Origin of the sequence: Mesotoga prima MesG1.Ag.4.2 (assembly GCF_000147715.2) — a bacterium.
Lineage (GTDB): Bacteria > Thermotogota > Thermotogae > Petrotogales > Kosmotogaceae > Mesotoga > Mesotoga prima.
The window spans coordinates 115,344-230,686 of record NC_017934.1 but is presented as its reverse complement, the minus strand read 5'-3'; the positions used below and the strand labels follow the sequence as shown (position 1 = coordinate 230,686).

Annotated in this window: 88 protein-coding genes, 5 tRNA genes, 3 rRNA genes and 3 pseudogenes (2 of these 99 cut by a window edge); 60 read left to right on the top strand and 39 right to left on the bottom strand. The window is 46.8% G+C overall.

The features are described from left to right. The 18 genes from ftsY to THEBA_RS01075 all read left to right on the top strand — a co-directional run. On the top strand, window positions 1-742 hold the 3' portion of the coding sequence (gene ftsY, locus THEBA_RS01160) for a signal recognition particle-docking protein FtsY (protein WP_014730106.1). The gene continues 170 nt to the left of window position 1, outside the view; only the last 742 of its 912 coding nucleotides appear in the window; its start codon lies beyond the left edge, outside the window; it ends in the stop codon at window positions 740-742. A gap of 2 nt (window positions 743-744) precedes the next feature. Continuing rightward, a complete protein-coding gene (locus THEBA_RS01155; protein ID WP_014730105.1) occupies window positions 745-1,209 on the top strand; it encodes an RrF2 family transcriptional regulator in 465 nt (154 codons plus the stop codon). A 59-nt stretch (window positions 1,210-1,268) separates the two neighbouring features. Beyond that, on the top strand, window positions 1,269-1,745 hold the full coding sequence (gene coaD / locus THEBA_RS01150; protein WP_014730104.1) for a pantetheine-phosphate adenylyltransferase: 477 nt from the start codon (window positions 1,269-1,271) through the stop codon (window positions 1,743-1,745). Between the two features lie 78 nt (window positions 1,746-1,823). Continuing rightward, window positions 1,824-2,429, top strand: a complete 606-nt coding sequence (gene tsf / locus THEBA_RS01145; RefSeq protein WP_014730103.1) for a translation elongation factor Ts — start codon at window positions 1,824-1,826, stop codon at window positions 2,427-2,429. A gap of 45 nt (window positions 2,430-2,474) precedes the next feature. Continuing rightward, window positions 2,475-3,176: a uridine monophosphate kinase gene (locus THEBA_RS01140; RefSeq protein ID WP_014730102.1), complete on the top strand. Its 702-nt coding sequence runs from the start codon at window positions 2,475-2,477 to the stop codon at window positions 3,174-3,176. A 14-nt stretch (window positions 3,177-3,190) separates the two neighbouring features. Further along, a complete protein-coding gene (gene eno / locus THEBA_RS01135; RefSeq protein WP_014730101.1) occupies window positions 3,191-4,474 on the top strand; it encodes a phosphopyruvate hydratase in 1,284 nt (427 codons plus the stop codon). 59 nt (window positions 4,475-4,533) lie between these two features. After that, window positions 4,534-5,202, top strand: coding sequence for an L-serine ammonia-lyase, iron-sulfur-dependent subunit beta (sdaAB, locus tag THEBA_RS01130; RefSeq protein WP_014730100.1), 669 nt, complete (start codon window positions 4,534-4,536; stop codon window positions 5,200-5,202). Continuing rightward, window positions 5,199-6,080, top strand: coding sequence for an L-serine ammonia-lyase, iron-sulfur-dependent, subunit beta (locus THEBA_RS01125; RefSeq protein WP_014730099.1), 882 nt, complete (start codon window positions 5,199-5,201; stop codon window positions 6,078-6,080). The genes sdaAB and THEBA_RS01125 overlap by 4 nt, the downstream gene beginning before the upstream one ends. Window positions 6,081-6,162: 82 nt before the next feature. Next, complete coding sequence (rpsO, locus tag THEBA_RS01120) at window positions 6,163-6,423, top strand: 30S ribosomal protein S15 (protein WP_006491437.1); 261 nt, start codon at window positions 6,163-6,165, stop codon at window positions 6,421-6,423. 84 nt (window positions 6,424-6,507) lie between these two features. Then, window positions 6,508-8,721, top strand: a complete 2,214-nt coding sequence (locus THEBA_RS01115) for a polyribonucleotide nucleotidyltransferase (protein ID WP_407656320.1) — start codon at window positions 6,508-6,510, stop codon at window positions 8,719-8,721. Further along, entirely contained in the window at window positions 8,624-10,000 is a 1,377-nt protein-coding gene (locus THEBA_RS01110) for a M16 family metallopeptidase (protein WP_236609183.1), read from the top strand. The genes THEBA_RS01115 and THEBA_RS01110 overlap by 98 nt, the downstream gene beginning before the upstream one ends. Window positions 10,001-10,186: 186 nt before the next feature. After that, window positions 10,187-11,715 (top strand): 16S ribosomal RNA (locus THEBA_RS01105). 49 nt (window positions 11,716-11,764) lie between these two features. Further along, window positions 11,765-11,841: transfer RNA gene (locus tag THEBA_RS01100), tRNA-Ile, on the top strand. A 4-nt stretch (window positions 11,842-11,845) separates the two neighbouring features. Then, window positions 11,846-11,921: transfer RNA gene (locus tag THEBA_RS01095), tRNA-Ala, on the top strand. A gap of 75 nt (window positions 11,922-11,996) precedes the next feature. After that, window positions 11,997-14,925: ribosomal RNA gene (locus tag THEBA_RS01090) — 23S ribosomal RNA — on the top strand. Between the two features lie 33 nt (window positions 14,926-14,958). Next, window positions 14,959-15,075: ribosomal RNA gene (gene rrf, locus THEBA_RS01085) — 5S ribosomal RNA — on the top strand. The 16S, 23S and 5S rRNA genes sit together here with 2 tRNA genes alongside, the layout of an rRNA operon. 355 nt (window positions 15,076-15,430) lie before the next feature. Beyond that, window positions 15,431-15,838: a HEPN domain-containing protein gene (locus THEBA_RS01080; protein ID WP_014730096.1), complete on the top strand. Its 408-nt coding sequence runs from the start codon at window positions 15,431-15,433 to the stop codon at window positions 15,836-15,838. Then, window positions 15,777-16,154 carry a nucleotidyltransferase domain-containing protein gene (locus tag THEBA_RS01075; protein WP_014730095.1) on the top strand — a complete coding sequence of 126 codons (378 nt, stop codon included), beginning with the start codon at window positions 15,777-15,779 and terminating at the stop codon, window positions 16,152-16,154. The genes THEBA_RS01080 and THEBA_RS01075 overlap by 62 nt, the downstream gene beginning before the upstream one ends. Window positions 16,155-17,251: 1,097 nt before the next feature. On the opposite strand, the gene THEBA_RS01065 is transcribed toward THEBA_RS01075, so the two are convergent. From THEBA_RS01065 to THEBA_RS01055, 3 genes are all read right to left on the bottom strand, one after another. Beyond that, window positions 17,252-18,256 (bottom strand): linear amide C-N hydrolase, encoded by a 1,005-nt coding sequence (locus THEBA_RS01065; RefSeq protein ID WP_158309294.1) that lies wholly within the window; start codon window positions 18,254-18,256, stop codon window positions 17,252-17,254. A 12-nt stretch (window positions 18,257-18,268) separates the two neighbouring features. After that, complete coding sequence (locus THEBA_RS01060) at window positions 18,269-19,840, bottom strand: IS1634 family transposase (protein WP_014730093.1); 1,572 nt, start codon at window positions 19,838-19,840, stop codon at window positions 18,269-18,271. Between the two features lie 157 nt (window positions 19,841-19,997). Beyond that, window positions 19,998-20,225 (bottom strand): hypothetical protein, encoded by a 228-nt coding sequence (locus tag THEBA_RS01055; RefSeq protein ID WP_041928051.1) that lies wholly within the window; start codon window positions 20,223-20,225, stop codon window positions 19,998-20,000. A gap of 82 nt (window positions 20,226-20,307) precedes the next feature. Here THEBA_RS01055 and THEBA_RS01050 point away from each other — a divergent pair, with 82 nt between their 5' ends. The 15 genes from THEBA_RS01050 (at window position 20,308) to THEBA_RS13700 (ending at window position 43,838) form a co-directional block, all read left to right on the top strand. Further along, complete coding sequence (locus THEBA_RS01050; protein WP_014730092.1) at window positions 20,308-21,162, top strand: ABC transporter ATP-binding protein; 855 nt, start codon at window positions 20,308-20,310, stop codon at window positions 21,160-21,162. Next, window positions 21,152-21,922 (top strand): ABC transporter permease subunit, encoded by a 771-nt coding sequence (locus tag THEBA_RS01045; RefSeq protein ID WP_014730091.1) that lies wholly within the window; start codon window positions 21,152-21,154, stop codon window positions 21,920-21,922. The genes THEBA_RS01050 and THEBA_RS01045 overlap by 11 nt, the downstream gene beginning before the upstream one ends. Window positions 21,923-22,772: 850 nt before the next feature. Next, on the top strand, window positions 22,773-24,386 hold the full coding sequence (locus THEBA_RS01040) for a DUF3887 domain-containing protein (RefSeq protein ID WP_014730090.1): 1,614 nt from the start codon (window positions 22,773-22,775) through the stop codon (window positions 24,384-24,386). Between the two features lie 134 nt (window positions 24,387-24,520). Continuing rightward, window positions 24,521-24,895: a GntR family transcriptional regulator gene (locus THEBA_RS01035; protein ID WP_014730089.1), complete on the top strand. Its 375-nt coding sequence runs from the start codon at window positions 24,521-24,523 to the stop codon at window positions 24,893-24,895. Beyond that, window positions 24,877-25,749 (top strand): ABC transporter ATP-binding protein, encoded by an 873-nt coding sequence (locus THEBA_RS01030; RefSeq protein WP_014730088.1) that lies wholly within the window; start codon window positions 24,877-24,879, stop codon window positions 25,747-25,749. Before THEBA_RS01035 ends, THEBA_RS01030 begins: the two co-directional genes overlap by 19 nt. Window positions 25,750-25,767: 18 nt before the next feature. After that, entirely contained in the window at window positions 25,768-26,526 is a 759-nt protein-coding gene (locus tag THEBA_RS01025) for an ABC transporter ATP-binding protein (RefSeq protein ID WP_014730087.1), read from the top strand. Then, entirely contained in the window at window positions 26,483-28,153 is a 1,671-nt protein-coding gene (locus tag THEBA_RS01020) for a putative ABC transporter permease subunit (protein WP_014730086.1), read from the top strand. The genes THEBA_RS01025 and THEBA_RS01020 overlap by 44 nt, the downstream gene beginning before the upstream one ends. Window positions 28,154-29,204: 1,051 nt before the next feature. Continuing rightward, complete coding sequence (locus THEBA_RS01015) at window positions 29,205-31,925, top strand: cation-translocating P-type ATPase (RefSeq protein ID WP_014730085.1); 2,721 nt, start codon at window positions 29,205-29,207, stop codon at window positions 31,923-31,925. A 668-nt stretch (window positions 31,926-32,593) separates the two neighbouring features. Next, entirely contained in the window at window positions 32,594-33,820 is a 1,227-nt protein-coding gene (locus THEBA_RS01010) for a transposase (protein WP_014730084.1), read from the top strand. 785 nt (window positions 33,821-34,605) lie between these two features. Then, a complete protein-coding gene (locus tag THEBA_RS01000) occupies window positions 34,606-34,857 on the top strand; it encodes a hypothetical protein (RefSeq protein WP_014730083.1) in 252 nt (83 codons plus the stop codon). Further along, a complete protein-coding gene (locus tag THEBA_RS00995) occupies window positions 34,850-35,200 on the top strand; it encodes a type II toxin-antitoxin system PemK/MazF family toxin (RefSeq protein WP_014730082.1) in 351 nt (116 codons plus the stop codon). Before THEBA_RS01000 ends, THEBA_RS00995 begins: the two co-directional genes overlap by 8 nt. 1,720 nt (window positions 35,201-36,920) lie before the next feature. Next, window positions 36,921-38,117, top strand: a complete 1,197-nt coding sequence (locus tag THEBA_RS00985) for an MFS transporter (RefSeq protein ID WP_014730080.1) — start codon at window positions 36,921-36,923, stop codon at window positions 38,115-38,117. Between the two features lie 909 nt (window positions 38,118-39,026). Then, window positions 39,027-40,223 (top strand): MFS transporter, encoded by a 1,197-nt coding sequence (locus tag THEBA_RS00980; protein ID WP_014730079.1) that lies wholly within the window; start codon window positions 39,027-39,029, stop codon window positions 40,221-40,223. Between the two features lie 1,525 nt (window positions 40,224-41,748). Then, window positions 41,749-42,216 carry a type II secretion system protein gene (locus THEBA_RS00975; RefSeq protein ID WP_014730078.1) on the top strand — a complete coding sequence of 156 codons (468 nt, stop codon included), beginning with the start codon at window positions 41,749-41,751 and terminating at the stop codon, window positions 42,214-42,216. 314 nt (window positions 42,217-42,530) lie between these two features. After that, window positions 42,531-43,838, top strand: a complete 1,308-nt coding sequence (locus tag THEBA_RS13700) for an HD domain-containing phosphohydrolase (protein WP_014730077.1) — start codon at window positions 42,531-42,533, stop codon at window positions 43,836-43,838. 181 nt (window positions 43,839-44,019) lie between these two features. Here THEBA_RS13700 and THEBA_RS00965 read toward each other — a convergent pair whose 3' ends face one another. The 3 genes from THEBA_RS00965 to THEBA_RS00955 all read right to left on the bottom strand — a co-directional run bounded on the left by THEBA_RS00965 (window position 44,020) and on the right by THEBA_RS00955 (window position 47,728). Continuing rightward, window positions 44,020-44,610 (bottom strand): transposase, encoded by a 591-nt coding sequence (locus THEBA_RS00965; RefSeq protein WP_014730076.1) that lies wholly within the window; start codon window positions 44,608-44,610, stop codon window positions 44,020-44,022. A gap of 438 nt (window positions 44,611-45,048) precedes the next feature. Further along, the gene (locus THEBA_RS00960; RefSeq protein ID WP_014730075.1) at window positions 45,049-46,647 is read right to left on the bottom strand and encodes a methionine synthase; all 1,599 of its coding nucleotides are present in this window, start codon (window positions 46,645-46,647) and stop codon (window positions 45,049-45,051) included. 1 nt (window position 46,648) lies between these two features. Further along, on the bottom strand, window positions 46,649-47,728 hold the full coding sequence (locus tag THEBA_RS00955) for an NAD/NADP-dependent octopine/nopaline dehydrogenase family protein (RefSeq protein WP_014730074.1): 1,080 nt from the start codon (window positions 47,726-47,728) through the stop codon (window positions 46,649-46,651). 284 nt (window positions 47,729-48,012) lie between these two features. Here THEBA_RS00955 and THEBA_RS00950 point away from each other — a divergent pair, with 284 nt between their 5' ends. Beyond that, entirely contained in the window at window positions 48,013-49,440 is a 1,428-nt protein-coding gene (locus THEBA_RS00950; RefSeq protein WP_014730073.1) for an asparagine synthase-related protein, read from the top strand. A gap of 24 nt (window positions 49,441-49,464) precedes the next feature. Here the strand turns inward: THEBA_RS00950 and THEBA_RS00945 are convergent, their stop codons facing one another. The 6 genes and pseudogenes from THEBA_RS00945 to THEBA_RS00915 all read right to left on the bottom strand — a co-directional run bounded on the left by THEBA_RS00945 (window position 49,465) and on the right by THEBA_RS00915 (window position 57,792). Next, window positions 49,465-50,313: a homoserine kinase gene (locus THEBA_RS00945; RefSeq protein WP_014730072.1), complete on the bottom strand. Its 849-nt coding sequence runs from the start codon at window positions 50,311-50,313 to the stop codon at window positions 49,465-49,467. Then, window positions 50,310-51,356 carry a threonine synthase gene (gene thrC / locus THEBA_RS00940; protein ID WP_014730071.1) on the bottom strand — a complete coding sequence of 349 codons (1,047 nt, stop codon included), beginning with the start codon at window positions 51,354-51,356 and terminating at the stop codon, window positions 50,310-50,312. Before thrC (THEBA_RS00940) ends, THEBA_RS00945 begins: the two co-directional genes overlap by 4 nt. Then, window positions 51,353-53,509, bottom strand: a complete 2,157-nt coding sequence (locus THEBA_RS00935; RefSeq protein WP_014730070.1) for an aspartate kinase — start codon at window positions 53,507-53,509, stop codon at window positions 51,353-51,355. Before THEBA_RS00935 ends, thrC (THEBA_RS00940) begins: the two co-directional genes overlap by 4 nt. Window positions 53,510-54,170: 661 nt before the next feature. Beyond that, window positions 54,171-54,332, bottom strand: a pseudogene (locus THEBA_RS00930) (transposase); the annotation flags it as partial. Between the two features lie 759 nt (window positions 54,333-55,091). Continuing rightward, the gene (locus tag THEBA_RS00920) at window positions 55,092-56,711 is read right to left on the bottom strand and encodes a cobalamin-dependent protein (RefSeq protein ID WP_014730069.1); all 1,620 of its coding nucleotides are present in this window, start codon (window positions 56,709-56,711) and stop codon (window positions 55,092-55,094) included. Window position 56,712: 1 nt separating this feature from the next. Further along, entirely contained in the window at window positions 56,713-57,792 is a 1,080-nt protein-coding gene (locus THEBA_RS00915) for an NAD/NADP-dependent octopine/nopaline dehydrogenase family protein (RefSeq protein WP_014730068.1), read from the bottom strand. Between the two features lie 282 nt (window positions 57,793-58,074). Here THEBA_RS00915 and THEBA_RS00910 point away from each other — a divergent pair, with 282 nt between their 5' ends. Then, the gene (locus THEBA_RS00910) at window positions 58,075-59,499 is read left to right on the top strand and encodes an asparagine synthase-related protein (RefSeq protein ID WP_014730067.1); all 1,425 of its coding nucleotides are present in this window, start codon (window positions 58,075-58,077) and stop codon (window positions 59,497-59,499) included. Between the two features lie 23 nt (window positions 59,500-59,522). On the opposite strand, the gene THEBA_RS00905 is transcribed toward THEBA_RS00910, so the two are convergent. The 5 genes from THEBA_RS00905 to THEBA_RS00880 form a co-directional block, all read right to left on the bottom strand. Continuing rightward, window positions 59,523-60,371, bottom strand: a complete 849-nt coding sequence (locus THEBA_RS00905; RefSeq protein WP_006490371.1) for a homoserine kinase — start codon at window positions 60,369-60,371, stop codon at window positions 59,523-59,525. Further along, window positions 60,368-61,414, bottom strand: coding sequence for a threonine synthase (gene thrC / locus THEBA_RS00900; protein ID WP_014730066.1), 1,047 nt, complete (start codon window positions 61,412-61,414; stop codon window positions 60,368-60,370). The genes THEBA_RS00905 and thrC (THEBA_RS00900) overlap by 4 nt, the downstream gene beginning before the upstream one ends. After that, window positions 61,411-63,567 (bottom strand): aspartate kinase, encoded by a 2,157-nt coding sequence (locus THEBA_RS00895; RefSeq protein WP_014730065.1) that lies wholly within the window; start codon window positions 63,565-63,567, stop codon window positions 61,411-61,413. Before THEBA_RS00895 ends, thrC (THEBA_RS00900) begins: the two co-directional genes overlap by 4 nt. A gap of 1,318 nt (window positions 63,568-64,885) precedes the next feature. After that, entirely contained in the window at window positions 64,886-65,092 is a 207-nt protein-coding gene (locus tag THEBA_RS00885) for a hypothetical protein (protein WP_049794028.1), read from the bottom strand. 821 nt (window positions 65,093-65,913) lie between these two features. Then, window positions 65,914-66,225, bottom strand: a complete 312-nt coding sequence (locus THEBA_RS00880) for a thioredoxin family protein (protein WP_014730064.1) — start codon at window positions 66,223-66,225, stop codon at window positions 65,914-65,916. A gap of 89 nt (window positions 66,226-66,314) precedes the next feature. Here THEBA_RS00880 and THEBA_RS00875 point away from each other — a divergent pair, with 89 nt between their 5' ends. Together THEBA_RS00875 and THEBA_RS00870 are read left to right on the top strand one after the other, a co-directional pair. Continuing rightward, a complete protein-coding gene (locus THEBA_RS00875; protein WP_259459820.1) occupies window positions 66,315-66,845 on the top strand; it encodes an NUDIX hydrolase in 531 nt (176 codons plus the stop codon). 4 nt (window positions 66,846-66,849) lie between these two features. Continuing rightward, the gene (locus THEBA_RS00870) at window positions 66,850-68,013 is read left to right on the top strand and encodes an iron-containing alcohol dehydrogenase (RefSeq protein WP_014730062.1); all 1,164 of its coding nucleotides are present in this window, start codon (window positions 66,850-66,852) and stop codon (window positions 68,011-68,013) included. 1,926 nt (window positions 68,014-69,939) lie between these two features. Here the strand turns inward: THEBA_RS00870 and THEBA_RS00860 are convergent. From THEBA_RS00860 to THEBA_RS00825, 8 genes are all read right to left on the bottom strand, one after another. Then, on the bottom strand, window positions 69,940-70,785 hold the full coding sequence (locus THEBA_RS00860) for a class II fructose-bisphosphate aldolase (RefSeq protein WP_014730061.1): 846 nt from the start codon (window positions 70,783-70,785) through the stop codon (window positions 69,940-69,942). 1 nt (window position 70,786) lies between these two features. After that, on the bottom strand, window positions 70,787-72,244 hold the full coding sequence (locus THEBA_RS00855; protein ID WP_014730060.1) for an FGGY-family carbohydrate kinase: 1,458 nt from the start codon (window positions 72,242-72,244) through the stop codon (window positions 70,787-70,789). Then, window positions 72,241-73,197 carry a 1-phosphofructokinase family hexose kinase gene (locus THEBA_RS00850; RefSeq protein ID WP_014730059.1) on the bottom strand — a complete coding sequence of 319 codons (957 nt, stop codon included), beginning with the start codon at window positions 73,195-73,197 and terminating at the stop codon, window positions 72,241-72,243. Before THEBA_RS00850 ends, THEBA_RS00855 begins: the two co-directional genes overlap by 4 nt. Beyond that, window positions 73,181-74,149 (bottom strand): sugar-binding transcriptional regulator, encoded by a 969-nt coding sequence (locus THEBA_RS00845; RefSeq protein WP_014730058.1) that lies wholly within the window; start codon window positions 74,147-74,149, stop codon window positions 73,181-73,183. Before THEBA_RS00845 ends, THEBA_RS00850 begins: the two co-directional genes overlap by 17 nt. 3 nt (window positions 74,150-74,152) lie before the next feature. Beyond that, window positions 74,153-74,989: a carbohydrate ABC transporter permease gene (locus tag THEBA_RS00840; protein ID WP_014730057.1), complete on the bottom strand. Its 837-nt coding sequence runs from the start codon at window positions 74,987-74,989 to the stop codon at window positions 74,153-74,155. Continuing rightward, window positions 74,986-75,852 carry a carbohydrate ABC transporter permease gene (locus THEBA_RS00835; protein WP_014730056.1) on the bottom strand — a complete coding sequence of 289 codons (867 nt, stop codon included), beginning with the start codon at window positions 75,850-75,852 and terminating at the stop codon, window positions 74,986-74,988. Before THEBA_RS00835 ends, THEBA_RS00840 begins: the two co-directional genes overlap by 4 nt. 67 nt (window positions 75,853-75,919) lie before the next feature. Continuing rightward, a complete protein-coding gene (locus tag THEBA_RS00830; protein ID WP_014730055.1) occupies window positions 75,920-77,161 on the bottom strand; it encodes an ABC transporter substrate-binding protein in 1,242 nt (413 codons plus the stop codon). A gap of 1,332 nt (window positions 77,162-78,493) precedes the next feature. Then, complete coding sequence (locus THEBA_RS00825; RefSeq protein ID WP_014730054.1) at window positions 78,494-79,864, bottom strand: sodium/glutamate symporter family protein; 1,371 nt, start codon at window positions 79,862-79,864, stop codon at window positions 78,494-78,496. Between the two features lie 97 nt (window positions 79,865-79,961). Here THEBA_RS00825 and THEBA_RS00820 point away from each other — a divergent pair, with 97 nt between their 5' ends. The 6 genes and pseudogenes from THEBA_RS00820 (at window position 79,962) to THEBA_RS13695 (ending at window position 83,251) form a co-directional block, all read left to right on the top strand. Next, window positions 79,962-81,293 carry an MBL fold metallo-hydrolase gene (locus THEBA_RS00820; protein ID WP_014730053.1) on the top strand — a complete coding sequence of 444 codons (1,332 nt, stop codon included), beginning with the start codon at window positions 79,962-79,964 and terminating at the stop codon, window positions 81,291-81,293. Between the two features lie 46 nt (window positions 81,294-81,339). Further along, window positions 81,340-81,428: transfer RNA gene (locus tag THEBA_RS00815), tRNA-Leu, on the top strand. Between the two features lie 59 nt (window positions 81,429-81,487). Continuing rightward, window positions 81,488-81,564 (top strand) — tRNA-Met (locus tag THEBA_RS00810). A 6-nt stretch (window positions 81,565-81,570) separates the two neighbouring features. Further along, window positions 81,571-81,647: transfer RNA gene (locus THEBA_RS00805), tRNA-Met, on the top strand. A gap of 294 nt (window positions 81,648-81,941) precedes the next feature. Further along, window positions 81,942-82,091 (top strand): annotated as a pseudogene (locus tag THEBA_RS14935) (LexA family protein); the annotation flags it as partial. 410 nt (window positions 82,092-82,501) lie between these two features. Next, a complete protein-coding gene (locus tag THEBA_RS13695) occupies window positions 82,502-83,251 on the top strand; it encodes a hypothetical protein (RefSeq protein WP_014730052.1) in 750 nt (249 codons plus the stop codon). Here the strand turns inward: THEBA_RS13695 and THEBA_RS00795 are convergent. The 3 genes from THEBA_RS00795 to THEBA_RS00785 all read right to left on the bottom strand — a co-directional run bounded on the left by THEBA_RS00795 (window position 83,248) and on the right by THEBA_RS00785 (window position 88,153). Then, on the bottom strand, window positions 83,248-83,736 hold the full coding sequence (locus THEBA_RS00795) for a DUF4411 family protein (RefSeq protein ID WP_014730051.1): 489 nt from the start codon (window positions 83,734-83,736) through the stop codon (window positions 83,248-83,250). The genes THEBA_RS13695 and THEBA_RS00795 overlap by 4 nt on opposite strands. Next, window positions 83,729-84,850 carry a helix-turn-helix domain-containing protein gene (locus THEBA_RS00790; RefSeq protein ID WP_014730050.1) on the bottom strand — a complete coding sequence of 374 codons (1,122 nt, stop codon included), beginning with the start codon at window positions 84,848-84,850 and terminating at the stop codon, window positions 83,729-83,731. Before THEBA_RS00790 ends, THEBA_RS00795 begins: the two co-directional genes overlap by 8 nt. Before the next feature lie 216 nt (window positions 84,851-85,066). Beyond that, on the bottom strand, window positions 85,067-88,153 hold the full coding sequence (locus tag THEBA_RS00785) for a type ISP restriction/modification enzyme (RefSeq protein WP_014730049.1): 3,087 nt from the start codon (window positions 88,151-88,153) through the stop codon (window positions 85,067-85,069). A 252-nt stretch (window positions 88,154-88,405) separates the two neighbouring features. On the opposite strand from THEBA_RS00785, the gene THEBA_RS00780 reads away from it, so the two are divergent. After that, entirely contained in the window at window positions 88,406-88,666 is a 261-nt protein-coding gene (locus tag THEBA_RS00780) for a hypothetical protein (protein ID WP_014730048.1), read from the top strand. A gap of 686 nt (window positions 88,667-89,352) precedes the next feature. Here THEBA_RS00780 and THEBA_RS14765 read toward each other — a convergent pair. The 3 genes from THEBA_RS14765 to THEBA_RS00770 all read right to left on the bottom strand — a co-directional run bounded on the left by THEBA_RS14765 (window position 89,353) and on the right by THEBA_RS00770 (window position 91,412). Further along, window positions 89,353-89,478, bottom strand: coding sequence for a hypothetical protein (locus THEBA_RS14765; RefSeq protein ID WP_014730046.1), 126 nt, complete (start codon window positions 89,476-89,478; stop codon window positions 89,353-89,355). 27 nt (window positions 89,479-89,505) lie between these two features. Next, window positions 89,506-90,024: a hypothetical protein gene (locus THEBA_RS00775; RefSeq protein WP_014730045.1), complete on the bottom strand. Its 519-nt coding sequence runs from the start codon at window positions 90,022-90,024 to the stop codon at window positions 89,506-89,508. Between the two features lie 149 nt (window positions 90,025-90,173). After that, on the bottom strand, window positions 90,174-91,412 hold the full coding sequence (locus THEBA_RS00770; protein WP_014730044.1) for an HD-GYP domain-containing protein: 1,239 nt from the start codon (window positions 91,410-91,412) through the stop codon (window positions 90,174-90,176). A gap of 192 nt (window positions 91,413-91,604) precedes the next feature. Here THEBA_RS00770 and THEBA_RS00765 point away from each other — a divergent pair, with 192 nt between their 5' ends. From THEBA_RS00765 to THEBA_RS00750, 5 genes and pseudogenes are all read left to right on the top strand, one after another. Beyond that, entirely contained in the window at window positions 91,605-91,874 is a 270-nt protein-coding gene (locus THEBA_RS00765) for a hypothetical protein (protein WP_014730043.1), read from the top strand. A gap of 47 nt (window positions 91,875-91,921) precedes the next feature. Beyond that, window positions 91,922-92,059: a hypothetical protein gene (locus THEBA_RS14370; RefSeq protein ID WP_158309292.1), complete on the top strand. Its 138-nt coding sequence runs from the start codon at window positions 91,922-91,924 to the stop codon at window positions 92,057-92,059. A 280-nt stretch (window positions 92,060-92,339) separates the two neighbouring features. Next, window positions 92,340-92,627, top strand: a complete 288-nt coding sequence (locus tag THEBA_RS00760; protein WP_014730042.1) for a DUF1905 domain-containing protein — start codon at window positions 92,340-92,342, stop codon at window positions 92,625-92,627. A gap of 9 nt (window positions 92,628-92,636) precedes the next feature. Next, window positions 92,637-93,046 (top strand): annotated as a pseudogene (locus THEBA_RS14930) (iron chaperone). Between the two features lie 12 nt (window positions 93,047-93,058). After that, window positions 93,059-93,586, top strand: coding sequence for a putative immunity protein (locus THEBA_RS00750; protein ID WP_014730041.1), 528 nt, complete (start codon window positions 93,059-93,061; stop codon window positions 93,584-93,586). A 314-nt stretch (window positions 93,587-93,900) separates the two neighbouring features. Here THEBA_RS00750 and THEBA_RS00745 read toward each other — a convergent pair whose 3' ends face one another. Further along, on the bottom strand, window positions 93,901-94,416 hold the full coding sequence (locus THEBA_RS00745) for a metallophosphoesterase family protein (protein ID WP_014730040.1): 516 nt from the start codon (window positions 94,414-94,416) through the stop codon (window positions 93,901-93,903). A gap of 333 nt (window positions 94,417-94,749) precedes the next feature. Then, window positions 94,750-95,454 (bottom strand): formylglycine-generating enzyme family protein, encoded by a 705-nt coding sequence (locus tag THEBA_RS00740; RefSeq protein WP_014730039.1) that lies wholly within the window; start codon window positions 95,452-95,454, stop codon window positions 94,750-94,752. Window positions 95,455-97,380: 1,926 nt separating this feature from the next. On the opposite strand from THEBA_RS00740, the gene THEBA_RS00735 reads away from it, so the two are divergent. Then, window positions 97,381-98,865: a hypothetical protein gene (locus tag THEBA_RS00735; RefSeq protein WP_014730037.1), complete on the top strand. Its 1,485-nt coding sequence runs from the start codon at window positions 97,381-97,383 to the stop codon at window positions 98,863-98,865. Window positions 98,866-99,046: 181 nt separating this feature from the next. Here the strand turns inward: THEBA_RS00735 and THEBA_RS00730 are convergent, their stop codons facing one another. Beyond that, window positions 99,047-99,277 carry a DUF6577 family protein gene (locus THEBA_RS00730; protein ID WP_148269965.1) on the bottom strand — a complete coding sequence of 77 codons (231 nt, stop codon included), beginning with the start codon at window positions 99,275-99,277 and terminating at the stop codon, window positions 99,047-99,049. A 401-nt stretch (window positions 99,278-99,678) separates the two neighbouring features. Here THEBA_RS00730 and THEBA_RS00725 point away from each other — a divergent pair, with 401 nt between their 5' ends. Further along, window positions 99,679-101,025: an ATP-binding protein gene (locus THEBA_RS00725; RefSeq protein WP_014730036.1), complete on the top strand. Its 1,347-nt coding sequence runs from the start codon at window positions 99,679-99,681 to the stop codon at window positions 101,023-101,025. 188 nt (window positions 101,026-101,213) lie between these two features. On the opposite strand, the gene THEBA_RS00720 is transcribed toward THEBA_RS00725, so the two are convergent. Further along, a complete protein-coding gene (locus tag THEBA_RS00720; RefSeq protein WP_014730035.1) occupies window positions 101,214-101,411 on the bottom strand; it encodes a hypothetical protein in 198 nt (65 codons plus the stop codon). A gap of 888 nt (window positions 101,412-102,299) precedes the next feature. Between THEBA_RS00720 and THEBA_RS00715 the strand changes: the two genes are divergently transcribed. From THEBA_RS00715 to THEBA_RS00705, 3 genes are all read left to right on the top strand, one after another. Continuing rightward, a complete protein-coding gene (locus tag THEBA_RS00715) occupies window positions 102,300-102,773 on the top strand; it encodes a hypothetical protein (protein ID WP_014730033.1) in 474 nt (157 codons plus the stop codon). 109 nt (window positions 102,774-102,882) lie between these two features. Further along, window positions 102,883-103,266, top strand: coding sequence for a hypothetical protein (locus THEBA_RS00710; RefSeq protein WP_014730032.1), 384 nt, complete (start codon window positions 102,883-102,885; stop codon window positions 103,264-103,266). A 786-nt stretch (window positions 103,267-104,052) separates the two neighbouring features. Continuing rightward, complete coding sequence (locus tag THEBA_RS00705) at window positions 104,053-105,213, top strand: IS110 family RNA-guided transposase (RefSeq protein WP_014729972.1); 1,161 nt, start codon at window positions 104,053-104,055, stop codon at window positions 105,211-105,213. Between the two features lie 490 nt (window positions 105,214-105,703). Here THEBA_RS00705 and THEBA_RS00700 read toward each other — a convergent pair whose 3' ends face one another. Further along, complete coding sequence (locus THEBA_RS00700) at window positions 105,704-105,916, bottom strand: hypothetical protein (protein ID WP_014730031.1); 213 nt, start codon at window positions 105,914-105,916, stop codon at window positions 105,704-105,706. A 298-nt stretch (window positions 105,917-106,214) separates the two neighbouring features. Further along, entirely contained in the window at window positions 106,215-106,541 is a 327-nt protein-coding gene (locus THEBA_RS00695) for a hypothetical protein (protein WP_014730030.1), read from the bottom strand. Window positions 106,542-106,700: 159 nt separating this feature from the next. Between THEBA_RS00695 and THEBA_RS00690 the strand changes: the two genes are divergently transcribed. The 3 genes from THEBA_RS00690 (at window position 106,701) to THEBA_RS00675 (ending at window position 110,311) form a co-directional block, all read left to right on the top strand. After that, a complete protein-coding gene (locus tag THEBA_RS00690; protein ID WP_014730029.1) occupies window positions 106,701-106,898 on the top strand; it encodes a DUF6485 family protein in 198 nt (65 codons plus the stop codon). Window positions 106,899-107,034: 136 nt separating this feature from the next. Further along, window positions 107,035-107,649 (top strand): carboxymuconolactone decarboxylase family protein, encoded by a 615-nt coding sequence (locus THEBA_RS00685; protein ID WP_014730028.1) that lies wholly within the window; start codon window positions 107,035-107,037, stop codon window positions 107,647-107,649. A gap of 1,156 nt (window positions 107,650-108,805) precedes the next feature. Continuing rightward, window positions 108,806-110,311 carry a bifunctional metallophosphatase/5'-nucleotidase gene (locus tag THEBA_RS00675; protein WP_014730027.1) on the top strand — a complete coding sequence of 502 codons (1,506 nt, stop codon included), beginning with the start codon at window positions 108,806-108,808 and terminating at the stop codon, window positions 110,309-110,311. 89 nt (window positions 110,312-110,400) lie between these two features. On the opposite strand, the gene THEBA_RS00670 is transcribed toward THEBA_RS00675, so the two are convergent. Then, window positions 110,401-111,618, bottom strand: a complete 1,218-nt coding sequence (locus THEBA_RS00670) for an MFS transporter (RefSeq protein ID WP_014730026.1) — start codon at window positions 111,616-111,618, stop codon at window positions 110,401-110,403. Between the two features lie 64 nt (window positions 111,619-111,682). Continuing rightward, on the bottom strand, window positions 111,683-112,279 hold the full coding sequence (locus THEBA_RS00665; protein WP_014730025.1) for a GGDEF domain-containing protein: 597 nt from the start codon (window positions 112,277-112,279) through the stop codon (window positions 111,683-111,685). A 1,272-nt stretch (window positions 112,280-113,551) separates the two neighbouring features. Between THEBA_RS00665 and THEBA_RS00655 the strand changes: the two genes are divergently transcribed. The 3 genes in view from THEBA_RS00655 to THEBA_RS00645 are tightly spaced (at most 24 nt apart) and all read left to right on the top strand, a layout consistent with a single transcriptional unit that may run on beyond the window. Beyond that, complete coding sequence (locus tag THEBA_RS00655) at window positions 113,552-114,262, top strand: glycerophosphodiester phosphodiesterase family protein (RefSeq protein WP_014730022.1); 711 nt, start codon at window positions 113,552-113,554, stop codon at window positions 114,260-114,262. Further along, complete coding sequence (locus THEBA_RS00650; RefSeq protein ID WP_006490187.1) at window positions 114,259-114,783, top strand: hypothetical protein; 525 nt, start codon at window positions 114,259-114,261, stop codon at window positions 114,781-114,783. The genes THEBA_RS00655 and THEBA_RS00650 overlap by 4 nt, the downstream gene beginning before the upstream one ends. Window positions 114,784-114,807: 24 nt before the next feature. Then, window positions 114,808-115,343: the 5' portion of a lipid-binding SYLF domain-containing protein gene (locus THEBA_RS00645; RefSeq protein ID WP_014730021.1), read on the top strand. The gene runs 133 nt beyond the window's last position; 536 of the gene's 669 nt are visible here — the first part of the coding sequence; its start codon is at window positions 114,808-114,810; its stop codon lies beyond the right edge, outside the window.

Sequence of the window (115,343 nt, the reverse complement as noted above, 5' to 3'; positions counted from 1 at the left end):
CGAAGCTTTGAAAGATAGAAAAGATAAAGGGAAGGAACCCATTGAGGTACTGAAAGAAGTCCTTGTCGAGATACTTGACATACCCTTTGAGGTGCCACAAGCGAGACCTTACGTAGTTTCGGTGGTCGGCGTTAACGGCACCGGAAAGACAACCACAATAGGCAAGCTTTCCAAACTCTACTCGAGCAATGGAAACAAAGTGGTTCTCGCTGCCTGTGACACTTTTAGGGCAGCCGCAGTAGAACAACTAAGAATATGGAGTGAAAGAGCGAACGTTGACTTCATAAGCCAGGGTCAGGGCGCCGATTCCGCAGCAGTGGCCTTTGACGCTGTAAGGCACGCAGTAAGTAAGGGAAAGGATGTAGTGATTGTCGACACGGCAGGCAGATTGCACACCCGAAGCAACCTGATGGAAGAACTGAAGAAAGTACATAGAGTAATCGGCAAAGCATCGCCCGGAGCTCCTAATGAAGTATTGCTTGTAATTGATGCAACTACGGGACAGAATGGCCTGGTACAGGCCAAAAAATTCAAAGAAGCTGTCGATGTCACCGGGATCGTACTGACGAAGCTTGATGGTACCGCTAAAGGTGGTATTATTTTCGCTATTGTAAAGGAACTTGGGATACCGGTGAGATATATAGGCGTAGGAGAAAAGGAAGATGATTTGAAACCCTTTGACAGCAGGGAATTCGTGAACGCTCTTTTGTCTACCGGGGAAGAGGGTTCAGAGGAGGCTTAGAAATGGGTTTTACGCTTAAAAGCAGTTACGCTTTGAGAGCACTTTATAAGATGGCAAAGTCGACCCGCGAAGGAAAGGATAAGCTCTCGCTCGTCGAGATCGTCCAGGGAAATGAGATTCCGAGAGATTTTCTGGAGAAGATCTTCGGTGAACTGAGACAGGCGGGGATAATAAAAGCCGTAAGAGGCAGGTATGGTGGATACTGTCTCGCGAGACCTGCAAACGAGATACTACTGAGAGACGTTATACTGAAGCTCGATAAACCTATGAATTCATATCCGTGTCTTCAGCAGAACGGAAAGTGTCTTGAAGACCCGAATTGTACTGTTAAGTATGTATGGTTCAAACTATACAACGCAATGATGAGAGAACTCGGTTCTATGACTCTCGAGAATCTGCTTGAATACGGCGATAAAATTGCTCAGAACCCCTTGGAATCAAATGAGATGAAGGAGAATCTAAAGTAGAAGACTTTGAAAGGAGGGGCGCCTGACCGACATGCAAAGAGTCGTTGGCGTCAAATAAAATGAAAGCCGTTTATCCAGGTTCCTTTGATCCGATAACATACGGTCACATAGATTTGGTCGAAAGATGCAGCAAAATCTTTGACGAGGTTCTGGTGCTCGTCATGGAAAACGTAAACAAGAAACATTTTTTTAGTCATGAAGAGAGAATTGAAATGGTAAGGTGTGGCGTGTCTCATCTGGAGAACGTTACTATCATAACTTACAGCGGGCTTCTAGTTGATTTCGCCAAAGCCAATGATGTTAAGATCATAATTCGTGGTCTCAGAGCCGTATCAGACTTTGAGCTCGAGCTTCAAATGGCTCACGCCAATAAGGCTATGCTTCAAGAGCTGGAAACGCTTTTTCTAATGACAGACACTTCCAACTCTTTCATTTCTTCTTCTATGGTCCGTGAAATAGCGGCATTTGGGGGAGACATTTCCAAATGGGTTCCGCCTTGCGTACAGGAAGAATTCAGAAGAAAGCTCGGGAAATGACTTAACATCACGGAAAATATTAACTGTACAACTGGGTTATAATTTTTCTTGGAATTTTAATGGAGGAGGACATGAAAAATGGCAAATATCACCAGCGACATGGTAAAGAAACTCCGTGATGCCACTCAAGCGGGCATGATGGATTGTAAAAAGGCGTTGGTCGAAACCGATGGAGATTTCGATCAGGCAAAGGACTATCTCAGGAAGAAGGGGATACTGAAGGCAGACAAGGTTTCGGGAAGAGAGACGGCCGAAGGACTTGTTTATTCTTATATTCATCACAACGACAAACTCGGGGTACTTCTCGAGCTCAACTGTGTCACCGACTTTGTGGCGAGAATGGAAGAATTCAAAGAGCTTGCTCACAAGATCGCTCTGCAGCTGGCTGCTATGGGAGCTAGATTTATCTCCCGCGAACACGTGCCTCAGGAGATCATAGATAAAGAGAAGGAAATATACACTGAACAGATGAAAGATAGTGGAAAGCCAGCAAACATAATAGAGAGAATCGTTGAAAGCAAGCTCGAGAGTTTCTACAAGGACAACTGCCTTATCGAGCAGGAATACGTTTTTGAAAGCGGCAAGACGATAAACGATCTCCTTGTCGAACTGATTGCGAAGACCGGCGAGAACATTAAAATCAGCAGATTCGTCCGCTGGCAAGTTGGAGAGTCTGAGAACTGAGTCTGAAAGGTGAGCCTGGTGCTCACCTTTTTTTCGGAGGTGCTTATGTATAAGAGAGTGCTCTTGAAACTCAGCGGTGAGGTTTTGAGCGGAGAAGGCGCGAGAGGATTTGATTCAGAGAGAACTTCCTTTCTCATCGAAGAACTCCGCCCGGTTATTGAAAAGGAAATTCAACTTGCAATAGTGATCGGTGCGGGAAATCTTATAAGGGGTCGTGAACTGTCGAATATGAGAGGATCAAGAGCCGATGAGCTTGGGATACTTGGCACCATTATGAACGCCCTTTATTTGAAGGAAGCACTCTGCGTGAACGGTTTCGAGACGATAGCAGTCTCCTCGATTGCCGGTATTTCTTCTCTAGTTGAGCACAGATACGATACCATTGAAGATGCTCTAAATGAGGGAAAGATAGTCGTTTTTGGCGGCGGGACATATCTGCCTTTTTTTACGACGGACACAGCTGCCGCAGTGAGGGCAGTCGAAATCGGCGCAGATGTTTTGATAAAGGGCACGAAGGTTGATGGAGTATATGACAAAGATCCTAAGACGAATGAAGATGCCACCAAGATTGACAGAACAACCTTCTCTGAGGCTATCGAGAAGGGATTAGGCATCATGGATATAGAAGCCTTCTCGATTTGTCAGAGGTATGGATTATCCGTTAGAGTTATAGACTTCTTCAACAAGGGTAACCTGTTCGATGCTATAATAGGCGGGAAAACAGGCACGGTAGTTTTACCTGATTAATTGGAGGTGGAGAAATGTACGCTCAAATCGTTGATTTAGTAGCCAGGGAGGTACTTGATTCAAGGGGGACCCCAACAGTTGAGGCCGAGGTATGGCTTGACGACGGTGGTCATGGTAGAGCAATAGTCCCTTCAGGAGCTTCAACCGGGAAGTTCGAGGCTCTTGAACTAAGAGATGGAGATAAGAAGAGATTTCTCGGAAAGGGCACGCTAAAGGCGGTTGAAAATATAAACGAAGTGATCGCTCCTGAGATCATAGGCATGAATGCCTTTGACCAGATAACTCTTGATGCGGCCCTTCTTGAGCTTGATGGAACTGAAAACAAGGACAAGCTTGGTGCCAATGCAATTCTTGCCGTCTCAATGGCAGTTGCACGTGCCGCGGCCGATAGTATCGATACACCGCTGTACAAATATCTAGGCGGAGTCAACGCAAAGGCTCTTCCTGTACCGTTTATGAACATCGTAAATGGTGGAAAACACGCAGACAACAACCTGGATATCCAGGAGTTCATGATAGTGCCCGCCGGCTTCAAGCATTTTAGGGACGCCCTTAGAGCTGGAGTAGAAGTCTTCCATAATCTGAAGAAGCTCTTGAAGGATAGCGGTCACGTCACTGCAGTAGGTGACGAAGGCGGATTTGCTCCGAGTTTTGAAAACAACGAGGCCTCGCTGAAATACATCATAAACGCTATAGACGCGGCCGGTTACAAGGCAGGAGAAGAGATCATGATTGCCCTTGATTGTGCAGCGAACGAATTCTACAACGAAGACAAGGGCCTCTATAACATCGACGGGAATGAGCTCACTCCAGATCAGCTGATCGAATACTACTCGAATCTCACGAAGAGATACCCAATAATCTCAATTGAAGACCCATTTGCCGAAGAGGACTGGGAAAGCTTTGCAAAGTTCACGAGAGAGATTGGAGACACTATTCAGATTGTTGGAGACGATCTTTTCGTTACCAATATAAAGAGACTCAAAAAAGGCATCGAGAAGAAATCGGCCAATTCCATTCTAATCAAGCTCAACCAGATCGGTTCTGTCACTGAGACTCTCAACACGATCGAGTATGCGCAAAAGCACGGAATGACCTGTGTAATCTCACACAGATCTGGAGAGACTGAAGATACTTTTATTTCTCACCTTGCCGTAGCCGCTAACACAGGCATGATAAAGACAGGTTCTGCATCAAGGACAGACAGAATCGCGAAGTATAACGAGCTTCTGAGAATCGAAGAAGAACTCGGAGAACAGGCAGAGTTCAGAGGAAGGGAATCCTTCTATAATCTCTAATTGATACTCATTGTAGCGCGGGGCCTGTAAGGTTCCGCGTTTTCATTGGAGGAAGAAAGATGCTGCTAGATATTATTGGTCCGGCAATTGTGGGGCCGTCGAGCTCCCATACCGCCGGCATGGCAAGGTTAGGCAGGGCCTTTCGGTCACTCTTTGCCAAAACGCCTAACGAAGTGCGATTTGTGCTCAACTCACCGCTCTTCGCAACTTTCAGGGGCCACGGTTCAGATAGAGCTCTCGTCGGCGGAATAATGGGGATCAAGGAATCAGATCCCATGCTGAGAGACTCCTTCCAAATAGCAAAAGGCAAGGGCATCTATTTCACTTTCGAAGAAGAAGACATGGGTGACTTTCATCCAAACACAGTTAAGATCAACGGGAGCTCCGGTGAGTCCTTCTTGACAGTGACAGGAGCATCGGTTGGTGGCGGTTCGGTAAGGATTACTGCGATAGATGATTTCGAAACCGACGTTACTGGAAAGTATCCCTCGCTAGTGATACTGAACGCAGATATTCCCGGGGCTCTTTCAAAGATTGTAGGGGCGATTTCTTCGAGCGATATGAACATCAGCAATCTCTTTCTTTCAAGAGTAGACCCGTTCAGGCACGAGGCTCTATGCGTAGTCGAACTGGATAATGAACCGGACGAGCATCTGCTTAGTGCAATAAAAAGGCTTGAAGTCGTGAAGAAAGTATCCTATCTCGAAAGGCTGGATTCACTGGTATGATAATGAAGTTTGAAGACCTTGTGAAAGCCGCAAGGGACTCGAAGACTCCGCTTCATAAAGTCGTGTCTGACTGGTACATGATGAGTACTGGAAATGATCCGAAAGTTGCCGAAGATACCGCAAAGGAACTGATCGGAGAGATGATGAGTTCTTACCACAGCAGGCTCGAAAAACCCGAGAAATCTCTTACTGGCTGGGTCGGAGATAACGATGAAAAGGCGAGAAATCACGCTCCTGAGTTCCTCAGTCCGCTGGTCTATTCAGGAGTTGGAGTTGCCCTCTCGATGTCTGAGCACAACGCAAGCATGGGGAAAATAGTTGCGTGTCCCACTGCGGGTGCATGTGGTGTCGTTCCGGGAGCCCTCCTTTCTCTTCACTTCAATAGAAATATTGACCTTGAAACCCTTGGAAACGCATTGTTGGTTTCTGGAGCTGTGGGCGAGAGGATCAGGAAAAGGGCGTCGATTTCCGGTGCCGTGTCAGGCTGCCAGGCAGAGATAGGTACCGCTACGGCGATGGCTTCAGTTGCCATAGTCTACGCTACGCATCCCGAAGAATACAGTGCGCTTGAGAATGCCCCGGCGCTCGCGTTGAAGTCCCTAATGGGACTTGTGTGTGACCCCGTTGGAGGTTTCGTTGAAATCCCCTGCGTCAAAAGAAATGCGTTTGGTGTATCCATTGCATTCACAGCGGCAGAACTTGCGCTTGCCGGAATTAAGTCGGCCATCCCCTTTGAAGAAGTTGCCGACTCTCTCGGAAGAGTTGGGAGAAGATTACCCGAAGAACTCAAGGAAACGGCAAGAGGAGGGATCGCGATCACTCCGACTGCAAAGAAGATGGTGGCAGACTTCCTGAGTGGAGTTGACAGGAAGGTCTGATCGGTTTAAAATTGCCTTGCCCTATTCTCGGTTTGAGGCATAGCCCATTCTTGGATAGAGGATTATATTGGGAGGCAGATACATGGAAGTTAACAAGCAAGAATTAGTAAAGGAATATCAGATTCACGACAACGATTCGGGTTCGACCGAAGTTCAGATCGCAATTCTCACCGCGAGAATCAGGCATCTCACTGAGCATCTCAAGAAACACCCCAAGGATTTCCATACTAGAAGGGGTCTTCTAAAGTTGGTCGGAAGAAGAAGAAAGATGTTGAGATACATCAAGACCAAGAAGCCTGAAGTCTACCTCGAACTGATAAACAAACTCGGGCTGAGAGGTTGATAGAAGTAGAAATCGTCTGGAGCGGTTTACCGCTCCTTTTTTGCGTGGGTTTTACTCAGCTGATATAATTGATTATTTGATGAAATGAGAAAAAGAGGTGTTATTGTGAGTTATAGGAGATGGGAAAGGGAATTCTTTGGCCAGAAGCTCGTCATAGAAAACGGGAAGATGGCAAAACAGGCTGATGGAGCCGTTGTACTCAGGTATGCCGATTCAGTCCTGCTAACTACAGTGAATGGAAATGAACAGGCAGTGCCGGGAACTGATTTTCTTCCTCTTACCGTTGAGTATCAGGAAAAGTTCTATGCGGCGGGAAAGATACCGGGTGGTTTTCTTAAGAGAGAAAGCAGACCGAGCGATAATGCCGTTCTCTCTGCAAGAATAATAGATAGACCTATCAGGCCTCTCTTCCCAGACGGGATGAGAAATGAGATTCAGGTTATCGTGACTGTCCTGTCTGCCGATCCAGACAATCCGCCCGACATCTGGGGGATAATGGCATCGTCACTTGTATTAAATATTTCTCCGATTCCCTTCGAAGGGATCGTCGCCGGCGTGCAGGTAGGATATGTCGATGGAAAATACGTCGTGTTTCCCTCTGCCGACGAACTCGAAAGATCTGAACTCGATATAGTTGTTGCAGGGACGGAAGACGCAGTTGCAATGGTAGAAGGGGAGGCAAAAGAAGTCTCTGAAGAAGTCATGGTCGGAGCGCTTGAAGCGGCCCACGAAGCTATTAAATCACTCGTAGCCTTCCAGAAGGAGATAATCAGTGAGTTCCAGACTGAAAAGTGGGAGCTCGAAATACCGGCTGCACCAGAAGGATTTCTCGAATCATTCGACACACTGGTTGACAGAAATAAGCTCGCCGAGATAATGCTCACTCCTGGTAAGAAGAACAAGGACAAAGCCTTGAAAACATACAGGGACGAGCTAATCGAGCAGTTTATAGGAAAAGCAAAAGAAACATGGTCCGAAGAGGAAATCGAAGACAACATTGGTTTCGTGAAGGACTTCTATCACGACATAGAGAAGAAAGTAATGAGAAGGAGAGTAATAGAAGAAGATGTAAGGATGGACGGGCGTAAGCACAACGAGATCCGTCCGATCAACATTGAACTCGATCTCCTGCCAAGAGCGCACGGTTCGGCTCTTTTCACCAGGGGCGAGACCCAGAGTCTGGGAATTGTCACTCTCGGGGCAACGATGGACGAACAGATAGTCGATACGATGTTTGAAGAAGGTTCGAAGTCGTTTATGCTTCACTACAACTTCCCGCCTTTCAGCACCGGGGAAGTGAAGAGGCTTAGGGGGCCAGGCAGAAGAGAAATTGGACACGGTCATCTTGCCGAGCGATCTCTGAAGAACATTGTGCCTAACGGCGAATCTTTCCCATATACAATAAGAGTCGTATCTGAAGTTCTTGAATCCAACGGCTCCTCTTCGATGGCAACCGTATGCTCCGGATCGCTCTCATTAATGGCGGCTGGAGTTCCGATGGAGAAGCACGTGGCGGGTGTTGCCATGGGCATGATTCAAGAACCGGAAAAGACCGTCGTTCTCACAGATATTCTGGGAAACGAAGATCACATGGGCGACATGGATTTCAAGGTTACAGGAACTCGTGACGGTATAACCGCTTTTCAGATGGATGTGAAGGTTTCCGGCGTATCAAGCGAGATAATGACAAAAGCGCTTGAGCAAGCGAGACTGGCAAGACTCAAGATACTTGATCTTATGTACGAAGCCATTCCCGAACCGAGAAAGTTTGTCTCCGACTATGCACCTATTATAAGGACGATCAATCTCCCTTACGAGAAGATTGGAGAGATTATCGGACCCGGCGGAAAGGTCATAAAGAAACTTTCAAGCGAGTATGATTCAACGATCTTCATAGATGACGAGAGATCTCAGGCTAAGATTGTTGGAAGCAATCGAGAAAAACTCGATCAGTTGGAAAAAGTAATAGATGCGATAATCTCTGAAGTGAAACCCGGACAGCTTTTCGAAGGAAAGATCTCGAGAGCGGAGGCCTATGGATTCTTCGTAGAGATTGCGCCAGGAAAGACCGGACTCCTGCATATCTCGAAGATGGGCGCCAGCGGCAAGGATTTCCTTAGAGAGCACAAGGTCGGAGACACGATTGCCGTCGAGGTGGCAGGAACTGATCAGATGGGAAAGATAAGTCTGAAGCTAGAAGGTGTCGAGGTTAAAGAGGACAGTAAGCGAGACAATAAAAGGCCATACCATAGGAACGACAGAAACGACAGAAACCGAGGAGACAGAAACAGAAAGTAGGGAATTGATGAATAATCATTATATTGAGCTGCCGAACGGCGCAGTTATTATAGGTGAGCGAAAAGAAGAGACGAGAACGGTCTCGATGGCTTTCGCGATGAAGGTGGGTTCCGCTGATGAGGAAGATTCCATCAGCGGCGTTTCTCATTTTATTGAACACGCTCTTTTCAAAGGAACTCTTAGAAGAAATGCTTTCGAAATAAAGGAACCGATCGAGAGAATAGGCGGTAGTCTTAACGCCTATACGGGAAGAGTCTCAACTGTTTACTATGCAAAGGTTCCCGACACTTATGCCTCTGAGGCTCTGGAGATCCTATTCGATTTGATAACCTCCCCGCGTTTTGACGAAACCTCTCTGGAACTCGAAAGAGGGGTCATTATGGAGGAGATCGCCGCGGCTGAAGACGACCCCTACGACAGAATATACGACATGACCATTGAGAAGGTTTGGGACAGAGATTTTGGCAGGCCGATTCTCGGCTACCAGGATACAGTCGGAAATTTGAAGAAGGAAAAGCTCACCAACTTCTACGATCACAAATATGTCGCAAACAACGTTATTTTTGCCGTTTCGGGAAACTATAACGAGGATCTCTTGAAAAATACCGAGAAAAAGCTTCTTTCTATGCGGGTCAACGGTTCGAAACCCGTTGCCAAATCTCCCGTGATTTCAAAAAAACCGCTGTGGATTGTTGAAAGAAGAAAGGACCTTCAGCAGGTTCATCTTCTATTGACTAGAGACGCCCCGGGCAGAAGGAACAAAGATGATTTCGATGCCTTCAAGATATTCAACACTCTCTTTGGAAGCGGAATGAGCTCCATTCTGTTCCATAATATTCGAGAACAACTTGGAATGGTATACAACATCAGTTCTGAATTCGTCTCTTATGCAGATTCCGGCGCATTCATGATAAATGCAACCACCGGCCCGAAGAACCTTGACAATCTGGTGGCTTCGCTGAAAAAGGAAATAGGGAACCTCATAAGCCGGGGCGTAACCGAAGCTCAGTTCAATTATGGAAAGGAAAGGGCAAAAGGAAAACTATTGATGTCTACCGAAGGAACACTGCAGACGCTGAGCAGATTCCTGGACGATGTAGTTATTTGTGGAAAACCGGACTCTCTGGAGGACTTGATCGCAAGAATAGAGGCCCTTACCATTGATGATATAAACGACTCCATCAAGAGACATATCGCTGGCCCCTGGAATGTATCGCTACTTCTCCCTGAACAAATGCAGAACTCCACATTCTTGAAAGAAGAACACTTCGAAATTTGAGTTAATCCGCATGGATTCGCTCGAAGAAGGGACCAGAGGAAACGAACCTGTAACTTGACAATAGGAAGTGGTACTGGTAGTATAGGAATTGCTGACGCGAAGTTAGCGTTAGCGGGGAAGGCGAGCGAGGAGAAAGGGTCATTGAAAAATGGATAGCAATCCAGCGAGTTTCAAAAGAATGAGTCATGGATGGAGGGTTTGATCCTGGCTCAGGGTGAACGCTGGCGGCGTGCTTGACACATGCAAGTCGAACGGTATGTGGCAACACATAGAGTGGCGAACGGGTGAGTAACACGTGGGAACGTACCCTACGCAGGGGGATAACTGACCGAAAGGACAGCTAATACCGCATAAGACCGAAAGGTGAAAGGTGCAAATGCATCGGCGAAGGAGCGGCCCGCGGACCATCAGCTAGTTGGTGGGGTAAGAGCCTACCAAGGCGACGACGGTTAGCCGGCGTGAGAGCGTGGCCGGCCACAAGGACACTGAGATACGGGTCCTACTCCTACGGGAGGCAGCAGTGCGGAATTTTAGATAATGGAGGCAACTCTGATCTAGCGACGCCGCGTGCAGGAAGAAGGTCTTCGGATTGTAAACTGCTGTGGTAAGGGAAAAATGTCATGTAGAGTGGAAAGCTACATGGAGGGATGGTACTTTACTAGAAAGCCCCGGCTAACTACGTGCCAGCAGCCGCGGTAATACGTAGGGGGCGAGCGTTACCCGGAATCACTGGGCGTAAAGGGAGCGTAGGTGGCCTGACATGTCAACTGTGAAAACCCGGAGCTCAACTCCGGACTTGCAGTTGAAACTGCCAGGCTTGAGGACGGTAGAGGAAGACGGAACTGCCAGTGTAGGGGTAAAATCCTTAGATATTGGCAGGAACGCCGGTGACGAAGGTGGTTTTCTGGGCCGGTTCTGACACTGATGCTCGAAAGCCAGGGGAGCGAACGGGATTAGATACCCCGGTAGTCCTGGCCCTAAACGATGTTCACTAGGTGTGGGGAGCGGAAAGCTTTCCGTGCTAAAGCTAACGCGATAAGTGAACCGCCTGGGGAGTACGCCCGCAAGGGTGAAACTCAAAGGAATTGACGGGGGCCCGCACAAGCGGTGGAGCGTGTGGTTTAATTCGATGCTAAGCGAAGGACCTTACCAAGGTTTGACATGCTGATAGTAGTGAATTGAAAGAGGAACGACCACACTTTGTGTGGAGTCAGCACAGGTGGTGCACGGCCGTCGTCAGCTCGTGCCGTGAGGTGTTGGGTTAAGTCCCGCAACGAGCGCAACCCCTGCTCTTAGTTGCCAGCGGTAAGGCCGGGCACTCTAAGAGGACCGCCGCCGACGAGGCGGAGGAAGGGGGGGATGACGTCAGGTATCGTGCCCCTTATATCTTGGGCGACACACGCGCTACAATGGGTTGGACAGAAGGGACCGAGACAGCGATGTGGAGGAAATCCTCAAACCAACCCCCAGTTCAGATTGCAGGCTGCAACCCGCCTGCATGAAGCCGGAATCGCTAGTAATCGCAGATCAGCCAAGCTGCGGTGAATACGTTCCCGGGCCTTGTACACACCGCCCGTCAAGCCACCCGAGTTGGTAACACCTGAAGATGAGTATCCTAACCGAAAGGAGGGAGCTTGTTTAGGGTGGGATTGGCAAGGGGGGCTAAGTCGTAACAAGGTAGCCCTACCGGAAGGTGGGGCTGGATCACCTCCTTTCTAAGGAGTTTAACAGGATTGCTATCCATCTTTGAGTGAATCCTGAGCTGGGCTCGTAGCTCAGTAGGTGAGAGCGCGCGCCTGATAAGCGCGAGGTCAGTGGTTCGACTCCACTCGAGCCCACCAGTGAGGGGACATAGCTCAGCTGGGAGAGCGTCTGCTTTGCAAGCAGAAGGCCAGGGGTTCGAATCCCCTTGTCTCCACCAGGGGAATAAAAGTTATCTGGTCATTGAAAAGTACATAGGGAGTAAGAAGTAGAAGCGAGTCAAAGGAAGAAGGAAGGTAAAGGTATAAAGGGCTCACGGAGGATGCCTAGGTAGCGGGAGGCGAAGAAGGGCGTGGCCAGCTGCGAAAAGCCGCGTGTAGGTGCAAGCGACCATAGAAGCGCGGATGCCCGAATGGGGAAACCCACCAGGTAGAGATACTTGGTATCCTGAAAAGGAAGCGAACCTTGCGAACTGAAACATCTTAGTAGCGAGAGGAAAAGAAATCGAAGAGATTCCCTGAGTAGCGGCGAGCGAAACGGGAAGAGCCTAAACCTATATAGTGTAAGCGTACGGGCGTTGCTATATAGGGGTAGAGGGATATATACGGGTCTGACCGTACAGGGCCGGGAGAAGCCAAAGGCTAGTCGAACTATCTGGGAAGATAGACCGGAGAAGGTGAAAGTCCTGTAGGCGAAAGTTAGAGGCTATCCTTGTATATATCCCGAGTAGCGCGGGGCACGAGGAATCCCGCGTGAATCTAGGGGAGACCACTCTCTAAGGCTAAATACTACCTGCTGACCGATAGCGAAGAAGTACCGTGAGGGAAAGGTGAAAAGCACCCCGGGAGGGGAGTGAAAGAGTACCTGAAACCGTGAGTCTACGATAAGTGGGAGCACGAAAGTGCGACCGCGTGCCTTTTGATTAATGAGCCTGCGAGTTACCGTAACTGGCGAGGTTAATCCGAGATAGGAGAAGCCGAAGGGAAACCGAGTCTTAACAGGGCGGAAGTCAGTTGCGATAGACCCGAAACCGGGTGAGCTATCCATGGGCAGGTTGAAGGTGGGGTAACACCCACTGGAGGACCGAACCAGTTAGCAGTAAAAAGCTATTGGATGACCTGTGGATAGGAGTGAAAAGCTAACCGAACTCGGTGATATCTGGTACTCCTCGAAACGTGTTTAAGCACGGCCTTGCATGGTTAGTGGAGGGGGTAGAGCACTGATTGGGCTAGGGGGGCGACCTCCAACCCCAGTCAAACTCCGAATACCTCTACTCAAAGTGCAGGAGACAGACTGCGAGCGATAAGGTCCGTAGTCGAGAGGGAAACAGCCCAGACCACCAGCTAAGGGCCCAGAGAGATAGCTAAGTGTTAAAGGAAGTGGAGAGTCAAAGACAGCTAGGATGTTGGCTTAGAAGCAGCCATCATTAAAAGAGTGCGTAACAGCTCACTAGTCGAGACTCACCGCGCCGAAGATGTAAGGGGGCTAAAGCTATCCTCCGAAGCTGTGGAACAGGAAACTGTTGGTAGAGGAGCATTGTGTTGTAGGGAGAAGGCAGACCCGTGAGGGCTGTTGGACGAGACACAAGAGAGAATGCAGGCATGAGTAAACGAAAGGAGAGTGAGAATCTCTCCCCCCGAAAGCCTAAGGGTACCTGGGGAAGGTTCGTCCGCCCAGGGTTAGTCGAGACCCTAAGGGGAACCCGAAAGGGGTAACCGATGGGAAACCGGTTAATATTCCGGTACTGGCGTAGCATGAGTTTTGGGGTGTGACACAGGAGGATAGGCGTTGCGTACTAGTTGCATAGTGCGTCCAAGTTTCGAGTCCGGAGATCGCGGCAGGGAAATCCACCGCGGGAGGGTGAGGGACGAATGGGAGTTCCTTCGGGAGCAACAACGTTGAGTTCACACTGTCTAGAAAAGCATCGCAAAGCGTTTGAGTGCTAAGCCAATCGTTCTGAAAACCGACACAGGTAGGCAAGCTGAGAAGGCTAAGGGGAGCGGGATAACTCCTGTTAAGGAACTAGGCAAATTAGCCCCGTAACTTAGGGAGAAGGGGTACTCTGGTTGGTTAAGAGCTGACTGGAGTCGCAGTGACAAGGCAGCGGCGACTGTTTACCAAAAACACAGGGCTCTGCGAATTCGAGAAGAAGACGTATAGGGTCTGACGCCTGCCCAGTGCTGGAAGGTTAAGGGGAAAGGTTAGCGTAAGCGAAGCTTTGAACCGAAGCCCCAGTAAACGGCGGCCGTAACTATAACGGTCCTAAGGTAGCGAAATTCCTTGTCGGGTAAGTTCCGACCTGCACGAATGGCGTAACGATCGCTGCACTGTCTCAACAGGAGACCCGGTGAAATTTCAGTCTGGGTGAAGATGCCCAGGACTCGCAACTAGACGGAAAGACCCCATGGAGCTTTACTGTAGCTTGGTATTGTGCTTTGTTGTATGGTGTACAGGATAGGTAGGAGGCGTAGAACCCGGTTCGCCAGGATCGGGGGAGCCAACGGTGGGATACTACCCTCTATACAACGGAGTACTAACTTGAGAGTGTGGAGAGCACAACAAGGACATTGCTAAGTGGGCAGTTTGACTGGGGCGGTCGCCTCCAAAAGAGTAACGGAGGCGCGCTAAGGTTGGCTCAGGTTGGTTGGAAATCAACCATAGAGTGTAAGGGCAAAAGCCAGCTTGACTGTGAGACTGACAGGTCGAACAGGAGGGAAACCTGGCCCTAGTGACCCTGCGGCCCTGAGTGGAAAGGCCGTTGATCAACGGATAAAAGCTACCCTGGGGATAACAGGCTTATACTGCCCGAGAGTTCATATCGACGGCAGTGTTTGGCACCTCGATGTCGGCTCATCGCATCCTGGGGCTGGAGCAGGTCCCAAGGGTTAGGCTGTTCGCCTATTAAAGCGGTACGTGAGCTGGGTTCAGAACGTCGTGAGACAGTTCGGTCCCTATCTGTTGCGAGCGTAGGAGACTTGAGAAGGGTAGCCCCTAGTACGAGAGGACCGGGGTTAGTGAACCTCTAGTGAATCAGTTGTCGTGCAAGCGGCAGTAGCTGAGTAGCTACGTTCATGAGTGATAACCGCTGACAGCATCTAAGCGGGAAGCACGCTTCAAGACTAGGTCTCTCAGGATCGTTCGAGAAGAGGACGTAGATAGGCTGGAGATGTAAGCACTGTGAAGTGTTCAGTCGACCAGTACTAATAATCCGATTCCTTTACCTTAATTCCCTATGTACTCTTGAGTGAGCAGATATTCTGGGTGAAGATACCGGGGCGGGAAACACCCGGCTCCATACCGAACCCGGCAGTTAAGCCGTCTCGGGCCGATGGTAGTATGTGGGCAACTGCATGCGAGAGTAGGTATCGCCCAGATGTTATACAAGAGGAGAGTCTTTTTGACTCTCCTTTTTGTTTTGGTACAGAACCGTGGTCGGTGGTAGCAGGTCGGGGGTTCGCAAGAGCAAGAGAAACTGGTCCACCGTTGACGGTCCGCCGTCCTCGGAGAAGAGAGCAAGAACAGAAGTGATGCGGCGAAAAGCATCGCCGGAAGTGAGGCTCGCATGCGCGAGGCAGTGATGCCCGAAGAAACGTCCGGGGAAGTGATGCTGCTTCGCAGGAGGGAAAAAGATCCAGTCTGCTGTCGCAGGCCGCATGCAGTGTAACTGCCCACCGAAGGTTACTAGCCTCTCTCTAATAAGTGCTATAATCACGATTGGGAGGGATACGCATGCCTGATAGATCCCAGGATTGGTTACGTCAAGCAAAAAGAGATCTTGAACACGCTCGAGAGTCTGCTGTTAATGGCAAACACGAATGGGCATGCTTTGCGGCACAGCAGGCTGCTGAAAAAGCCGTAAAGGCTCTCCATCTTTCTTTGGGACAGGAAGCGTGGGGACACATGGTTAGCAAACTGATTCAAGAACTCCCTGAGGGAACTGACTTGCCCGCTGAGTTATTGGATAAGGCAAGAATTCTTGACAATTCATACATTCCTGCGAGATATCCAAATGGTCATCCCGAAGGCTCTCCTTTTGAGTATTTCGGAAGCAAGCAAAGTAAGGAGGCTATTGCATATGCCGGTGAGATCGTTGAATTCGTCAATAATGAAATGGCCAAGCAAAAAGGCTGTAATTGATTCACTTGATAAGTGGTCAGAAACCTTGAAGCGAGATTCCAACATTCTCCGCATCGGTTACTTCGGTTCCTACGCTCGGGGCGACAATGGAGTGGGAAGCGACCTTGATTTGATTGTCATAGTCAAAGACTCCAAAGCTCCTTTTGGGAAGCGAGGAACAGAATGGGATTTAGCAATGTTACCGGTTCCGGTCGATCTTCTGATCTACACTCTGGACGAGTGGAATGAACTAAACAAAGAACTGTCTTACTTCATTAAAAGATTGAGAGAAGAAGTCAAATGGATCTTCATGAAAGATGATTCATTGAACCTGTAGAAAGGATCTTTGCTTCGATCAATCTCACCGATGTTATCGGTAGAAGTTAGAAATCCCTGTTTGTCGACAAATGCGTCTTCGGAGAACCCGCCGGGATGCTGAAACAAGTTCATGACGGATTTAGACGCTTTCGGAATGAGCATTCGTTGTCATTCCACGGAGCCTGCCCTGAAATGCCTCTGTTCAGGGTCATCCCGGACTTGATCCGGGATCTGGTCCCGAAGAACCAAGAACCTGGACGCGTAGCGTCGGAACGAAGAACAGGTCTTCTCGAAGAACGGGTTCATGCTGTTCTTGAGGGACGGGTTTTCTAAGAATGGTGGTGTGTGGCGTTCTCGTAATCACCTAACACTGTCATCCTGGACTTGATCCGGGATCTGGGCTTACGAGAAACCGTGGTCGGGGATAGCGGGTAGGGGGTTCGTAAGAGCAAGAGAAACTGGTTAGCCGTTGAGTGGTTCCCCGTTCGCCGAGAAGAGCCGCTTCCCGCTTGCTAAGACACGCTGAACGCTGAAAAGAGCATCGTGATTCTGAATCAAGTTCAGAATGACGCAATTTGACGTTTTCGGAAAGCTCGCCGGAATGCTGAAACATGTTCAGACACGATGTGACATATTCGTAATCACCTAACACTGTCATCCCGAACTTGTTTCGGGATCTGCTCTCCGATCCAATCGAAGGACGGGTCCACGATCTTGAAGGACGAGGGACGGTTCTTTACGGCGACCAGCGTGTTTTTGTTCTTAAGCGCACAGCGGCTCTTTCGAAGGACGGGTCCATGCTCTTGGACGATGGACCAAGGACGGGTTTTCTAAGAATGACGGTGTGTGGCGTTCTCGTAATCACCTAACACTGTCATCCCGGGCTTGACCCGGGATCTCGTTTTTGACCTTATCGAAGGATGATGTCTTTCGCGGGAGACGGAAGATCGTCGACAGAAACGTTGTCTTCAACAGCATACAGCGTTTTCTGGTCGAACGGACTCTTTCCCACGTATTTGTTCTCACATAACCTTGGAGCCCTTCGACATCTTCACGACTGCTTTTTCACTTGATTGCGTCAGTCACATCTATGTAATTCTGTTCGTGGCTCATATTCTAAAATTTTTTGTTCCCGCTTGAGAAATCAATTCTATCAAGCTCTACTTTTCTTATGTTCAAGTCCTCGTAAGTTCTGTAATAGTAGACTCTGTTGGTCAAATCCGTTACTGCCGACCAGTAAGCTATGTCTCTTGAAATTACTATTCCGAGCTCTTCATTGACTACGAGGCCTTCAGGAATATCCTGAGCGTTGAGGATATGCCATGCTAGTGTGACGGCCGATTCAGCATTAGCCGGTTTCACTTCTCCGTGAGAATAGAAGGCGGCCCTCACAAATCGGCTTGGAGATGTGTTGTCCCCAGGAAGCCCAAGCAATCCAGTTCCATTTCCCGTTGCCCTAATTTCAAAATCACCTAACTTTGAACTCTTGATGTTTGCGGGAGTCAGGTTTACGTAGTTTGAGAGATTCTGAAGATGCCAGTCGAATGTGGGATTGTTTGTAATTACTCCAAGCGGATTTTCATGAATGTTCAGCTCACCATCAACGTATTCTATTACAATGCATCCGCCATGCGCATCATAGACAATATAGTGAAGGGGCATCATAGTAGACTCCGTTATCATAATGGTAAGCCCGTACACCCGGATATCATCTAGCGCCGATTTTACTTCTTCCACCGTTGCGAAGTTTTCAAGGATCCAGCCTATCACATCATAATGAGATATGGTTGACTTGTAGAGGTCTTTTTCGAGCGGCTGATGCCCGGCACAGCCCGTAAAGTAGAATCCTCCGCACGCGAGACCGACTTGGTTTATTCCATCTGCAACCAGATCCATACCAAGGGAGTTGGCCCCAACGTAACCGTACTTCACGTTCCAGCTCAGGCCCTCCCAACCCGTCGTAAGTGCAGTCATAAAAGTGTCTCTGGGTGCAACGACAATCTTGCTTCCAAGATCGAATTCGAACTCGAGAGTCCTTGCAGCAACAATCTCAACTTTGACAGCAAGAAATCTGAAAACAGCTAAACAAGGGAAAAATGAAAAGAAAAACAGACGTACCACCACAGTGGTCTATTATGCAATCTCTTTGAGTAGATCCGGCGGTCTTATTTTGAGTGCTTTGAAAGCGTCGTAAGCATTGCCCATAGTTTCAGTCCTTGCAAGAAAGTGTTTGTTTTCTACCGTTATCTCAACTGCTCTTATCTCTGTCAAGTCTTCGAGTATTTCTGCGTAAGAGAAAGTACTTCCAATCTCTTTCAGCTTTCTGCATAAGGCAGTCTCCATTACAAGTGCAAGGAAACAGATCATTATGTGTCCCTTCACCCTCGTGTCTGTGTAATGGTATATGGGGCGAAGATCGAGTCCGCTCTTCAGTTCCCTGAAGGCCCTCTCTACTTTCCACAGTAACTTGTATGATTGAGCAACCTCTCTATTGGTTAGTTTTGCGTTCGTTCTTAGAACGTATTTGCCATCGTATTTGATTTCCGAGGCCATCTTTTCCTGGTCTATCTTCACATCTGTTTTCTGCATACTCAGATATCTTCTGTATCCTCTGTTTCCTACAAGACTCTTTGGCCCCTGTTTAAGTTTCTTCGTAAGGTTCTTCACTATCTCTTCTCTCTTTATTCTGTCTCTTTCTGCTTGAAATGGATTGAAACAGATTACGTATCTCTCCCCCTCATGCAGAACTTCCTTTACCTTCAGATTCTCTTCCACTTCTTCGTAATCACCGGGCTGATTCAATACCGCTTCAACTCTCTTGCTTCTTCTCATCTTCACTCCGAATATGTATGAAAGCCCGGCCTTATCTATCTCCTCAATGAGTCCATTGCTTATCATTCCTCTATCGGCTACCACTATAACCCTGTCTATGTTGAATCTTCTTCGTATATCCTCAAGAGCTATCTTGAAGGTATCTATGTCAGCTGTGTTTCCGGGGAAGACTTGGTGAGCAACGGGGAAACCATCCTTCGTCATTAGTACACCTATCATCACTTGCTTGCAATCAGACCTGTGATCCTTGGAACGACCATACATTGAAAGTTCAGGTCCTTCTCCCTGGAAGTACGTGCTCGTTGTATCCCAGAAGACTAGATCGAGATTCAAGTTGAAGAGAGTCTTCACATTACTGAATAGCTCTTCCTCCACCTCTTCCTTGAACTTCTCGAGATAATCCAGTCCACGGTAGTAATGCTGAAGACTCAGCTGCTCGAACTCAGGTCTGTAAACCTTGGCTACCCACTTGTCTACTCCTCTCTTCGATCTCGGTTCGACAAGTCTGTTAAGTACCATAGCGAATATAGCCTCAACGTAATCGCTAACGGCATCCGTATCTCCCAGCAGTCTCCTCAATACTCTTTCAATACCAAGTTCCTTCCATAACTGCTCGAAGATAACAACAGGTCCCCACAGATAGGTTTGATTCACATTAAGGGCTTCTTTCCTAATCCACTCTTTCGTCGAGAAGTTCCTCAGACTTTCAATAAGCCTATCTATCTGGCCGCTGTTCTGAAGATCATCTACCCTCCCCAGATTAACCAGAACTTTCTGTCTAGTCTTATTCCCCACTCGTATATTCTCTACGAGCTGCAGGTAACTCCTGGTGGAACCGTCCTTGTTTTTGAAGTGCTTCAGTCTAAGAAACATGGCACCTATATTATATCACTAAAACTAACGACAAGTCAAGTAATAACAAAGTGACAAGCAAACCCACATGGCACCGCATTTCAAAAACGATTCAAATATCTACCACGAACTTATGCACCTTTCAGAACTTATTCCCACCATTTATTCTCTTTTGCTGTCAAAGTTGAGCAATAGCACCATCTTTCGAAATCACTCTGAACCCGGTGCACCCGATCGAAGCGACAGTCAGCAAGACGAAGAAAAGAGCGCACATTGGAAGTCTCTTCGTTGCAAACATTCCCTTTCTGTGTTTTGATGGCCTTATCTCTCGCTTCTCTAAAGACAGCAATATGTACATTAGGGGCACTTTCTGACTTCTATATTGAAGAATGATTGGAAAAAACAAAAAAATTCAGCGCACCCCCATTGACAACCAACTGTGCTAGTTGATATAGTACAGTTAAGATAGTCAGTGAGGAGTGAATTCTATGTTAGACGAAGCGATCAAAGTTAAGAACCTCAGAAAGACCTACGGAAATTTCGAGGCTGTAAAAGGGATAAATCTCTCCCTTGTACCCGGAAAAGTCAACGCTCTCTTGGGACCTAACGGTGCCGGAAAGACCACAACTCTAAAATCAATTCTTGGCCTTGTTCATTATTCAGGAGAGATAACGATCCTTGGAGAGAAAATCGATGTCGCCCGGGAGAGAATATCATTCGTCCCAGAAGACAAAAGCTTCTATGACAGCCTGACTCCGGAAAAGGCAATTAAGATGTGTTCAATGCTCATGGGCAATTTCTCCGCAGAAAAGGCCGCTAAACAGATGAAGGACTTTGATCTACCGATCAATAAGAAGATATCTGCTTTCTCTCACGGCATGAAGACATCTACTTATCTGGCAATCGCAATGGCTCAGGATGCCGATATCTTCATCTTCGACGAACCAACCTGGGGCCTCGATCCTTTGAGGAGAGACGAAGTGCTGGAGATGATAAGCGCGTTATCAGAAAGGGGGAAGACAGTTCTCTACACCTCACACATTATTCCGGAGGTGGAGAAGATAGCCGATGTCTTTTCGATCATGTACAAAGGCGTAATTCTCTACACAGGAGAAATGAAGGGATTGGACGGAAGGTTTGCTCTTTACTCTCTTCCTTTGAGAACGGCAATCGATAAGAATGACTTCACTGCCGTTGTTAAGGAGGCAAATGTATTGAAAGTTCTCACCGATAACCCTAAAGAGATTGCGAGACTGAAGGAGATAGAGGGATCAAAAAGAGAAGAGGTTAATCTTGAATCCTTCTTCGGGACTATAGTAAGGGGGAATAAGCATGTTCTATAAAGAAATTCATGAAATGAAATTGAGAGTAATAATCATGTTCATCGTTTTGCTGGTCTCATTGGTAATAACTGTTGCTCTAAGACCTTATGCAGCACAGATGATGGAAGAAATGACCGCTCAACTCGAAGAGATGCCTGATTTTCTTAAGAGCCTTATGGGTGACGTTTCCGGTCTCACGAGACTTAATGACGACAACTACTATCTGTTGAGTCAGTGGCACGGAAAGAACTACGGGCAGTTCCTTCCCTTCGTCGTTCTGCTAATCGCCTTCCCCATATTTGCTAAGGAATTCGACAAGAAGACGATCTACTTCCTGCTTTCTAGAAAGAATAGGAACGAAGTTTTCAGGACGAAGTATCTGGCGGGGCTCGGAGCCTTACTGATAATAACCACTGTCCTGTCCTTGCTCGGTCCAATAGCGATGAATCTCGCCGGTTACAGCACGGCGTTTGGCGATACACTGAAGGTGCTGCTCCAGCAGCTGGTGGGAGCCTCATTCTTCTACTCATTATTTACGATGATTTCTATAATGAGTAGAGATCAGGTTAAACCAGTTGTCGCCGGAATATTGATAGTCCTAGGATTGCCAATACTCGGCATGATTGACGCACTCTCCTGGCTGAATCCCTATCCTTTTATACTGGGATCGAGTGTGGCTCAGAAGGGAACTATCGACTGGATCTATCTAGTCTCATTGCTGGCAGCGACAGTACTGCTAACCGTAATTGATTACAAGGTCTTTGAAAAGAAAGAAGTATGAGAAACATACCGTTCCTGGCAGAATGAAGAACGGAGAATAGCAAACCAGCTACACAAACACAGGAGATGAACTCTTCGCGAGTGAAACTAACTATTGCTGTTTGCCAGGCGCTGTGAAGTCACGGAGTTGAAGGTCAATGATCCGTAGTTCTCTAAAGCCAAGATCTGAGAAAGAGGAAGCTCAAGATTCTGAAACAAGTTCAGAATGACGCGATGTGACATATTCACAATCACCTAACACTGTCATCCCGGACTTGATCCGGGATCTCGATGAGGAAGCTCAAGATGCTGAAACAAGTTCAGCATGACGCGATATGACGTTTTTGCGAAAGGCGTTTAGAAGTTGAAACAAGTTCAGATGACAGCGGGTATTGGGTCTAGGGTCTAGGGTTTGGCGAACAAAAGCAGCCTGAACCGCTCAGAATTATCAGCGCTAGTGAGGACGTCATCCCGAACTTGTTTCGGGATCTGCTCTCCGATCCAATCGAAGGACGGGTCCATGATCTCGAAGGGAGGTTTCTTTAAAGCGGTCAGCGGGTTTTTGCTCTTAAGCGCACAGCGGCTCTTTCGAAGGACGGGTCCATGCTTTTGGACTAAGGACGGTTTTTTTTGCTTGACGGGATATGACGATATCGTAATTACCTAACACTGTCATCCCGAACTTGATCCGGGATCTGGTTTTCGATCTAGTCCAAGGGCGTGTACATGATCAACGAAGGACGGCTCTTTAAAGCATCTATCTGCTCTTCTTTGTCTGTGAAGGGAGCCGGTCAACACCGAACTGGCGGTAAACATCGATCTTGACCATTAAAAGAGAACGTACTGTAGCTAATTGTTAAGGAGGAAGAAAAATGTTTAGAAGGATTCTAGTTAGTACGGTTTTAATTGCATCGGTTCTATCTTTCGCTTCGATTGATGTAGCGGAACAGTACTTCAACAGTTTCTTCAACGGGAAATATCCCGAAGCTTATGAGTTGCAGAATGCCGAGATGAAGAAGGCGCAACCGCTTTCCGCCATGAGAAATCTCAGAGGGCAATTGCGGATGCAGGTTGGTGACTTCCTCCGGGTCCTAGACATAAACGAAGTACCTCAAGGCGATCTTGTGTCATACTTATTTGCCTGCGAATTCAAGGCGGGAATATTCGATGTGATAATTACTCTGGACGCCGAAGAAAAGGTGGCAGGATTCTTCATTAGGCCATCTTCTTACGTGGAGCCCGAAACGGAGACAGTAATGATTGAAACCGGAAATGAAGTAGTCGACACCTATATAAATGGATTCTTCTCTGGAAAATTCGAAGAGATCTTCGAGCTTCAGACCGAGCAGGTTAAGGCAAGTCTAAGCCCTGAGGCTTTAAAAGGGGCATATGCGAATATTGTCAGCATGGCCGGTGAGTTCGAAGAAGTCCTGAATCTGGAATCATCAAAGAGTGACGGAATGATCTCCTTTGTTCTGGCATGCAGGTTTGCAAATGGAATCTTTGACATTACAGTCACTCTCGATAAGGACGAAAAGGTGGCGGGGTTCTATTTCCGTCAATCAGCATATTCTGAAAGGGAGTTACCCGATTATGCCGACCCTTCAGCCTACACGGAACAAGATATCACCGTAGGCAAGGAACCATACTATCTTCCTGCAAAACTTATGGTCCCTAATGGTCTGGAATCATACCCGTTGGTGATCATATTGCAGGGATCGGGAACACTCGACATCGATGGAACTTTGGGCCCGAACAAGCCTTACAGAGACATCGCAGTGGGACTTGCATCGAAGGGAATTGCGACGCTTAGATATCCGAAGAAGTACCTGGTCTACCCGGATAAAATGGATGAAATCGGAACCACTGCCGAAGCGGAATACGTGGACGACGCTCTGGTCGTCATCGAACAGATGAAGTCAATTCCCCAGTTCAGCGGGATTTACCTCGTCGGACATTCTATGGGTGGAATGGTCGCTCCATGGATTGCTGAAGAGGCTGGAGTCGATGGTGTCGTAGTTCTTGCCGGTTCTCCAGTCAAACTCGCTCAAATAAGTTTGGATCAGAATCTCGATCTAGCCGGCGATCAAATGACGGAAGAACAGAAAGCTCAGACAATCGAGTTCTTCACTCAGTTACTGAATGGAGAAATCCCTGAAGAAACGGAGCTATCCCCAGGGCTTACAGCAGCATACTACTACAGCCTCGACAGATATTTCTGTATGCCTGTACTGGAGAAAACTGAGCTACCTGTATTGATTGCAAATGCCGAACTGGATTTTCAGAGCCCCAAACACTACTTCGACATCTTTGTCGAGGAACTTGGAGACAGGCCCAATGTCACACTCGAATTGCTTGAAGGCTTGAATCATCTCTTCATGGAAACAAACGGAAAGATAAAGAGCGTTGAAGAATATAACAGGCCAGGTTATGTCTCCGCTGAATTGATTGACCTGATTGTCGAATGGATTAAGGAGTTGGAGTGACTTTTCAGAAAACGTGGTCGGTAACAGCAGGTAGGGGGTTCGTAAGAGCAAGAGAAAGAGGTTTGCCGTTGAAAGGTTCTCCGTTCACCGAGAAGCGTCACTAACATGGCTGAGGCAATACAGAAGGTGATAATGTGTGGTTTGACATCGACATAAGGTCCCCGTTACCAATATATGATCAAATCAAGAGGGGGGTGAGGGAAGAGATCCTTAAGGAGAGACTTAAGGAAGGGGATACTCTTCCCTCAATCCGTGAAATGGCCTCCCAAATAAGGGTGAATCCCAACACTGTCGCCAGGGCCTACAGGGAACTAGAAATGGAAGGCATAATCATGGCGAGACAGGGATTGGGGTATATAGTAGTCAGTAACAGAGATCAGGTCAGAGACTCTGTCTTTGAAAATCTCTCTGCTGAACTAAGGGAGCCCCTACTACGCATGAAGAAATCGGGAATCTCTCTGGAGAGGCTCCTGGAGGTGATTGAGAAGATATGGAAAGAGATCAATTGACTCTAAGAATCAGAAATCTCCAAAAAACTTACAGTGGAAATGTGAAGGCTGTCCGCGGAATAGATGTAGATGTTGAAAACCAGCGAATATATGCCCTGCTAGGTCCAAACGGAGCGGGAAAGACCACCGTTTTGAAATCTATACTCGGCCTGGTAAAGTATTCCGGCTCAGTTGAGGTTTTTGGCAGACCAATAGAGGAAGTCAGAGAGCGAATCTCGTTCGTTCCGGAGGAGAAGAATCTTTACGAGAACCTCGATATAGAATCAACACTTAGACTGAGCAGCAGAATCTCTCCGAGATTCAACGAAAAACAGGCTCGAGAACTGATTGAGAACTACAAGCTGCCCTACAGGAAGAAGATCAGAACGTTTTCAAATGGTATGAGGACGGCTCTTTATCTCGCTGTTGCTCTATCGACAGATGCGGATCTATACATCCTCGACGAGCCGACATGGGGCCTCGATCCAATAATGAGAGACGATACGCTTGAACTGATAAGGGAGAAAGTGATCCTCGGAAAGACAGTTATCTACACATCCCATGTCATTCCAGAGGTCGAAAAGATAGCCGATGAGTTCTCGATCATGGTTAGTGGAAAGATAAAGTACACTGGTAATCTTGATGGGATCAAAGAGAAGTACAGAATAATTAAAATGCCGCTGAAGGACAAAACAAAACCGAGTTCCGAAAGATGTCTCGCTGTGGCAAAAGAGATAAACAGGCTATCTATGATAGTTGAATACTCGGAAGCAACCGAAGAATACTACAAGAACGATGAAGCTGCCATTTCAATCCCTGATCTGGAAGAGTTTTTTCAGATCCTCGTAAGGAGCGAAAATGGCAATGCCCTGTGAGGACAGGAGGTTTGGAAAGTGATTGAGATAAGAGATTTGACAAAGATTTACAGCGGAAGCGTCAAGGCTGTTGACAGCATTTCATTGACGGTTAACAAAGGGGAGATTTTTGGCTTCCTGGGGCCCAACGGCGCCGGAAAGACTACGACAATCAAGATGATCGTCGGGTTGTTGCAGCCAACATCAGGAAGTATTTCAGTAGACGATATAGATGTGGTCGCTCACCCTGTTGAAGCAAAATCCAAGATAGGCTATGTTGCAGATGAACCACTTGTAATGGACAAGATTACGGGTGTTCAGTATCTGAACCTTATCTCAGATGTGTTTCAAGTCCCACCAAAGACCCGTGCCGAGAGGGCGTCTAAGCTTCTGCAGAATTTCAAGCTCTCAGATGCAATCAAAGATCCAGTATCCACCTACTCCCATGGGATGAAACAGAAACTTTCGCTAATTGCCGCATTGATCCATAATCCCGATCTCTGGATACTGGACGAACCGATAGTCGGCCTCGATCCGGAATCGGCATTCATTCTAAAACAAATGATGAGAAACCACGTGAAGGCAGGAAATACGGTATTCTTCTCCACTCATGTCATGGAAGTGGCAGAAAGAATTTGCGACAGGATAGGGATAATAAACAAAGGAAAGCTTGAGTTTGTAGGCACCGTTGAAGAGCTTAGGAAGCTCCGAGGCCAGGGGAGCCTTGAAGAACTCTTCCTGGAGGTGACGGGTAGTGAGACCGAAAATGGTGATTTCGCTTACCTCGACGCTGATTAACGCTCACTACAACATACCCAGATCTCTCTATCATTTCAAGAAAAGAGAAAGACTCTGGGAACCGGCATTAATAATAGGCGTGGTACTCTTGATGGTCTTTTCTCTTGGGCCTCTTTACATGAGTCTGCTGAACACTATGTACGATCAGTATGAAGCTGCTGGAATGAGGCAGCTCTTTCTGGCAGGACCGTTTCTCATAGCGAATCTATTCGGGCTGATCATGGGAGTCTTCCTTATGATAAGCACTTTTTTCTTCGGGGATGACATGAGCGTCCTGATACCCCTGCCCTTAAAGTCAACCGAGGTACTGATGTCGAAGTTCCTGGTTGTGCTTGTGGATCTCATGGTAATTTCGATCGCGGTCATTCTTCCTGCCTACATTCTCTACGGGATCAGATCTGGAGCCGGTATTTCATACTGGATATTCATGGCGATAATCTTTCTACTCAGTCAGGTATTGCCCATAATGCTCTCGGCGATAATCGTTCTGCCGCTTTCGAGACTCTTCCGCTTCAAGAGATACAGAGACAGCATCGTCTATCTGATAAGCGCGCTCGTAGTTTTAGGCTTCCTTGTTTTCGTTTCCCTTACCAGCAGGGTTGACCCGAACATGAGCGCAGAGGAGTTCGCGAGAATATTCTCGAGCGAAGATGCAATACTAAACAAGACGGCCGGGGCATATCCGCCGACTATACTCGTTACGAAGGCCCTGAGCAAACCCTTCTTAGAGGGTTTACTGTGGTTGCTTGCCTTCATTGGCCTGCACGCTGCCGCTCTCGGAATCTTTCTCTTCTTTGGTCACAAATTTTACTACTCGGTCTATTCGAGCCTCCAAGAGAATTTTGCCAAACGGTCGAAACTTGAAGAAGGGGAGATAGCCTGGCTGATGGGCTTACAACAGACAAAGTTCTCTGCTCTCTATAAAAGAGAATGGTGGTACTTCCTGAAGGTCCCAGCATTCGCCTTCAACGGATTCGGAAATGTACTGGTCTTCCCAATCCTGCTGGTCATAGCGGCCGTTGCCGGACAAACCGATCAGTTAGGTCAGATGCTGGACCAGTTTCAGCAGTACAAGCCAGTCTTTGTCCCAGTCGGCGCACTGGTCGCAGCCGTTGCGGGAGGAATAAACGGCCTTGCCTCCTCTATGTTTAGCAGAGAAGGAGATTTGATCAGGGAGCTGAAGGTTCTTCCCGTTGACGTAAATGAAATCGTGAAAGTCAAATTCCTTCATATCGAGACGCTTAGTTTGATAGGCCCGGCATTCGGCGCAGTCGCTCTTAGTCTGATCCTTGGTCTGTCTTTCATAGAGGCGTTAGTTGTATTTGTTGTCGGAGGATTGACTCTCACATTCTTGAACATTCTGCAAATGATAATCGACTCGATAAAGCCGATCCTTGAATGGGAGAACCCTCAGAGAGCCATGAAGCAAAACGTCAACGTCGCGCTTTCGATTCCGGTCGTCTTTGGTTATGTGGGCGGTCTTGGATATCTCGCATTCTTACTGAAGGACAACATATCCGGGACAATTATGACTATCATATTGACCGCAATCGCTTTAGTTGGTATTGTAGTCACGTGGCCTATACTTATCAAGAGAGCGAACAGGCTCTTTGCTAGAGATTTGTGAAAAAAACCGTGGTCGGTGGTAGCAGGTAGCGGGTTCGTAAGGGCAGGAGAAACGGCTGACCGTTGAATGGTTGTCCGTTCTCAGAAAATAACAGTTACAAGTTCCAAGTTGCACGGAGTTGCATGTGCGAATAAATTCGATCCAAACGGATGTAGGGGCGTGCGGCGGCACGCCCGCTATTGAGGATCAGTCTTCCCAAGGATAGAGATCGTCCTCCTCAATAGTTGAACGAACCTATTCTGTCTGAAAAGCTCCTGTTCAGGATCTGGGCTTATAAGAAACCGTAGTCGGTGGTAGCAGGTGGCGGGTTTGGAAGAGCAGGAGAAACAGGTTTACCGTTGGAAAGTTGTCCGTTCTCCGCGGGAAAGCATGCGGGTGACTGGAAAGAAACGTCGAGATTCTGAAACAAGTTCAGAATGACTGTATTTGACGTATTCGGAAAGCCCGCCGTCATGCTGAAACAATTTCAGCATGACGTGATGTGACGTTTTCGCAAAAGGCGCCTAAATGTTGAAACAATCTCAGAGTAACGTGATGCTGAAAAAGAACTAAGAACCTGGACGCGTAGCGTCGGAACGAAGAACCGTTTTTCTCAAAGGACAGGCACATGAACTCGAAAAGTGTACCAGGAATGTTTCTTGAGTTTCTCGCAGCGGCCAGCGGGTTCTTGTTCTTAAGCGTGCAGCGGCTCTTTCGAAGGACGGGTTCATGATCTTGGACGAAGGACGAGGGACGGTTCTTTTCTTAAGGGCTTGCAACTTGGAACAGACAACTCCTAACTGCCCTTCAAAGGACGGGTCCACGATCTTGAGGGACGGTTCTTTACAGCGGCCAGCGGGTTTTTGTTCTTAAGCGCACAGCGGTTCTTTCGAAGGACGGGTCCATGATCTTGGACGAAGGACCAAGGACGGCTTCTTTTAGCATGATTGTAAGTGCCGTTTTCGCAATTACCTAACACTGTCATCCCGAACTTGTCTCGGGATCTAGACTTAAATACTCGAACTTAAATTAGACGAACTGTGCAACTGTTCTATTAAACGGAGGTTGAAGCATGGCAAAACACCATCAGGAAACAATAGAAGAGGTCATAAAAGAACTCGGATCAAGCTCAAACGAGGGGCTCTCCGGGGCAAAGGCAAAGGAGAGAATAGAACAGTATGGCTTGAACGAGCTTACAGAGAAGAACAGGCGCAGCGCATGGAAGATTCTTCTTTCACAACTGAAGTCTGTGATGGTAATAATCCTGATTGTTGCTTCGGTGATTACGGCCTTCGTCGGTGAATTAAGGGATACGATAGTAATTCTTGCGATTGTAGCCCTGAACACCATCCTGGGGTTCACTCAAGAATACAGAGCCGAAAAGGCAATGGCTGCATTGAAGAAGATGTCCGTGCCCAGAGTGAAGGTCAGGCGGGACGGAAAGATCGTGGAGATAAACTCAACAGAGATTGTTCCCGGAGATATTGTGATTCTAGAGGCCGGAAATATCGTGCCGGCAGATATGCGGCTTATCGAGGCAACCAATCTGAAGATTCAGGAGTCAGCTCTTACTGGCGAATCGGAGGCGGTGGAGAAGACTACTAAACCTATCGAAGAAGAGAACCCCTCTCTCGGTGACCGCAAAAACATGGCGTATTCCGGGACGGTTGTCACTTACGGCCGCGGAGTCGGAATAGTGACGGCAACGGGAATGGAAACCGAACTCGGGAAGATTGCAGCAATGCTTCAAGATACTGCCGAGACCCAGACCCCGCTGCAGAAGAATATCGACCAGCTCGGTAAGATTCTTGCCTTGATCGCGCTAGGAATAGTGGGTGTGATCTTCGTAATGGGCTTGCTGAGGGGCGAAGATCTAGAGCTGATGTTCATGACTGCAGTCTCTTTCGCAGTGGCCGCGGTTCCAGAAGGACTTCCGACAGTTGTTACTATTGCACTGGCTCTTGGGGCTCAGCGAATGTTGAAGAAGAACGCTCTCGTTCGGAAACTGATGGCCGTCGAGACGCTTGGTTCAGTTACCGTAATCTGTTCCGACAAGACGGGAACGATTACCGAAAACAGAATGAAAGTGACAGTCGTAGAGATGGCCGGACGGACACTGGACTTTGGAAAAGAAAATGAACCCGATCCCGAGGCCCTCCCCGAAGACGACAATAAATCCTTTGAAATAATGCTCACAGCGGCCGCGCTATGCAACGATGCCGAGATCAAACCTCCCGTCCACAAAAAGCAGCAGGCAGATGTGATCGGAGATCCGACGGAGGGCGCGCTAGTATATGCGGCTTACAGAGTCGGCATCGAGAAAAGTGACCTCGAACAGGCAATGCCCAGGATCCTGGAGATCCCCTTCGATTCGGAGCGAAAGAGGATGACAACTATCCACGAGATCAAGTCGAATCCAAAGGGTAAGATTCCTGCAGACGTTCCGGAACACCTTCGAGAAAATGCTGTCGATCAATATGTTGCATTTACTAAGGGAGCCGTCGATTCTCTCGTTGAAGTGTGTGACAGAGTACTGGAAGGTGACGAGATACATGAGTTAGATGATGACTGGAAGAGAAGAATCATAGAGACAAACAACAACCTCGCGGCAAATGGAATGAGGGTTCTTGGAGTAGCCTTCAGGCCAGTAAACTCCGCGGAAGTCGAAGACAAAAAGGTCGAAGAAAAAAATCTCATCTTCACCGGTATATTTGGAATGATGGATCCCGCAAGAGAAGGCGTCAAAGAATCGATAATGACCGCCCGTGAAGCAGGTATAAGGCCGATTATGATTACGGGTGACCATCCCCTGACAGCCGGTTATATAGCAGAGAGCCTCACCATAGTTGACGACAAGTCAAACGTCAAGATGGGTCGAGAAATCGAAAACCTTACGGAGGAGGAGCTCGACAGAGTGACCGCAGAAACCTCGGTATATGCCCGAGTCGCACCGGAACACAAGCTGAAGATCGTCGACTCTCTTCAGAGACAGGGAAATGTCGTCGCCATGACGGGTGATGGCGTTAATGACGCCCCCGCTCTCAAACAGGCCGACATAGGGATCGCTATGGGCATAACGGGGACTGACGTAACAAAGGAAGTCGCCGATATGGTTCTCATCGACGATAACTTCACCACGATCGTCTCGGCCATTCGTGAAGGAAGGACAATCTTCGACAACATACACAAGTTCATAAGGTACATCCTGGCGTCGAACTTCGGAGAGATATGGATAATGCTTCTAGGACCATTCTTTGGTATCTCGCTCCCCCTGGCGCCCCTTCAGATACTCTGGCTCAACCTGGTCACGGACGGAGTCCCCGCATTGGCGCTCGCAGTTGAACCACCGGAAAAGGATATAATGAAGCGTCCACCCAACCCGACGAAGGAACACGTCCTGGCAAATGGAAGATGGAATGTAATCCTTATCGGGCTACTGCTCTCCGCCTTTTCTCTTGGCGTTGGGTTGGTTTACTGGATGAACGATATCAACGGGCCGTGGAGAACGATGTTGTTTTCAACCCTTGTCTTCTCTCAGCTCTTCTTTGCATTGTCTGTGAGATCAAGAACGAAATCGATCTTCAACGCACCGTTCAAAGAGAATCCTTATCTAATGTATGCAGTACTGGCGAGCTTCGGGCTTCAGCTAGCAGTTATATATGTACCCTTTATGCAGGGGCTCTTCACCACACAGGCTCTGGGTGTATGGGATCTTCTCCTGTCGTTAGCCCTAGGTAGCGCGATCCTTTGGATATACGAAATCAAGAAGCTGGTTACAAGAAAAAGGCAGTAGACAATGGTTGTCCGTAGAAGGTTCGCCGTTATCTGAAATAGATCAATTGCAAGTTCCAAGATGCAAGTTGTGAGTTGCATGTGCAAATAAATTCGATCCAAACGGATGTAGGGGCGTGCGGCGGCACGCCCGCTATCAATAATGATCAGTCTTCCCAAGGATAGAGATCGTCCTCTTCAATAGTTGAACGAACCGAATTCTGGCCAGAAGCGTGCCAGAATGATGCAAAGGACTGTAATCCCTAACTCGTTTCGGGATCTGCACTTCTGAAGAAGTGGTCGGGGATAGCGCTAGGGGGTCGGAAAGAACGGAATAAGACGCAAGGCTGGGCAAGAACAGCCCAGGTCGCAATGCTGCCTTCGGCAGGAGGCGATTTTGAAGCCAGTTCCGCTTCGCGGGAGAAGAGCCGCTGCAAGCTTAAAAGCGGAGAACCCGATGACCGCTACAAAGAGCCGTCCTTGGTTGTTTGTTAGAATAAGAGAGGCAGGGGATGCAAGATAAGTCCAGTCCTTGGTTATAGCCTGCGAGGCCCAGTTGGGCAAGAACATCTTGCATCCAGGAGTGTTCAGGAACGATAGTAGAATATCCGGAGCAGGAATGCTTCAGGACCAAAACAGCGGTAAACGAAACACTCAACAAACTGCCAAACAAGCAACGGAGGTGCAGTTATGGAGATAGTTGGAATTGATTGGGGAAGAAAGAAGCATTACTGTTATCTTTTGCACCAGGGTAAGAAGTTAGTTTTAAAGAACAAGGAAGAAGATTTTGCGAAGCTTCTGAAGATAAAGGAGGCGGTCTATGTTATTGAGGATGGCAATAACAGGATCGTCGATTATCTTCTAAGGAACAACAGGCAGGTGTACATACTTCCAAGCAGGAGATCGAGCGAAGCCAGGTCATTCTTCGTGATAGAAGGCAAGAGCGATTTCATTGATTCGAAGGTAATAGCGATGACCTATGAGCATAACCCCGAATGGTGTTTGCAAGTGAAGAGGGAAGGGATAGCTTTTGAGCTGGATGTACTGGTTGAAGAGAACGCTGTGATAAATGTATCTATGATGCAGGATATAGGAAGGCTGGATGCATACCTTGAAAGGTACTGGCCGGAGGTGAAAGAAGTTTTCAGTGGCACTTCCGCCAGAAAACTGGCGTTTATATCCATCTGTCCTACTGCAAAAGACTTTCTCACAATGTCTGATAAAGAGATACTCCAGAAGCTTAAAGAGATGGGTTTCCTGATAAATAGCAATCTCAAAAGCAAGCTGAAGGAGCTCAGAAAAATCGCGCTTGAAAGATATGTGCCAGCTTCCATAAGGACATTGATAGTCGCTTTCTCAAGGTACGCTATGGAGAAAAAAGTGATGAAGGAAGAGATAGGCAAGCAGATGAAAGAAATCATTGAGGAAAGCGAATTCAGTGTGCTTCTCACCTTACCTGGAGTGGGAGCAATAATCGCCAGCCAGCTCATAGTTGCCTACCTAACACACAAGTTCAGTTCCTACAGAGACCTTCAAAGGTACGCGGGAACTACTCCGACTTACTATGGAAGCGGTAACAAGAATACCACCAAGATGAGAAGTAACTGCAATCACTATCTCAGAGGGACTCTTCATATAGCCAGTCTTGCTGCAACAAATAGCTCTAAATGGATGAAAAGATTCTACGACAACAAAAAGAGCGAGGGCAAGAGCTCTGCTCATGCCCTCCGTGCATTGGCGAACACCATCCTCAAAATCGCCTTCGCCATGCTTAGGGATTTGACTCCCTACTCAGAAGAGAAATTCTTCAAGAGGAATCCTCTTTCTGATTATACTCCTTCTAAAAAGGAGGGAGAACAGAAGCCTGAATACTCGCTGAAAGTATCTTCAGTAGCTACCTGCCGGTCTACTGCTTGATCCTTTCAGTCTGCCTTTTTTATAACTGTTGACATAGTAGAAGCCCTTCGTCCAAAACCATGAACCCGTCCTTCGAAGAGCAGTTAGGTGTTGACTGTTCCAAGTTGCAAGCCAAGAAAAAAACTTCTGATGCCGTTATGCTGAAACTAGAGTCGCCCTTTGAGAAAAACGGTTCTTCGTTCCGACGCTACGCGTCCAAGTTCTTGGTTATTCGTCCGAGATTTCGTCATGCTGAACTTGTTTCAGCATCCCAGAGGGTTCTCCGAATACGTCACATACAGTCATTCTGAACTTGTTTCAGAATCTCGATCCTTTCTTTTAGTCACCTTCAGCTTTTCCCCGGATAACGGAAAACCGATCAACGCCCAACCAGTTTCTCTTGCTCTTACGAACCCGCCACCTGCTACCACCGATCACGTTTCTCACAAGCCCAGATCCCGGATCAAGTCCGGGATGACGGTCCTTCCCGTCATTCTGGCATAATTCTGGCCAGAATCTCGATTCATAGCGAAAAACGAGGACTTTGCAAGAAGAAGAGAAACAATGAGAAGAACGAGAAAAATGGGATCCTGTGGAGCTCATCAAAGCATTATCCATGGAATGACTGCAGAGAAGATCGTTTCTTTCACTACACCCTAGACCCTAACTCAAGACCCGCTATCAATTCCGTCATGAACTCGTTTCCGCATCTATTCCCTTCGATGGGATCAACCGAAAAGGTGTTTTCTGTCACAAATCGTGTTATGTTATAGTATACGAATCAATTTACTAGGTGGTGATTAATCTTGAAAACACAAATAGTCAGAGTCCCTTTCGAAACTCATTCGAGGCTTAAGGCAATGGCCTCCGCCAGTGGTGAAACAATCGGAGAAATACTTGCTAAAGCAGTGGAATCATATAGACGTGAGTTGCTCCTGGAAGATACAAATGAAGCCTTCTCAAAACTAAAAGAGCAAGCCGATCTTTGGAAAGGCGAGTTAGACGAGAGGGAAGAATGGGAAGGCTCACTATTAGACGGGCAAAGTGATCATGAATAGAGAGCTGCCTTTAAGAGGAGAAATCTGGTTGGCAAACCTCAGTCCAACTAGAGGAAGAGAGCAATCTGGATTTAGACCATGTTTGGTCATTTCGGTCGACCAGTTCAATCATGGACCTGCTGAGCTCGTGATTGTTGTTCCCTTAACGTCAAAGAACAAATCTATCCCGCTGCATGTTGAGATCTCCGGAGAGCAAACAGGGCTCGATGTAACAAGCTACATTAAGACCGAGGACTTAAGGTCAATCTCGAGAAATAGATTGGAGAAGAAGATCGGTCAGGTCTCAGAAGAAGTAATCCTCGACGTTCTGGATCGGATAAAGATTCTCCTAGATATCACATGAAACGATTGAGGGAGAATACCTGCTGCAACAAGAGCTCGTATCTTAGTCTATAAAAGATTTTCTAGTGGCCAGGTTGATTTCTCGTAGGCATTCATGTGATAGATTCTGGTGAATCTGGGCAAAGTTTTCCCCTAAGAGAATCCCTATATGAACTGCCATCTCAAAGTGCCGCTGAACGCTGGAAGAACAGTTCCAAGTGCCATGTTGCAAGGCTGTGAGTAGCCGAGAAAGAGCATATTAGAGAGTTCGCGGCGCTCAAGAGAAGGCGAGGGCGAAAATGTGGACTGACCAGTTCCTAAGGTCCTTTTTTTCGCGGTAAAGGCAGAGATTCCAACCAGGACCTTTTTCGGGCGAACAGCCGTTCGCCCCTACAAAAGAATTGCATAATCGTCTGGAATTGTCATCCCGTAGCATTTCGAATAGGGTACTGACGGGCTTCTGACGTCTGTCACCGTCCGTTACGCCTTCGGCAGGAGACATTTGCAGGTTCACCGTAAACGATTTTCCGAACTCCGAGCGAGAGGAGCAAAAGATATGCTGCACAGGAAGAACGTGAAGAGCCGGTAGACGATCCTCTTGATCAATGATCCGATTCAGAATCATGCACTTGTTATTGTTTTTCTGAGCGATTAGCCTACAGCGTTTCAAACAAGCGGTTCCTCCAGCGATAAGGGTCTTCATCTTGATCGTGCAGCAGTATTATAGGACAGTGTGTCGATTTCTTTCTGTAGGGGCGAACGGCTGTTCGCCCACGAGAGCTGATAAGGAAACAAGAGCAGCGGTTTCACAGATAGAAGATCCAGATCCTGTGCGGAAGCGCTCACAGGATGACGGCCATTCTATTTTCACGTCACTCTAATTCTTATTGTTTTTCTGAGCGATTAGCCTACAGCGTTTCAAACAAGCGGTTCCTCCAGCGATAAGGGTCTTCATCTTGATCGTGCAGCAGTGTTATAGGACAGTGTGTCGATTTCTTTCTGTAGGGGCGAACGGCTGTTCGCCCACGAGAGCTGATAAGGAAACAAGAGCAGCGGTTTCACAGATAGAAGATCCAGATCCTGTGCAGAAGCGCTCACAGGATGACGGCCATTCTATTTTCACGTCACTCAACTTCTTGTTGTTTTTCTGAGTGATTAGCCTACAGCGTTTCAAACAAGCGGTTCCTCCAGCGATAAGGGTCTTCATCTTGATCGTGCAGCAGTATTATAGAATAGTGTGTCGATTTCTTTCTGTAGGGGCGAACGGCTGTTCGCCCAAAAGAGTACTGATAAGGGAACCGAATAGGGGACTGACGGGCTCCTGACGTCTGTCCCCGTCTATTCGTAAGTCCCTCACTGCGTCTTCCCGAAACAAATGTGCCTTTGCGCAAATCAATCCTATTTGGTTTTCATAACCCAGTTTTGATAACCCGTTCTAGTTAACCCACATATTATAACCCGCTCTTTCCGTTCTTTTCTCATTGGACCGTTGACGGCTAATGATTATAAACTCTCTTCTTCTCACGAGCGAAGCGAGCGTCTCGACATTAGATTTTCTCGATTAATCTTATCCAAGGATGGCTCTTCACAGCGATCAGCGTCTTCTAGCCAGCGTTCAGCGGATCTTGTGGCCAGCGAAGCGGAACTGGCCTGCGTCAGCAGCTGCCGAACTTAATCATCCCACAGAATCCTTCCAAAATGGTAATATATAGTAAGCAAATCTAACAAAGAAGGTCTTCCGGTTGAGAAAGAGAATCGTATTACTGCTGACTTATACATTCATTACTACAATAACCATCTCCATGTACCGCGTTGTCTATAACTTATATCTGAGGGAAATCGGTTTCTCAAACCACCTCATAGGCAACGTCACTTCTGCTCAGTTGTGGGGCTCGGCGATCATTGGACTGCTCACAGCTGTTCTCGCGGATACTATTGGAAAGAAGAAGATTCTCTTTCTCTCTGCGATTGTAGTTCCCGTTTCTGGAATAGCACTTGCATTCGTTGTCGATCCGACGTTAATTATCGTTTTGTCATTCATCAAAGGCGGTTTCACAGTAACTGCCTTTACAGTGGTCATGGCGACAATGACAAGCATAACAAAGACGGGAAACAGGGCAAAGGTCTTCGGTTTGAATTTCGGGATCAACATGGCAAGCGGAGTCATCGGCAATTTTATCGGCGGGGCCTTTGGAGATCTCTTCGGTCTTCAGACAACTCTAATAATCTCTATGGTTGCACATCTACCGGCAATCATACCGGTAATCAGACTCGAGATGACTGAATCGCGATCCAAGTTGAAGGAACTCTTCAACTTTTCGGGGCTCCAGCAAGACCAGCGAAAGGTGCTTACCTACTACTTCATTTCCACGGCAACCGTGGGTTTTGGAGCCGGGCTTTTCATTCACTTTGGAAATCTAATATTCAAGGACTTATTCAACATGTCGGCAACAGGTATCGGAATTGCCTTGTCAATTGCACAGCTTGGAACGGCAGCCGGTTCAACACTCTCGCACAAGCTGGGTAAACGCTTTGGGGCACTGAAGTTCAACCTGACAATGCAGTTGCTTGTTATCCCCTTGATGCTCTCTCTAGTGATTGTGAGAGAGCCGATTCTTTTCACGATACTCTATGCCTTCAGATTCGTCTTCATGAACATAACTAACCCGATCATGACCTCAATAATATTTTCGTATGTTCCAGATTCGAAGCTATCAACAGTATCGGGAATAAACGGATTTCTCAACAACACAGTCAGGGCAGTCGCTGCAATGATCTTCGGGTTCATAGTCGGCACTTCTATCAGCGGTTATACAGAGTTGTTCTTATTGAGCACTGCGTTTTATGCTGCAAATGCTTTCATCATCTTCCTGTTTTATCGGGATTTCAAGAATGAGCCTAGAGTCCTGGAACTGTATGATTCAAAGAGAACTGGGTGAAGTGCCGTTGTGGGTTGTTGTTGTGGGTTGTAGGTTAAAACTAGAGCCAGTCAGGAGAGTTATTCGAAGATCTGTTACCATCTACATCTCCTCATTCTTATAGATCCTCCCTTGAGGGAGGAGGGCCACGTAGTGGCGGAGGGTGTGCACTATAATGGTCTGCACAGTTTTGTGCGCCGAGATTCTGAGCAGGATCATCTCAGAATGACTTGACCGAGGGGAATAGCGACTACCCGAGTTACTCAAATCAACTTCTTACTCAATCATCCTGTAAAGCCTGCCCTGAAATGCTCTTGTTCAGGGCTCCTGTTTGGGGTCTCCTGTTCAGGGTTTCTGCGCAAGTCCTAAGTCTATGGTCTATCAGACCGACACTTTTGCTCCGCTATCATTACTCTTTCGGGCGAACGGCCGTTCGCCCCTACAAAAGAACTGCTAAATTGTCTGGAATTGTCATCTGGTAGCATTTCGAATAGGGGACTGACGGGCTACTGACGTCTGTCCCCGTCTATTCGTAAGTCCCTCACTGCGTCTTCCCGAAACAAATGTGCCTTTGCGCAAATCAATCCTATTTGGTTTTCATAACCCAGTTTTGATAACCCGTTCTAGTTAACCCACATATTATAACCCGCTCTTTCCGTTCTTTTCTCATTGGACCGTTGACGGCTAATGATTATAAACTCTCTTCTTCTCACGAGCGAAGCGAGCGTCTCGACATTAGATTTTCTCGATTAATCTTATCCAAGGATGGCTCTTCACAGCGATCAGCGTCTTCTAGCCAGCGTTCAGCGGATCTTGTGGCCAGCGAAGCGGAACTGGCCTGCGTCAGCAGCTGCCGAACTTAATCATCCCACAGAATCCTTCCAAAATGGTAATATATAGTAAGCAAATCTAACAAAGAAGGTCTTCCGGTTGAGAAAGAGAATCGTATTACTGCTGACTTATACATTCATTACTACAATAACCATCTCCATGTACCGCGTTGTCTATAACTTATATCTGAGGGAAATCGGTTTCTCAAACCACCTCATAGGCAACGTCACTTCTGCTCAGTTGTGGGGCTCGGCGATCATTGGACTGCTCACAGCTGTTCTCGCGGATACTATTGGAAAGAAGAAGATTCTCTTTCTCTCTGCGATTGTAGTTCCCGTTTCTGGAATAGCACTTGCATTCGTTGTCGATCCGACGTTAATTATCGTTTTGTCATTCATCAAAGGCGGTTTCACAGTAACTGCCTTTACAGTGGTCATGGCGACAATGACAAGCATAACAAAGACGGGAAACAGGGCAAAGGTCTTCGGTTTGAATTTCGGGATCAACATGGCAAGCGGAGTCATCGGCAATTTTATCGGCGGGGCCTTTGGAGATCTCTTCGGTCTTCAGACAACTCTAATAATCTCTATGGTTGCACATCTACCGGCAATCATACCGGTAATCAGACTCGAGATGACTGAATCGCGATCCAAGTTGAAGGAACTCTTCAACTTTTCGGGGCTTCAGCAAGACCAGAGGAAGGTGCTTACCTACTACTTCATTTCCACGGCAACGGTGGGTTTTGGAGCCGGGCTCTTCATTCACTTTGGAAATCTCATATTCAAGGACTTATTCAACATGTCGGCAACTGCTATCGGAATTGCCTTGTCCATTGCTCAGCTTGGAACGGCAGCCGGTTCAACACTCTCGCACAAGCTGGGTAAACGCTTTGGGGCACTGAAGTTCAACCTGACAATGCAGTTGCTTGTTATCCCCTTGATGCTCTCTCTAGTGATTGTGAGAGAGCCGATTCTTTTCACGATACTCTATGCCTTCAGATTCGTCTTCATGAACATAACTAACCCGATCATGACCTCAATAATCTTCTCATATGTTCCAGATTCGAAGCTATCAACAGTATCGGGAATAAACGGATTTCTCAACAACACAGTCAGGGCAGTCGCTGCAATGATCTTCGGGTTCATAGTCGGCACTTCTATCAGCGGTTATACAGAGTTGTTCTTATTGAGCACTGCGTTTTATGCTGCAAATGCTTTCATCATCTTCCTGTTTTATCGGGATTTCAAGAATGAGCCTAGAGTCCTGGAACTGTATGATTCAAAGAGAACTGGGTGAAGTGCCGTTGTGGGTTGTTGTTGTGGGTTGTAGGTGAAAACCAAGACAATTAAGAAGAATTGACTAAAGATCTGTTATTCTCTATTTCTCTTGGTTCTCGTTATCTGTCCAGAGGAGCTCGTCATTACCCAAGTCAAAGAGCTATTGAGAAATAATGCGATGTCCTTCTCTCTCAACAATATACGCCGTATTTGGCTCCTGATATTTCTCATCCAAAATCTTCCCTTGATGGAGCTTATCATTACCCATAAGTCAGGGAGTTCAAGACCATAAATGTGCTGGTTCTTGCGTGAATGCTGTGGTTGGCCCCTAATGATCCTGATCTTAAATCCTCCCTCGAGGGAGGAGGGCCACGTAGTGGCGGAGGGTGTGCACTATAATGGTCTGCACAGTTTTGTGCGCCGAGATTCTGAGCAGGATCATCTCAGAATGACTTGACCGAGGGGAATAGCGACTACCCGAGTTACTCAAATCAACTTCTTACTCAATCATCCTGTAGAGCCTGCTCCAATGAGCCTGCCCTGAAATGCTCTTGTTCAGGGCTCCTGTTTGGGGTTTCCTGTTCAGGATCTCTGCGCAGGATCTGGGTCTATGATCTATAAGACCGACACTTTTGCTCCGCTATCATAACTCTTTCGGGCGAACAGCCGTTCGCCCCTACAAAAGAATTGCATAATCGTCTGGAATTGTCATCTGGTAGCATTTCGAATAGGGGACTGACGGGCTACTGACGTCTGTCCCCGTCTATTCCGAGAACTGATAACCCCAGACCCGGTTCCCCGTATGTGAGGTCCCTCTTTTCGCACGATTCTCTTTCGGGCGAACGGCCGTTCGCCCCTACAAAAGAATTGCATAATCGTCTGGGACTTTCATCTGGTAACAGTTTATCGTAAGTCCCTCATTGCGTCTTCCCGATGCTGACGGTTGACAGTAAGTGATTATAAACTCTCGTCTTCTCGCGAGCGGAGCGAGCGTCTCGACATGCTCTTTCTCGATTCATTGGCTTTCTGACGGCAAAGCGTGCCTCACTTCCACTGATGCTATTAACCGAATGTGAGTCCCACTTTTGCTCATTCAATGAATCTCGTGTCGTTTAGTTTCTAATCTGCTCTTTCTAGTCTCTTATCTTCTTATGGAAATAACAGGCAGGGATAGCGGAAACTAGTTTCACGCTTTTTCCTTCAATAGTGAAACTCACTTCAATGATTTTCGCCTAACAGCAAAGGCAGCACGTGCTCAAGATATCCAAGGCTCTTGAGATCCTATAACCATCAATCGGGAAGGTCTTCTCTTTCCCCTTGCTAGTAAGATTCACGTAGATTGATTGTACTGCTCTTTAGATTGTGAGTTATCAACTCATCAAATGAGGCAACGAAGGATTTTTGTCACACAGCTCTCGAAAGGCAAGTCGATAGATGGTTATAGAACCTGATGGCACTAGACAAGAGCAAATCCTGCTTGATTTTGGCACAAACTTGCTTTAGAATATCTGTTACTGAAACCACCAATTATTAGGAGGGGTATAATGAAAAACAGAAAAAGAGGATTTTCTCTGGTTGAACTACTTATCGTTCTCGCAGTTATCGCTGCGTTAATCGCTACAATCACACCAGTTGCGCTGAATGCTATCAGAAAGTCACAGGCCACGAAGGTTGCTCAGAATATTAAAACGCTTGCTAGTTCATTCGAGAACTTGTTATATGTTGAGGGAAAATCAGGAATTCCGAGCGATATTTCAGGCTTGGGAAGAGACATTGACGAAACTAAGTACAATATCGCATATAGTACAACAGATAACGGAGGATACGAAGTGTACGTCTGGACTAGTGAAGAGGCACATGAAGATACTCTAGTAAATGTTCTTCCAAGTGCTAAGAAAGCACCTGTTGGAGGTATTGCTAGCCTTGTCACCGGGTTCGAAAAGCCTAATCTCGGTGGAACCAATGCTGCAAGTGCAACGTATTACTATTCATATACGTTTATAGTTTATTGATTAGAAGTATTACCTTGTAAAACCAAGTTGCCCTCTTCGGAGGGCTTTTATTTTTTTCAAGTGATATCTAAGGGAGATTCAGATTGACTGATTTGTACTCCCGAGACGAATATTCAGTATATAGCACTTCTGTTCTATTTAAAGCCATTTCCACATAATCTGTGTTTTTCAGCAAATTACTCTAAGATAGCTCGCATCAGTAGCAAACGAATGATATACTTCTTGAAAGGACTTGTCGAGATGTTTAATGAAGGAGCTATGCAAACGTGAGTTTTTTCTGAATCCGATTGGCATAGTGTTAGTCCGCCGGGGGAATGAGCAGATCATCTGGTTTTGAAGAGGTAAGTGAGAGAACTCAGTCAACGCGCATGAAAAGGAGCGGAGGCTCTACAGTAGATCTGGTCTGCAAGATATCAAGTATTGTGAACAACTGCAGCGGCCGAAATGAGCTTTCTGAAAGAATACAAGATAGTCTCCTGGAAACACTCAGTTATCACGATGCGAAGATCTTCTTTAGCGATGAGATCATTTATTATGTGGATTCTAGCAGTCAGATAGTTAATCATTCATACGATTATTCTCCGACCGAACATTTACCTGCTTGCGCCCGCGATTTTCTGAAGAGCGACAAACTACTCTCAATCGATTCTGCCTGTAAAGAACACGACTGCCCACTTAAGTCATCGAAATTGGAGAACGAGCATAGGTTCTCATTCAAACTGGAAACAGAAGAGAAGACCTATGGGGTCCTCTGCGTTAATACTTTGGAGCATTTGGCAATGGACAGTGAAGAGTTTCAGCTTCTGAAATGGATTTCAAGCGAAATCGCATATGCTCTAAAGAGAATCGAAAGAGAGGATTATCTAAAGACTGCGAAGGGAGAGCTTCAGAAAAGCAAGAAGAGTCTGAGAAATCTGTTCAACGAGAATTTAGCTGTTATGATCGTTCTCGATCCAGAAACTCGAAGATTCGTGAATGCTAACGATGCAGCTCTGAATTTCTACGGCTGGGATAAGGAGACTCTTCTATCGAAACGCATTGAAGATGTGAATACTCTTCCTGCGGAAACACTTGCCGAAGAAATGAAGAAGGCTTTCAATAGGGAAAAGATAAAGTTCGATTTCAAACATAGACTTGCAGACGTTTCTGTGAGAGACGTAGAGGCATTCAGCAAGAGAGTGGAAATAGACGGACATGATCGAATACTTTCGATTATCCACGACGTGACGGATCGAAAGGTTGCCGAGAGGAAGCTTCAAAGAACCGTGGGAGAACTGAAAAAGATTACTCTTACCGTCATTAACGCGCTTGAAGTGACTATGAATCTGCGGGATCCTTACACCGCGGGTCACCAGGCAAGGGTAACCGCACTGGCAATGGCGATAGCCGAGAGACTGTCTCTCGATGAAGAGAGACTGGATGCGCTTCGTTTCGCTTCGATCATCCACGACGTCGGAAAGATAAAGGTTCCGTCGGAGATTCTGAATAAGCCGGGAAAACTTAACAGGCTTGAGTTCGCAATGATCAAGGAACATCCTCTGGTTGGCAGAAATCTCTTCACGGAAGTTGATTTCAAAGTTCCCATATCGGAAATCATCTACCAGCATCATGAACGTTTTTGAGAAACCGTGGTCGGTGGTAGCAGGTAGCGGGTTCGTAAGAGCAAGAGAAACACCAGACCGTTGAAAGGTTCTCCGTTCTCAGAAAAGAACGGTTGCAAGTTCCAAGTTGTGAGTTGTATGTGCGAATAAATCCGACCCAAACGGATGTAGGGGCGTGCGGCGGCACGCCCGCTATTAAGGATCAGTCTTCCCAAGGATAGAGATCGTCCTCTTCAATAGTTGAAAGAACCTGACTTGTCTTTCTGTAGGGATTCTCTCTGTCTATCTGCCATCTCAAGGGGTTATTCTCAATGTACTCACGAATTCGATTCAGTTCTTTCTCATTGCGGATGACATGTTCATAGTAGTTTCGTTGCCAAATAGATTTCCCGGGTGTGCCGCGCAGTTCGTTCACTCGAACCGTTGCAGCTGCTTTGAAGCCTGAGACGAAAGAACCAATCGTCTTTGGTTTTATAGTTCTTCTTTCTGCTTCCAAACAGTTGCTGACAATTTCCCTTTCGCCTCCATGTATCGCTACAATCCCATGCAGGTGATTTGGCATTATCACAAACGCATCTAGTTCGATTTCCTTTCTGACTTCTGCAGATCTTAGCCACTCTTCAACAACGATTTTGCCAATGCTACTCAAGATTACTCTGCTATCAACCATGGATCCCAACAAACATTGCCTACGATGCGTACATATTGTCAAGAAGTATGCTCCGGTTCGAGAATAATCATACTCCTTCAGTCTAATTGACCGCCTTTTGACAAGACTTTCATTGTGTTCCAAAACGCAACCCTCCGAGATCTTTTTGCTCTTACGGGCGAACGGCCGTTCGCCCCTACAAAAGATTCGCATAATCGTCTGACATTGTTATCTCGTAGCATTTCGAATAGTGGACTGACGAGTTCCCAACCGTATGTCACCGTCTATTCCGCTAGAACCGACAACCCCAGACCCGGTTCTCCGTATGTGAGGTCCCTCCTTTTGCACGGTTCTCTTTCGGGCGAACAGCCGTTCGCCCCTACAAAAGTACTGCACAATCGTCTAGGACTTTCATCTGGTAGCGGTTTATCGTAAGTCCCTCACTGCATCTTCCCGATGCTGACGGTTGACAGTCAGTGATTATAACTCTCGTCTTCTCGCGAGCGTCTCGACATGCTCTTTCTCGATTCACCCTCTTTTCTGCCCGAAGTAGTCGGAACTGGCCCACGTTAGCAGACTGGCTTACAGTGAGAGTCTTTCCTTCTCATCTATCCGTTTCCCTTCCTCGTCGACTGCGCAGGACTGCCCATCGATAATGGCCGTTCGAACTGCGCCTTTGGCGACTGACATCTTGCTCAAACCCGGAGCATCGAGGATGCCCAGTTTGATAGCCGCGTAAATAGTCTCGGACGATGTAAGTTCACCTGTTTTGATCTTCTCCATTGCCTCTATTATCGTAGCAGATTCACTCTTTAGGTATTCCTTGTGATCTTGAATCACTTTATCCTGCTTGAAGTCGGGAAGTCCTTTGATTGCCTCGTTTATTGCCTGTTTAGCCATCTTGACGCTTTCTATTATTTCCATATCGGAGGCTCTTCTTGTCGCCTCGCAGTATGCAACGACATGAACGATCTCCGGGTCAATTTTCATGGCAGTGTACACAGATGAAACGAGCTGGCCCCTAGCCATATCCGGGTCGGCTGGAAGAGACATCAATCCTGGCCTTACCATCGTAACCGGTGTGAAGTTCTCATCCTTTAAGGATTCGATCAACTCTTTTTTTGCAAGCGCCTTTGCCAGATCCATTCTTGGAGAGATTCCCGGCGGCGTGTTAAACATGTATTGTGCAACGTACACTTTTACGCCGAGCCGTTTGGCGGAGAGGGCTGCTAGATACGCTGTAGTCACTTCTATCGAAGCATGGCAGTATCTTAACGCCCACTGATGAGCCTCGTTTATCTCTACCGGGATTCCACTTCCTCCGTTCCACGCGATCGCTCCCTGATTGTCTCTTATCGCTTCGAGCAATTCACGATCCGACCTGCCGTCAAGCTGCGAGTACCAGGTCAGAGGAACGGCAGCCCAAGCGTTGTTTATTGTTTCTCTGAAAAGAAGCGAGAATTTGAGAAGATCTCTCGTTCCTGAGTAACAGCGCATCAAGGGATAGTTACCTATCCGGCTAGCCTTATACATTCTTTCAAAATCCTCTCTTGTTCTGAAGGGGGCACCACCGGCACCGTCTTCAGAAGAGATCATGTTCTCCTGCTGGAAGAACCATTGCTGGCAGTTCTGATCCGGCGCTAACGAGATAATGTCTAGTAAGCCGGATTCAGCGAGATTCCTTACTGCCCCTTCCGTTGCTTCAACGGTCTCCAAGCCTATATGATGCCTTATCAACGGATAGGGCTTCTTAGCAGTTATCCTTTCGAGAAGTGTCTGAGGGTAATCAACCTCTCCTTTTGCATCGGTCCTGCCCCTGAGGAACATAACGACTTCTTCCGGCATTTCGCTACCATCGAAGACCTTCTCGAAAAGGCCGCTCCTCTCTGCTATTTCCGCGGTCTCAACCGTTCCGCCGAAAATCAATCTTTTCTCAATACCCCTGTTCTCCAGCGACATCTTAAGCTCCCTGAGAAGACCTTCGCAAGACTCTTTTCCCAGCCTGTAGCTCACCGCAACGATGTCCGGAGAAGCCTCTTCTATGCTATCCAACAGTTTGTCTATACCTATCACGCTTCCAATGTAAATAGTCTCGTAGCCTTCTTTACCGGCGAGATTAAGGAAATTGAGAATGCCTGCTGTATGTATGTCGCTTCCGATGGCTCCCGCTAAGATCTTCATCTTAGCTCCCTTCCTCGACGTACTTGAGTAGATCTTCTACAGATAGTCTGTCTATACCGAGGTTCTCCAGTGTTCGACCTTCTTTCCAGAAGTCCCTTCCAATTACTGCTCCGGCTATGTTTATTACCGAATCGATTATTCTTGTCTCCACTCCAAGTTTCCTTCCAAAGCAGCTCATAGGAACCAGGCTCATAGGAACATCTTCCATTATGTATCTGTTCTCTATGCTTATCGGGGCCATGATCCCTCGGTAGCCCTCATTGCTGTGAATGGCCGTATAGAGATCGTCACCTTTGACGTCATACGCGTAATCAAGCCACTCTCTGGCACCCATTGCGACGACGCCCAGTTTGCTCGTGACTTCGCAACGTTCTTTGTCGAGCTCCTCCAAAACTCTTGCAACAGAGGGGCTTATACCTTCGAGGTAGAACTGGAAATCTCCGTGCTTCGTCTCTATCCAACCCGCGTTCATCAATATTGCGCCGGGATGAAAGACGGCACCAATATTGTTGAAGCTAGTGTACAGCACGTTCTTTGCAAGTGTGAACTCTGGCATTATCTCGTTGATTATCGGTAGAATTGCCTCGTTGTCCTTTGAAGGAAGCACGGAAACAGGAACTGCATTCTTGATTCTGAATATTCTTACCATCCCTGGGCCGGAAATACGTGAAGCGAAGACGAAGGTTTGGGCCTCGGCAATTACCACTTTCTCTCTAGCTCCCTTCTCCCTGAATATCTTGTCAAACTCCAGCGCCCCTCCTGTGCGGCCCGGATTAAGAACTATGATTTGCCCTTCCGTGACGCAATCGGCCAGTTCGGCGGCAATCTGAGCATGAGCAAAGGCAGGCACAACCACCATGATTGCCTCCACACCATCTACTGCCTTCTTCATATCCGTTCCTACGTATCTCAATTTAGCTTTGCCGCTCGACTCGCCTTCAACCCTGATCTTGCGGTCAGTCATTATAGGTGAGATCCTCTTCTGGCTCCTGTTATAAAGCGAGACATCGTGCCCTCTCATCGCAAGAACTGCCGAAAGAGCCTGCCCACCATTGCCTGCACCGACTACTGCTATCTTCATAGAACCACCTCCTCAATCCCCTGTCTAGAAAAGAAAAAAATAACACGGAAGAAACTAGTTTTAAAGCTGAAACTTCAGTTCGTATTCCGATTATACAAGAATCTTCTTTGTGAACTAAGTGAAGGCGATGTCTCGCGCGATATGCAACGAATGCACAAAATTGGCTGCAGAAGTTAAGTTTGGAGATTTGGCACCATGTTATAATAGTTTAATGAGGAATCTGAGGATTTAATCAAATTGGTTCAAATCCGACTTCACGATGAAAAAGGATGGAGGTATTCAGAATGAGCGGAATTGCTGTCTTCTATGGAGGCACAAGAGAAATGGCAAAGTCCTCACTGTCTCTCCTTGGACATAGAGGGAGCAGAACAACAGTTCTGGAAACAGGACAGAAGATAGGCATGGGCGCAGTTGTCAGCCGGGCCTTCGACAGCAAAATGAGCATTTTCGAAGGAGATGGCGAGTACGTTGTCTTCGACGGTTTTCTCAGGAATCATCCGGACACAGCTTGGCCAGAGAAGATAATGAAATTGTATAAGGAAAGTGGCAGGGGGTTTCTGAAGGAGCTGGACGGTTCATTCGCCTTTGCAATTTATACAGACAAAGAGACTCTTATCGCGCGTGACCCTCTGGGTCTAAAGCCTTTGTACTACGGCTATATCAATGGATACATAGTATGCACATCAGAAATGAAGGCTCTGGCGCCCTTCTGCAACGAAGTAAAAATCTTCCCGCCGGGTCATTATTATTCCTCTCTCGTGGGCTTTGAGAGATATTCTTCTCTTGAAGACCTGCTTACGGAGGAACCCGTCATGAGAAATGAGTATGAAGCAACGGAGCTGCTTCGAACATCTCTTGGAGAGGCCATCGAGAATAGAATCTCTTCGATCAACTCAGACCCTATCGTATTTCTTAGCGGTGGGCTCGATAGCAGCTGTATAGCGGCTGTGGCGAGTTCTCTTAATGGATCGCTTAGAACATTCACCGTTGGAAGCGGGGATGGAAAAGACCCAAAATTCGCCAGGGAAGTCTCCGAGTATCTCGGGACAGACCACAGTGAATATACTTATGATTTCAAAGAGATGCTTAGGACTCTACCGGAAGTCATCTACCACCTTGAGTCGTTCGATCCTCCCTTAGTAAGGAGTGCAATTCCAAACTACATTGTGGCGAAAATGGCTGCAGAAGAAGGTAGTTCCTTCGTCTTCATGGGAGAAGGCGCAGACGAACTCTTTGCCGGTTACGAGTATATGAAAGAACTACCATCTTCAGAATCTATAGATGAAGAATCTTTGCGGATAACGAGAAACGGTTATCGTTCGGGCTTTCAGCGCAATGACAGGATGTCCCTAGCATTTGGGATCGAGTTCGACGTTCCGTTCATGGACCCTTCAGTTGTGAATCTCGCATTCTCAATTCCCGTCGATTGGAAAATCCACGGGCCTGAGAAGACCGAGAAGTGGATTCTCAGGAAGGCATTCGAGAGCGAACTTCCCAAAAGTGTCGTATGGCGAAAAAAGAGTAAGTTCAGCGTCGGCTCAGGCTCATCGCACCTAATGAAGGAATATGCTGAAGAGAAAATAAGCGATTCCGAATTCGAGACTGAAAGGCGAGAGAAAGGAATTAGGTCGAAGGAAGAACTTCTTTATTACCGAATCTTCGACGACTTGTTCCCTTCCGGATGCGCCGCGAAAACAGTTTACAGAAGCTGATTATTGCAGTTGTTTTTGGAAAGCTCATAATTCGATAATGAATGGCTCGTTCGCGGGAGACGTTCTTATTACGGCTTCCAGGTAAGGAAGCCCTGCGACATCTTCGAGATCGCAGCAGACCGACGAGCCAGAACCGCTCACAAACCAGTAATTCGTGTTCCTTCCTTCAATGCAGCTAATCAGCTCTTTCATTCTGGGGTCGCTGTTTATTCTGTAGATCTGGTGGATACTGTCGTGAGTATATCTGAAGGCTTCGATCAGATTGCCTTTGGCGATTTTCGAAATGAACTGAGAAACATTCTTCAGGTTGCTTATCGCGTCCCTGAAGGGAACCGATTCAGGAAGCGCCTTTCTCATCTCACCGGTGGAAAGCTTGAATTCGGGCACAAGAAATGTCAGCCTTTGATCAGTCATTTCGAATTTCTCATAATCAAGTTTTTCGCCGTCATAGTAGGAAACCACAAGCCCTCCAAGCATACAGGGAACGATGTTGTCGGGATGACCTTCAATCTCCGTTCCAATCTGGAGAAGTGTCTTCATGGGAATACTCCCGCCGGTCACGATGTTTGCAATAAACAGAGCTGAGGCTATCGCTGCGGCACTTGAACCCAGGCCGCGTGCCGGTGGAATATTGCACTCCTGGATTATCTGAACGCCAGGAACGGCTTTGCCAGTAACTTTCTCGAATCCCTTTATCGCCTTTTCGAATAGTCCTTCGGAGTTCTCGATCTCCTGACCATATCTTCCTATGCACAAGACTTTCAACCTATCTGCCTTCTCAAATTGCACGACATTATGGAGCTTCAAAGCCATACCGACAACATCGAATCCGCTTCCCATATTTGCCGTTGTGGCCGGTGCCCTCAGCCTCATTTCAGGCCCGCCTCTTTCAGGACAGCATCCAGACTGTTCTCTACTACGATGGGCTTATCTACGGACTTGAGAACGGCGTCGGGATCTTTAAGTCCATTACCTGTCAGGGTACAGACAACGAGATCACTTGAACAGAACAGACCCTCTTCGGCTTTTCTCAGAAACCCGCCGAAAGAAGCTGCAGAAGCCGGCTCACAGAAGACACCTTCAGAAGCCGCAAGAAGTCTCTGCGCCTCGAGGATTTCTTCGTCGGTCAAAGCCTCGATCACTCCTTCCGATTCGTCTCTTGCAGCAACTGCTTTCTTCCAACTCGCAGGGTTACCAATTCTTATCGCGGTAGCTATCGTCTCGGGGTTATCGAAGACTCTGTCATATACTATCGGTGCTGCCCCTTCGGCCTGGAAGCCCATCATCTTGGGCAGGCCGTCTGAAAGACCACTTTCGTGATACTCTCGATACCCCATCCAGTAGGCAGTAATATTACCGGCATTTCCTACCGGTATGAAGTGATAATCGGGAGCCCTTCCCAGAACGTCTACTATTTCGAAGGCAGCCGTTTTCTGCCCCTCAAGCCTGTAAGGGTTGAGACTGTTAACGAGAGTAACGGGGTAATTCTCCGATATACTCTTCGCTAGTTCAAGGCACTCATCGAAATTCCCATCTATCTGAATTACCTTTGCGCCATAGATCATCGCCTGAGCAAGCTTGCCTAGAGCGATCTTTCCCTCCGGAATCAAGATTATCGACTTCAAACCGGTCCTTGCAGAGTAAGCGGCTGCAGAGGCCGAAGTGTTTCCAGTGGAGGCACAAATAACAGCCTTTGAGCCCTCTTCTATCGCTTTGGCTATCGCGAGGACCATTCCCCTGTCTTTGAATGATCCAGTAGGATTAGCTCCTTCGTACTTAGCATAAACATTTAAACCGAACTTCTTGCTCGCCTTTTCCAGATGTATTAGAGGAGTATCACCTTCAAGGAGTGAGACTCTCGGGGTCTTCTGCGTTACAGGCAGGTACTTCTCATAGGTCTCTATTACACCTCTCATACAATCTCCTCCAAGCTGAAAGCACTGTGGATAGCGTTTACCGCCAGATGAACCATATTGCTGTCGATAACAACCGATATTCTGCTGTTGCTGGCGCTGATCATATCGATATTGATTCCTTCATTGGCAAGAGTCTCAAAGAGAGTCGCAGCGATTGCCGGAGTAGCAGTCAAGTTGACTCCGACAATAGAAAGCTTTGCGATTGAACTTTCCACAGTTATTTCTTTGGCCTCGCTTCTTGTCTTAAGGATATCCTGTTTCAGCTTTGAGAGATCGCTCCCGTGTATAGTGAAGGCCATTGTGTTAAACTCCCCGCTCCTCATGCTCTGTATTATCATGTCAATATTCACGTTCTGCTCTGCAAGAGTTTTCAGAACTCTCGCAGCTATTCCCGGTCTATCAGGAACTTCTTGCAGAACTACTTTCACAATCTCGTCATCAGAAGTTACTGCTCTAACAATAGGCTGTTCCACTTTCGATCCCCTCCATATTAGCGTGCCTCTAGCATTTGAGTGTGCGTTTTTCACAAGCACTTTAATATCGTACTTTCTGGCAAATTCAGATGCTCTGCTTTGAAGCACCTGAGCACCCTGCTTTGAAAGCTCTATCATCTCTTCCCATGAAATCTCTTTGATCGGTCTGGCCTTCTGAACTATCCTAGGATCGGCCGAATAGACACCGTCTACATCCTTGTAAATCTCGCAGAGTTGTGATCCCAGCGCTTTGGCCAACACAACGGCCGTAAGATCCGAGCCTCCTCTGCCAAGAGTCGTAATCTCGCCGGTGTAGGTGGATCCCTGGAAGCCGGCCACAACTGGAACGTACCCGTTTGATAGGTATCTGTTTATAAGATCGGCGTCTATTCCGACGATTCTTGCATTCGAAAAATTCGAATCGGTCTGAATTCTCGCCTGATTGCCCGAAAGTGAAATCGATTTCATCCCGAGCACCTGAATCGCCATTGCAACAAGGGCAATAGACTTCTGCTCTCCTGTTGCCAGAAGCATGTCCATCTCTCTACCGTTCGGTTTGCTGGATATCTCTTTCGCGAGTTCATGAAGTTTGTCTGTCTCAACACCCATAGCCGACACAACTATCACAGGCTTGACACCACTAAGGACCTTTTTCTGTACCCTCTCCGCAACATCCTTTATTTTCTCTGCCGAGTCGACTGAGGTTCCACCAAATTTCATTATCACAACTGAGTTACTCTGCTTCTCTGCGTATCTCGATGCCCTGAGAATGTCTGAAATGATCGCCGTTGCAGTTGGTTGAGCTCCCGCCCCCTCTCCCCTGAGAATAAATCTTCCCGAGAGATCCGTCTCGACCTCTATGGCGTTTTCAACCCCATCTACGCTCCAAAGAGGATCATTCCTTTCAATCTCCTGCGGCTGAACTGAAGCTACCTCTCTTTCGAAATCAATTGTCCCGATCAATTTGAGCTTTTTCCCTGCGGTTGCTGCTCTCTCAAGATCGCTTTTATCTATTCCTTCGATGCCCTTTGTTTCAATCGTGGAAATACCGGGGAAGACGCCCGTTTTGACGCCGGTGAGCACCGACAGCTTATAAGCGGCATCGTAGCCCTTCACATCGCTCGTTGGATCGGCTTCCGCATAACCCTTTTCCTGAGCAATCTTCAGAGCCGAAGCGTAGTCCATTCCCTTCTGCATCTCGGAAAGTATGAAATTCGTTGTGCCATTCAGAATACCCCGAATACGTTTGATCCCATGAAAGATGAGATAGTCCTCGAGAAGAGAGATGATAGGAATACCCCCGCCGACGGCCGCTTCGAAGAATAGGCTCTTTATCGGAGAGCTGTTTGTGAATTCGTTACCGAATTCCGAAATCAGCATTTTGTTGGCCGTCACGACCGTTCTATTCAGCTCGAGAGACTGCTTTACAAGCTTTCTTGCGGCTTCGCTCCCGCCAATCGTTTCTACAACTATATCGCTGTTGATAATAAGATCCTCGAAATCCTCCGCGACTAGATCGGATGGAATTCCCAGCTTGTCGTACTTGCTGTGAGTTCTCGTAATTACCTTGGAGACGATACACTTTCTCCCAGATCTCTTCTCGATCTCATCTCCCTTGTCTTTAAGAATTGCATAGACACAGGACCCGACAGTGCCAAGTCCGGCAATCCCGATTCTCATATTGTTGCACCCCCTCCTGAAGCAATGAAGCCACTAACAATCAAAAGTATACACCGTAAAGACGTTGTCGGGGGTAGCGGTTAGTGGTTCGTAAGAACAAGAAAAACTGGTTGACAGTTGAAAGGTTCTCCGTTCTCAGAAAATAACGGTTGCAAGTTCCAGTTGTGAGTTGCATGTGCGAATGAATTCGATCCAAACGGATGTAGGGGCGTGCGGCTGCACGCCCGCTATTAAGGATCAGTCTTCCCAAGGAACCAACTCATCAAGTCATCCTGAAGTGCTCCTCTTCAGGATCTGGGCTTCGAGAAACCGGGGTTGGGGGTAGCGGGTTGGTGGTTGGAAAAAGCAAAAAATTAGTTCCAAGTTGCAGTTGTCAGTTGTAAAAAGAAGAAACGCAGAAGAAGGCAAATTGAAGCAATCTGATCAGAACCAACTCATCAAGTCATCCTGAAGTGCTCCTGTTCAGGATTTGGGCTTATGAAAAACCGTGGCCGGTGGTAGCGGGTAGCGGTTCGTAAGAACAAGAGAAACTGGTTGACCGTTGAAAGGTTCTCCGTTCTCAGAAAATAACGGTTGCAAGTTCCAAGTTGTGAGTTGCATTGCAAATAATTTCGATCCAAACGGATGTAGGGGCGTGCGGCGGCACGCCCGCTATTAAGGATCAATCTTCCCAAGGATAGAGATCGTCCTCTTCAATTGTTGAAAGAACCTGACTTGTCTTTCTGTCGGGATTCTCTCTGTCTATCTGCCATCTCAAGGGGTTATTCTCAATGTACTCACGAATTCGATTCAGTTCTTTCTCATTGCGGATGACATGTTCATAAACGATTTTGCCAATGCTACTCAAGATTACTCTGCCATCAACCATGGCTCCCAACAAACATTGCCGCGATGCGAACATTTTGTCAAGCTATCGCGGGCGAACAGCCGTTCGCCCCTACAAAAGAACTGCATAATCGTCTGGAATTATCATCCCGTAGCATTTCGAATAGTGGACTGACGAGTTCCTAACCGTATGTCACCGTCTATTCAGCTAGAACCGAAAAACCCAGACCCGGTTCTCCGCATGTGAGGTCCCTCCTTTTGCACGGTTCTCTTTCGGGCGAACAGCCGTTCGCCCCTACAAAAGAACTGAATAATCGTCCGGAATTGTCATCTGGTAGCAGTTTATCATAAGTCCCTCACTGCGTCTTCCCAAAGCAAATGTGCCTTTGCACAAATCAAAACCTTTTTTCGAGTTTTCACAACCCGGTTTTGATAACCCGTTCTTGCTAACCCGCTTCTTATAACCCGCTCTTTACGCTTTGTCAGAGGACGGTAGACCGTTGACGGTCAATGATTATAACTCTCGTCTTCTAGCAAGCGAACAGTGGCTCTTCTCCCGCAAAGCGGAACTGGCTTCAAATCGCCTCCTGCCGAAGGCAGCATTGCGACCTGGGCTGTTCTTGCCCAGCCTTGCGTCCCGGCATGTTCTTCGCCGGCATTGCGACCGCCGATACTTTTCGGCGCCTTGCGTCTGATTAGAGTAACACCACTTCCCCGCAAAGCGGGCCTCACTTCCGCCGACGATCTTCGGCGCATTTCAATCCTTATTTGCACCTGACAAAGCGGTAAGTCTATCGTTTTCGTCTATCTTCTTTCCTTCCTCGTCGACCGCGCAGGACTGGCCGTCGATTATCGCGGCCCTGACGGCGCCTTTTGCGACCGACATTTTGCTGAGTCCAGGCGCATCAAGAATTCCCGTCTTTACGGCCGTGTATATTGTCTCGGGCGAGGTGAGCTCACCCGTCTTTATTTTTTCAATGGCCTCAATTATCACTTTACATTCACTCTTCAAATACTGTTTGTGTTCATGAATCTCCTTGTCCTGTCTGAAGTCAGGAAGGCCCTTGATCGCTTCATTTATCGCCTGTTTCGCCATCTTCACACTTTCGATGATTTCGACGTCGGTTGCTCTTCTCGTCGCCTCGCAATATGCAACCACGTGAACTATGTCCGGGTCAATATTCATGGCAGTGTAGACAGATGAAACAAGCTGGCCCCTCGCCATATCGGGGTCTGCCGGAAGCGACATGAGCCCGGGTCTTACCATCGTGACAACGGTGAAATCGTCACCCTCAAGAGACTCTATAAGTTCCTTCTTCGCCAGCGCCTTCGCCAAATCCATCTTCGGTGAGATCCCCGGGGGCGTGTTGAACATGTACTGAGCCACGTAGACCTGCACACCGAGTCGCTTGGCAGCCATCGCTGCAAGATAGGCAGTAGCAACCTCTACGGCAGCGTGGCAGTATCTGAGCGCCCACTGATGGGCCTCGTTTATCTCAACCGGGATTCCCTTTCCACCATTCCAGGCGATTGCGGCCTGATTGTCTCTTATTGCCTCCAGAAGTTCACGATCTGATCTCCCATCAAGCTGAGAGTACCAGGTAATGGGTATCGCGGCCCACGCGTTGTTCAAGGTTTCTTTTAAGAGAAGGGAGAATTTCAGGAGGTCTCTCGTTCCAGAATAACACCTCATCAATGGATAGTTACCGGTCCTGCTGGCAGCATACATCCTTTCAAAATCCTCTCGTTTTCTGAAAGGCGCGCCCCCCGCCCCGTCTTCCGAGGAGATCATATTCTCCTGTTGAAAGAACCACTGCTGGCAGTTCTGGTCCGGAGCCAGTGAGATGATATCCAGCAAGCCCGATTCAGCAAGCTTTCTGACGGCTTCCTCTGTTGCATCGACCGTCTCAAGCCCTATGTGATGTCTTATCAACGGATATGGCTTTTTGGAGGCGATTCTTTCGAGAAGTGTCTGAGGATAGTCGACCTCTCCCTTTTCGTCCGTCTTGCCCCTGAGAAACATCACGACTTCCTCCGGCATCTCGCTGCCGTCAAAGACCTTCTCGAAGAGACCGCTCTTTTCAGCCACCTCGGCCGTCTCGACCGTTCCACCGAAGATCAGTCTCTTTTCTATTCCTCTGTTTTCCAGCGAGACTTTCAGTTCTCGGAGGAGCTGCTCGCAGGACTCTTTTCCCAGCCTGTAGCTTACGGCCACTATGTCCGGCGAGGCCTCTTCTATGCTGTCTAGCAGTTTGTCAATGCCTATCACGCTTCCAATGTAGATCGTTTCATAGCCTTCATTACGCGCCAAGTTCAAGAAGTTAAGAATTCCCGCTGTGTGAATATCGCTTCCAATGGCCCCTGCTAGTATCTTCATATCAGGTCCCTTCCTCGACATACCTGGTCAATTCTTCTACGGACATTTCGTCGACGCCGAGGCTCACAAGATTTCTTCCTTCCTTCCAGAAGTCTCTCCCCATTACTGCCCCGGCTATGCTTATTATCGAATCCATGACTCTCGTATCCACTCCAAGTTCTCTTCCAAAGCAGCTCATTGGAACCAGACTCATAGGCACGTCTTCCATAATGTACCTGTTCTCAATACTTATAGGCGCCATGATTCCCCTGTAGCCTTCGTTGCTATGGATGGCCGCATAGAGATCTTCACCCTTTACGTCATAGGCGTAATCAAGCCACTCCTTCGCACCCATGGCTTCCACGCCAAGTTTCCTTGTTACTTCGCAGCGCTCTTCGTCCAGAGCCTCCAGAACTCTCGCAACCGATGGGCTAATCCCCTCAAGATAGAATTGGAAGTCTCCATGCTTCGTCTCAATCCAGCCGGCGTTCATGAGAATCGCGCCGGGATGAAAGACTGCGCCAATATTGTTGAAGCTAGTGTAGAGAACGTTTTTTGCCAGCGTGAACTCGGGCATGATCTCGCTGATGATTGGAAATACGGACTCGTTATCCTTTGAGGGAAGCACTGAAATAGGAACGGCATTCTTAATCCTGAATATTCTCACCATTCCAGGGCCCGAAATTCTTGAAGCAAAGACGAAGGTCTGAGCCTCGGCGATCACGGCCTTTTCTCTAACTCCCTTTTCTCTGAAGATCTTGTCGAATTCCAGCGCTCCGCCCGTTCGCCCTGGGTTCAAAACAACTATCTGACCTTCGCCGATACATTCGGCCAGTTTTTCGGCGATTTTTGCATGAGCAAAGGCCGGCACAACAACCATGATAGCTTCGGCACCCTCTATCGCCTTCTTCATATCTGTACCAACGTATCTAAGCTTTGCTTTGCCCTCTGACTCGCCTTCGACTCTTATCTTTCTTTCTAAGAGTAATGGTGAGATTCGTTTCTGACTTCTGTTGTATAGCGAGACATCGTGGCCCCTCATGGCTAGAACGGCAGAAAGGGCCTGTCCACCATTTCCCGCACCAATAACAGCTATCTTCATACAACACCTCCTTAGACCCCCATCCAGAAATAAAAATATGGGAAATAACAGAGAACAAGAATTCCCTTGCTTTATCTTACTTGTATTTTCATTATACAGGAGACTTTTTTGTGAACTAAGTGAAGGGGGAGTGTCACGCTATTCATGGGGAATGACTGCACATGGCTCTGGAGATAAATTTCAACAATTTTCACCATGTTATAATAGTTATTGAGCGACACGATGATTCTAAGTACTGGGATTCTGAAACATGCACGGGCACTAGGAATGGAGGTATTCTAAATGAGTGGAATTGTTGTCACCCTTAAACCTGAGAGAAAAATGATAGAAGGCTCTCTTTCTTACTTGAGACACAGGGGAAGCAAAACGAGAGTTCTAAAAACCCAGGGAGAGGCGAGCATGGGAGCGGTGGTAAGCAATGCCTTTGACGAAAACATGATAGTTTTCGAAGGCACGAGGGAAAGCGTTGTCTTCGACGGTATCCTCAGAAACTTCCCCGGGGAGGTCTGGCCGCGAAGGATTCTCGAGCTTTACAAGGAAAACCGTTCGGGATTTTTAAACGAGCTGGATGGTTCTTTCGCTTTCGCTATAGATACAGATGACGAAACCTTTGTCGCCCGGGATCCTCTGGGCCTGAAGCCTCTTTACTACGGGCGCTGTAACGGTGGAATCGCCTTCGCTTCGGAACTGAAGGCCCTTACTCCCTTCTGCAGTCATGTACAGGTCTTTCCGCCCGGCCACTTTTTCTCTTCTAACGAAGGCTTCAGTGAGTACTCCTCACTTGAAGACCTGTTGACCGAAAGACAAGTAAAAAGTGAAGAAGAGGCGGCGAAACGTCTCAGGACTTCTCTCGAAAGGGCTGTCGACAACAGAATGACGGCGGTCAAATCCGAGCCGATAGTATTCCTCAGCGGAGGGCTGGACAGTAGCTGTATAGCTGCCGTTGCAAGCAAACTGAACGGTTCTTTGAAGACGTTTACCGTAGGAAGCGAAGAGGGGAAAGATCCGGCGTTCGCCAAGGAGGTCTCCCGGTATTTAGGCACGGATCACAGGGAATACACTTACGATTTCAAAGAGATGCTCGAAGTCCTTCCGGACGTAATTTACCATCTCGAGTCGTTCGATCCTCCCCTTGTGAGGAGTGCGATACCGAATTATATAGTATCGAAGATGGCCGCAGAGGAAGACAGTTCTTTCGTCCTGATGGGAGAAGGAGCCGATGAGCTCTTCGCCGGCTACGAGTATATGAAGGAGCTTCCCTCTGCAGAATCCGTGGATGAAGAGTCCTTGAGAATAACGAAAAACGGCTATCTTTCGGGCTTCCAGCGAAACGACAGGATGGCTCTTGCTTTCGGGATCGAATTCGATGTTCCCTTCATGGACCCAAATGTAGTTGATCTTGCCTTCTCGATTCCAGTGGACTGGAAGATCCACGGGCCTGAAAAGACTGAGAAATGGATTCTTCGCAAGGCCTTCGAAAACGATCTTCCTGAAAGCGTAGTCTGGCGGAAAAAGAGCAAGTTCAGCGTCGGGTCGGGATCGTCTCATATCATGAAGGAGTACGCCGAGGAGGCTATAAGCGACTCAGAATTCGAACGCGAAAGGCAAAACAACGGAATCAGGTCCAAAGAGGAGCTTCTGTACTACCGGATATTCGACGAGCAGTTCCCCTGCAGAGGAGCCGCGGACACTGTTTACAGAAGTTGACCCGGCTCACGTCTTTAACTATCTTACATTTCGACTATGAAGGGTTCGTTCGCCGGTGAAGTTCTAATTACGGCCTCGAGATACGGGAGGCCTCCGGTATCTTCGAGATCGCAACAGATGGACGATCCCGAACCGCTGACAAACCAGTAACCCGGATTCCTTTCTTCTGTCCTATCGACAAGTTCCTTCATTCTGGGATCGCTGTCTATCCTGTAAGACTGGTGGATAAAGTCTTTTGTGTATTTCAATGCTCCCGCGAAATCGCCCCTGGAGGCTTTGGAAATGAACTGAGAGACATTCTTTATGTTCCCCAGAGCATCTTTGAAGGGAATCGAATCGGGAAGCGCCTTTCTCATTGCCTCTGTAGAAAGCTTGAACTCAGGCACAAGAAAGGTCAATCTGTGATCGGGCATTTCGAACTTCTCGTAGTCTAGCCTCGAACCGTCATAATAGGATACGGTGAGGCCGCCAACCATACACGGGACGATGTTATCGGGATGGCCTTCGATCTCCGTTCCGATTTCGAGAAGCGCATCAGTGGGAATCCTTCCTCCGGTCATTATGTTCGAGATGAACAGCGCGGAGGCGATCGCAGCGGCGCTCGAGCCAAGCCCGCGGGCCGGCGGTATCTCGCACTCCTGAATAATCTGAAGGGCCGGAACTTTTTTTCCGGTGAGCTTCTCAAATCTCTCTATAGCATTTCCGAAGGTCTCCGCGGCATCCCCTATCTCCAGACCATACCTGCCGATAGAATGCACCTTAAAGCGGTTCGCCTTTTCGAACTGAACTGTATTATGAAGCTTCAACGCCATTCCGACGACGTCGAATCCGCTCCCCATATTTGCCGTCGTGGCAGGCGCCTTCAGTCTCACTTCAAGCCCGCCTCTTTCAGAACTACCTCGAGATCATTCTCAACCACAAGAGGCCTGTCTACAGACTTCAAGACTGCATCGGGATCCTTAAGTCCGTTTCCGGTAAGTGTGCAGACGGCAATATCACTTGCTTCAAAAAGACCCTCTCGCGCCTTCCTGAGAAATCCGCCGAAGGAAGCCGCAGAGGCTGGTTCGCAGAAGACGCCCTCCGCGCTGGCCAGGAGTTTCTGAGCGTGAAGGATCTCTTCGTCTGTCAGTGCCTCGATAACGCCTCCCGACTCGTCTCTTGCAGCAACTGCCTTTTTCCAGCTTGCGGGATTACCGATTCTAATAGCGGTCGCGATGGTCTCGGGATGCTCGAAAACTCTATCGTATACGATAGGGGCCGCTCCCTCTGCCTGAAAGCCCATCATTCTGGGCTGGGATTCCGACAGTCCCTTCTCACGATACTCCCTGTAGCCCATCCAGTAGGCGGAAATGTTGCCCGCGTTTCCCACCGGGATGAAGTGATAGTCCGGGGCACGTCCCAAAACATCTATGATCTCGAAGGCGGCCGTTTTCTGACCTTCTAGTCTGTAAGGATTTAGACTGTTCACGAGCGTGACGGGATAGTTCTCAGAGATCTTCTTGGCCAGTTCAAGGCAGTTATCGAAATTCCCGTCTATCTGGATTACCTTTGCCCCGTAGATCATTGCCTGCGCTAGCTTCCCTATCGCGATCTTACCCTCGGGAATTAGAATTATCGATTTCAGGCCGGTCCGGGCGGAGTACGCCGCCGCAGAGGCAGAGGTGTTCCCTGTCGAGGCGCAGATAACCGCTCTTGAGCCTTCTTCGATCGCTTTTGCAATTGCAAGGACCATCCCCCTGTCTTTGAAGGAGCCCGTCGGATTTGCGCCCTCATACTTCACATAGACTTTCACCCCGTACTGTTTGCTTATGTTCTCAAGGTAGATCAAGGGAGTGTTCCCTTCTAGAAGCGTTATTTTTGGAGTCTTCGGTGTTATAGGCAGGAACTTCTCATAACTCTCTATGACTCCCTTCATATGATCTCCTCCAGACTGAAGGCGCTGTGAATGGCGTTAACGGCAAGACTCACTTTCTTGTTGTCTATTACGACGGAAATCCTGCTGTTGCTTGCGCTGATCATGTCTATGTTGATGCCCTCGTTAGCAAGGGTCTCGAAGAGCGTCGCCGCGATAGCGGGAGTGGCAGTAAGATTTACTCCGACGATAGAGAGTTTTGCGATGGCGCCTTCGACGGTGATTTCTCTGGCTTCGCTCCTCGACTTAAGTACGTCTTGCTTCAGCTTGTCGAGATCGCTTGCCTGGATAGTGAAGGCCATCGTGTTGTAATCCCCGCTTCTCATACTCTGTATTATCATGTCGATGTTGACATTCTGCTCGGCAAGGGTCTTCAGAACTCTCGCCGCTATTCCCGGTCTGTCAGGTACCTCTTGCAGAACGACTTTCACGATGTCCTGATCCGAAGTTACTGCTCTCACAATAGGCTGTTCCACTTTTGATCCCCTCCATATAAGCGTGCCTCTAGCATTGGTGTGCGCGTTTTTCACAAGCACCTTTATATCATACTTCCTTACGAATTCCGATGCTCTGCTTTGAAGAACCTGAGCACCCTGCTTCGAAAGCTCTATCATCTCTTCCCAAGATATCTCTTTTATCGGCCTTGCATTGGGAACTATCCTCGGGTCGGCCGAATAGACGCCGTCCACATCCTTATATATTTCGCACAGCTGCGATCCCAGCGCCTTTGCAAGAACGACGGCGGTCAGATCCGATCCTCCCCTGCCGAGTGTCGTGATCTCTCCGGAGAATGTGGACCCCTGGAAGCCTGCAACAACCGGAACGTAGCCGTTCTTCAGATATCTGTTTATAAGGTCGGCATCTATCCCGACGATTCTCGCGTTCGAGAAGTTCGAATCTGTCTGTATCCTCGCCTGATTACCGGAAAGGGAGATCGATTTCATTCCAAGCTCTTGGATCGCCATCGCTACAAGGGCTATCGACTTCTGCTCGCCTGTCGCCAGAAGCATGTCCATCTCTCTTCCGTTTGGCTTGTCTGAAATCTCTCGGGCAAGTTCGTGAAGCGTATCTGTTTCAAAACCCATTGCCGATACAACGAGAACGGGTTTGACGCCGCTCAGAACCTTTCGCTGGACCCGCTGCGCCACATCCTTTATCTTCTCCGGCGTGTCAACTGAAGTCCCGCCAAATTTCATAATCACAACGGAATTGCTCTGCTTCTCCGCATATCTCGACGCCCTCAGAATGTCAGAGATGATAGCCGTTGCGGTCGGCTGGGCTCCCGCGCCCTCGCCCCTGAGAAGAAATCTTCCAGAAAGATCCGTTTCAACTTCTATGGCGTTCTCGACACCGTCTACGCTCCACAGTGGATCGTCTCTTTCAACTTCCTGCGGCTGAACTGAAGCCCTCTCCCTTTCGAAGTCGATTGTCCCGATCAATTTGAGCTTTTTCCCTGCGGTCGCTGCTCTCTCAAGATCGCTTTTCTCTATTCCTTCGATGCCCTTTGTTTCAATCGTGGAAATACCGGGGAAGACGCCTGTTTTGACGCCGGTGAGCACCGACAGCTTATAAGCAGCATCGAAGCCTTTCACATCGCTCGATGGATCGGCTTCCGCATAACCCTTTTCCTGAGCAATCTTCAGAGCCGAAGCGTAGTCAATTCCCTTCTGCATCTCGGAAAGTATGAAATTCGTTGTCCCATTCAGAATACCCCGAATGCGTTTGATTCCATGGAAGATGAGATAGTCCTCCAGAAGAGAGATGATAGGAATACCCCCACCGACGGCCGCTTCGAAGAATAGGCTCTTGATCGGAGAACTGTTCATGAATTCGTTGCCGAATTCCGAAATAAGCATCTTGTTGGCCGTCACGACCGTTCTATTCAGCTCGAGAGACTGCTTTACCAGCTTTCTGGCGGCTTCAGTCCCGCCAATCGTCTCAACAACTATATCGCTGTTTATAATAAGATCCTCGAAATCCTCCGCGATCAGATCGGAAGGAATTCCCAGCTTCTCGTACTTGCTGTGAGTTCTCGTAATGACCTTGGAGACGACGCATCTTCTCCCCGACCTCTTTTCGATCTCGTCTCCCTTATCCGAAAGAATCGCGTAGACACATGACCCGACTGTTCCGAGTCCGGCAATTCCGATCCTCAAAGTGGTGCACCCCCTCCTGAAGCTTTGAAGCCACTATCAATCAAAAGTATACACCGCAAAGACGTGGTCGGTGGTAGCAGTTAGGGGGTTGGAAAGGACAAAGAATCAGTTCCAAGTTGTGAGTTGCATGTGAGAATAAATTCGACCCAAACGGATGTAGGGGCGTGCGGCGGCACGCCCGCTATTAAGGATCAGTCTTCCCAAGGATAGAGATCATCCTCTTCAGTAGTTGAACGAGCCAAATCTGGCCAGAAGTATGCCAGAATGACGCGAAGGGCTGTCATCCCGGACTTCATCCGGGATCTGGGCTTTTGAGAAACCGTAGTCGATGGCATCAGGTAGCGGGTTCGTAAGAGCAAAAGAAACAGGTTTACCTTTGAAAGGTTCTCCGTTCTCAGAAAAGAACGGTTACAAGTTCCAAATTGTGAGTTGCATTGCAAATAATTTCGACCCAAGCGGATGTAGGGGCGTGCGGCGGCACGCCCGCTATTAAGGATCAATCTTCCCAAGGATAGAGATCATCCTCTTCAATAGTTGAACGAACCGGATTCTGGCCAGAATCATGCCAGAATGAACTGAAGGATTGTCATCCCGAACTTGTTTCGGGATCTGCTCTTCTGAAGGGAACCGTGGTCGGGGATGGCAGGTAGGGGGTTGGAAAGAACGGAATAAGACGCAAGGCGCCGAAAAGCATCGGCGGATGCAAGGCTGGGAAGAACATCCCAGGTCGCAATGCTGGCAAAGATCGCACCAGGACGCAGTGCCAGTTTCGCGGGGAAAGAGCCGATTTTCGCTTTTGAGATAACTCGTGCGTTGAGAAGAGCAGTTCCAAGTTGTGAGTTGCATGTGAGAATAAATTCGATCCAAACGGATGTAGGGGCGTGCGGCGGCACGCCCGCTATCAATAATGATCAGTCTTCCCAAGGATAGAGATCATCCTCTTCAATAGTTGAACGAGCCAAATCTGGCCAGAAGTATGCCAGAATGACGCGAAGGGCTGTCATCCCGGACTTCATCCGGGATCTGGGCTTTTGAAGACGTGGTCGGTGGTAGCGGGTAGGTGGTTGGAAAGAACGGAATAAGACGCAAGGCGCCGAAAATCATCGGCGGACGCAAGGCTGGGAAGAACATCCCAGGTCGCAGTGCTGGCAAAGATCGCACCAGGACGCAGTGCCCGCTTCGCGGGGAAAGAGCCGATTTTCGCTTTTGAGATAACTCGTACGTTGAGAAGAGCAGTTCCAAGTTGTAAGTTGCATGTGAGAATAAATTCGATCCAAACGGATGTAGGGGCGCGCGGCGGCACGCCCGCTATTAAGGATCAATCTTCCCAAGGATAGAGATCATCCTCTTCAATAGTTAAACGAACCTGACTTGTCTTTCTGTCGGGATTCTCTCTGTCTATCTGCAATCTCAAGGGGTTATTCTCAATGTAATCACGAATTCGATTCAGTTCTTTCTCACTGCGGATGACATGTTCATAAACGATTCTGCCAATGCTACTCAAGATTACTCTGCCATCAACCATTGCTCCCAACAAACATTGCCGGCGATGCGTACATATTGTCAAGCTATCGCGCGCGAACAGCCGTTCGCCCCTACAGAAAGAAATCGACACACTATTCTATAATACTGCTGCACGATCAAGATGAAGACCCCTATCTCTGGAAGAACCGCTTGTTTGAAACGCTGTAGGCTAATCGCTCAGAAAAACAATAAGAATTAAAGTGACGTGAAAATAGAATGGCCGTCATCCTAAGTCACTCATACCGACCCCTTACTTCTTGTCATCCTCGTGCTTCTGTACAGGATCTGGGTGATAATCTGTGAAACTGCTGCTCTTGTTCCCTTATCAGTACTCATTTGGGCGAACAGCCGTTCGCCCCTACAGAAAGAACTGCATAATCGTCTGGAATTGCCATCTGGTAGCAGTCTATTGTAAGTCCCTCACTGCGTCTTCCCGAAGCAAATCTGCCTTTGCGCCAATCAATCCTATTCGGTTTTCATAACTCGATTTTGATAACCCGTTCTTGCTAACCCACTCTTTACGCTTTTGTCGGATAACGGTGGACCGTTGAAGGTCAATGATTATAACTCTCGTCTTCTCGCGAGCGGAGCGAGCGTCTCGACATTACATTTTCTCGCTTAATCTTATCCAAGGACGGCTCTTCACAGCGCTCAGCGTCTTCTAGTCAGAGTCCAGCGCGAAGCCTTTTTCCAGCTGTCAGCGGGTTCTTGATTTTAAGCGCACAGCGGTTCTTCTCCCGCGAATCGGAACTGGCCTTGCCAAAGGCGAGACTGGCCAGGCGAACTGTGAGTGGCCTGCGTCAGCAGACTGGCTTTCAAACGCTATCCCTCTGTTTCGTCTATTTCGTGGAGAAATTCGATTACGTCTTCCAGAGAGAAGTACCTGCTCCACCTTTTCTGCTCTCTTCCGTCCGTTTGCACTACAATCGTTGGGACAGTGAATACCGAGTATTCAGAAGCAACGGCGGGATTCTCGACAGTGTTTATCTTGAAGAACTTCCATGAAGGGAAATCCTTCTCGACTGCCACCAGTTTCGTCTCTATGGCTGTGCAGACACCGCAACCGGGACTGAAGAAATCTACCAGAACCAGTCCGGTAACCTCTCTCAACTCTCTCAGTGTAATCTCCTTCACTTCATCGCCTCCTAAAAGCATTATAATGGATAATAATAGTAGAATATGCGCGAGGTGGGGTCTTGTATTCGGAAAATCAAAGAACGGCAGTGTTCGTACCTATTGTGAAGATCTGCGGAGATTACCATTTGCTTCTTACAAGGAGGTCGACCAGGATAAGTCATCCTGGGCAGATCAGTTTCCCGGGGGGACACAGAGAAGAGAACGAGACGCTTCTTGAATGCGCCGTAAGGGAAATGAAGGAAGAGATCGGTGCTCTTCCCTCTTCGCTTGACGAGATCTACCCGCTGAATGTCAGCACAACCGTCACCTCTGGCAAGGTAATCACATCATTCCTTGGATTTATTGACGATCTGAAGTTCAGGATCAACAAGAATGAAGTGGAGGACATTGTCTTTCTTTCCGTTAAGTCTCTGATCATGAATGCTCCCGAACCTATCATAATGCCGAACGGGAAGAGAACAATCAGATACCGTTTCCCCGGCTTCGTGGTCTGGGGAGCAACGGCAAGGATAATTGAAGCATCTATTGAAAGAATTATCGAGATCATAGAGAATCGTGGCAGCGGAAAATCGGACTATCTTAATGATCATGAAGTAATACATATAAGAGAGGAGTGATTAGATGTTAGATTTCACATTTCACAACGCAACAAAGATAATCTTCGGAAGAAACACCGAGAAGAAGGTCGGAGAAGAGATTTCGAAGCTGGGCAAGAAAGTCCTCTTTCACTACGGTGGAGGCAGCATAAAGAAGACCGGCATATATGATCGTGTAGTAGAGAGCCTAAAAAAAGCAGGAGTGGAGATCTTTGAGCTAGGCGGAGTCAAGCCGAACCCTAGACTCTCACTTGTAAAGGAAGGAATTGAACTCTGCCGAAAGAACGGGATAGACGCAATCCTCGCTGTGGGCGGGGGAAGTGTCATCGACTCTGCAAAGGCGATAGGAATAGGCGTCCCCTACGAAGGCGATGTCTGGGACTTCTACTCAAAAGGAAAGAAAGTGGAAGAGATGCTGCCGTTGGGTGTAGTTCTGACTATACCGGCGGCCGGAAGCGAATCTAGTGGCGGCTCGGTCATCACAAACGAAGACGGCTGGTACAAGAGATCCACCAACAGCGTAAACATGAGGGCAAAATTCGCCATAATGAATCCCGAGCTGACATTTACGCTGCCAAATTACCAGACGGCAGTCGGGGCGGTGGATATAATGTCCCATGTAATGGAAAGGTACTTCACAAATGTCAAGAACGTAGATTTCACGGACAGACTCTGCGAAGCCACGCTTAGAACGATGATCAGGAACACTCCAATAGCTCTCAAAGAGCCTGAAAATTACGATGCTAGAGCCGAGATAATGTGGGCAGGGACAATAGCACATAACGACTTGCTAAGCACTGGAAGGATCGGAGACTGGGCTACCCACGGCATGGAGCATGAACTCAGCGCAATATATGACATAGCTCATGGCGGAGGCCTTGCAATTATGTGGGCTCCGTGGATGACATATGTTTACAAACATGATATCGAGCGTTTCGCTCAGTTCGCTTACAGAGTTTGGGATGTCGAACCGGACTTCCGCAATCCCGAAAAGGCCGCTCTTGAGGGAATCAAAGGGCTGAAGGAATTCTTCGCGAGCCTCGGCATTCCCGTTACCCTAACAGACGCAGGAATTCCCGACGACAGGTTTGACGAGATGGCCAAGAAGGCAACTGAAGACGGTCCTCTAGGTCAGTTCGTGAAGCTTTACAAGGACGATGTAAAAAAGATCTACGAACTGGCGAAGTGAGCTTTTATAAAGTTGAGTCTTGTCCGTTGCCGAAAAGAGAAGAAAAACACAGCTAGAAACCGAAGACAGTTTGTGTAATGTGGCGTTGTTTGTTGTAGGTGGTTGGTGGTTGGTCAGGTGCAAAGAACAAGAACGAGACCAATCCTCAAGAAGCATATTAAAGCAATCTGATCAGAACCAGCTCTTTTGGTCATCCTGAAGTGCTCCTGTTCAGGATCTGGGCTTTGAAGGGGAAGACCGAGGTTAGAGGTCAGTTGTCAGAGGTTGGAAGAGCAACGGAAGCTGGATTATCGTTGGACGGTTCACCGTTCTCAGAAAAAAACGGTTGCAAGTTCTAAGATGCAAGTTGCAAGAAGAAGAAAGAAGACCTTTTTCTAATGGCAATGAAGTAAGCTCGTTACTGACATTCAACAAGAGAGCATCGAGATTCTGAATCAAGTTCAGAATGACGGGATGTGACGTTTTCAGAAAGCCCTCTGGGATGTTAAAACGAGTTCATGACGAAAAGTGCAAGGTAAAAAGTCATGAGTACAGGGTCTCGGGTTATGAATCGAGATTCTGGCCAGAAGCATGCCAGAATGACCTGAAGAGCTGTCATCCCGAACTTGTTTCGGGATCTAAGCTTCGAAAGAAACCGAGGTTAGAGGTCAGTAGTCAGAGGTTCGAAGAACAAAAAAATGGATTCTCCGTTCTCAGAAAGGAACGGTTGCAAGTTCCAAGATGCAAGAAGAAGAAAAAAAGCTTCTTCTTGAGGGCGATGAAGTAAGCTCGTTACTGACATTCAACAAGAGAGCATCGAGATTCTGAATCAAGTTCAGAATGACGCGATGTGACGTTTTCGTAATTGCCTAACACTGTCATCCCAAACTTGTTTCGGGATCTGGCTTCGAAAGAAACCGGGGTTAGAGGTCAGTTGTCAGAGGTTCGAAGAACAAAAAATGGATTCTCCGTTCTCAGAAAAAAACGGTTGCAAGTTCTAAGATGCAAGTTGTAAGAAGATGAAAGAAAACCTTCTTCTTAAGGGCGATGAAGTAGGCTCGTTACTGACATTCAAGAAGTGAGCATCGAGATTCTGAATCAAGTTCAGAATGACGGAATTGATTGCGGGTCTAGGGTATTGGGTCTAGGGTTTGGCAAACTGAAGCGGCTCTGAACCATTACCGATTATCAATGCCAATGAACAATCATCAAGGACTCCATACTGGATCTGCTCTCCGATCCAATCGAAGGACGGGTCCACGATCCTGTACGAAGGGACGAGGGACGTTTCTTTACAGCGGCCAGCGGGTTTTTGTTCTTAAGCGCACAGCGGCTCTTTCGAAGGACGGGTCCACGATCTTGAGGGATGTTTCTTTACTGCGGCCAGCGGTTTTTTGTTCTTAAGCGCACAGTGGCTCTTTCCTTGCGAAGTCTTACTACCTTCTATTGCAGTAGACGGGGACAGACGTCAGGAGCTCGTCAGTCCCCTATTCGTTTCACAGCGCTCAGCGTCTTCTAGCCAGAGTCCAGTGCGAAGCGTTTCTTCCAGGTGTCAGCGGGTTCTTGATTTTAAGCGCACAGCGGCTCTTCTCCCGCGAAGCGGAACTGGCTTCGCCGAAGCCGAGACTGGCCAGGCGGAGCCTGACTGGCCTGCGTTAGCAGACTGGCTCCCAAATGTTCCTAAGGTCCCATTTTCGCGGGAATTTGTCAGGTCCTAGAAGAGGCAGAATAACGCGAAACAAGAGAAGACTGTCATCCTAAGTCGCTCAATTCTGCCTCTTACTTGTCATCCTGTGAAGCCTGCCCTGAAATGCTATTGTTCAGGGTTCCTGTTTGGGGGCTCCTGTCCAAGGGGTTCTGTTCAGGGCATCTGCACGGGATTGCAGTCTTGCTAGACCCATACCAAACCCACTTCTCAACGTAGCACTGATTTAGATCAGGCGATAACTAGGCTCTGTTGCCGCTTCCGAGGAGTTCTATTTTCTCTTTTACTGTGTCCTTGACTCTCGGCACGGCCAGTTTGAGTAGTTTCAGCTGATCATTTAGATCTGGATCATTCTGTAGAACCTCTCTTATACCTTCAGTAAAGACGGTCTTCAGTCTTGTCCCGATATTTATCTTGGAGAAACCAGTTGTGGCAATGTACCTAAGGTCGTTGTCGGATACGCCGCTGGAACCATGCAGCACAAGTGGTACAGGTGAGACTTCGGATATCGCGTCGACCAGATCTAGATGAATCTTGGCTTCCTGCTTCTGCATTCCGTGCACAGTGCCCACAGCCACGGCAAGCGCGTCGACGTCGGTTGCCTCGCAGAACATTACTACATCCGAAGGATCGGTAAGTATTTCAACGGCCGATTCCCCTTCTTCACCCTTTGCAACTCTTCCCAGTTCAGCTTCAACTGATACATCGAAAGCTCTTGCAACCTTGACTACGATCTTGCTGTTGGCAATGTTTTCTTCAACGGGTAACATGGAGCCGTCGTACATAACTGAAGTGAACCCTGCGTGGATGGACTTGAATATCAGCTCAAGACTACTAGCGTGATCGAGATGGGCAACAACCGGTATATCGACACTGTCCGCCACTTCTTTAATAAGAGCCGCTGCAAGCGTCGGCCCCCAGTGTTTCATACAGGTTCCAGCAGCCATGAGTATTACTGGTGATCTCGCTTCCTGCGCTGCTTCTACAATCGCAACGAGGTCTTCGTATAGATGAAAGTTGAAACCAGGCACAGCGTATTTCTTTGCTTGTGCATCCTTGAGAACTTCTGTAAGCGGTACTAACGGCATTTTATCCCTCCTGAATGTCTAACTTTTTGTTTCTTTCTATTGCCAGATATTCTTTCGCGTTCTTCTCATAGATCTCTTTCAGCGGCTCAACTAGATGCTCGTCCGGGTGAATCTCTTCCGGTTCAAGAAGGTTTACGCATTTTTCAATAACCTCATCGGCTCCAACGCCATGAGCCGCTGCAAAAGCTCCACCCAGAGCGGTCAATTCGCTTGTAGGCAAAACCCAGATCTCTTTTCCGAGCAATGAAGCCTTGTATTTCATCAGCAGGCTATTGAGGCTTCCTCCTCCTCCGCTGATGATTGGTAGCTCTTTTCTTGTAATCTTCTCAATGTTATCCACGATTCGCTTGCTGATCGAGGAAAGGTATATGTAAGCAGATTGCATCAGTTGCTCCTTGTTCAAAGGAATAGGCATTTCAAGAAGTGTTATTCCCTGCAAACCTTCCCCAACAACGAGATCGCCATTCACAAGGAAGAGCGGTCTTGAGTTCAGCTGGCCAAGTTTCTCAATTTCATTATTTAGTCTCTCGTATCCTTCCTTCGTGGCATCGGTCTGGGTTAGGTCCATTAGGGATTGGAGTAGTTTTCCGTAATATCTAACATTGCTTTCGATGTAGTACTGATGATCCTCGTATGCTATTCCTACCGTTCCCCCCGGCATAAATGGGCCGGCAAAATCCAGAGATTCGGCGGTACCGGAAACAACGGCGGCAATTACGGAGGCCGAACCCATTGAATCAAAGAGAAATTCCTTTCCACGCGCAAATGCCCGTGCCGCGTAAAGCCCTGTGATATGATCGTGGCCTGCGCTAATAAGAGGAATTCCCGATTTAGTGTGACCAACTGGTTCACCAGTGTATCTGAGTTCGCCCATCGTTTCTTCGCTTTCGCCGATGTACTTTATCAGTTGCGAGTTCCATCTGCGAGAGTGTATGTTGACCATGAAGGATCTGCATGCCTGGCTCATATCCCAGGCAGGTACACCTCCCAGCGAGTAAGCAAGATATGAAGACACTGGTAGCCAGTTCTCCACACCTTCTGGCCTGAAGAGTTCCTTCTGAAGGAGTATCTTGTAGAGCGAGAAGGTGTAACTATTTTCCACCCCCGTTATTCTGTAAGGAGCGAGATTGTCAACCGATTCTCTATGACTTTCCCATAAGGGATAAGTCGATCTGTCATACCACATCACAGGTTTTGACAGTGCTTTTCTCTGCCTAACAGGGATAACCGTCTCTCCAAAGCTGGAAAAAGCTATGGCAGCAAGAGAATGAAGGGCACCGACCTTTCCGATTATACTCTCGACGTATGACCTGGTGAGTTCTAGATCTAGAAACTCGACTCCTCTCTCTTTATTCTTCGGAGTCAACGAATGTATCACTTCAAGGATCCTCCCATCTTCTCCAAGAACCAGGCACTTGATGTTCGTCGTTCCAATGTCTATCCCGAGAAAGACATTCATAATACCACTTCCGTAACAACTACGTCGCCGATTACCTTTTCTACATCAGAGTATTCGAAAATCGCGGCTCCATAGTGCATGGTATTCGCGGCGCCACAAGCGGTCGCGATCTTCAGCGCCTCTCTCTTCGACATCTTCGCCTCTTGACCGTATATGAGCCCGGCAAAGAAAGAGTCTCCCGATCCAACTGAAAAGTCAGAAAAGACTTTCATCGATCTCGCGTGGAGCTTTTCGCTTTCCGAGAGCCACACACTGCCCATTTTTCCATTCGTGATTATGAGATCCCTTATCGAATATTCCCTTCTGAAATCATCCATCGACTTGAAATCGTCTTTATTGATTCCAAAGGCTACCTTCAGCTCATCCGCGTTGATTTTTAAGAGTTCCGGTGAAACCGTCACGATCTTAGACAGCCAGGAACCGGCAATGTCCACTTTAAGACTGCAACCGGCCTCTCTGGCAATTCTCACAAGTTGAAGAAGTGAGCCGTTCTCGAACCCTCTCGGGGCACTCCCGGAAATTACAAGGTTCATACCCGGTCTAACATGACCTTTGAAGAACTCCATAAAACTCTCTATTTCGCCCGGCTTCATGAGAGGTCCAGGTTCATTTATCATAAGCATTTTGTTTTCGTACTCGTAAACAAGGGCAGTGTTAATTCTGTTTGAGTCTTCTATCCAGAAGTTTTCTGTCACTATTCCCAGACGATCACACTCTTTTTCAATTATCGTTCCAACCTGCCCGCCAAGTATGTTTATGCAGAAATACTCACTGTGCCCGAGAACCTTGGATAGTACTCTCGCAATGTTGAGTCCCTTACCGTCCACGAGTGTTACTACTTTGTCTCCGCGCACCACGTTCGGGATCTTTGTAGGATTCTTGAGAATAACCCAGTGATCATAACAAGGATTTAAATTAAGGATACAAGTATCGATGTTATTGTCCTCCTTCATCGTAAACTATGTATTCTTTCACAAACTTTGCTGTGAACTCATCTGTTATAAGAACATCCGCAAAGCCACCTCTAAGCATTCCCACCAGACCATCCACTTTGTGGTGGCCAGCAGCTACAATGACTCTTTCGCCTGCATTCATATATTGCTCGAAGCTAAGGTTAATACACTTGTCGAGGATGCTCTTCTCAAATCTTTTGCCGTTTATATCGAAGTAATGGGTCAATACGTCTCCTACCACATTGTTCTTCTCGAGCTCGTCCGCATAGCTCACTTCGAGCAAATTCTCTCTGAATAGGGGTGATCGCGCGATGGAGTATCCGACACTACAGATGATAATATCCAGTGAGTTCCAGAGTTTCTGGATGTTCATGTACTCAAGGGATTGCTTTGTATTCTCCAGCTGGCGGGCGTTTTCGAATATGAAGGGCAAATACATTGGAACGGCTTTTCCCGATAGCCGAGTGGCGAAATTCTGGACAATGTGGTTGATGTTAAACCTTTTGTCGGCGAGTCTTGCGGTACCCCCTGATAAAGGTATAAGTTGCCAGTCCGGTCTTTCAAGTCTCTCAATCGATTCCGCTACGGTAAAGATTGTGTTGCCCCATCCAAGCCCGATATTCATAGGCTTTTCAGGCAAAGTTCTCAGATATTTATGAACCTCTCTAGACAAAGCCTTCAGGACAGTCTTTTCGTTCCTCGCACCTCTTGCGATGAACATCTTCTTCAGACCATATCTCTCCCTGAAGAAATCCTCGTATTCCCTTCTAATGGATGTCTTTACCGATGGCTGCTCAACTTCAATATGAACGATTCCTCTTTCTTGCGCCATTTTGAGATATTTGCTAATCTGTACTCTGGAAACGCCGTACTTATTAGCAATATCCTTCTGGAGCATTCCTTTCACGTAGTAATCGGTCGCAACCTCGAAAAGCAGTTCATCGCTAATCATCTCTTACTCCTTCACAGATCCGCTTACCAGTCCCGCTATAAAGAACTTCTGCAAGATCATGAATATTATGAGCGGCGGAATCGTCGCCAGTATCGATCCAGCAAAGAGCGGACCCCACCTAGTCTGATACTGACCCACGAAAAGCTGAAGGAACGTCGGGATTGTCTGTTTTGCCTTTGATGTCAGAATAGACATCGAGTACATGAGTTCACTCCATGAAAACAAGAAGGCGTAGACGCCTACGGCTGCTATCCCTGGAAGCGTGATTGGCAGAATAACCTTTCTGAACGCCTGGCCAAAGGTACAGCCGTCTATTCGCGCAGCTTCTTCCAGCGATTTCGGTATTGATAAGAAGAAGGTTCTCATGAACATAATAGAAATTGGCGTTGTGAATGGCAAGTAAGATAGGATCAAGCCAAAATATGTATTGAGAATTCCAATATTGTTGAGCGTCTTAAAAATCGGTAGAAGGAACACTACGACAGGAAGCATCTGAAATACCATAACTCCTGTAAGAAGAGGCCTCTTGAATCTGAACTCATATCTGGCAAACGCATAGGCGGGGAACAATCCAATAAGTATGGAGAAGAACATTGTCCCAGTTCCTACGATTACACTGTTCTTGAAGTAAGACCAGAAATTCATGTCGGCTATCTTGTCAAAGTGCTCTCTCGTTGGTTCGAAAATGAAATATTTTATTGGATAGGCATAGATATCCGGATAGGTTTTTATCGCAGTCAGGATAAGCCACACAAAGGGGAAGGCTATCACCACTGATAGGAATATTAGCAAAGAATAGGTAATTGACTTCTTGACCTTTTTCTTTGTGCTTCTCTTCATCTCGCTTCCTCCTTTGCAATGCTTCTCAGGAAGACAAATGCGATAGCGAATATTGCAACGAATAGAATATTTGAAAGTGCGGCTGCTTTATTGAACTCCAGGAACCTGAATCCAAGTTTGTAGATATAGGTAACTACAGTCTCTGTACCGTATCCCGGTCCGCCTCCCGTCATGATGTAGATCAGCGGGAAGTAGTTGATCGTCCAGATCACAGTAAGCATAAGTGTTGTCATAATGACCGGCTTGAGCTGGGGAATAGTTATCCTCCAGAATCTTCTGATAGAGTTGGCGCCGTCGATTTCTGCAGCTTCATAAAGATCGGGTGGTATTGTCTGAAGCCCTGCCAGGAAAAACATTCCAGAAAGGCAAAAGCCTTTCCATATGTTTGCAATTATTACCGAGATCATAGCCATATTTTCAGTAGCGAGCCAGGGTATGTAATCATTTATTATGTTCATTTTGACCAGAACATCATTGAGCACTCCATACATATCGTTGTACATCCACTTCCACATCACTCCGGCAACAATGTCCAGCGTTGCCCAGGGAAGTATGAGAATGATGCTCCTGAATATTATCTGCCCTTTTGTCGATTCATTTAGAAGCAGAGCGACGAGCAAGCCGAGAAGCAACTGTCCAAGTACGCTTCCTATTACCCAGACAACGGTGTTAATCATTGATCTACCGACAACAGGATCGGTGAACACACTGGAGTAGTTCTGAAGTGTGAAGGCACCCTCTTCCGTTGTGAAACTGCTGTAGATATTAGAGCCTATAAGATAAACGAAGAGCAAGACTATTATCAAAAGATAGGGCAGTACCATTTTGAAGGCTGTCTTCTCTTCTCTTGCAAGTTTACTCATCTGTTTTCAACCCTTTCATCAGGGAGTAATGAAAGGGCGGGCTCTTGCCCGCCCCATGGAAAGTTTATCACTTAGCCAGTATAGCGTTTACATTTGCCTCAGCAGTTTTAATTGCTTCTTCAGGTGTTACTTTTCCAAGAAGAACGTCCTGAATCATGATTTGAATCTGCTCAGAAACCTGAGGATATTCGGGAATTGGAGGTCTTGAGACTGCGTGTGGGAAAGTCTCAAAAATGACCTTCCACTTTGGGTCCTGAAGAACTGGTGAATCAAAACAAACGTCCTGTCTGGAAGGCATTGGCCCGCCTTTAGCTTCGATCCAGGTCATCCAGGTTTCATAGCTTGTCAGGTACTTCGCGAGTTCCCATGCATTATCCTTGTTTTTACTTGCAGATGGGATAACCAGTGCCCAACCGCCGAGAACACTTGCGGGTGTTGCTCCATAAGGATGAAGAGAAACGCTGTAGTTCCCAACTATATCGGGATTTGCTGTCTCAATGAGCGGGAAAGACCAAGGTCCGCCAACCGCCATTGCAACTCTGTTCTGAGCCATCATGTTTCTGTAGTCATCTTCGTTATACGTAACTGCGTTGGGGCTTACGGCATAAGTCAGCGCTAGATCGGTATAGAACTTGAGAGCTCTGAGGCCCTCAGGAGTGTTAAAGGCCGCTGCCGAGTAGTCATCCGTCAAAAGCTGACCACCAGCGCCGTAAAGGAAGATTATGTAAGCGAGCGTTGTGTGCTCAGTCTTGGTACCGCTGACTCCGTAACCGAACACTCTTTTGCTGGCATCTGTAAGCTTCATAGCCTGATAGACCAGTTCTTCCCATGTTGCCGGTGGATCGTTCCTGTCAAGTCCGGCCTGATCGAACATCGTCTGATTGTAAAGAAGAAGTCGGCAATCTGTATACCACGGAAGACCGTATCTTTCGCCGTTGTGCAGAACCGTCGGCCACAGATTCGGCCAGATTTGCTCAGTTCCGTCCCAGGAGTCAAGAAGAGCGCCCATTGGTTCTAACCAGCCCTTCTCTGCAAATGTTGGAACCCATCCACCTAGGTCGGCGAACGCAAGATCAGGGCCCTGACCTGCCTGTAGTGCCGTTAGAAGTTTGTCGTAGTAAATGTCAAAGCCGAACAGTTGAACCTCTACCTTAAGCCCTGTTTCCTCTTCGAACTTCCCCACAATCATTTCCCAGGTCTCATCGAGCTCAGCAACTTGTCCGCCAATCCAGATATTGATTACCTGGGATACTCCTGTGAAAGCCAGTACAACCAGCATCATGAATACCAGTAGCGTAGATTTTCGCATGTAATAACCTCCCTTTTTGTATTAAGTTACATATGTAACTTACTTATGTAACCATTTAATTCTATAATCTACAAGCTCTAAAAACCAATTCGAACTAGAATCGATGTTGACCGATTAAAACCATTCTAGGTCGAATAGAAGCAAGAAACTCATTTCTAATAAGAATTCTCTCTGAAAATGCAATAAGAAACTGATAGAATCGCTAAATTAAAATGAGCCTCAAAGGTCTGAACTCAACCGAGAGAAAAACAGAGGATTAGTTGCAAGAACAAAAAGGGGAGCGCAAGTCCAGCGTCTTGGCTCTGGGTTTGGTAAACAGAAGTCATTGCCCACCAATGATTATCAGTGCTACTCCAGACGGAATTTGACAATTTCGTAATTGCCTAACATTGTCATCCCGAACTTGTTTCGGGATCCGGGCTTATGAGAAACCGTGGTCGGGGGTAGTGGTGTCAAAAACGCTATCGGCTTCGATGACTATGCAGTTTTTGAGAAACCATGGTCGGTGGTAGCGGCTAGGGGGTTGGAAAGAACAAAGGATCAGTTCCAAGTTGTGAGTTGCATGTGCGAATAAATTCGATCCAAACGGATGTAGGGGCGTGCGGCGGCACGCCCGCTATCAATAATGATCAATCTTCCCAAGGATAGAGATCGTCCTCTTCAATAGTTGAACGAACCGAATTCTGGCCAGAAGCATGCCAGAATGACGGGAAGGACTGTCATCCCGAACTTGTTTCGGGATCTGGTTTTTGAAGACGTGGTCGGTGGTAGCGGCTAGGGGGTTGGAAAGAACAAAGGATCAGTTCCAACTTGTGAGTTGCATGTGCGAATAAATTCGATTCAAACGGATGTAGGGGCGTGCGGCGGCACGCCCGCTATTAAGGATCAGTCTTCCCAAGGATAGAGATCGTCCTCTTCAATAGTTGAACGAACCGAATTCTGGCCAGAAGCATGCCAGAATGACGGGAAGGACTGTCATCCCGAACTTGTTTTGGGATCCGGGCTTATGAGAAACCGTGGTCCGTGGTAGCGGCTAGGGGGTTGGAAAGAACAAAGGATCAGTTCCAAGTTGTGAGTTGCAGTGTGCGAATAAATTCGATCCAAACGGATGTAGGGGCGTGCGGCGGCACGCCCGCTATCAATAATGATCAATCTTCCCAAGGGTAGAGATCGTCCTCTTCAATAGTTTAACGAACCAAATTCTGGCCAGAAGCATGCCAGAATGACGCAAAGGACTGTCATCCCAAACTTGTTTCGGGATCCGCTTTTGTCAATTTCAGAGAACGGAGAACCGTTGGCGAAGAACGGCGCTTCTCAGCGGTCCTTGCTCGGCTAACTCTTCTTTTCTTTGCCTCTTATCTTCGCCTTTCTGAACCAGAAGAAGTACATAGCCCCTATATAAGCGGCAAGTCCCAGAATGAAGTACAAATAGTATATTGGCTGCTCCATTCTGTAACCCAGTATTGGAATATTGAGCAGTATGAGCATCGGAATCCCGAGGAACAATGCCAACCCGCTTCCGAAGACCATGTCTTCTGCTGTTCCACTTTCGAATGTGGGATCGACTTCTCTCAACAAGGCCATTCCCGTAGAGAGTGTCCCTGTGTGCATTCCAAAAAAGGTTACGATGTGCTCCAGCGGGGCCTTTTCGTAGATTCTTTTGCCGAACCAGATTGTGTAGCCTGCGGTGAAGAAGCCTCCTATGGTTGTGAGGATAATTATCGGCCATATGTACTCCTGAATCACCGTGAAGGAAATTCCGGCGATCGAGGCCGCAACCATGAAGTCGAAGACACCTCCGCCGATCCGTTGAAGGAGGAAGTCGTTCATGTATTCAATTTCATACTTTTCTGATTTCCTGACTTTTTCATATATCGCTCTGAACGCCATTGCAAAAAGAACGCCTATCACGAAATGGAAACCCCAGAGAACCTGCGCGAATGTTTCACCGAAGGTTCCCAATCCACCAATCAAACCCGTGAACCATTTCAGGAAAAGGTAGGTGACTAGATACACTATTCCAACAGCCAAAATCTGAATCGTAAAGCCGTCTATATCCGAAAATTCGAAGTCCCTTATAGTCGCCTCGATTCTCTTCTTAAGGGTCGGTTTTTCAATCTGGATCCCGATCTGTCGCTTTCTATAGACCATTGCGTTAAGCATCACTATTCCGCCAAAGGCGGCCCAGAGAAATCCCAGCGTAGAGACACTGAGACCAACGGCTCCTCCACCTGTAAAGCCAAGAGCCTCCCACTGACTTCCGAGAGAATAGGCCTGACCAGGCCCCTGGGCAAAACCGAGGGCAAGGAGCAGCCCGAAGGGCGGGAAGAGATCCTTGAAGAACAGTCCAACAAGCGCAATACCAACAACGAAACCTACCATGCCCTGGAGAGCGTAAGACATGCTGATCAGGAAGCCAGTGTTGACGGATGACTTTGTGCTTGACCGCCGTGTCTTTTTCAACGCGATGGCAATGAAGCCTATCGCCATGAGATGGTAGACGAGGTTTCCCAACCTATCGTAAGAGAAGGGAATTACCTTCAGCACTTCCGGACCAAACAGAATCCCAAGGAATCCGGCAATGACAGCGTTTGGAATAAGAATCTTACTGAGAGGAGTGATGATTCTCTTCAAAACGGAGGCAACGCCCATAAGTATAGATAGATAAGCAATATCGAGAACTATAGTCCAATCTTGCTCCATTAGATCACCCCTTTTCGACAAAGCAATTGTATCAGAACAGAGTTAAAGTTAATTCCTCTGATTTTTGTTAGAATTATAATAACAAGGAGGAAATTTAATGACACTTACGCCGCTAGGTGGCGGCCGCGAGATAGGCGCAAACTCCTATCTCCTTAGTCTGGACGGTAAGAATATCCTAATTGATGCAGGAAGACACCCAGTAAAGGAAGGTTACGAGTCGCTACCGGAAATTGACAAGATAAACGATCTAGATGTGATAATGATCTCTCACTCCCACTACGACCATCTCTCTTCTCTACCTTATATTTCTCAAAGATGGCCAAATGCTCCGATCCTCATGGCACAGGAAAACAAAGGTCTGGCACTCAGAATTCTCCAGAACTCAGTCGAAGTCATGAAGAAGAAAAACGCCAAGGACGGGGTCGAGCCGATACTCTACAACCACGGCGAAGTGAACGAGCTGAAGAGAAGAATATATCCCATGGAGTACTTTCAGAGATACTCAATAGACGATGTGGTAGATGTTGCCCTGTACCCTGCAGGCCACGTTATGGGCGCCGCCTCGATCTTTCTTGAACACAGAGGAAGGCGGATACTGTATTCAGGAGATATTTCGCTTTCTCAGCAGCTCACCATCCCACCTGCCCAGCTTCCCAAAAAGGTCGAGACACTAATATCCGAGGGAACATACGGCGCGAAAGAAAATCAGCTTCTGACAAGATACAGCGAAATAGAGCGCCTGAGCAAATCCGTGAAACGCGTTCTGGAAAACGGTGGCCGTATCCTCATGCCTGTGTTCGCTCTTGGTAGGGGCCAGGAAGCAATCTATATGCTCCTCATGCTCATGGAAAAGAAAAAGATCCCCTCAGTCCCGATATACACGAATGGTATGGTGGCCTCCCTCAGCAGTCTTTACATGAGCAACTACGAGAGTATAAGTGAAAAGGACAGGAAGTGGTTTATCAAGAGCTTTCAGAATAACGTTACTGTGGCTCCAAAGAGCATCGAGAGGCTCCTCTTCTCGAGAGAGCCCGCTCTATTTGTCTTCTCTGCCGGAATGCTTGTCGAGGATACACTATCGTATATATTCGCGAAACAGATGCTGCCAAACAGCAAAGACGCGATCTTCTTCATGGGTTACCAGAGTCCCGAATCCGACGGATACAAAATCCTACAGGCAAATAAGAACGGCGATGAGCGAATTCAAATGGGAGACGATTCGATCGAGATCGGCACAAAGAACATAGATATATTCAATTTCTCCGGTCACGCAGACTACCAGGAGCTGCTGGATCTTCCCAGAAGACTTCAGCCGGAGAAACTGATCTACGTCCACGGTGATGAAGCCGCGCTGGAAAACCTTGCCGAAGAACTCCAGTATGAGTTTGAGATTCAGATACCATCGAATCTTCAGACAGTCGAGCTCTAGCTCCGGTTGACAAGGAAATGTGCCGGTGTTATCATAGTGTACGGTTGCCGGGGTGGCGGAACTGGCAGACGCAACGGACTTAAAATCCGTTGGAGCGAGGGCTCCGTGTGGGTTCGATTCCCATCCCCGGCACCATGGAAGCAAAGAAAGCAGGTCATTAATATATAGAATATTGTGAGCAGATAGATACTCGGTGCGGGGTGGAGCAGTCTGGTAGCTCGTTGGGCTCATAACCCAAAGGTCACAGGTTCAAATCCTGTCCCCGCTACCATTATTAGGCGGTGTAGCTCAGCTGGCTAGAGCATGCGGTTCATACCCGCAGAGTCGTCAGTTCGATTCTGACCGCCGCCACCAAGCATTTGTGTACACTCATAGGGTACGAACCGAAATTGACAGCCCCGGGACAACCGGGGCTTTATCATTATTTTCCTTACACTGGAGAACGAGAAACAAGTTAATCAGATGAGCTGTTTCTGGTTCATTGGTTTCAGAAATGGATACCTCCATTTTTATATTTCTAATCTGTGCAAAGGCATGAAATTAATTCCTTCCCAATCAAGCGGAACCCAAGTCGATATGTTGTTGGCATAACTCAGCTTCCACTATCAAAGAAGGTATTGACTTTATTTTAGGGAAGGCTTCAGCGTTTTCCCTAAACTGCTTGACGGTGACGTAGTTTTCGTGCGAAAACAGCCGGTCGCAAGAAACGGGCAGATGGTAGTTGTTAGAATAAATGGCCAGGAAGGCGTCATCAAATACTTCCACAAGAGATCTGACACGGTGATTCTTACCTCTTAGACCATTAATAAAAGCCAATTAAGACAAATAAGGAAAGATCAGACTCCGAATGTGCTATTATCGGGGTAGTTGTTGGTTTGAAAAGAAAGTTTTCTGATTCGTGATGGCATTTCTTTCGGAGACAAGGGGACGAGATAGAGCACTTGGAGATACATAAAAGCTTGCATCACAATGCTTTGTTCAGGTTTCTTTGAGAGACTTCGTCAGCGAGTGTTCAAAATGATTCAGCCAGCCTAACTCTCAATAGCACTTTAGATCACTCTGATTCTACGAAATCCTTGGGGAACGGCAGCTACTATCAGTCTCCTTCTTTGATCTTCGGTTCAGGAACGGCATTCTTACTGCTTGCCTAGATGTAGAGGATATGAGGGAAAACCACAGGAAGTGAATGCTAAAGGAGCTGATTGCTGATGCAAGAAAAAAAGAAGTGTTTCTTTGTATGTCCAATCGGTCCAGAAAACTCAGATTTGAGAAGGCGCTCGGACGAAATTCTTGACTATGTTCTTAAACCAGTTCTTGAAAGATATACAGTACAAAGGGCCGACCAAATAGCTTCTCCGGGAATGATAACGAATGACATTGTTCATCATCTCATACATGATGATCTAGTGATTGCTGATCTTACAGATCATAACCCTAATGTAATGTATGAGCTAGCAGTAAGACATGCTTACAGGAAGCCTGTTATACAGATGATTTCTAGAGATCAGGTTCTTCCCTTTGATGTAGGCAACCAGAGGACGATATTCTATGACATAGGGCATCCAAGTTCCACAGAAGAATTGAAGAATGGTTTGCGTAAAGTGATTCTAGGGATAGAGAACGGCGAAAACGACGGGTTGATTGAGAACCCGATAATGAATGCGGAACTACTGAAGGAGATGCGGATGGGGACCCGCAATGAAAGGGCTTTGGCAATTATCAGCGAGAGATTGGATCAGATATATCATGAACTCATGGTCTTAAGAGATCAAACAATGCAGGGTTTCGCAGAATCTCGATGGCAAGAGGATTCGAAAAACGAACAATATGGGTCTTATCTAAGATCAATGGAGCGACTATTGGAAGCGTTTTTTGGAACTAAGATATCTCAAAAAACAAGTGGAGAGACCTCAAGAACTAAGCTCGAAAGGCAAAAACAAAAGCAGAACCGACCCTAGAACACCCACTTTTCTAGCCTCATAAGCTCGAGAAAGGTCCCGCATCTAATTTTGTACAGCTTGCATACGTCAGGTATTCTTGAAGCAGGAAACACATTGCGCGCCTGCTCTCCAGTTATTACAATCGCTTCTTTCTCTTTAGCCATCGCTACGACCCATGGATCAGCCCAAAGTCCAGACTTTGTTTTCTTTGGTGTAGTTACTTTCGAATTACTAATCATATCTCCAACAAAGGACTGCTCAGAGTTTGATGGTTCAATGAACATTTCTTCGTGCTTACTAGCCCATTTCGCAATTTCATCTCCACCGACCTGAATTTCTTTGTAGACCTCATAGGGAGCAATCAATCTCTCTTCTGCAATAAGATCATGAACTTTGTCCCACAGTGCAGGGAACACGTCACTGGAGTAGTATCTTTTCAACCAGTCCAGAATTGAAGATGTGTCTATTACATAAACCTGCGAGTTCGCATTTTCTTTACTCACGAATCATCTTCCTCAGCTTTTCCAAATACTCTACTTTTGCACCCCTAATACTGCTTGAAACATCAACAGAAGAGATCACTCCTGCATCATAAGAACTGACTAGCAGGTTTGTGAAGAAAGCACCGTTCTCCTTCAACAGCCTAACGGTATATGACATGTAACCTCTTGATGATGGTCTGCGCGATTTCTCAACTGAAGCTACCCTAAACTGCTGGTAGAAACTCTTTGTTGTCAAACCCAAAGACAACAATCTTCTCAGAATCACCTCTTGGCTAACGGAGAAAATCCTTGAAAGTTCATTGAGCTCAGAAGTTTCCCAAGTTACTCCGGTGTGAGTTCGTACTGCTCGAATCCTAAGAAGATCTTGATCAGGGACTAAAAACTCTCCAGCAAACTCATTGCAGAGTTTTTCATGACCACTATCGTGAAGATCGCAGATCCCTCCTTCTCTGAAAACGAGATGCCTCAACTCGTGAAATAACGTGAAGATTCTTGCATGAGGTGAGTCTTTGATATTCAAACCAATAACAGGAAGAGGGCGCTCGTTCAGACAGAATCCCCTCATTGTATCAACATCTATTCCACTGAACTGAAATACAATTATACCTGCCTTTTCAAATGAGAGACACCACTTATTAAGCGCTTCATAAGGATTAGACCACTTCATTTGTGTGTCAACTTGAATGCCTAAGACATCTCTAATAACTTTTGTTAGTGATTCACTATTCTTCAACGCTGGAATCTCCAAATATGGAATGTCCTCATCGAGCTCGCTTAGCAGCTCAATAGCAGTCTCTCTTCTTTCCCGAGCGTAGCGGATCTCCAATCTAATCTCCGGAATCTGTCTTTGCAGAATATCAGGAAAACTCCTAAAATCAGGCGGTTGTTCTTCTGCATAAACATTATCACCAAAAAAGTACGCACTCGGCAAACCATAAGTTCTACTTGCCTTCATCAACTGAATATATGTTGGTTTCTTCTCGCCGCTCTCCCAAGAGGCAAGCACCAAAGACTTCACACCAATCTTCTTGGCGGCAGCATCCAATGAGAAACCGAGATTCACTCGAGTTTCTGCCAGTGTCTTGTGGTTTATGGACATTCTGGTCGAATTCACAGGATCTAACCCTCCAAGCCTTCACATTTCTGATAATGAAAATAGTATATCATTATGCGTTTGAGCAACTAATTCTTTTGAACACATTTAACAATTCATTGTGATAAGTTTCAAGACATGATTTCCTGCCTGCTGCCTGCTTACAAGTATTGGAATTCAAAACTGATGATGCGACACTATTCGGCGAAATTATTCTCATATAGTCAATAGATATCTCTAATTGATTTTCACGCTGTTCTGCTCTATGAGGGGATAGATCTCATCGATTTCACTCTGTATCTCAATTGTCTTTGATATTGCGGTCACGACCTTGAGATAGTGAAGTATTTCGGCATTTGAAAGCGGTCTACCTTTTCTGTCCTTCAGCCACTTTTTGCACACTTGGTAGCCTCCGATCATAAACTTCCATACCTGCAATGGGATTCCCTCAAAATACTGGTCTTTGTTTATGTATATTCGGGTGTTCTTCTCTTCATATGAGAGTTTTTCGACCTCGTTACTCCCAGCAACTGGAAATCTAGCCACTAAGTTCTCCAGATCAGGTGACCTCATTAGGTGAAGGTCAATAAGTCTACTGCCATACGAAGCGATTTCCTCGAAGAGTTCACGATACGATGTCAGCGGAATTCTTGGAAAATCTGATTTCAAGAAAGGAGCATTCGTTTTCCTGTAGGTATTTGAATTGAAGATCGAATATATGTATCTGGCAACATCTATTGGATTTAAGTCTCTGCATAGCAAACCAGAGAGTTTGTTTGATAGGTTTGGCCTTGATCCTTCCTCGATATCTTGGGCAAACAGAGGTCCCGTTTCTGGTGACGTGCCGATCCAAAGCGGGAAAACTGATGTCGAATCCCCTGCTGAATCAAGTACATGGAAATCGGTTATCTTATCCGTTACAAAGAAGTAGTTGTTACTCATCTGCCTATTGACCCTGCATGTAATAATTGCAAGATTCTCCCCCAGCATATTTGCCATCACCCCGGATCTCGGTCTGCAGATGAAACCTCGAGATCTACCTGTATAGTATGTGAAACGAACATCAAATGGTCTGTACAAAATGGGTACCACCTTCGATTTGTCTGGCCCTGACTCGACTAAATCTCTTCTGGCATATTCCACCTTCCAATCAAGTGCATCTTTACCAAGTTCAAAAGCGGTTCTAGCATTTTCTGGACTTAGCTTTATGAAAAGGTTAACGGTATTCCAGACTTCGTTTGGAGTGAAATGAATCGTTAGCTTGTCTCTAGCCGTCACAATGCCAACACTGCTGGTAGGAAAGATTTCACTAATGCGTGTCCAATCATTGTATCTGCGAAGCTTTTCCTCATCAACTGGCACAAAGAAGTACTTTGGAGATGATGGACTAAGCTGTTTCCATTCAGTTGACAGAATCATGTTTCCCTCAAGCCAATCGTATTTTGTCTGGCGCCTACCCCAAAGATCTTCATGCTTAACTGTGGAAGTGATTGCGTCAGAGTTCTTAATAAAAAACGCTATCGCCACCCCTTGCTGGATGTCGAAAACATTTTGGTCCTCTGAACCATCCGAAGCCCTCTCTTTCTTTCTACTATTGCCGTGTAGATCTAGAATGAATATTTCATCGAAGGTCTTCATTAATGACTTTCTCATACCTCGGAAAGTAGCATTTTCCAGATATGAATGATTCGTTACAATCCCCACTATTCCCTTCTTTGCGCTTTCAATCTTCCACTGAGCAAATCGGATGAACTTCACATAATCATCTTGAAGCCACTTTGGATTCCTTTCTCCAAGTGGCTTTCCATCAGAAAAGAAGTATCTCTTTATTTCTTCAGAAATCCAATTCCCTTTGTTGGAAGAGTGACCGGAGTAAGGTGGATTCCCGAGTATGACAAGAATATCTTCTTCTTTCTTCACTTGACCCGCGAGCTCAGATTCCTGAGCAAGAGAGGTTGTTCCAACATACTTTGCTTGGCCGTGCTCCTCCATATCAAGAGCATTAGTCAGATAAAGTTTGAATCTTTCATCATCTTCCATTCTGTAGCCAAGCTCCTCAAGGAAGAAAGACATCTTCATATGGCCAATCGCATATGGTGCCATCATAAGTTCAAAGGCATAGAAGTCTTTCAATATGTGATCTCGTATAAGGCCCGGGACCATTCCTTCACCGTACTTTTGAGAATATTCTTCAACCGCCAGTTTAGCAGCCTGTGCAAGAAAGGTCATGGTACCGGCTGCAGGATCAAGAACGGTTACACCTTCACTTGCAAAGCCGTCTGCTTTTCCAAATTTCTCTTTGAGAATGATATTAAGTGATCTTACTATGTAAGAGACCACTGGCTCGGGTGTGTAGTAGACTCCCCGCTTCTCCCTTGTACTAGGATCGTACTCTGCTAGAAAAGTCTCATAGAAGTGAATTATCGGGTCTGAACCTTTTCCTTCATGATAAAACCGATCAAGAATGCCTCTTACATCTGCAGTCGCAAGAATGGCCGAAATGTCATCAACCATCCATTCCATAGATCTTGAGATCTTCCCCATAGAGATATATTGAAAGACATCACTAAGTATGCCGATGCTTTTGGGAATATATGTGTATGCAAGCTGTCTATTAAAACCGTTGGTTGCACGCGTCCTGGCAGCGAAAAGGCCATAAGTTATTGTCTGAGAGTATAAATCTGCAAAGCCTTCGATCGTCAGATCAGAGATCAAGTAGTCCTTGAAAGCCTCGTAGAATCCCTCAAGATCTTCAGAATCGGCATTCTCGCTTTCCAGTTCTACTCTTATTATTTCATCCCTAAGAAACCGGGTCCTCTTGGCCAGCTCTGTTGCCAAACTCTTAGCGTTCAATACCCTGGGGGTTGATGATTCGAAGAAACCTTCAAGAAGTCGAAGAATACCGCTTTCATCCTGCACGGGAGGGACCCTGTTCATCGAAAACATAATATTTGAATAGGCAAATAGAGAGCTCATTCTCTTCTCGCCATCTATGAACAAACGAAACTCAAAGAAGTTAGTTAGTATCAGACAATGAAAGGTTGATCTGTAGCGTTTCAGCTGCTCAGAGTTCTCAACAGAGTCCAAATTTACGGAAGGCTCTTTAGCCTCAATATATCCGATTATGTTCTGCTTTCCGTCCCAGATCCTGAAATCGGGATTCCCTGCCTCCGTTTGTTTAGGAAGAGTAGTAACACTTGCCTTTATGTTTTTCTCGGCAGCATAATCATTTAGAAGTCTCTCAAGAACCGAGTAATAGCTCTCTTCCCTTGCATCTCCATGTCTAAACTTCTCGAAGATCCCTTTTAAGTAAGCTTCAAACAAGACTAACCCCCCTTAGCTTGTTGACTTATTTCCATTGTAGCGTATTCTTCATAGTATACGACGTTTGCAGTTTGTGGATTATCTGGAAAACCCCTATTGAGACTATGCCCATGGTTCTTAATGGAGGTCTCACAACTTCCTGATAACATAAGCTGAGATTATCCGGAGGTTTTGTTTTGAAAGTTAAGTCGTGTAGAATTACTATACGTTTTCCAGTTTATTGCGGCTGCAATCAGTTGAAGGGAGATAGGGATGCCGGAAATCCAAGATATCGAGATCATTCGCGTTATGTGGAGAGATTACCATGGCAAGAAAGACTATTATGTGACAATTCTTGGTAGAAATGTGGTATCTCGGGAGTATGTCACTTTCGAGTCACGCTCCTTTACAGATCAAGACATCGATGAGCTCAAGACAACTCTCGTAGAAGGCAGAAAGGTTAGAATCAGCTCAGAAAACGGAATCAGCTTCTTGGAAGTGAATCACTTCAGACTCTATGAAAGCCGTCCTTAGGAGCTGGTCATCACTCTTCTCTTATAACGTATTAGTGAGCTTTGTGAGCTAAGTTTCCAGACACAATGGCAATCTGACGAGGTCCTTTGGGATAGCAAAGAAGTATTTGTTCAAGCGACCGCAAGATAATTCGTGAAACTGCTTTCAGGTGTTTTATTGGGACGGTGATGATTGTGTTTTGGAATGTGCTAGGTTCACAAAGGAACTTCAACTTGTCGGAATGGGATCAACGAATTGCGAACATATGAGGTTTCACCGATAAACATCGAAGACAGTACTTCAAATTACATATAACTGTAACGCCAAGACCACATATAGTATGCCATTATGTTATATAATTATGATGATGAGAATTGAGGTCAGGATTTCCTGATGTCCAGGGTTTAATGTTTCTATTATGTATGTTAATTTATCTACAATCAATTATCCGTTTAATTTTAAACTGCAGCAGAGCCAATAGTGAGGTGTTATATATGATCAGAATAGCAGATTTGCTTCTAAGGACTGTGGATTTGATAAATGGAATTGCAATGAATTTGGCAGAAACATTAATCCTGGCCTGAGTTTTCACGCGAAGCTTTCTTTGTGGTTCAAGAGATTTTTGCAAATAACAAGTTGTTATGACTGATGTGGTTACACTTTCATGTGTGACTAGATTGCTTTTCTTTTTTCAATACGTCGTAACGCTATTTCTTTCTTTCCTCAACCTTTTCACCTGAATCCTTCTTCTGATGTCCTCCTTCAAAAATCGGTTTTGGTGGAAGAACCGAAGAATTCGGTTTCGGTTTTGCGGGTTTGGACTTCTTGCTCATGACATTCCTCCCTCAACTATCCCCAGTTTACATTATGATGATTACTACAAGAAATGACGCTAAGACAGAAAGGTTCAGCACTCCCAGTAAAGATGAGATCGATAGGCAGCTCGCTTTCTTATCATTGCTGAGCTTGTTCGGTTGCACTTTATCAACGTAGTAAGCAATTAGGTGCTTGCAAAGATCGTCATACGATTTACTTGCAGTGCAGTCAATCTCTGCTCTACTTATCATTGAAATTGCGAAGACCTTTGGGCGTAAACCCAATACAGCAAAAAACAATCCCAAGAACGAAAGAATTACACTCGAGGCAAGCAAGTGCATACTCAGTAAATACGTTGATTTCATCATCTCATAAAACGTAGAAACGATAATCGCTTCTGCACCAAACAGTATTGAGTAGAAGAGAATGAAACTGGTTGCTTTTGCGTCCAGTTTGTCACTTAATTCGAGCTGATAGTAGAAAATCCTCTCCGTCTCTTCAAGTAGCAATTCAAGATTCCTTTCAGAATCAGGTTCTTCACGAATAACTGTGTAATTATTCAAAGTCCCACTCCCAATAGTTTGGAGGTCTTACTACTGAATTCTAGCACATGAGTAAACACAATCGCGTCAGAGGAAATTTGCAAAGACGGCAGTCCCTTGAAAGGATTGCTTTTCGTTTGATCAAACCTGTCTAGAACCAAAAATATCACTCACGTCCTCTCCCAACACTTCTCCGGATTTCTCCCGCTTAGCTCTGTCTCAAGCTCGGGAAGGATCTCTATGAGCGCAGAGACTATACCCTGATCAAGGGGCATTTCAGTCATCATTTCAACGGCCTTGGCAAAGGAGTAAGCGTCTCTGTAAGACCTGTTCGCCGTGAGGGCTTCGAAGACATCTGCCACAGCCAGTATCTTAGCCTCTAGCGGGATCTGGTCTCCCTTCAGACCCTGAGGATATCCAGAGCCGTCTTCCCTCTCGTGGTGCATGTAGACATACGGAATAAACTGCTGAAGATACTTGAAGTGCTCAAGGATTTCTTTTCCATGGGCTGGATGTCCTTGAATGACCTCTCTTTCGATCTCATCGAGCGGTCCTCTCTTTCTCAATATCTTCTGTGAAATCCCGATCTTTCCTATGTCGTGAAGTTTAGCTCCGTTAACGATTTGCTGGATCTTCTTCCTGCTTAATCCGAGTTTCTTTCCGAGAAGTCCGGCTATCTTCGACACATTCTTAGAATGAAAAGCCGTATATGAGTCTTCCAACTCCCACAAATACATGATCTCCTGCAGGCCATGCATCTCGTAGTATCTGGAAAGTCCGAGCGCCAGCACTTCCATCATAAACAAGACACCGAGTATTCCGGCCGTCAGAGAGTGGAATATGAGCCACTTCGTGAGGTCATATCCTTCTACTTCAGCCCTAAGCCCATACGCAAAAGACTTTGATCCTCCGGAAGTTAAGCTTACTCTCTCATCCAAGTGCATCTCCGAGAGCAATACATCTTTGTCGATTCTCGCAATCACGACCCGGTCAGAGACCTCATTTTCCATAAGGCTGTCATAGATGTTGAAATAAAGATAGAGCTCTTGATCAATGTTAGACAGCTTGTATTGATCTTTTAACGGCACATCGGGCGGTCTTTCTATTAGTCTGGCAGACCTTACTCCCGGAAAATCTTGCTGTATTTCTTGGAGCATCTCTTCAACAAACTCTTCGTCTCCAGAAGAAACCGCATCGTACATTGCGCTCCGCTGGAAATAACCTACGCTAAGAGCAGATGCTAGATTCTCGACTGACGTTTCGAAAATTCCTGAGTAAATCTTCTGTGTGTAATCTATAGCTTCATTCTGAAAGATGTGATATGGAAGCAGCATTAGAACAACGGTAACAGCAAAAATGAAAATAACTTGAGTAGGGCGGATATACCTGAGCTCATCGAATCCTTTCATGCTCCACCTCCCATTGCTTTGCTGAACTTCATGAATTTTATTTAATCATATCACTTAATATTTTGATCTAAACGTTATTCAAGAACTGTCAGAAACACTTGCTTAACTGCGAGCCAATAGATCTTTTGTTCTGCAGGTAAACTGATGTAAGAAATCATTCGTACTGTAGTCATTCTAATCGGAGACAAGGGGTTGAAAAGCGGGGAGATTGACTATGAAATCCTTCGGATAAGGGAGTTCGGCAAGGCTATGCACCCCAGAAACGTTGAGGTACGGGTCCTCAGTTACAGTCCTTCCGAAGACAGCCTGAAGAAACTGGCCGAAAGTTTCTGGTCACAGCATGGACAGGATGTTGAGGAACTCACAACTGTTTTCTACCTGCCGGAAATGAATCCGGAATCGGCTGCATTTGCAATTGGCAGCTGTACGAAAGGAAAGGGATGCTACGTCACGCTGGAATAGTTCATGTAATCCTTGCTCAGAGCTGAATGGATCGGAGAGAGTTCGGTTTGAAGCGGAATTTTCTTGCCGCTTACGCATTCCAGGGTTACTATCAGCTCATTCAAAACGGACTTCAAACTATGCTTCTCGTAATTAGGGAATCGAATCTGGATTCCCGATTTCTTTTTGGAACAGTAGAGACTTGAGACTATGATTATTGCTAAAGCGATTTCATTAACTTCTAGAGAGGTCTAAGACTTCTTCTCTGCGGAAGAACGACCGTGTATTATCTATAATACATATTCAGTCTGATTTGTTCTCGGTTTGACCAGTAGACTTGTCTCTCGCAATCGGAACGGAGAATTACAGAAACATGACCCGAACATCGATGGAGGCGCTCTGTGATAAGAGTCTTGAAATAGAATTCTTGTCTATTGTCGCCGCGGAGAGACTACTGAAGACCTTTTCTGAAGGAGGTTATTGACTATGAATCCGAGAGTCTATGAGTTTGATGCCGTTATCCGTAAGGTCCCCGACATAGACGGAGCGTATATCGAATTTCCATATGATATCAGGGAGGAGTTTGGCAGGGGGAGGGTTAAGGTCCATGTTACCTTCGACGGCGAGCCGTACGATGGAAGCGTTGTTAATATGGGAATGAAGAACCCCGACGGTACCATCTGCTACGTTATCGGCATAAGAAAGGATATAAGGTCTAGAATCGGGAAGAAGCCTGGTGACAGCGTTAAAGTCACGGTAAGGGAAAGGGAGTAGTGAGTTCCTATGTGGCAGTGTCCGAAATGTGGCCGTGAATTTGAGAAAGAGAATCAGAAGCATTCGTGCGGTGAGCCCCTGAAAACGATTGACTCCTACATTGAAGCCCAACCCGAAAGCGTTCGACCGCTCCTCCATCAAGTGAGAGACACGCTCCGCGCAACGCTGCCAGATGCGGAGGAGAGAATCTCATGGAGAATGCCTACATACTGGAAAAAGCACAACATATCCACTTCGCAGCCTTTAAGAATCACATCGGCCTCTATCCCGGCGACAAAGCCGTTGCGCATTTTGCCGACCGGTTGACAGAGTTTAGTACAAGCAAGGGCGCGATTCAGTTTCAATACTGCAAGCCGATACCTCTTAAGCTTATTGCAGAGATCGCAGAATGGTGTTATAAAAATAACGAACATCACTAATGGAGGAAGAGTATGCCGAGATTGCGAAAGATGCTCAACGATTTGAATGCTTCGTACATCAAATTGCTCATGAGACAAATCGAAACTCAGAGCAAGACGACGCTTGCAAACTGGGCCATCGATTACTCTGAGCGAATTATTCTGCCTCTATGGTTGAAGTACTGCCCGGACGACCTACGTCCCAAATTCGCGCTGGATTCTGCGAGACTATGGCTAAACGGTAAAATCCAGTTTCAGCAGGCGAAAAAGAAAATTCTCCGGTGCCATGAGGCTGCAAGAGAGGCCGAAAGTAATCATGTTGCACACATTGCGGCGAGAGCGATAGCTCAAAGCGCGTCGACTATCCATGCTGCAAGGCACTGCATAGGGCTCGCTCTATATGGCGCTCTGGCGGTCGCATACGATGAACTGGGAACAGAGGCCCCCTGGGAACGTCTTGAGATACGCGCCGAACAGGAGTGTGAACACATGCTTGCGGCACTTTGTGAAATTTCGGTTGTAGACGAACCCAATCCTGCAAACATCGATTGGTACTATTGAGCGTGTTGAGTTTTAGGCGGGCAAATCGGTGTCCCGCCGCAAAATCACCGAAACGTTAAGAATACTGCGTTGAAGAATTAGAGCGAAAGACTAGTTGCAAGTTCCAAGATGCAAGTTGCAAGACACACAGCTGGAAGCGGGACAGGCTCTATCCGTCTCCAGCTGTTTTTTCTTACTTCATAAACAAACCGGCAAGGAGTAATCAGTATATCACCTACTAAATAGCAGTATTTGAGATACTAATATGACTCGGCTCTATCCGTGAATTTCTTGCAATGCAGCCGGCTTTTCGGCTCCAGCATCTAACCAAACCCTCAGATACCTGCTAGTTCCAGCAATCTTCTTAACTCAACAGGTCTGTATCCAATGTTTTCTACGGAAACGTTGAAGTACCTTCCTGTATAGTTCTCGCCTGACAATGCAGAGTCATGGATGTGTCCGTGGATGTTCAGGGCTATATCTGCTCCTGGATTGGGCTGAGCTCTATGAGTAAGAAGAATCTTGACATCATTTCGTTCGGGATGTTCAATGACAAGCCTCTTGTGAACTTCAAGAAATCCGGCTTCAAGGTAAATCGCAGCCTTTCCATCATGATTACCCTTTATCAGTATGATTGAACCGTTCAGAAGCCTACGAAATCTCCTGGCATTCTGTTTTGGTCTCATGCAGAAATCACCGAGAAAATACACAAGATCGCCCTCCGCGACTGTCTCGTTCCAACGGTCTATTAGTTTCTGATTCATGGTTTCCACATCGGGAAAGGGTCGACTGGTATAGGCGATTATGTTCTTGTGGTCAAAATGTGTATCGGAGATAAAGAACACTTTCATATTATTGAACGACTCCTGATAATCACAACGTATTTCTTGATCGAGGCAAGCGATCTTTCACGAAAACCTCAGGATATTACTGCAACGATCCGCACCGGAAGAACTAGTATATCCTTAATTCACAAGAATTCACTTATATGATAGTTTGAGTATCTGTCCGGTGTCAACCTCCGGTTTTCGCTTAGACTCGGTCATAAAACATCGAGCAAACTTATCTGAAAGATCTAGTTCAATATTCGATCTCCACAAAAAAGCGGGCAGGTTTCGCCAGCATCTACCCTGGGTTTACTTGCCTCAGCTATTCTTAACTCAAGAATCTTCAGGAGAGCAAACTCAGAAGGCTGTCCTGCAAACCCGAAAACCCAAATAATAATATCTGAAAGTACGCGAGTTTCCGCTCCGAATAGCGACTCGAACGGCATTCTCGATGTCAAACCAACTGCCACCACGAAACACCATGAAAGAACCACTATCATTATATGGATTCGTCTGTTCCGAACTGGAGTAAGCTTCATACCAGTCCGAGCAAAACTCCCATACATTTCCAGACATATCATAGAGTCCGAGTTCGTTGGGGGCTTTTGTACCGACCTCGTGAGATCTGCTGTTGTTTTCCGTAATAGCTTTCAAGCCATCTTCGCCGCTAAGCGGGCCTTCAAGAAGCTCATCTTCAGAATTGTATAAGTACCAGGCGACCTCATCTGCGCTGTTGCTTCCCGAATATCTGAACCCCTTGCTTAACTTTCCGCCACGTGCAGCATACTCCCACTCGGCCTCTGTAGGCAGCCTATAGCCGACAACCCTGGAAGGATCTGAAGTTATTATCCCGTCTTTGTCTAGAAAACTGCCGTTTTCATCGTATGCCTTCGGGAGATTCTCCATTTCGCTCAACCAGTTGCAGTAGGCTGTGGAATCATTCCAGCTGACGTTGATAACCGGTCTCTTTCCCCTTCCCCAGCCTCTGTCGTCAGGTTTGTTTATGCCAGTCGCTTCACAAAATGCGTCGAATTCGTCGAAAGTTACCTCGTACTTGTTCATATAGAAACTGTATGTTAGGGTTACCTTGTGGGCAGGCCTTGTGCCAGTTCATAAGTCTCCCACTTCGTCCCCCATTGTGAAGCTGCCCTTTACTACCAGTACGAATTACCCACTTCCTGCCAGCCCAAATGCCGCTGCAACATAACCAGAGTGTCAGAAATACCGCTCTCTTCATTACCTCACCTCCATTAGTGAGGCTTCGCACTTAAAGTAAGCACGTGAAGACTAAGGAAATATACGGCAGGTAGTGCAACACGCTCATATGATCAATATAGCAGTTTTTCCATCTTAAACGAATGAATATTCACTTGTAAAAACTGCCGTCTCGAGGATTTTTTTGGATTCATAAGCCTGGCCAATCTTTCTATAACATTTCTCCAGTCAATCACTCATAAAGGCTGGTTCGGAATTGACGATGAGCATGGGAGTGAACATTGTGAATATGGAAAGAAGCAGTCCCGATTATTCCGGCAAGAACCAAAACGAACCTGACATAACGATATTTCCAGCAACAAGGGCTTTCGTAAATGATTTTCTCGTTTTGTAATCGTTTTTCCTGGAGTGTAATAAATTAAGGAAACAGCGTTCGCGTAGTGAATCATAACTGAATCTACCAAAATAGAATTAACGGTCCTTCAGAACTCCGCTTATTACATTACGTTAATGATTTATAAACAATCGAGAGAAGACGAGAATGAACATTGTGGAGAGTTCGCTTCTTTCATGAGAAGAGCGAGATTCTGAGCAGGATCATCTCAGAATGACACGATGAAAGAAAAGGCTGTAATCTCTGGTTACTCATGCCAACGCCATACTCTATCATTTGAACTTGTTTCAGCATCTCGGTTCTGAGAGCGCTGGACACTTGCCGAGAGACGCTGATCGCTGTAAGCGAAAATCGGGACTGACAATTTCCTAGGTCCCATTTTTCGCGAGAGACAGGGATCCTGACCAGGAGCATTGTCAGGATGACTGCCTCGGGTCCTAGGAATGTGTTACATCCCGTTATCTGAATGCAATTAAGCATCTTGTTCTTCCTAACCCGATTCTCATAACCCGGTTTTCTTAACCCGTTCCCAGTAACCCGCTCTTCTGTTTCACACCCGCTCCTAGTAACCCGAATTTCCTAATCCGTTCTTTTGGGGGACCTGCACAGGATCTCGCATCTAAGAGCCGCTGTACGCTTAAAAGCGGAAAACCCGCTGAGCGCTGTAATGGTCGTTATCCGTTGACCGTTCAAGAGCAAGGACCCGTTCTCCGAAAATAGCAACCGAAATAGTTCGTTGTCGAGACGTTTACTGCGCCCACGGGAAGGCGAGTCTGGGCAGGCAAAGCCTAACTGACCTGCGTTAGCAGACTGGCTCCTGGATGCTTACAACAACTCTTTTTGGAAGAGCTATCATCCCGTAATGTTCCTATACGGGATATCACTCTTGCTAGACTCTAGACCCCAGACTCCGGACCCCTCTTAATTTCGTCATGCTCGTTTCAGCATCTAGCTTTTAACGATATACTTAGAATTGAACTCAAGCAAGCCCTAGTGATATAATCTCTTCGCATGGGGGTGTCCCCGTGGGCGGAGCAGGAAATGGGCTCCGTTTTTTTTCTTTTTGTGTATAAGAAGTCCCTCACAGTTTTTTGCCTTCGATTTCTCGTTTCTCGTCTTAGTCAAAAATGGAGTCTGACCCTGTTAATTTCAGTCCTTCTCCGGATTTGCAGAAGAACCCTTACCCGGGATTTCAGATAGAGTAATCTGAGTTGCTTTTGAACCCGAGTCTAATGAAGCCTTCCATGATAAAGGCTATGATGTTATTCACACTATTAAAATGTTAGACACCCATATAACGCATTGTATAATCTTGTGTCCAATAAAAGGGCTTTCTACAAGCGGATGAAATAGAATTCAATAACCAAGGAGGTAGGAAAATGAGAAAGATCTCAATTCTTTTGATCTTGTCCTTGGCCGTAGTTCTTTTTTCCAGCGATAACTGCTTCACACAGGAAAGCGTCGAACACTTCAAAAAACTACTGGAGAGCCAGGGTTTCACAGTTCAGGAAGGTAGCCTGTACCTGTTTAATCCGGCCGACCTGTTCGGGAACTATATACTGCCCAGCTGTTTTTGCAACAATGCCGATTCTCCGTACGCCGTCTACCTTATTCCCGAAGGGCCGGGTCAGATGACTCCCAACAAGTACCCCTGGACCTACAAACTGAAAGAGAACGAGGCAATTATCTATCTCGGCTGGACGCCGCCACCTATGGTTTATTTCAGTTACCAGACCTTTTTAGCCGGTAGATTCTATAAAGATGCATTTCACAGGATATTCGGGAACCTCGGGGACACTATCAATATTTCCACTATAAACACGGGCGAGTCAATAGAGGAAGATACGGAAGGCACGGACTTCAACGCTCCAACAATAATAATCAACACACCAGACAGGAATACCGACGCCGTTTTGAGAGCAGAAATAGCCAGAGCCGGCTTCGATGTTGGAATAGTAAACACGGAAGTACTTCCTTCAGCCCTGTTGAGACTTGGGCTGGAACATGATGATGACGAGCTGACCTTCCTTTTCAGAACAGCTTTCTTCGAAAATGAAGCCGATAGAGAGTTTTATACCAGCGATCCACCGCTCGTCGGCTACAAAGAGATACTCGTGAAGCCACCTTATCAAAGCAATTTCAGAGGCTGGGTCTTCAGAGTAACGCCCCCGGAAGATCTCAAGAGCGATCCATTCCCGATTCCGCCTCTCAGGGTAAGGGCTACGGGCGATACCTCCGAACTCGAACTGGCCAAGACGATGGATAGGTTGCGTGAGGCCATCCTAAAGGAGTACGAAGGCCTGCAGTTCAGCGAGCTGAAGAGCTACAGGTGGTTCGAAGAGAGCTATCACGGCATACAGACAACAACGGATGTATTCGGCGAAACCAGGGATACCGTTTACTTCCGTACCGACACCTTTGAGCTCTCTGAGTCTGGCGAAGATTTCGCTATCGTCTATGGCCCAATACACTCCCTTACCGGGAAATCCATCTACTCGAGCTTTATACTCTACACCGGCGATATCGTGAAAGATCTGCTACCCCTGCAATCGAGGATTATGCTCGGTTTCTTGAGTGTGAACAGCCAAATGAGCGAGGAAAGCAAGCTAGGCCTTAAGGGAAGCGCAAAGCGGTTCCTTCCAGACGACCCGAATGCCGACCTTTTTTATGTTTGGAAGATAGCCAAAGCTAACCCGGATAACGAGGATTACTACGCCGTAGTGCCTGAATCCAATTATGAGAGGATCACCTACAACGAGCTTTTTGTAGCCTTCAGAGCTTACATAGACCCAAAACTGGCCGTAAGTGCCGCGTATGAGGAAATACTCATGGATAAAGTCATATATTTCTCGCAGGAGAAATAGAAAAAATGTGCCTTAGACTTTAGCTTTAGAATTCATTAAGCTGTATCAGATAAATCTGCGAAGAAAAAATGAGGCAAAGCAAATAATTAGTGAGGGCGAAGGGTTCGAAATAGCTTTCGAACGATGTGTATTAGATGATGATAATGTCCCGATTATTCCCATCCAATACCTCCTTAAATTATCATGTCAACTTCTGTGAGGTTAGATACTCCACCATTTCCTGTCTTTTTCCTCTCCTTGCAGCATATCTCAATATGGTATCTGCGTTTAGTGCATACGTATCAAAGACATTTTTGAAAACCCTGTCCATTTCGGCACCACCAAATGGCTCAAGAGCGGGCTCCCTTGAGAACAAATCTACAAACATCTTCTCGAGTCTCGGTATTACGATTCCATCACTATCGAGATTCATCATGTCTTGTACGGAAAAAAGGAGTCTGGTTATACCCGGTTACTCCGGTTATTCGACTTTGATGTTCTCTGTCTTTTCTCTGGTGTATATCTCCTCTATTAGTCTCTCTAATATCCCGATGCCTATAGACATGATCCAGTAGTGAATGAGCATCTCACGTCTTCAGGTTGCCTCTCGGACCTGGGCGGCATCGAGTCGAATGACTCATGGGTGTCTGTATCCTGCATTTGTCTTCTCAAAGACTGTGAGTCTGGAAAAAGGAAGTATCTGTTAGTCAATGAAGAAAGGGGTATAGTTTGGGTTGATGAAGTTGGTGTGTCAAGGGAATTCTTGTCAATTCTACTGCGAAAATTGTATACTATACAGTAAGTTACTGACCAGTATACAAATTGGAGGCAAAGATGGAATTTTTTGATCGTGAAGATGAAATGGCTTTTTTCGAGGGGCTCACGAAGAGGAAGTCAAAGAAAATGGTCGCACTCTTCGGGCGGAGGAGGATCGGCAAAACCGCCCTTTTGAAGAAGGTTTACCCGAATGCGCGATACTTCTTTGTAGATACTCGCTCCTCGGAGACTCTGCTGAAAGACTTCTCTTCACAGATATTCGAAGGAAGCTTTGACAACTGGGAAGGTTTCTTCAGGGCATTGTTTCGGCTTCAAGAAGTTGTGATCTTCGACGAGTTTCAGAACTTCATGAGAGTCGATCAATCGGTCTTTTCGATCCTTCAGAAGGTGTGGGATGAGAATTCAGGTAGAAGTCTGCTGATTCTCTGTGGATCATATGTGGGGATGATGAAGCGAATCTTTCTGGACCAGAAGGCGCCGCTCTTCGGAAGATGCGATCACAAAGTTGAGCTGAAACAGTTCCGCTTCAGGGACGCTTTGGAGATGATACGAAGTTTCGGCTATTCATTTGAAGAGGCTGTAGAGTGGTATTCGATACTCGGTGGTATTCCCCAATATTTGTGGCTTCTAGAAGAAAAGGCTTCTTTCGACAAGAAGATTCGAGAACTCTTCTTTGACAGGTTCGCGCCCCTTCGGGAGGAGGGCAAGAATCTTCTCATTGGTGAGTTTGGAACGGAGCATCCGGGCTACTTCTCGATACTCGAGGCAGTCGGTTACTTTGATAGAGATGTCGGGGAGATTGTCGACAGAACGGGTATGGAACGCACAAAGGCCATGAAATACCTTTCTGAGCTCACAAACAACTACGGAATTATCGGCAAGGTAGAAAACCTCCTTTCAAAATCGAAACGCGGTCTGAGATACACTATTAAAGATAACTTCCTTTCATTCTGGATGAAGTATATCTACTCAAGGCAGAACACCGTCGAATTCGATTCCGAACAGGCCCTGTCATATACTATTGAGAATCTTGGAGAATACATTGGCAGAGCATTTGAATCAATCGTGAAATCACTCATCCCCGATCTCTACAGGGCCGAAAAAATCCCTTTATTGCCCGAGAGAGTCGGCAAACATTGGGGCAAAATTCCTGGCACCAGGAACAAGACGTATGAGATAGACCTCATTGGTGAATCGAGAGACAGAATCCTGGTATTCGAGTGCAAATGGAGAAAGGACCCGGTTGGACCTGAAGTAGCAGAAGAGCTAATAGAGAAGATGCAGTACATCCCTGACAAGAGGATCAAAGTACCGGTTGTTATAAGCAAGTCCGGTTTCAAAGCGAACATACCGAAAGAAGTTCTGCTAATAGACTTGCGTGATCTAGAAGAATCAGCTGGATGACGTTTGCGAGCTGTTCTCCGATTTGTAGGGAAGAAGATCCGTTGTTCGCTGCTGAAGACCACGTTGACCGTCTTGTGATCTGACACATTAAGACATCATCACTGCCAGATCCACTATAACTTACACAGGTCGCTTTTTTGCTCCGGTGAGATCAGAGAAAGGGAAGGGAATTACCACAACATCACCATTTACAGGTTTTTCCACGCTTTATCCTCTTCTTCCCTTAGCCAATCCCTGGCAAAAGCCGACTCTGAAGCATCCAGCAGCTCGCGGCTTAAGGCAGGTAGATTCCTTTCTTTCAATGCCTTCACAAACCGAAGGATTTCTTCCAAGAGAGCATCGGGTACGGCTTCTATTTCCTTTCTCAGAAACTGACGCGTATCCATTCCATCGCCCCCTTTCAATGTGATTGTATCATCGCTCTGTCAACCAGGATCTCTCGCTTCGTCAGTTAATTTGCACAGGAGTATTGTGTTCAATATCATTGTTTGGTATCCCCTTAAAATACCTTTGGTTCACGCCTTCAACTTTTTGTCGTTTTGCAGATTGAATGATCGCTCTTTCATCGAATGAATAACACTATTAGCCCTAGTCCAAAAAACTTATCTGATGTGTGTATTGCTTGATAATTCTTTGTACTTATTGTCGAATCGATAGCAGATCATTTTCTTCCAAACTAGCTTTATAATAGCCCTTCCAGACCTATTTAGAAAGCTTCTTATGCAGTTTACGCAGATCCGTCTGCAGAACTAGGAATCTGATCCGTTCCTTTAATCTGAACTTGTTTCAGCATCCCGCTTCTGACGATAAACTTAGAACTGAACTCAAGTAAACCATGGTGTCATAATATTTTTGCATGGGGTGTCCCCGTGGGCGGAGCAGGCAGAGGGCGCCGTTTTTGTTTTCTTCTTTTGCCAAGACAACCACATACATTCTAATCAATGACCTCTGCACTTCGAGAGTAAGGTCAAATTCCTTCAGCAAAACGCCTCTTCTAGAACGTTTGGAATCAAAGCCCTGCAATTGATATAATGCCATTTTGCAATCCTATTTCTCAAAATTAAACTATAGCCTTTCTTACACTGAATTCAATATGGAAAAGGCAGAAGCCCCTTCTATTTCAGAAATCCACTCTGCTAAAGTCTTAATGCAACGACACTATATTGACGACATTAGTAATTTGAAGTAAGGGTGATATGATTTAATTTGATAGACATCAAACAATTGCTTAACATAAGATTCAGAATTTCAATAGAACTAGGGGGGTGTTAATCTTGCGTAAAGGGATTAAAGGACTTTTTGGAGTACTTATCGTTGTTAGTATCATACTATCAGGATGCATAGTTACTCCTCCTGTAGACCTTGGGCAATGGGTTCTGAAGGATTACTGGCAGCATTATATTCTTTCGGAGCATTATTACACCTATTCCTATTTGCTCTACCCAGGTTACAACTGCGATAATGTCAAGATCGTTGTCAGTTGCTCTAAAGCTCCCAGTTATGGGTTTGAAGTATGGATAATGACTCAGACTCAGTTCAATAACTTCGTTAATTCGAATGTGGTGAGTGTTGTTGACCACTTCACAGTCTACACAGGCAATTACACATTCTATTCCAGTGCAATGTCACCTGGAGGAACTTACCGGGTCGTCATTGACAATACTGATTATGGATGGGTAGAAACTAATTGGGATGGTTATGACGACTACTGCAGATTTGATGCTGACATCTATTTCCACATCAACTAAAATGTTTTGATTTCTAGGCGTTTAATCCTGAAAATCCCGTCTAATTACCTAACCCTCCAAAACATGGCACAGAAGAGCCGGGAAGTTCTAAGACAAGAGGAGGTTCAAAATGAAAAAAGCTCTTTCGGTAGTGCTTCTGGTAACTCTTCTAACGGGAAGTATGCTGGCAGGCTTTACTATGTACGATGCAATGGCTCTCGGAGATTATCACGGATCCAAAGATGCAGATAATGCTGGCTTCTTTGGAGCTGTGATACTGGGTACACTGTCCGCCATATTTGTGAACACTGGTTCAAAATCCCTCCCGGCAAACAGGGTCGCTTACATCAACAGCCTCACAGATGATCCAGAGGCAATCGCTGCATACGAGGAAGCTTATTCGTTTGCCTATTCTAATCGAATAGCATGTAATACCTGGAGAGGTTATGTAATTGCCTCAGTTATCAGTTCTGTAATTGCAGTTATTACTCTGTTAATGGGAGCGTCAACCTAACAAGAGGAAACTGCAAAGAAGCACATCGCTTAATTCTGCTTCTGCCTCGGAAAAGTGAGAACCGAGGGTTTCCTATTGGAGAGGCAGGGCCTATTCAACAATCCATTCTGTAGTCATATCATGCAGAGTTGTATCTGTGAAAAATGGAGTCTGACCCTATTTAACCCACTGTGCAGACAACCGAAAGGGAGGAACTGTGAACAGAGACAAGGAAGGAGCCAACAGACAAGATGAGGTCGTATGAAATCCCCTTTGTACACTGGACAATGGGGATATTCTATATGGCTGGATAATGGGAGCCGGATGAATCGAGAGATTCAAGTCCGGTTCTGAGAGAGCCTGGGGGTGAAATCCCCCTGGGCTACTCACCAGCCAGAGGCTAAAAAAAACACCACATCACGTCATTCTGAACTTGTTTCAGAATCTCGATGCTTCTTTCCAGTCACACGCAGTCTTTCCCTCGGCGAACGGACAACCATTCAACGGCCAGCCAGTTCATTTGCTCTTTCCAACCCCTATCCGCTTCCCCTAATCCCGGTTTCTCATAAACCCAGATCCCGAAACAAGTTCGGGATGACAACCTTAGACTATCGCGATAAACTCGCATTTCGTCATGCTCGTGTATTGTCAAAAGAGAGAGAGTATAGAATGAGGGTAGAGGGAGTAGCCAGTCGTCATGCGTAGGCTTAGAGCCTGTAGTTCAGATTGGGCATCCTTCTTAACACGATTGAGAGTAATGGTCGAAAAGACCGCACCTTGTACGAGGTTGTGAAAGGAGGAACCCTCATGTTGTATGTAGGAGTGGACATATCCAGTGAAAGTTTTGACGCTTGTTTCTATTTACCAGAGAAGAAGAAAATGAAAAGCATGAAGTACAAACAAGACAAGGAAGGTTTTAGGGAATTTCTAAAGAAGCTAAATACTTACAAGGACGAGAAACAAGTCGGAATGGAAGCGACGGGTTCGTATCACAGCAACTTGTACGGATTTCTTAGGAGCAAAGGGATAGACGTACAGCTTCTCGATCCGTATACCCTTAGCAAATTCATGAAGGCTATGAGCAGGTCAAAGACAGACAAGAAAGATGCAAAAAGCATAGCGGTTGCAATGTACAGGATATTCGATCTGCTGAGCGTTTCTCAAGTACCAGAGGAAGAGATGTCAGCATTCAGGGACTTGGTTAGGGTGAGAAGCACTGTAGTAGCAAACTGTTCTGATCTTCAAAGGAAACTGAAGAGCAAATTGAAGATTCATATGCCTGAGCTTCTTAAGACCTTCAGATCCGTTAGTTCACCTGTGCTGTTGCATCTGTTGAGTGTATATCCATCCAGAGAAGAGATACTTGACAACGAGGAAGATGCAGTCAAATTGCTCAGCTCTCACAGAAACTGGAGTGAAAAGAAAGCGAGAGAGGTTATCGATTCACTCAAAGACTCAATAGGCAAGCCAGATACCTTTGGAACCTACTCAACGATTACCAGCACATTCATAGCTGAAATTAAGCTTCTCAAAGACCACGTGGAAGCCCTGAATGAGGAAATAAAGAAGTTTCTTGAGAAGTTCCCTGACAATCCCCTAAGAACCATACCAGGTATTGCTGAAGTCACGGAAGCCGAAATCGTATCTGAAGTAGGCGACATAGACAGATTCTCTTCTGGGAAAGCCTTTGTATCGTACATAGGCCTTGATCCTGTTATTAAGCAGAGTGGTAACATGACTCGCGGCCTCTCAATTTCTAAGAAGGGTAACAAACATCTACGAAGAACCTTCTACCAGTTAGCTAAAAGCTTGATCAAAAACACTGAAAAGTACAGGAACAAATACGAGAAGATGAAAAAGAGGGGGGTGAAAAATAAGGTGGCCCTAATAGCAACTGCAAGAGCTGCAGCTGAAATGGTCTACCAACTTTTGAAAAATAACGTTCCATTTGACCTTTCACTCTCATAATTTTCCTAATTCTATACTTGACAACTTAGAGTATCTGAACTTGTTTCAGCATCTCGATCCTGAGAGCCTCTGAGCGCTGCGAGAAGCTGTTCACCTATAAGATCAAAGATTAGATCCTGATCAAGATCACATTAGGATGGCAAATTGAGTTGGTTCAAACAAGTTGATATTCTTCCGCGGGGTGATTGCTGTCTTCTCTTCCTTTAGCTCCAACCAACCACCAACCGCGTACCAACCACGGCTCTTAGAACAGTTGTCAGTTCCAGTTACAAGTGCAAGAATTGCCCTAAGATAATTCTTTTAGACTAGAGAATTAGGATGCCCTGTGATTTGCGACTTATTGTTGGCTGTTTCCTTCCTTTTCCAAAGGTAGAGTAATGGAATTTCCGAAGGCATTAACTGTCGATCGAAAATGCTCATATAGAAAGTTTAAAGGGACCGGCTTTCTTCGGTTCCCCTCAAGCTTCAGAATTCAGAGAAATGTACCCTTTTATGAAATCTCTGCAATAACGATCTCATCTTCATCGAGTGCCGGTTTCCCTTGACCGGGACCGTTTCCCTCGCAGGAATCGTCTGGTGCTCCATAACCCGCATCGTCATCAGGGCCATCGGGCACACCGTCGCCCGGACCGCTGCCATTGATTGAAAGAGCGATTCCAAAGACAAATAACATGAAAAGTACAATTGCGGTAATTCGTTTCATTTTCATCCCCCCGTTGTATTTGAATGATTAGATTTTATTGCTTTCCTCATTAAAGAGTGATTAAAGACCTCGATAATTGAACTGTCTGAGCGTTTCGATAACGGAAGTTTCAGGAAGACAAGGCAGATTTTGAAACGACTCCACTCTTATCTTAAAGCGGATTCTCTCTCCCGGGGGGGTTGACGCACCCTAATTTGCCTGCGCTCTATAGTGACTACACATAAAAGAAAAGGCCGCCGCTGTCCTGGTAATACGGTAGCGGCGGTTTAGTCTAGGAGTAAACAGGGGTAATTGGTTTTTATTTTGCTGAGAGAGCGGTACGCACTCTAAAAAGATTTCTCAACATGTTTCTGATCATCTCGACCAATCTATTCATGGAGCGGACAAGAACAGGCTCAGAACTCGCGGTTTCAGCCTCCAGGTTTTCCAGCAGCAATGTCGTGCTGCCTCCAGAGTCGACTTTACCAGCGCCGGGACCTTCTCCCTTTCCTGTTCCTGGAGAACCAAAACCTGCCCCGGGCTCCTGCCCATCAGGAATACCATCACCGGGACCCTTGCCGTTATTTGCCAGGGTCAAGCCAAATATCATGGAAACGAACAGTAAAATCAGTAGAACTTTTCTCATTACGGTTCCCCCCTTCTCATATATTAGTATGTTAGAGCATTCTTGATTAAAGAGAGATTAATGGTGAAGAATCTTCTGGGAAGCCGGCTATGCAGAATCGGTTGAGGAGGACTCCTCTGATAAAATCAGGAATGAAATGAACAAAGGGAGGTACTGATCTTGCAATGTGAAGTCGACAGAAATCTTGAGAAATGCAACTACACCTATCCGGGCTGTCCAAGAAAGGGAAAGTGCTGCGAGTGCATCGCCTATCACCGTAGAAACGGAGAACTTCCGGCCTGTTACTTCACTGAAGAACAGGAGAAAACCTGGGACAGAAGCATTGAGTACTTTGTGAAGGTCAACAGCAAAAGATAGCATTCAGATATAATGAAATCTCCAACAAGTGGAATGTATATCCTCTTCCAAATGAGATTCAGCATTAGATGCTAAAATGGAATGATTATAAATTGCCTAATCTCGATTCGGGATCGAGATTCTTCTGGAGGAAGAGTTGAATCAGAAGTTCTATAAGCGGTTCTTCACTTTTAAGGAGTGTTACCAAATTCTCTTCGATGCGATGAGAACAATGAAATACATGAGCCGTGCAAAGAGAAAAGAAGAGCTTAGCACCGAGTTGATCGAAAAGGTGATGCTGACCGTAACCGAAATAAACGGCTGCGAAGTCTGTACAGTCTTCCACAACAAGGTTGCCGAAAAAGAGGGTATAAAGGAAGAAGAGATTCAGATGCTCTTTGTGGCTGACGTTGAAGAGATCCCTCAGGAGGACGCTCCAGCTATTCTATTCTCGCGAGAATACGCAAACTCTTCCGGAAACCCCTCTGAGGATTCATGGAATTCTCTTAAAGCCCTCTATGGGGAATCAAAGGCTAAGGGAATACTCGGTGCTGTCCGGACAATCATGATGGGAAATGCCCTCGGAATAGTGTGGGGCGCATTAGTAAACCGTATTAAGGGAAAACCAGTTGAGGGAAGCAGCCTTTGGTATGAAATCAGTATGCTTGTCTCTTTCATCTTCCTCATCCCGGTGGCGCTCGTACATGCCCTGCTCGCAAGTCTTTTCAAGAAGCCCATAATTGCCTTCCAGACGCAGGAAGCTGCTGGTTAGACCGTAGTTGCGGGTAGGTGGTAGCAGGCAGGAAGATCATAGGATCAGTGGCAAGTTCTCAGTTCCAAGTTGCAAGAATAAATGACGAGGTTCGGGGTTGGTGGTTGCGGGTTGGTAAGAGCGAGTGAAACAGGATCACCGTTGAATGGTTCTCCGTTCGCCGAATAAAAAACTAGTTCTTCGTTCCGACGCTCCGCGTCCAAGTTCTTCGTTCTTGGTTAGAACCATGAAGCAGTAGCATCAAGATTCCGACCAGGAGCTTTGTCGGAATGACGGCATTTTACGTTTCTTCACTCCAGCGCTTTCAACTTGCTACTGCTCTTCATTAAAGACTAAGGACGGCTTTTAATGCTCTTGATCTTAAATCCCCGCTTGAGCGGGGGGGACCGCTTGCGGTGGGGAGTGTGCTCCTTGAACAACGTTTAGAATAGGTTGGCCTGTTCGAAATTGAACGACAAATTCACTCTTCACGTTGTTTGGTCTGTGATCCATAGGCATACTAATAGAAGCAACCTGGAATGAACATCGAACAACCCTCTCAGGGGACTATGTCAGGGCAGCAACTCTTCGAAACGTTGGAGACTCACACCTTCCTCCACTACGTGGCCCTCCTCCCTCAAGGGAGGACTTAAGATCAGGATCATCGGGCGCCAAACACAGCATTCGCGCGAGAACCAGCGCATTAATGAAATTTAACTACCTAACTCATGGTTAATGATGAGCTCCCTCAAGGGAGGATAAAAATCCTTATTCAGAAGGTCAAACAGTTTCTAAAGGATCGTCCCTTGATCCGGGGCATGGACTGTTTTTCACTGCGTGAAGCATTTTCTTTCAAACAAACAGCAGTCGTTTCGCCCGACATAGTGGGAGCTGGCCTGTGAAAGCAGACTGGCTTCTGAATGACTCCCGCGGAAGCGACATCACTTACGCTCTTGGTCTTCTCGGAGGAGAACCGTTGACGGTGGACCCGAGAAGGCTTCCTGTCGAAGGCGGCATCGCGTCTGACTATAGTAACATCACTTCCTCGCACCAGCGAGCCTCACTTCCGGCGATCTCTTCGCCCCATCTATCTTTCAGTCAACAGATCCAACCAGAGGAATTCGATCGGAACTAACAATGTTAGAATTTGGTGTAATACCACGAGGAGGTGTTGACAGTGAAAAAGGCTAAATTCCTTGTTCTGGTTGTTCTCCTTCTTTCAATCCTTTCGTTCTCAACGACCATCAAGATGTATCTAGTAACCGATTATCACTCTCACGCAATTCCCTTCTATTCTGAGGGGCAACGCGGGTTCGGGGGAATCGCCAAGATAATTGCTTTTCTGAAAGACAAAACCGGCGATGAAGACACTCTCGTTTTTGGCGGCGGAGACATGATAAACCTCGGGACCCCGGCGTGGTCCGACAAGTTCCACGCCATAGAGATGCCCTGGTTCAACAACATCTTCGATGCCATGGCTTACGGCAATCACGACTCGGAATACGGACCGGCAGATTTTCAGGAAGTCTGGAAAGATGTCACTTATCCGATTCTTGGCGCCAACGTTCTGGATGCGGGCGGCGTACCTGTCTTCGAATACTTTGGAAAGAGATACTTGGTCCTAGAAGTTGAAGGCAAGAAAATCGGTGTCTTCGCTCTTGCAGGATCGGATTTCGATAGTCTTGTCAAGCCAGCTGCAAGGCCAGTTGAAGGAGCGACTTTCGGAGATTTTATGATAACTGCGAGTGAGATCGTTGACGAAATGGAGGCAGAGGGAGTCGATCTTATCGTTTTTATAGGACATGCAGAGTACGAGGAGACGCTGAAATTGGCAAGAGAGATCGAAGGCATAGACCTGATTTTCGGTACACACAGCCATCTCAAGATCCCTCTTACAAAGATCGAGGGAACTGAAACATACTTCATTTCGCCTTATCAGTATGGAACATATGCGGCGGAAGTGGTAGTTTACTTCGGAGCCGACGGTCAGAAATCCATCTCGGGGTCGCTAATACCCATGGATGATTCCATACCAGAGGATCCAGTCATTGCGGATAAGGTAGAAAAACTTCAATACGAATTGGAAAGCGATTCTGAGTTCGCTCACCTGTTCGAATGGATCGGGGATGTCGAAACGGAACTATCTGCAGCTAATGTCAATACGGGAGAATCGGTGCTAGGCAATTTCGTGATGGACATCATTAGGGAGAAATCAGGGGCCAACGTCGCCCTCTCGACTTCGAGCAGCTTCAGGGCATCCATTGCACCGGGATCGACTGTTTACGAGGATCTGAAGAACGCCCTTCCTTATGTCAACACAATCTATGTCTACGAGGTAAAGGGAGAAACGCTTGAGAAGATTCTGAACCATTCAGTTAGCCAGAGCGGTACCGGGTTCTTCTCTCAGGTCTCCGGTGTGCGATTTATAATCAGCAACGGAAAGGCGACGTCAATTGAGGTCCAGGAAGACCCGGAATGCCCGGACAGCTTTGCTTTGCTGAATCCCGAGGCAACCTATCTGGTGGCCACAACGAATTATCAGGGCCTCTTCGCTCCCGGTTACAAGGATCTCTTTGCGGGGCTTCCATGCACCGATACTGGACTGGATGTACAGAAGATAGTCAAGGAATACATGCAGAACAACAGTCCGGTAAGCGCCAGACTTGACGGAAGAATTAGGTAATAGATAACCGCAAGTACAAACCCCCACTCAGGTGGGGGTTTTCTCTTGTGCAAGAAATATAATCTCCCGAACTTCTGACCCGTTTCAGTTTAACTAACTGTCTCGTCCAGCGCAGATTTTCTATCCGCCGCGGCCTTCTTTCTTTTCTGGAGATTCCTGACTCTCCAGAGGAACAGTGATCCGCCGACCGAAACAAGCCCCATTACTAGATAAACGGAAATTGCGCCTGCCCTGTCCAGCCCCAACCCGATTAGCGGCGAAAAGACTGCAAAGGAGAGGCTTGCGGTTAGACTCACTATCGAGATTATCGTCGCCCTGAAGGCATCTTCTATCTGCCTGTTGATATAGAATCTCATGATGGGCTGGTATAGAGCCCTGACTATCTGACCAAGCGCTAGAAATGCAAGCGAACCGACGTTCAGAAGAATCAGAGGGATTAGATACGCGCCTCCCATAAGTAACCCAAGGAATGTCAGCGATTTTCTCGGTCTGACATTTTCGAAGAGCTTCATTAGATACCTTGACGAAAGCGCACAAACGACGTTGAACCCGGCAAAGACAACCCCGTAGAGGGCAATATCCAGCCTGACAAGTTTAAAGTACGGCTCATACAGCCAGAAGCTTGCCCTCAGCATCACTCCCATCAGCGCTGAGAAGTACAGGGCCCATCTGACTCTCGGCTTCTTTACGGCATCGCCGAAAGACCTAGCAACGTGAACCAGATACGACTCTCTTGATCTTTCTCCATGGTCAGGCTCTGTGAAGAAGAGGGAATAGCCGCTCGATAGAAACAGCATCCCCAGAGATATCCAGAAGGGAATGTAAGGTGAAACTGAATATAGAAGCCCGCTTGCTATCGATCCAACGGCCTGACCTACGAAGATATTTGACATGGCCTTCGCTTCTATCTTGCTGTATTCCTTCTCTCTTTCCATTCTTGAAAGACTCTCGAAAAGTATAGCCGAGTCCGCACCTGAGCTGAAAGTCATTCCAAGTCCAAAGAGCAGCTCTGCAACGGCAAAGGCCAGAAAACTTCCGCAGAGAATATACAGAGACAGTCCGAAGGCCGTTATTACCGATGAAATCACGAGGGAGAACTTTCTTGAAACCCTGTCGGCTATCGAACCGGTCGGCACTTCGAAGAGAACAACTGCCACTGCCGAGATCGACTGCAGGAACATCATCTCCGAATAACTAAGCCCCTTGAAAAGCATATAAGGGACAAGAACCGGACCAATGATGAGCATGTTCTGTGAAAACTTGAAACGGTAGTAAACTGAGATGTTTCGATTCATCTTCTCCCTCATGAGATCATCTCCTAAACAAAAAGGGTGGCTCCCCGGCCACCCTCTCTTCGGTATTTTGAGATTTCTACAATTTGTATTTTCTCAGTAGATCATCCAGCGCTTCCCGTAAGAGTGATGACTCGGTTCTGTTCAAAAGGGCAGTTAGTTTTGCTAGTCCGTCGAGCTGCGATCTCAAGTAGTAGTTGGATTTCATAACCATCTTCGATTCCTTTTCAAGCGGTGCAAAGATTATCTGTGCTCTCCCTGTGACCTTTGCCTTTCTCACTCCCTCCGAAAGGAGGTTCAGCAGTTTCTCGACCGTCGACGCGTTCCTTGGAAACTCTCCCACTGCACCGCTGACGGTAAACCTAACCGTCTTTCCCTTGCATTCAAATGAGAGCTTCGAAATAGTTTGAGCCAAATCCTGCATCTCCATAAACAGAGTCTCAAGGGTGTACTCGCTGCTGTAGACAAAAAACTCGTCTCCAAACCTGACAAACGAGAGCTTCTCTGGGAGATTCTCCTTCAGCGTCTTATCTAGAATCTCGAAGACCCTGTCCCCGCAGTCTCTTCCATATTCCTTGTTCAAAAGCGAAAACTTGTCGATATCTATATCTGCAATAGCAAAGGGGCCTTCGTTTGAGAGTTTTTCGAGTTCTTCTTTCCACTGGTCAAAAGTCATAAATATCCTCCTATGTGTATACTTATATATGTATATAGCTATATTATCACCAAGTGTATTTATATCCGATTTCCGGAAGGTTAAATCTGGCAAGCCAGACGCGGAAGAATAAATGACGAGGTTCGGGGTAGGTGGGTGCGGGTTGGTAAGAGAAAAGAAACTGGTTGACCGTTGAGCGGTTCTCCGTTCACCGAATAAATCCCGTTCTTCCAGAGCGAGGATCTGTTCTTTGTTCATGGTCAAAATCGTGAAGCAGTAGCATCGAAATTCCGACCAGGAGCTTTGTCGGAATGACGGCATTTGATGTTTCTTCACTCCAGCACTTTCAACTTGCTACTGCTCTTCATGAAAGACTAAGGATGGTTTTTCACAGCGATCAGCCATCAGCTTTTCTTAGCAAGTGTCCAGCGGCTCTCAAGACCAAGATTCTGAATCAAGTTCAGAATGACGGGTTGTTGTGTTTTTAAGAGTTACAGGACGCTGTCATGTGATGTGATGTTTTCCGAATAACCTAAGTCCGTCATCCCGGACTTGATCCGGGATCTGGGTTTTTGAAAACCGTGGCCGCGGTTAGCGGGTTGCACGTTTGAAAGACCAGAGTGAAACCGCATCACCGCTGAATGGTTCTCAGAAGAAAAATGTTCTTAGTTCCAGAGCGCAGATCAGTTCTTCGTTCTTGGTTAGAGCAATGAAGCAAGAGCATCGAGATTCCGACCAGGAGCTTTGTCGGAATGACGGAATTGGGCGTTTTCGGAGTAACCATACGCTGTCATCCCGGACTTGATCCGGGATCTGTTCCAAGAACGAACAACCTGGACGCGCAGCGTCGGAGCGAAGAACCAGTCTTCCCGAAGGACGGGTCCATGGTTTGGGACGAAGGACGGCTCTTCACAACGCTCAGCGGGTTCTCCGCTTTTAAGCGCGCATCGGTTCTTATGCTTGCAACTAGGAACAGACAACTTGCAGCTGTTCTCGCCCGCGCAGCGGAACTGGCTGCACGCAGTGCGACGGTCCTGATGTTCTGCATCACTTGCGTTTCTTGGTTGTTCTTGCCACTGCTTGCAGTGACTGGCCTCAGCTTGAAGCTGAGACTGGCGCCACGAAGTGGTACTAACGAAGGCGGAGCCTTCACTGGCGGTGATGATTCTCGCCTTTTGACTGGTCTGCGAAAGCAGACTGGCTGTTCTTCCCTCACATTGCCTTGACTGAGTTTCCATAACACAGTAGAATGATCTCAGCGAAGTATTTTGCCGGGTTGCGGAGGCGATTTGTATGTTTGTTTTAGCCCACAGGGGTATGGGGAAGGGCAGATACGAGAACACACTTAGATCTTTCAAAGAGGGGCTATCGTACGGCGCACATGGAGTAGAGCTCGATGTCAGGCTTACAAAGGATGGCGTGGTCATCCTGAATCACGATCCCGATCTTAAAAGGACCATGGGACTGGATGTAAAGATCTCGGAAAAGACGTTCGCCGAACTCGAAGAGATGGGGCTTGTTGGATTTGACGCCCTGACCACTCTTGAAGAGATTTACCGGGAACTGCCCGAAGATATATTTGTCGATGTTGAGATCAAAGCCGTAGAGGCTGTACCTGAAGTGATTAAGATTGTCAAGAGATTCGACGCCCTCGAAAGGACTATGTTTTCTTCCTTCCATCATGATTGTCTTCATGAGTTCAAAGAGGAGTTATGCTGCCCTATGGTAGCCCCTATAATAGATAAGGAGCTTCTTCGACCGGGTGGTGAAGAGTTCCTGTACAAAGTGATCGAGAGATACAGGCCTTATTCGGTTAATCTCAACAAGGATCTCTTCGAAAACATAGGCCTGGAGAAGGGGCTTTCATTGCTTCGAAAGATCCGCGAAGAAGGAACGAGAGTTGCTTTGTGGACGTTAAACGATTCGGACCTATTTCTCAAGGTCAGAGATGTGTGCGATTTCTTGATTACTGACCGCTCTGATGTGATGATGGAGGTAGTATGAAATTTGACAGCCGAAAGAGTCTGATAGTGGTTCTTGTTAATTTAGCCTTGCTGACAATTCTTGCCGTGTCCTCCTGTGGCGAGAAACCCAATCCAGCAGAGGAAAAACTCACACTTTCCAGAGAGGAGATTCTCGCCCTTTGCGGACTGGAAGAAAGCGAGATAAGTTTCACCAAGATCAAGCTTGACGTTTCTGGAAAACCCCTGTTGACCGTGGCGGCCTACGACGGAGAGGGTAGACAGATCTTCTCGAAAGACTTTCCTCAGAGCGAAGTCAAGGGGGGATATGTGACGGTTGCTGTGATCAAATCAGAGATAATCGACGCGCTGAGGTTCCTCTATGCCGTGACCGACTCGAAAGGTAGCGTTTTCTCTTTCGTTCAGGATCTCCCTTATTTCCAGTATCAGGAGGTAAAGGTTGAGAAAGGCGACTATTCGCACATCTCTTCCAAAGGGGAATTCAGGTTGATAAGCGTCACATTTGGCCAGGAGAAACAGGATATTTTCCTCAATGTGAAATAGAATGAACAACGGGGAGGGATTGAAATGAAAAAACTGATACTGGTGGTGATCATGATGGCTTCTTTCTCGACATTTGGGGCAAGTTTACCAAAGGAACGGATCCAGAACGCCCTGGGCGTCCTTCAAGAGCTCACGCAAACGGAAGACAGCGGTTCTTTTATTGAGTTGTTGAGCAAGTCAAATGGGATAGTTATTTATCCCGAAATGGTGAAGGCTGCGCTAGGTTTTGGCGGGCAGTTTGGAGAGGGCTTTCTGCTGAAGAGAGCAGAGGATGGACGCTGGTATGGCCCTCTTTTTCTAAAGCTATACGGTATCAGCTACGGATTTCAGGCCGGTGTTCAAAAGAGCGGGCTTGTATTCGTAATAATGAATGAGAAGGGTATAGAAGGTTTCCTGGGCAACAACGTTACCCTCGGCGGAAGCGCCTCTATTTCGGCCGGACCTACCGGAAAGACTCTCTCCGCCGACACCGATTACAAACTCGAAGCGGCTATCTACTCTTACTCTGTCAGCAACGGTATATTCGCCGGCGTTTCCCTGGGAGGATCTATAATCCGGCA

Bases quoted from the DNA above. Each gene is read 5' to 3' on its own strand.
- THEBA_RS01030 (WP_014730088.1), top strand. From the start codon at position 24,877: ATGGAAAGAGATCAATTGACTCTAAGAATCAGAAATCTCCAAAAAACT.
- coaD (WP_014730104.1), top strand. From the start codon at position 1,269: ATGAAAGCCGTTTATCCAGGTTCCTTTGATCCGATAACATACGGTCAC.
- THEBA_RS01115 (WP_407656320.1), top strand. From the start codon at position 6,508: ATGAGAAAAAGAGGTGTTATTGTGAGTTATAGGAGATGGGAAAGGGAA.
- sdaAB (WP_014730100.1), top strand. From the start codon at position 4,534: ATGCTGCTAGATATTATTGGTCCGGCAATTGTGGGGCCGTCGAGCTCC.
- THEBA_RS00850 (WP_014730059.1), bottom strand. From the start codon at position 73,197: ATGAAGGAGGACAATAACATCGATACTTGTATCCTTAATTTAAATCCT.
- THEBA_RS01045 (WP_014730091.1), top strand. From the start codon at position 21,152: ATGTTCTATAAAGAAATTCATGAAATGAAATTGAGAGTAATAATCATG.
- THEBA_RS00945 (WP_014730072.1), bottom strand. From the start codon at position 50,313: ATGAGGCTGAGGGCACCGGCCACAACGGCAAATATGGGAAGCGGATTC.
- THEBA_RS00650 (WP_006490187.1), top strand. From the start codon at position 114,259: ATGAAATTTGACAGCCGAAAGAGTCTGATAGTGGTTCTTGTTAATTTA.
- eno (WP_014730101.1), top strand. From the start codon at position 3,191: ATGTACGCTCAAATCGTTGATTTAGTAGCCAGGGAGGTACTTGATTCA.
- THEBA_RS01125 (WP_014730099.1), top strand. From the start codon at position 5,199: ATGATAATGAAGTTTGAAGACCTTGTGAAAGCCGCAAGGGACTCGAAG.
- THEBA_RS00870 (WP_014730062.1), top strand. From the start codon at position 66,850: ATGTTAGATTTCACATTTCACAACGCAACAAAGATAATCTTCGGAAGA.
- THEBA_RS00950 (WP_014730073.1), top strand. From the start codon at position 48,013: ATGAGCGGAATTGCTGTCTTCTATGGAGGCACAAGAGAAATGGCAAAG.
- THEBA_RS00845 (WP_014730058.1), bottom strand. From the start codon at position 74,149: ATGATTAGCGATGAACTGCTTTTCGAGGTTGCGACCGATTACTACGTG.
- THEBA_RS01060 (WP_014730093.1), bottom strand. From the start codon at position 19,840: ATGTTTCTTAGACTGAAGCACTTCAAAAACAAGGACGGTTCCACCAGG.
- THEBA_RS00860 (WP_014730061.1), bottom strand. From the start codon at position 70,785: ATGCCGTTAGTACCGCTTACAGAAGTTCTCAAGGATGCACAAGCAAAG.
- THEBA_RS00830 (WP_014730055.1), bottom strand. From the start codon at position 77,161: ATGCGAAAATCTACGCTACTGGTATTCATGATGCTGGTTGTACTGGCT.
- THEBA_RS01155 (WP_014730105.1), top strand. From the start codon at position 745: ATGGGTTTTACGCTTAAAAGCAGTTACGCTTTGAGAGCACTTTATAAG.
- THEBA_RS00820 (WP_014730053.1), top strand. From the start codon at position 79,962: ATGACACTTACGCCGCTAGGTGGCGGCCGCGAGATAGGCGCAAACTCC.
- THEBA_RS00695 (WP_014730030.1), bottom strand. From the start codon at position 106,541: ATGAGAAAAGTTCTACTGATTTTACTGTTCGTTTCCATGATATTTGGC.
- thrC (WP_014730071.1), bottom strand. From the start codon at position 51,356: ATGAGAGGTGTAATAGAGACCTATGAGAAGTACCTGCCTGTAACGCAG.
- THEBA_RS01015 (WP_014730085.1), top strand. From the start codon at position 29,205: ATGGCAAAACACCATCAGGAAACAATAGAAGAGGTCATAAAAGAACTC.
- THEBA_RS00720 (WP_014730035.1), bottom strand. From the start codon at position 101,411: ATGGATACGCGTCAGTTTCTGAGAAAGGAAATAGAAGCCGTACCCGAT.
- THEBA_RS00770 (WP_014730044.1), bottom strand. From the start codon at position 91,412: ATGAAAGGATTCGATGAGCTCAGGTATATCCGCCCTACTCAAGTTATT.
- rpsO (WP_006491437.1), top strand. From the start codon at position 6,163: ATGGAAGTTAACAAGCAAGAATTAGTAAAGGAATATCAGATTCACGAC.
- THEBA_RS00910 (WP_014730067.1), top strand. From the start codon at position 58,075: ATGAGTGGAATTGTTGTCACCCTTAAACCTGAGAGAAAAATGATAGAA.
- THEBA_RS01075 (WP_014730095.1), top strand. From the start codon at position 15,777: ATGCCGGTGAGATCGTTGAATTCGTCAATAATGAAATGGCCAAGCAAA.
- THEBA_RS13695 (WP_014730052.1), top strand. From the start codon at position 82,502: ATGCAAGAAAAAAAGAAGTGTTTCTTTGTATGTCCAATCGGTCCAGAA.
- THEBA_RS00935 (WP_014730070.1), bottom strand. From the start codon at position 53,509: ATGAGAATCGGGATTGCCGGACTTGGCACTGTCGGGTCCTGTGTCTAT.
- THEBA_RS00825 (WP_014730054.1), bottom strand. From the start codon at position 79,864: ATGGAGCAAGATTGGACTATAGTTCTCGATATTGCTTATCTATCTATA.
- THEBA_RS00855 (WP_014730060.1), bottom strand. From the start codon at position 72,244: ATGAATGTCTTTCTCGGGATAGACATTGGAACGACGAACATCAAGTGC.
- THEBA_RS00655 (WP_014730022.1), top strand. From the start codon at position 113,552: ATGTTTGTTTTAGCCCACAGGGGTATGGGGAAGGGCAGATACGAGAAC.
- THEBA_RS00665 (WP_014730025.1), bottom strand. From the start codon at position 112,279: ATGACTTTTGACCAGTGGAAAGAAGAACTCGAAAAACTCTCAAACGAA.
- THEBA_RS00840 (WP_014730057.1), bottom strand. From the start codon at position 74,989: ATGAAGAGAAGCACAAAGAAAAAGGTCAAGAAGTCAATTACCTATTCT.
- THEBA_RS01050 (WP_014730092.1), top strand. From the start codon at position 20,308: ATGTTAGACGAAGCGATCAAAGTTAAGAACCTCAGAAAGACCTACGGA.
- THEBA_RS01140 (WP_014730102.1), top strand. From the start codon at position 2,475: ATGTATAAGAGAGTGCTCTTGAAACTCAGCGGTGAGGTTTTGAGCGGA.
- THEBA_RS00730 (WP_148269965.1), bottom strand. From the start codon at position 99,277: ATGAATCTCGATAGTGATGGAATCGTAATACCGAGACTCGAGAAGATG.
- THEBA_RS00740 (WP_014730039.1), bottom strand. From the start codon at position 95,454: ATGAACAAGTACGAGGTAACTTTCGACGAATTCGACGCATTTTGTGAA.
- THEBA_RS00750 (WP_014730041.1), top strand. From the start codon at position 93,059: ATGCCGAGATTGCGAAAGATGCTCAACGATTTGAATGCTTCGTACATC.
- THEBA_RS01040 (WP_014730090.1), top strand. From the start codon at position 22,773: ATGTTTAGAAGGATTCTAGTTAGTACGGTTTTAATTGCATCGGTTCTA.
- THEBA_RS01010 (WP_014730084.1), top strand. From the start codon at position 32,594: ATGGAGATAGTTGGAATTGATTGGGGAAGAAAGAAGCATTACTGTTAT.
- THEBA_RS00885 (WP_049794028.1), bottom strand. From the start codon at position 65,092: ATGGTTGATGGCAGAGTAATCTTGAGTAGCATTGGCAGAATCGTTTAT.
- THEBA_RS00760 (WP_014730042.1), top strand. From the start codon at position 92,340: ATGAATCCGAGAGTCTATGAGTTTGATGCCGTTATCCGTAAGGTCCCC.
- THEBA_RS00915 (WP_014730068.1), bottom strand. From the start codon at position 57,792: ATGAAGATAGCTGTTATTGGTGCGGGAAATGGTGGACAGGCCCTTTCT.
- THEBA_RS00710 (WP_014730032.1), top strand. From the start codon at position 102,883: ATGAAAAAAGCTCTTTCGGTAGTGCTTCTGGTAACTCTTCTAACGGGA.
- THEBA_RS00670 (WP_014730026.1), bottom strand. From the start codon at position 111,618: ATGAGGGAGAAGATGAATCGAAACATCTCAGTTTACTACCGTTTCAAG.
- THEBA_RS00745 (WP_014730040.1), bottom strand. From the start codon at position 94,416: ATGAAAGTGTTCTTTATCTCCGATACACATTTTGACCACAAGAACATA.
- THEBA_RS14765 (WP_014730046.1), bottom strand. From the start codon at position 89,478: ATGAGCAAGAAGTCCAAACCCGCAAAACCGAAACCGAATTCTTCGGTT.
- tsf (WP_014730103.1), top strand. From the start codon at position 1,824: ATGGCAAATATCACCAGCGACATGGTAAAGAAACTCCGTGATGCCACT.
- THEBA_RS00780 (WP_014730048.1), top strand. From the start codon at position 88,406: ATGCCGGAAATCCAAGATATCGAGATCATTCGCGTTATGTGGAGAGAT.
- THEBA_RS00735 (WP_014730037.1), top strand. From the start codon at position 97,381: ATGAGAAAGATCTCAATTCTTTTGATCTTGTCCTTGGCCGTAGTTCTT.
- THEBA_RS01080 (WP_014730096.1), top strand. From the start codon at position 15,431: ATGCCTGATAGATCCCAGGATTGGTTACGTCAAGCAAAAAGAGATCTT.
- THEBA_RS13700 (WP_014730077.1), top strand. From the start codon at position 42,531: ATGAGCAGATCATCTGGTTTTGAAGAGGTAAGTGAGAGAACTCAGTCA.
- THEBA_RS00920 (WP_014730069.1), bottom strand. From the start codon at position 56,711: ATGAAGATACTAGCAGGGGCCATTGGAAGCGATATTCACACAGCGGGA.
- THEBA_RS00975 (WP_014730078.1), top strand. From the start codon at position 41,749: ATGAAAAACAGAAAAAGAGGATTTTCTCTGGTTGAACTACTTATCGTT.
- THEBA_RS00960 (WP_014730075.1), bottom strand. From the start codon at position 46,647: ATGAAGATCTTAGCGGGAGCCATCGGAAGCGACATACATACAGCAGGC.
- THEBA_RS00995 (WP_014730082.1), top strand. From the start codon at position 34,850: ATGAATAGAGAGCTGCCTTTAAGAGGAGAAATCTGGTTGGCAAACCTC.
- THEBA_RS00700 (WP_014730031.1), bottom strand. From the start codon at position 105,916: ATGAAACGAATTACCGCAATTGTACTTTTCATGTTATTTGTCTTTGGA.
- thrC (WP_014730066.1), bottom strand. From the start codon at position 61,414: ATGAAGGGAGTCATAGAGAGTTATGAGAAGTTCCTGCCTATAACACCG.
- THEBA_RS00955 (WP_014730074.1), bottom strand. From the start codon at position 47,728: ATGAAGATAGCAGTAGTCGGTGCAGGCAATGGTGGGCAGGCTCTTTCG.
- THEBA_RS00725 (WP_014730036.1), top strand. From the start codon at position 99,679: ATGGAATTTTTTGATCGTGAAGATGAAATGGCTTTTTTCGAGGGGCTC.
- THEBA_RS00835 (WP_014730056.1), bottom strand. From the start codon at position 75,852: ATGAGTAAACTTGCAAGAGAAGAGAAGACAGCCTTCAAAATGGTACTG.
- THEBA_RS00705 (WP_014729972.1), top strand. From the start codon at position 104,053: ATGTTGTATGTAGGAGTGGACATATCCAGTGAAAGTTTTGACGCTTGT.